At 48.8% G+C, this 114,014-nt stretch carries 119 protein-coding genes and 3 riboswitches (1 of these 122 only partly in view); of the genes, 38 read left to right on the forward strand and 81 right to left on the reverse strand.

Annotated elements, in window-relative coordinates; genetic code table 11:
• The 3 genes from Q7C19_RS10425 to Q7C19_RS10435 all read right to left on the reverse strand — a co-directional run.
• Positions 1-736: the start of a hypothetical protein gene (locus Q7C19_RS10425; RefSeq protein ID WP_375092098.1), read on the reverse strand. The gene continues 2,564 nt to the left of window position 1, outside the view; only the first 736 of its 3,300 coding nucleotides appear in the window; the start codon lies at positions 734-736; its stop codon lies beyond the left edge, outside the window.
• Positions 737-1,233: 497 nt separating this feature from the next.
• Positions 1,234-1,644, reverse strand: a complete 411-nt coding sequence (locus tag Q7C19_RS10430) for a hypothetical protein (RefSeq protein WP_056064263.1) — start codon at positions 1,642-1,644, stop codon at positions 1,234-1,236.
• A gap of 63 nt (positions 1,645-1,707) precedes the next feature.
• Complete coding sequence (locus Q7C19_RS10435) at positions 1,708-2,949, reverse strand: UDP-glucose dehydrogenase family protein (RefSeq protein WP_375092099.1); 1,242 nt, start codon at positions 2,947-2,949, stop codon at positions 1,708-1,710.
• Positions 2,950-3,060: 111 nt separating this feature from the next.
• Between Q7C19_RS10435 and Q7C19_RS10440 the strand changes: the two genes are divergently transcribed.
• The gene (locus Q7C19_RS10440) at positions 3,061-3,312 is read left to right on the forward strand and encodes a hypothetical protein (protein ID WP_231496907.1); all 252 of its coding nucleotides are present in this window, start codon (positions 3,061-3,063) and stop codon (positions 3,310-3,312) included.
• Between the two features lie 68 nt (positions 3,313-3,380).
• Here Q7C19_RS10440 and Q7C19_RS10445 read toward each other — a convergent pair whose 3' ends face one another.
• From Q7C19_RS10445 to Q7C19_RS10470, 6 genes are all read right to left on the reverse strand, one after another.
• Positions 3,381-3,806 carry a helix-turn-helix domain-containing protein gene (locus Q7C19_RS10445; protein WP_035410570.1) on the reverse strand — a complete coding sequence of 142 codons (426 nt, stop codon included), beginning with the start codon at positions 3,804-3,806 and terminating at the stop codon, positions 3,381-3,383.
• 116 nt (positions 3,807-3,922) lie between these two features.
• Positions 3,923-5,524 carry an SdrD B-like domain-containing protein gene (locus Q7C19_RS10450; RefSeq protein ID WP_375092100.1) on the reverse strand — a complete coding sequence of 534 codons (1,602 nt, stop codon included), beginning with the start codon at positions 5,522-5,524 and terminating at the stop codon, positions 3,923-3,925.
• Positions 5,525-5,659: 135 nt separating this feature from the next.
• Positions 5,660-5,974 (reverse strand): four-helix bundle copper-binding protein, encoded by a 315-nt coding sequence (locus Q7C19_RS10455; RefSeq protein WP_290775128.1) that lies wholly within the window; start codon positions 5,972-5,974, stop codon positions 5,660-5,662.
• A 96-nt stretch (positions 5,975-6,070) separates the two neighbouring features.
• The gene (locus Q7C19_RS10460; protein ID WP_035410579.1) at positions 6,071-6,493 is read right to left on the reverse strand and encodes a hypothetical protein; all 423 of its coding nucleotides are present in this window, start codon (positions 6,491-6,493) and stop codon (positions 6,071-6,073) included.
• 7 nt (positions 6,494-6,500) lie between these two features.
• Positions 6,501-6,923: a 3-hydroxyacyl-ACP dehydratase FabZ gene (gene fabZ / locus Q7C19_RS10465; RefSeq protein WP_029342716.1), complete on the reverse strand. Its 423-nt coding sequence runs from the start codon at positions 6,921-6,923 to the stop codon at positions 6,501-6,503.
• A 28-nt stretch (positions 6,924-6,951) separates the two neighbouring features.
• Positions 6,952-7,245 carry a DNA-directed RNA polymerase subunit beta gene (locus Q7C19_RS10470; protein ID WP_056064243.1) on the reverse strand — a complete coding sequence of 98 codons (294 nt, stop codon included), beginning with the start codon at positions 7,243-7,245 and terminating at the stop codon, positions 6,952-6,954.
• A gap of 405 nt (positions 7,246-7,650) precedes the next feature.
• On the opposite strand from Q7C19_RS10470, the gene Q7C19_RS10475 reads away from it, so the two are divergent.
• Both Q7C19_RS10475 and Q7C19_RS10480 read left to right on the forward strand, forming a co-directional pair.
• Positions 7,651-9,021 (forward strand): copper amine oxidase, encoded by a 1,371-nt coding sequence (locus Q7C19_RS10475; RefSeq protein WP_290788647.1) that lies wholly within the window; start codon positions 7,651-7,653, stop codon positions 9,019-9,021.
• 92 nt (positions 9,022-9,113) lie between these two features.
• On the forward strand, positions 9,114-10,046 hold the full coding sequence (locus Q7C19_RS10480) for a class F sortase (protein ID WP_375092101.1): 933 nt from the start codon (positions 9,114-9,116) through the stop codon (positions 10,044-10,046).
• A 215-nt stretch (positions 10,047-10,261) separates the two neighbouring features.
• On the opposite strand, the gene Q7C19_RS10485 is transcribed toward Q7C19_RS10480, so the two are convergent.
• The gene (locus Q7C19_RS10485) at positions 10,262-10,585 is read right to left on the reverse strand and encodes a winged helix-turn-helix transcriptional regulator (RefSeq protein ID WP_035410591.1); all 324 of its coding nucleotides are present in this window, start codon (positions 10,583-10,585) and stop codon (positions 10,262-10,264) included.
• 66 nt (positions 10,586-10,651) lie between these two features.
• Positions 10,652-11,800 carry an AI-2E family transporter gene (locus Q7C19_RS10490; RefSeq protein WP_375092102.1) on the reverse strand — a complete coding sequence of 383 codons (1,149 nt, stop codon included), beginning with the start codon at positions 11,798-11,800 and terminating at the stop codon, positions 10,652-10,654.
• Positions 11,801-12,059: 259 nt separating this feature from the next.
• Between Q7C19_RS10490 and Q7C19_RS10495 the strand changes: the two genes are divergently transcribed.
• Entirely contained in the window at positions 12,060-14,600 is a 2,541-nt protein-coding gene (locus Q7C19_RS10495; RefSeq protein ID WP_375092103.1) for an ATP-binding protein, read from the forward strand.
• Positions 14,601-14,699: 99 nt separating this feature from the next.
• On the forward strand, positions 14,700-15,548 hold the full coding sequence (locus tag Q7C19_RS10500; RefSeq protein ID WP_375092104.1) for an NAD(P)-dependent oxidoreductase: 849 nt from the start codon (positions 14,700-14,702) through the stop codon (positions 15,546-15,548).
• Between the two features lie 50 nt (positions 15,549-15,598).
• Here Q7C19_RS10500 and Q7C19_RS10505 read toward each other — a convergent pair whose 3' ends face one another.
• The 3 genes from Q7C19_RS10505 to Q7C19_RS10515 form a co-directional block, all read right to left on the reverse strand.
• A complete protein-coding gene (locus Q7C19_RS10505) occupies positions 15,599-16,381 on the reverse strand; it encodes a flagellar hook-basal body protein (RefSeq protein WP_035410604.1) in 783 nt (260 codons plus the stop codon).
• A 12-nt stretch (positions 16,382-16,393) separates the two neighbouring features.
• The gene (locus Q7C19_RS10510) at positions 16,394-17,191 is read right to left on the reverse strand and encodes a flagellar hook-basal body protein (RefSeq protein ID WP_375092105.1); all 798 of its coding nucleotides are present in this window, start codon (positions 17,189-17,191) and stop codon (positions 16,394-16,396) included.
• Positions 17,192-17,461: 270 nt separating this feature from the next.
• Positions 17,462-18,661 (reverse strand): multidrug efflux MFS transporter, encoded by a 1,200-nt coding sequence (locus tag Q7C19_RS10515; protein ID WP_368914422.1) that lies wholly within the window; start codon positions 18,659-18,661, stop codon positions 17,462-17,464.
• 180 nt (positions 18,662-18,841) lie between these two features.
• On the opposite strand from Q7C19_RS10515, the gene Q7C19_RS10520 reads away from it, so the two are divergent.
• A complete protein-coding gene (locus Q7C19_RS10520; RefSeq protein ID WP_375092106.1) occupies positions 18,842-19,711 on the forward strand; it encodes a hypothetical protein in 870 nt (289 codons plus the stop codon).
• 474 nt (positions 19,712-20,185) lie between these two features.
• Here the strand turns inward: Q7C19_RS10520 and mreB are convergent, their stop codons facing one another.
• The 27 genes from mreB to prfA all read right to left on the reverse strand — a co-directional run bounded on the left by mreB (position 20,186) and on the right by prfA (position 44,146).
• Positions 20,186-21,166: a rod shape-determining protein MreB gene (gene mreB, locus Q7C19_RS10525; protein WP_035410615.1), complete on the reverse strand. Its 981-nt coding sequence runs from the start codon at positions 21,164-21,166 to the stop codon at positions 20,186-20,188.
• Positions 21,167-21,382: 216 nt separating this feature from the next.
• Entirely contained in the window at positions 21,383-22,687 is a 1,305-nt protein-coding gene (murA, locus tag Q7C19_RS10530) for a UDP-N-acetylglucosamine 1-carboxyvinyltransferase (protein WP_290752951.1), read from the reverse strand.
• A gap of 251 nt (positions 22,688-22,938) precedes the next feature.
• A complete protein-coding gene (locus tag Q7C19_RS10535) occupies positions 22,939-23,157 on the reverse strand; it encodes a DUF1146 domain-containing protein (RefSeq protein WP_231925663.1) in 219 nt (72 codons plus the stop codon).
• A gap of 332 nt (positions 23,158-23,489) precedes the next feature.
• On the reverse strand, positions 23,490-23,903 hold the full coding sequence (locus tag Q7C19_RS10540; protein ID WP_023469493.1) for a F0F1 ATP synthase subunit epsilon: 414 nt from the start codon (positions 23,901-23,903) through the stop codon (positions 23,490-23,492).
• Between the two features lie 26 nt (positions 23,904-23,929).
• Positions 23,930-25,348, reverse strand: a complete 1,419-nt coding sequence (gene atpD, locus Q7C19_RS10545; protein WP_023469494.1) for a F0F1 ATP synthase subunit beta — start codon at positions 25,346-25,348, stop codon at positions 23,930-23,932.
• A 36-nt stretch (positions 25,349-25,384) separates the two neighbouring features.
• Positions 25,385-26,236, reverse strand: a complete 852-nt coding sequence (atpG, locus tag Q7C19_RS10550) for an ATP synthase F1 subunit gamma (RefSeq protein WP_035410620.1) — start codon at positions 26,234-26,236, stop codon at positions 25,385-25,387.
• 42 nt (positions 26,237-26,278) lie between these two features.
• Positions 26,279-27,787, reverse strand: coding sequence for a F0F1 ATP synthase subunit alpha (atpA, locus tag Q7C19_RS10555; protein WP_023469496.1), 1,509 nt, complete (start codon positions 27,785-27,787; stop codon positions 26,279-26,281).
• A gap of 19 nt (positions 27,788-27,806) precedes the next feature.
• Positions 27,807-28,340 carry a F0F1 ATP synthase subunit delta gene (locus Q7C19_RS10560; protein WP_023469497.1) on the reverse strand — a complete coding sequence of 178 codons (534 nt, stop codon included), beginning with the start codon at positions 28,338-28,340 and terminating at the stop codon, positions 27,807-27,809.
• On the reverse strand, positions 28,340-28,873 hold the full coding sequence (gene atpF / locus Q7C19_RS10565; RefSeq protein WP_290772862.1) for a F0F1 ATP synthase subunit B: 534 nt from the start codon (positions 28,871-28,873) through the stop codon (positions 28,340-28,342). The genes Q7C19_RS10560 and atpF overlap by 1 nt, the downstream gene beginning before the upstream one ends.
• A gap of 127 nt (positions 28,874-29,000) precedes the next feature.
• Positions 29,001-29,213: a F0F1 ATP synthase subunit C gene (gene atpE, locus Q7C19_RS10570; protein ID WP_023469499.1), complete on the reverse strand. Its 213-nt coding sequence runs from the start codon at positions 29,211-29,213 to the stop codon at positions 29,001-29,003.
• 75 nt (positions 29,214-29,288) lie between these two features.
• Positions 29,289-30,032: a F0F1 ATP synthase subunit A gene (gene atpB, locus Q7C19_RS10575; RefSeq protein WP_056064212.1), complete on the reverse strand. Its 744-nt coding sequence runs from the start codon at positions 30,030-30,032 to the stop codon at positions 29,289-29,291.
• Positions 30,033-30,040: 8 nt separating this feature from the next.
• Positions 30,041-30,427: an ATP synthase subunit I gene (locus Q7C19_RS10580; RefSeq protein ID WP_035410631.1), complete on the reverse strand. Its 387-nt coding sequence runs from the start codon at positions 30,425-30,427 to the stop codon at positions 30,041-30,043.
• Entirely contained in the window at positions 30,424-30,642 is a 219-nt protein-coding gene (locus tag Q7C19_RS10585; RefSeq protein WP_023469502.1) for an AtpZ/AtpI family protein, read from the reverse strand. Before Q7C19_RS10585 ends, Q7C19_RS10580 begins: the two co-directional genes overlap by 4 nt.
• 773 nt (positions 30,643-31,415) lie before the next feature.
• Positions 31,416-32,549, reverse strand: a complete 1,134-nt coding sequence (gene wecB, locus Q7C19_RS10590; RefSeq protein ID WP_375092107.1) for a non-hydrolyzing UDP-N-acetylglucosamine 2-epimerase — start codon at positions 32,547-32,549, stop codon at positions 31,416-31,418.
• A gap of 125 nt (positions 32,550-32,674) precedes the next feature.
• A complete protein-coding gene (gene upp / locus Q7C19_RS10595) occupies positions 32,675-33,304 on the reverse strand; it encodes a uracil phosphoribosyltransferase (RefSeq protein ID WP_023469504.1) in 630 nt (209 codons plus the stop codon).
• Between the two features lie 72 nt (positions 33,305-33,376).
• Positions 33,377-34,333, reverse strand: a complete 957-nt coding sequence (locus Q7C19_RS10600; RefSeq protein WP_375092108.1) for a hypothetical protein — start codon at positions 34,331-34,333, stop codon at positions 33,377-33,379.
• Between the two features lie 155 nt (positions 34,334-34,488).
• A complete protein-coding gene (locus Q7C19_RS10605) occupies positions 34,489-35,157 on the reverse strand; it encodes an ABC transporter ATP-binding protein (protein WP_035410636.1) in 669 nt (222 codons plus the stop codon).
• The gene (locus tag Q7C19_RS10610) at positions 35,154-36,182 is read right to left on the reverse strand and encodes an ABC transporter permease (RefSeq protein ID WP_375092109.1); all 1,029 of its coding nucleotides are present in this window, start codon (positions 36,180-36,182) and stop codon (positions 35,154-35,156) included. The genes Q7C19_RS10605 and Q7C19_RS10610 overlap by 4 nt, the downstream gene beginning before the upstream one ends.
• 75 nt (positions 36,183-36,257) lie before the next feature.
• Entirely contained in the window at positions 36,258-37,613 is a 1,356-nt protein-coding gene (locus tag Q7C19_RS10615) for a HAMP domain-containing sensor histidine kinase (protein WP_375092110.1), read from the reverse strand.
• The gene (locus Q7C19_RS10620; protein WP_290752984.1) at positions 37,610-38,278 is read right to left on the reverse strand and encodes a response regulator transcription factor; all 669 of its coding nucleotides are present in this window, start codon (positions 38,276-38,278) and stop codon (positions 37,610-37,612) included. The genes Q7C19_RS10615 and Q7C19_RS10620 overlap by 4 nt, the downstream gene beginning before the upstream one ends.
• Before the next feature lie 77 nt (positions 38,279-38,355).
• Positions 38,356-39,615: a serine hydroxymethyltransferase gene (gene glyA, locus Q7C19_RS10625; RefSeq protein WP_035410645.1), complete on the reverse strand. Its 1,260-nt coding sequence runs from the start codon at positions 39,613-39,615 to the stop codon at positions 38,356-38,358.
• A gap of 111 nt (positions 39,616-39,726) precedes the next feature.
• On the reverse strand, positions 39,727-40,266 hold the full coding sequence (locus Q7C19_RS10630; protein ID WP_035410650.1) for a TIGR01440 family protein: 540 nt from the start codon (positions 40,264-40,266) through the stop codon (positions 39,727-39,729).
• Positions 40,266-40,706, reverse strand: a complete 441-nt coding sequence (gene rpiB, locus Q7C19_RS10635) for a ribose 5-phosphate isomerase B (protein ID WP_035410653.1) — start codon at positions 40,704-40,706, stop codon at positions 40,266-40,268. Before rpiB ends, Q7C19_RS10630 begins: the two co-directional genes overlap by 1 nt.
• 5 nt (positions 40,707-40,711) lie before the next feature.
• Positions 40,712-41,227, reverse strand: coding sequence for a low molecular weight protein arginine phosphatase (locus Q7C19_RS10640; protein ID WP_035410655.1), 516 nt, complete (start codon positions 41,225-41,227; stop codon positions 40,712-40,714).
• 17 nt (positions 41,228-41,244) lie between these two features.
• Entirely contained in the window at positions 41,245-42,243 is a 999-nt protein-coding gene (locus Q7C19_RS10645; protein ID WP_035410658.1) for an L-threonylcarbamoyladenylate synthase, read from the reverse strand.
• Positions 42,240-43,088, reverse strand: coding sequence for a peptide chain release factor N(5)-glutamine methyltransferase (prmC, locus tag Q7C19_RS10650; RefSeq protein ID WP_290752997.1), 849 nt, complete (start codon positions 43,086-43,088; stop codon positions 42,240-42,242). Before prmC ends, Q7C19_RS10645 begins: the two co-directional genes overlap by 4 nt.
• Positions 43,088-44,146, reverse strand: coding sequence for a peptide chain release factor 1 (gene prfA, locus Q7C19_RS10655; protein ID WP_056064179.1), 1,059 nt, complete (start codon positions 44,144-44,146; stop codon positions 43,088-43,090). Before prfA ends, prmC begins: the two co-directional genes overlap by 1 nt.
• A 156-nt stretch (positions 44,147-44,302) precedes the next feature.
• On the opposite strand from prfA, the gene Q7C19_RS10660 reads away from it, so the two are divergent.
• The 8 genes from Q7C19_RS10660 (at position 44,303) to treC (ending at position 52,808) form a co-directional block, all read left to right on the forward strand.
• Complete coding sequence (locus Q7C19_RS10660; RefSeq protein ID WP_035410669.1) at positions 44,303-44,671, forward strand: GntR family transcriptional regulator; 369 nt, start codon at positions 44,303-44,305, stop codon at positions 44,669-44,671.
• Complete coding sequence (locus Q7C19_RS10665; protein WP_375092111.1) at positions 44,665-45,531, forward strand: ATP-binding cassette domain-containing protein; 867 nt, start codon at positions 44,665-44,667, stop codon at positions 45,529-45,531. The genes Q7C19_RS10660 and Q7C19_RS10665 overlap by 7 nt, the downstream gene beginning before the upstream one ends.
• On the forward strand, positions 45,524-46,501 hold the full coding sequence (locus tag Q7C19_RS10670) for a hypothetical protein (RefSeq protein WP_375092112.1): 978 nt from the start codon (positions 45,524-45,526) through the stop codon (positions 46,499-46,501). The genes Q7C19_RS10665 and Q7C19_RS10670 overlap by 8 nt, the downstream gene beginning before the upstream one ends.
• Positions 46,502-46,670: 169 nt before the next feature.
• Positions 46,671-48,029: an alkaline phosphatase gene (locus Q7C19_RS10675; RefSeq protein ID WP_375092113.1), complete on the forward strand. Its 1,359-nt coding sequence runs from the start codon at positions 46,671-46,673 to the stop codon at positions 48,027-48,029.
• Between the two features lie 11 nt (positions 48,030-48,040).
• Positions 48,041-48,688, forward strand: coding sequence for a DUF4352 domain-containing protein (locus tag Q7C19_RS10680; RefSeq protein ID WP_290753006.1), 648 nt, complete (start codon positions 48,041-48,043; stop codon positions 48,686-48,688).
• Positions 48,689-48,816: 128 nt separating this feature from the next.
• Positions 48,817-49,524 (forward strand): trehalose operon repressor, encoded by a 708-nt coding sequence (treR, locus tag Q7C19_RS10685; protein WP_290753009.1) that lies wholly within the window; start codon positions 48,817-48,819, stop codon positions 49,522-49,524.
• Positions 49,525-49,706: 182 nt separating this feature from the next.
• The gene (treP, locus tag Q7C19_RS10690; protein WP_375092114.1) at positions 49,707-51,146 is read left to right on the forward strand and encodes a PTS system trehalose-specific EIIBC component; all 1,440 of its coding nucleotides are present in this window, start codon (positions 49,707-49,709) and stop codon (positions 51,144-51,146) included.
• A 21-nt stretch (positions 51,147-51,167) separates the two neighbouring features.
• Positions 51,168-52,808, forward strand: a complete 1,641-nt coding sequence (gene treC / locus Q7C19_RS10695; protein WP_375092115.1) for an alpha,alpha-phosphotrehalase — start codon at positions 51,168-51,170, stop codon at positions 52,806-52,808.
• 237 nt (positions 52,809-53,045) lie between these two features.
• Here the strand turns inward: treC and Q7C19_RS10700 are convergent, their stop codons facing one another.
• The 10 genes from Q7C19_RS10700 to Q7C19_RS10745 form a co-directional block, all read right to left on the reverse strand.
• Positions 53,046-54,404, reverse strand: coding sequence for an alanine/glycine:cation symporter family protein (locus Q7C19_RS10700; RefSeq protein WP_056064159.1), 1,359 nt, complete (start codon positions 54,402-54,404; stop codon positions 53,046-53,048).
• 608 nt (positions 54,405-55,012) lie between these two features.
• Complete coding sequence (locus Q7C19_RS10705; protein ID WP_035410693.1) at positions 55,013-55,834, reverse strand: DUF6612 family protein; 822 nt, start codon at positions 55,832-55,834, stop codon at positions 55,013-55,015.
• Positions 55,835-56,048: 214 nt separating this feature from the next.
• Positions 56,049-56,507: a 6,7-dimethyl-8-ribityllumazine synthase gene (ribH, locus tag Q7C19_RS10710; RefSeq protein ID WP_035395821.1), complete on the reverse strand. Its 459-nt coding sequence runs from the start codon at positions 56,505-56,507 to the stop codon at positions 56,049-56,051.
• A complete protein-coding gene (gene ribA, locus Q7C19_RS10715) occupies positions 56,504-57,694 on the reverse strand; it encodes a GTP cyclohydrolase II (RefSeq protein WP_290753019.1) in 1,191 nt (396 codons plus the stop codon). Before ribA ends, ribH begins: the two co-directional genes overlap by 4 nt.
• A complete protein-coding gene (gene ribE / locus Q7C19_RS10720) occupies positions 57,694-58,320 on the reverse strand; it encodes a riboflavin synthase (protein WP_375092116.1) in 627 nt (208 codons plus the stop codon). The genes ribA and ribE overlap by 1 nt, the downstream gene beginning before the upstream one ends.
• The gene (gene ribD, locus Q7C19_RS10725; protein WP_035410701.1) at positions 58,305-59,345 is read right to left on the reverse strand and encodes a bifunctional diaminohydroxyphosphoribosylaminopyrimidine deaminase/5-amino-6-(5-phosphoribosylamino)uracil reductase RibD; all 1,041 of its coding nucleotides are present in this window, start codon (positions 59,343-59,345) and stop codon (positions 58,305-58,307) included. The genes ribE and ribD overlap by 16 nt, the downstream gene beginning before the upstream one ends.
• A 158-nt stretch (positions 59,346-59,503) precedes the next feature.
• A riboswitch (FMN riboswitch) is annotated at positions 59,504-59,648 on the reverse strand.
• 183 nt (positions 59,649-59,831) lie between these two features.
• On the reverse strand, positions 59,832-61,037 hold the full coding sequence (locus Q7C19_RS10730; protein WP_375092117.1) for a M20 family metallopeptidase: 1,206 nt from the start codon (positions 61,035-61,037) through the stop codon (positions 59,832-59,834).
• A 22-nt stretch (positions 61,038-61,059) separates the two neighbouring features.
• Positions 61,060-61,878 (reverse strand): MetQ/NlpA family ABC transporter substrate-binding protein, encoded by an 819-nt coding sequence (locus Q7C19_RS10735; protein ID WP_035410708.1) that lies wholly within the window; start codon positions 61,876-61,878, stop codon positions 61,060-61,062.
• Positions 61,879-61,897: 19 nt separating this feature from the next.
• Entirely contained in the window at positions 61,898-62,548 is a 651-nt protein-coding gene (locus Q7C19_RS10740) for a methionine ABC transporter permease (protein WP_023469541.1), read from the reverse strand.
• Complete coding sequence (locus tag Q7C19_RS10745; RefSeq protein ID WP_035410710.1) at positions 62,538-63,566, reverse strand: methionine ABC transporter ATP-binding protein; 1,029 nt, start codon at positions 63,564-63,566, stop codon at positions 62,538-62,540. The genes Q7C19_RS10740 and Q7C19_RS10745 overlap by 11 nt, the downstream gene beginning before the upstream one ends.
• A gap of 86 nt (positions 63,567-63,652) precedes the next feature.
• A riboswitch (SAM riboswitch) is annotated at positions 63,653-63,756 on the reverse strand.
• 249 nt (positions 63,757-64,005) lie between these two features.
• Positions 64,006-64,107, forward strand: a riboswitch (SAM riboswitch).
• Positions 64,108-64,174: 67 nt separating this feature from the next.
• Here Q7C19_RS10745 and Q7C19_RS10750 point away from each other — a divergent pair.
• Positions 64,175-64,933: an alpha/beta hydrolase gene (locus tag Q7C19_RS10750; RefSeq protein ID WP_290772810.1), complete on the forward strand. Its 759-nt coding sequence runs from the start codon at positions 64,175-64,177 to the stop codon at positions 64,931-64,933.
• An 83-nt stretch (positions 64,934-65,016) separates the two neighbouring features.
• Here the strand turns inward: Q7C19_RS10750 and Q7C19_RS10755 are convergent, their stop codons facing one another.
• Positions 65,017-65,631 (reverse strand): thymidine kinase, encoded by a 615-nt coding sequence (locus Q7C19_RS10755; protein ID WP_035410895.1) that lies wholly within the window; start codon positions 65,629-65,631, stop codon positions 65,017-65,019.
• Positions 65,632-65,814: 183 nt separating this feature from the next.
• On the opposite strand from Q7C19_RS10755, the gene Q7C19_RS10760 reads away from it, so the two are divergent.
• Positions 65,815-66,465, forward strand: a complete 651-nt coding sequence (locus tag Q7C19_RS10760) for a DedA family protein (RefSeq protein WP_052019115.1) — start codon at positions 65,815-65,817, stop codon at positions 66,463-66,465.
• Positions 66,466-66,500: 35 nt separating this feature from the next.
• Here the strand turns inward: Q7C19_RS10760 and Q7C19_RS10765 are convergent, their stop codons facing one another.
• Positions 66,501-66,746 carry a type B 50S ribosomal protein L31 gene (locus Q7C19_RS10765; RefSeq protein WP_023469546.1) on the reverse strand — a complete coding sequence of 82 codons (246 nt, stop codon included), beginning with the start codon at positions 66,744-66,746 and terminating at the stop codon, positions 66,501-66,503.
• Positions 66,747-66,837: 91 nt separating this feature from the next.
• Positions 66,838-68,211 carry a transcription termination factor Rho gene (rho, locus tag Q7C19_RS10770; protein WP_056064138.1) on the reverse strand — a complete coding sequence of 458 codons (1,374 nt, stop codon included), beginning with the start codon at positions 68,209-68,211 and terminating at the stop codon, positions 66,838-66,840.
• Between the two features lie 355 nt (positions 68,212-68,566).
• Between rho and Q7C19_RS10775 the strand changes: the two genes are divergently transcribed.
• Positions 68,567-69,244: a C40 family peptidase gene (locus tag Q7C19_RS10775; RefSeq protein ID WP_035410719.1), complete on the forward strand. Its 678-nt coding sequence runs from the start codon at positions 68,567-68,569 to the stop codon at positions 69,242-69,244.
• Positions 69,245-69,643: 399 nt separating this feature from the next.
• On the opposite strand, the gene glpX is transcribed toward Q7C19_RS10775, so the two are convergent.
• The 5 genes from glpX to Q7C19_RS10800 all read right to left on the reverse strand — a co-directional run bounded on the left by glpX (position 69,644) and on the right by Q7C19_RS10800 (position 74,081).
• On the reverse strand, positions 69,644-70,609 hold the full coding sequence (gene glpX / locus Q7C19_RS10780) for a class II fructose-bisphosphatase (protein WP_035410722.1): 966 nt from the start codon (positions 70,607-70,609) through the stop codon (positions 69,644-69,646).
• Between the two features lie 32 nt (positions 70,610-70,641).
• Positions 70,642-71,889: a UDP-N-acetylglucosamine 1-carboxyvinyltransferase gene (murA, locus tag Q7C19_RS10785; RefSeq protein ID WP_375092118.1), complete on the reverse strand. Its 1,248-nt coding sequence runs from the start codon at positions 71,887-71,889 to the stop codon at positions 70,642-70,644.
• A 28-nt stretch (positions 71,890-71,917) separates the two neighbouring features.
• Complete coding sequence (gene fsa / locus Q7C19_RS10790; protein WP_023469552.1) at positions 71,918-72,565, reverse strand: fructose-6-phosphate aldolase; 648 nt, start codon at positions 72,563-72,565, stop codon at positions 71,918-71,920.
• Between the two features lie 154 nt (positions 72,566-72,719).
• Positions 72,720-73,574: a class II fructose-1,6-bisphosphate aldolase gene (fba, locus tag Q7C19_RS10795; protein ID WP_035410728.1), complete on the reverse strand. Its 855-nt coding sequence runs from the start codon at positions 73,572-73,574 to the stop codon at positions 72,720-72,722.
• 132 nt (positions 73,575-73,706) lie between these two features.
• The gene (locus Q7C19_RS10800; RefSeq protein ID WP_029342784.1) at positions 73,707-74,081 is read right to left on the reverse strand and encodes a response regulator; all 375 of its coding nucleotides are present in this window, start codon (positions 74,079-74,081) and stop codon (positions 73,707-73,709) included.
• A 94-nt stretch (positions 74,082-74,175) separates the two neighbouring features.
• Between Q7C19_RS10800 and Q7C19_RS10805 the strand changes: the two genes are divergently transcribed.
• Complete coding sequence (locus Q7C19_RS10805; RefSeq protein WP_035395788.1) at positions 74,176-74,685, forward strand: DUF2529 family protein; 510 nt, start codon at positions 74,176-74,178, stop codon at positions 74,683-74,685.
• 103 nt (positions 74,686-74,788) lie between these two features.
• Here the strand turns inward: Q7C19_RS10805 and Q7C19_RS10810 are convergent, their stop codons facing one another.
• Positions 74,789-76,384 carry a CTP synthase gene (locus Q7C19_RS10810; RefSeq protein ID WP_047394418.1) on the reverse strand — a complete coding sequence of 532 codons (1,596 nt, stop codon included), beginning with the start codon at positions 76,382-76,384 and terminating at the stop codon, positions 74,789-74,791.
• A 267-nt stretch (positions 76,385-76,651) separates the two neighbouring features.
• Positions 76,652-77,176: a DNA-directed RNA polymerase subunit delta gene (gene rpoE, locus Q7C19_RS10815; protein ID WP_035410737.1), complete on the reverse strand. Its 525-nt coding sequence runs from the start codon at positions 77,174-77,176 to the stop codon at positions 76,652-76,654.
• A 170-nt stretch (positions 77,177-77,346) separates the two neighbouring features.
• On the opposite strand from rpoE, the gene Q7C19_RS10820 reads away from it, so the two are divergent.
• From Q7C19_RS10820 to Q7C19_RS10835, 4 genes are all read left to right on the forward strand, one after another.
• Positions 77,347-77,790, forward strand: coding sequence for a GNAT family N-acetyltransferase (locus tag Q7C19_RS10820; protein ID WP_056064132.1), 444 nt, complete (start codon positions 77,347-77,349; stop codon positions 77,788-77,790).
• 45 nt (positions 77,791-77,835) lie between these two features.
• Complete coding sequence (locus Q7C19_RS10825; protein WP_035410742.1) at positions 77,836-78,153, forward strand: ArsR/SmtB family transcription factor; 318 nt, start codon at positions 77,836-77,838, stop codon at positions 78,151-78,153.
• A 65-nt stretch (positions 78,154-78,218) separates the two neighbouring features.
• Positions 78,219-78,647: a DMT family transporter gene (locus Q7C19_RS10830; RefSeq protein WP_035410744.1), complete on the forward strand. Its 429-nt coding sequence runs from the start codon at positions 78,219-78,221 to the stop codon at positions 78,645-78,647.
• A 12-nt stretch (positions 78,648-78,659) separates the two neighbouring features.
• The gene (locus Q7C19_RS10835) at positions 78,660-79,139 is read left to right on the forward strand and encodes a DMT family transporter (protein ID WP_035395771.1); all 480 of its coding nucleotides are present in this window, start codon (positions 78,660-78,662) and stop codon (positions 79,137-79,139) included.
• 387 nt (positions 79,140-79,526) lie between these two features.
• On the opposite strand, the gene Q7C19_RS10840 is transcribed toward Q7C19_RS10835, so the two are convergent.
• The 3 genes from Q7C19_RS10840 to Q7C19_RS10850 are packed head-to-tail and all read right to left on the reverse strand — an operon-like array spanning position 79,527 to position 81,786.
• Positions 79,527-79,997, reverse strand: coding sequence for a heme-degrading domain-containing protein (locus tag Q7C19_RS10840; protein ID WP_035410746.1), 471 nt, complete (start codon positions 79,995-79,997; stop codon positions 79,527-79,529).
• Positions 79,985-81,034 (reverse strand): Gfo/Idh/MocA family oxidoreductase, encoded by a 1,050-nt coding sequence (locus tag Q7C19_RS10845; protein WP_375092119.1) that lies wholly within the window; start codon positions 81,032-81,034, stop codon positions 79,985-79,987. The genes Q7C19_RS10840 and Q7C19_RS10845 overlap by 13 nt, the downstream gene beginning before the upstream one ends.
• Positions 81,031-81,786 (reverse strand): DeoR/GlpR family DNA-binding transcription regulator, encoded by a 756-nt coding sequence (locus Q7C19_RS10850; protein ID WP_056064125.1) that lies wholly within the window; start codon positions 81,784-81,786, stop codon positions 81,031-81,033. Before Q7C19_RS10850 ends, Q7C19_RS10845 begins: the two co-directional genes overlap by 4 nt.
• Positions 81,787-81,913: 127 nt before the next feature.
• Between Q7C19_RS10850 and Q7C19_RS10855 the strand changes: the two genes are divergently transcribed.
• The 3 genes from Q7C19_RS10855 to Q7C19_RS10865 all read left to right on the forward strand — a co-directional run bounded on the left by Q7C19_RS10855 (position 81,914) and on the right by Q7C19_RS10865 (position 84,121).
• On the forward strand, positions 81,914-82,747 hold the full coding sequence (locus Q7C19_RS10855) for an SDR family oxidoreductase (RefSeq protein ID WP_375092120.1): 834 nt from the start codon (positions 81,914-81,916) through the stop codon (positions 82,745-82,747).
• Between the two features lie 380 nt (positions 82,748-83,127).
• The gene (locus Q7C19_RS10860; RefSeq protein WP_035410757.1) at positions 83,128-83,457 is read left to right on the forward strand and encodes a potassium channel family protein; all 330 of its coding nucleotides are present in this window, start codon (positions 83,128-83,130) and stop codon (positions 83,455-83,457) included.
• A gap of 13 nt (positions 83,458-83,470) precedes the next feature.
• Positions 83,471-84,121 (forward strand): hypothetical protein, encoded by a 651-nt coding sequence (locus Q7C19_RS10865; RefSeq protein WP_375092121.1) that lies wholly within the window; start codon positions 83,471-83,473, stop codon positions 84,119-84,121.
• 56 nt (positions 84,122-84,177) lie between these two features.
• Here Q7C19_RS10865 and mgtE read toward each other — a convergent pair whose 3' ends face one another.
• Complete coding sequence (gene mgtE / locus Q7C19_RS10870; RefSeq protein ID WP_035410763.1) at positions 84,178-85,530, reverse strand: magnesium transporter; 1,353 nt, start codon at positions 85,528-85,530, stop codon at positions 84,178-84,180.
• 231 nt (positions 85,531-85,761) lie between these two features.
• On the opposite strand from mgtE, the gene Q7C19_RS10875 reads away from it, so the two are divergent.
• From Q7C19_RS10875 to Q7C19_RS10890, 4 genes are all read left to right on the forward strand, one after another.
• Positions 85,762-86,499, forward strand: a complete 738-nt coding sequence (locus Q7C19_RS10875) for a metal ABC transporter ATP-binding protein (protein ID WP_290753078.1) — start codon at positions 85,762-85,764, stop codon at positions 86,497-86,499.
• Entirely contained in the window at positions 86,496-87,341 is an 846-nt protein-coding gene (locus Q7C19_RS10880; RefSeq protein ID WP_375092122.1) for a metal ABC transporter permease, read from the forward strand. Before Q7C19_RS10875 ends, Q7C19_RS10880 begins: the two co-directional genes overlap by 4 nt.
• Complete coding sequence (locus Q7C19_RS10885; RefSeq protein ID WP_375092123.1) at positions 87,338-88,255, forward strand: metal ABC transporter substrate-binding protein; 918 nt, start codon at positions 87,338-87,340, stop codon at positions 88,253-88,255. The genes Q7C19_RS10880 and Q7C19_RS10885 overlap by 4 nt, the downstream gene beginning before the upstream one ends.
• Positions 88,256-88,331: 76 nt before the next feature.
• Positions 88,332-88,844 carry a PCYCGC motif-containing (lipo)protein gene (locus tag Q7C19_RS10890; RefSeq protein ID WP_035410775.1) on the forward strand — a complete coding sequence of 171 codons (513 nt, stop codon included), beginning with the start codon at positions 88,332-88,334 and terminating at the stop codon, positions 88,842-88,844.
• Between the two features lie 69 nt (positions 88,845-88,913).
• On the opposite strand, the gene Q7C19_RS10895 is transcribed toward Q7C19_RS10890, so the two are convergent.
• Positions 88,914-89,339 (reverse strand): hypothetical protein, encoded by a 426-nt coding sequence (locus Q7C19_RS10895; protein ID WP_035410778.1) that lies wholly within the window; start codon positions 89,337-89,339, stop codon positions 88,914-88,916.
• Positions 89,340-89,528: 189 nt separating this feature from the next.
• On the opposite strand from Q7C19_RS10895, the gene Q7C19_RS10900 reads away from it, so the two are divergent.
• Both Q7C19_RS10900 and Q7C19_RS10905 read left to right on the forward strand, forming a co-directional pair.
• A complete protein-coding gene (locus Q7C19_RS10900) occupies positions 89,529-90,542 on the forward strand; it encodes a zinc-binding alcohol dehydrogenase family protein (RefSeq protein ID WP_375092155.1) in 1,014 nt (337 codons plus the stop codon).
• Between the two features lie 214 nt (positions 90,543-90,756).
• Positions 90,757-93,189, forward strand: coding sequence for a HAMP domain-containing sensor histidine kinase (locus Q7C19_RS10905; protein WP_375092124.1), 2,433 nt, complete (start codon positions 90,757-90,759; stop codon positions 93,187-93,189).
• A 61-nt stretch (positions 93,190-93,250) separates the two neighbouring features.
• Here the strand turns inward: Q7C19_RS10905 and wrbA are convergent, their stop codons facing one another.
• Complete coding sequence (gene wrbA, locus Q7C19_RS10910; protein WP_035410786.1) at positions 93,251-93,853, reverse strand: NAD(P)H:quinone oxidoreductase; 603 nt, start codon at positions 93,851-93,853, stop codon at positions 93,251-93,253.
• Between the two features lie 298 nt (positions 93,854-94,151).
• On the opposite strand from wrbA, the gene Q7C19_RS10915 reads away from it, so the two are divergent.
• Positions 94,152-95,942: an LTA synthase family protein gene (locus Q7C19_RS10915; protein WP_375092125.1), complete on the forward strand. Its 1,791-nt coding sequence runs from the start codon at positions 94,152-94,154 to the stop codon at positions 95,940-95,942.
• Positions 95,943-96,049: 107 nt separating this feature from the next.
• On the opposite strand, the gene Q7C19_RS10920 is transcribed toward Q7C19_RS10915, so the two are convergent.
• From Q7C19_RS10920 to groES, 5 genes are all read right to left on the reverse strand, one after another.
• Positions 96,050-96,526, reverse strand: coding sequence for a HEAT repeat domain-containing protein (locus Q7C19_RS10920; RefSeq protein WP_375092126.1), 477 nt, complete (start codon positions 96,524-96,526; stop codon positions 96,050-96,052).
• A gap of 39 nt (positions 96,527-96,565) precedes the next feature.
• A complete protein-coding gene (locus tag Q7C19_RS10925) occupies positions 96,566-96,844 on the reverse strand; it encodes a hypothetical protein (protein WP_375092127.1) in 279 nt (92 codons plus the stop codon).
• Positions 96,845-97,024: 180 nt separating this feature from the next.
• The gene (locus Q7C19_RS10930) at positions 97,025-97,645 is read right to left on the reverse strand and encodes a LysE/ArgO family amino acid transporter (RefSeq protein WP_375092128.1); all 621 of its coding nucleotides are present in this window, start codon (positions 97,643-97,645) and stop codon (positions 97,025-97,027) included.
• A gap of 224 nt (positions 97,646-97,869) precedes the next feature.
• Positions 97,870-99,510, reverse strand: a complete 1,641-nt coding sequence (groL, locus tag Q7C19_RS10935; RefSeq protein WP_029342811.1) for a chaperonin GroEL — start codon at positions 99,508-99,510, stop codon at positions 97,870-97,872.
• 33 nt (positions 99,511-99,543) lie between these two features.
• Positions 99,544-99,828, reverse strand: coding sequence for a co-chaperone GroES (gene groES, locus Q7C19_RS10940; RefSeq protein ID WP_023469587.1), 285 nt, complete (start codon positions 99,826-99,828; stop codon positions 99,544-99,546).
• A gap of 219 nt (positions 99,829-100,047) precedes the next feature.
• Between groES and Q7C19_RS10945 the strand changes: the two genes are divergently transcribed.
• Both Q7C19_RS10945 and Q7C19_RS10950 read left to right on the forward strand, forming a co-directional pair.
• Positions 100,048-100,740, forward strand: coding sequence for a CPBP family intramembrane glutamic endopeptidase (locus Q7C19_RS10945; protein WP_375092129.1), 693 nt, complete (start codon positions 100,048-100,050; stop codon positions 100,738-100,740).
• Between the two features lie 21 nt (positions 100,741-100,761).
• On the forward strand, positions 100,762-100,995 hold the full coding sequence (locus Q7C19_RS10950) for a DUF4305 domain-containing protein (protein ID WP_214852032.1): 234 nt from the start codon (positions 100,762-100,764) through the stop codon (positions 100,993-100,995).
• Between the two features lie 41 nt (positions 100,996-101,036).
• Here Q7C19_RS10950 and Q7C19_RS10955 read toward each other — a convergent pair whose 3' ends face one another.
• The 4 genes from Q7C19_RS10955 to Q7C19_RS10970 form a co-directional block, all read right to left on the reverse strand.
• Positions 101,037-101,333, reverse strand: coding sequence for a DUF2089 family protein (locus tag Q7C19_RS10955; RefSeq protein ID WP_214852030.1), 297 nt, complete (start codon positions 101,331-101,333; stop codon positions 101,037-101,039).
• Between the two features lie 20 nt (positions 101,334-101,353).
• Positions 101,354-101,641, reverse strand: a complete 288-nt coding sequence (locus Q7C19_RS10960; protein WP_375092130.1) for a hypothetical protein — start codon at positions 101,639-101,641, stop codon at positions 101,354-101,356.
• A gap of 181 nt (positions 101,642-101,822) precedes the next feature.
• The gene (locus Q7C19_RS10965) at positions 101,823-103,118 is read right to left on the reverse strand and encodes a cation:dicarboxylate symporter family transporter (RefSeq protein ID WP_035410792.1); all 1,296 of its coding nucleotides are present in this window, start codon (positions 103,116-103,118) and stop codon (positions 101,823-101,825) included.
• Between the two features lie 179 nt (positions 103,119-103,297).
• Positions 103,298-104,356 carry an NAD(P)/FAD-dependent oxidoreductase gene (locus Q7C19_RS10970; protein ID WP_056064111.1) on the reverse strand — a complete coding sequence of 353 codons (1,059 nt, stop codon included), beginning with the start codon at positions 104,354-104,356 and terminating at the stop codon, positions 103,298-103,300.
• A gap of 185 nt (positions 104,357-104,541) precedes the next feature.
• Here Q7C19_RS10970 and Q7C19_RS10975 point away from each other — a divergent pair, with 185 nt between their 5' ends.
• From Q7C19_RS10975 to Q7C19_RS10990, 4 genes are all read left to right on the forward strand, one after another.
• Positions 104,542-105,333 (forward strand): ABC transporter ATP-binding protein, encoded by a 792-nt coding sequence (locus tag Q7C19_RS10975; protein ID WP_214852023.1) that lies wholly within the window; start codon positions 104,542-104,544, stop codon positions 105,331-105,333.
• Between the two features lie 3 nt (positions 105,334-105,336).
• Positions 105,337-106,248: an iron-hydroxamate ABC transporter substrate-binding protein gene (locus Q7C19_RS10980; protein WP_035410799.1), complete on the forward strand. Its 912-nt coding sequence runs from the start codon at positions 105,337-105,339 to the stop codon at positions 106,246-106,248.
• A gap of 78 nt (positions 106,249-106,326) precedes the next feature.
• The gene (locus Q7C19_RS10985; protein ID WP_035410802.1) at positions 106,327-107,328 is read left to right on the forward strand and encodes a FecCD family ABC transporter permease; all 1,002 of its coding nucleotides are present in this window, start codon (positions 106,327-106,329) and stop codon (positions 107,326-107,328) included.
• Entirely contained in the window at positions 107,328-108,332 is a 1,005-nt protein-coding gene (locus tag Q7C19_RS10990) for a FecCD family ABC transporter permease (RefSeq protein ID WP_290788792.1), read from the forward strand. The genes Q7C19_RS10985 and Q7C19_RS10990 overlap by 1 nt, the downstream gene beginning before the upstream one ends.
• Positions 108,333-108,385: 53 nt before the next feature.
• Here Q7C19_RS10990 and Q7C19_RS10995 read toward each other — a convergent pair whose 3' ends face one another.
• The 5 genes from Q7C19_RS10995 to Q7C19_RS11015 form a co-directional block, all read right to left on the reverse strand.
• Complete coding sequence (locus Q7C19_RS10995; protein ID WP_290753117.1) at positions 108,386-108,853, reverse strand: hypothetical protein; 468 nt, start codon at positions 108,851-108,853, stop codon at positions 108,386-108,388.
• A complete protein-coding gene (locus Q7C19_RS11000) occupies positions 108,820-109,329 on the reverse strand; it encodes a hypothetical protein (protein WP_290753120.1) in 510 nt (169 codons plus the stop codon). Before Q7C19_RS11000 ends, Q7C19_RS10995 begins: the two co-directional genes overlap by 34 nt.
• Positions 109,330-109,342: 13 nt before the next feature.
• On the reverse strand, positions 109,343-109,795 hold the full coding sequence (locus tag Q7C19_RS11005; RefSeq protein ID WP_290788765.1) for a hypothetical protein: 453 nt from the start codon (positions 109,793-109,795) through the stop codon (positions 109,343-109,345).
• 120 nt (positions 109,796-109,915) lie between these two features.
• On the reverse strand, positions 109,916-110,074 hold the full coding sequence (locus Q7C19_RS11010; RefSeq protein WP_034801002.1) for a hypothetical protein: 159 nt from the start codon (positions 110,072-110,074) through the stop codon (positions 109,916-109,918).
• 127 nt (positions 110,075-110,201) lie between these two features.
• Positions 110,202-113,948 (reverse strand): S8 family serine peptidase, encoded by a 3,747-nt coding sequence (locus Q7C19_RS11015; protein ID WP_375092131.1) that lies wholly within the window; start codon positions 113,946-113,948, stop codon positions 110,202-110,204.
• Positions 113,949-114,014: the final 66 nt, after the last annotated feature.

Here is a 114,014-nt window from a genome sequence, read left to right on the forward strand (position 1 = left end):
AGAGCGTTCCTTTCGCTACGATTGGTGTAGCTGACATGTTTTTGCCTGGGTAGATCAAGAGTTCTGCCTTCGCGCCCACTGCTGGGTACATGACGTCTGCTTTGACTGAAAGCTTCTGATCATCAACGCTTCCCATGACGTTCGAGATGTTTGCTGCCTTAACTTCGTAGTTGATGTAACCTGTTACGACAGAGTTAGCACCTTTGTACGTGTAAGCTAATTTATATTTGCCTGCTTTTGAAGTCGATGGAGTTTTGAGGTTGAACTTGCTAATTGGGCGCTTGACGATGATACCTGATTTGTATTGAACGTTGATTGTGCTTGGCAATTGAACTTTTCCGCCAACAGCAACCGGTTCGAGGACTGGTTCGATGATATCTACGACATAGTTTTGAAGCTCGACTTTAAGAACTGCTTTCTTCGTCGTACCGGCTACCTTACCGTAGAGAACTTGGTATTTGTTGATGTATTTCTTTTCGAATTTGACAGAACCGCTCCACTTGACTGAGCGCATCTCATACTTGCCGTTTGAAAGTTTGACTTTGACTTTCGTCGGAAGCGTCAATTTCTTGACTGCGTATTTCGAACCACCTGCATGTTTCATCAAGATTGGAGAGATGTATTTAACCGAGACCTTCGATGCTGCATCAGCAGCAACCGGAGCTACGACAGACGCCGTGACTGCAAGCGCAGCTGCAGCAGCGTACAATTTGTTCGTTTTCTTCGAATAACCCATGTTTACTATTCCTCCTCTTTTCTAACAAATCAAAAGCGAAAATCCCAATTTTAAATCTACAATATAAGTAAAATATAGAAATATTTTACTTTAGAGCAGTCAAAAAATTCTTTAGTCGTCTTAGGAGGAGTACGTTCTGTTTCACGTGCGATCATTCGTCTATCATCAAGACGATCTATCCGTGATTCATATGTATCCGATTGGGATGAACTAAAGATACTGCCAAAACCGCTTCAAAAAGCTATTTTTATTGTAGATTCGTGCACACCACCGTTTCGTTTTTGAGAATCGGTAAGAATGCTACACGTCAAATATACAAAACTAGAAAAGACGCCACAATAGATTTTTTGTAAAAAATAGGGGAATAGTAGTAAGATAAAATATATTTATACGGGCTGTGCATGGAAATTAATTTTTGGATTTACCCCTTTAAAGAAAACGCTTACATTATATTAAATTTCTGTTTTGTTTTCGTTTTACTAAAATAAAGTTTGGTTTCATGAAATGAAATGATCCGCTTTTTCGATCGCTCGAAGAAATGATTCACGATGTAGCCGATGCACATCATCGGCCCACATCTCGATTTTTGATCCACGTCGTTTGAGTTCAATCGGTAATCCACGACCAATCCAATCAAGTTGACGTTGCAAGACATGACGCTTTCGTCCGTCCTGTCGCTCTGCTTCCGTAAACTGGCGCAAGTACTGGAGGACATAACCGAACCCAAACTCAATCGGAATCCGCAGCTCCGCTCCCTTATCTCGTATCCGGATGATGCCCGCCCCGTAATGAATTGCCCGGAACAACTCCTCATTGATACGCTGATACCAGGTACCTTGCGTCAGACAGTGCGGCTCTAGCGCTCCTTTTTTACCACTCGGTAAGACTGCGAAATAATCAATGACCATTCGTCTGCTCCTTTTCATCAAAAAAATAGGTGAGTCCGCGTGGGTCTCACCTATCATGACAGGTCAAATGGTACGATTGTTCGAAAATGATTTAGAAGGGCGTCCAATACTTTCGTATTGAACACCACCCGGATGATCCATAAACGACCAACAGTTACGTCCATCGACGACACGTGGCTGACGCATCTGACGAATGAACTGCTCTGGTGTGATAAGACGGAGTTCTTCCCACTCCGTCATGATGACGGCAACATCTGCGTCCTGTAACGCCTCTTCGACCGTTTGCTTTTGGTCGAGTAGCGTCCGTGCAACAGGGTCATATCCGGTTACGATGACACCGAATTGCTCAAGACGTGTCGCTAGTCGTAATGCCGGCGCATCACGTAAGTCATCCGTTCCTGGTTTAAAGGCGAGACCGAGTAGCGCCACGCGCAATCCTGTCCGCGGTTGGATTTTTTGTAACACATAGTCCAGTTGTGCTTCATTTGTCTTATCAGCTGCTTCGATGACGTGAAGTTGCTGATCATGCTGACGAGCGAGCGTCGTAAGTGCTGCGATGTCTTTCGGGAAACAAGATCCGCCATATCCAGCTCCAGCCCGTAAGAACGAGGAGCCAATCCGTGGATCAAGACCGATGCCTTTTGCGACATCAGAGACATCAGCACCAACTGCATCTGCTAGTCGCGCGATTTCATTGATAAAACTGATTTTCACTGCTAAAAAACTATTCGCTGCATACTTCGTCAACTCTGCCGTCGTCGGATCGACTGCGACAAGAGGAGCGGTCGTCGCAAATAGTGTCGCAAGTTCGTTTGATAAGTCTTCATCATTCGTTCCAATGACGACACGGTGAGGCTTTCGCATATCAGCGAGTGCTGTGCCCTCCCGTAAAAATTCAGGCACCATTGCAAAGCGTAACGTCGGATACTGCATCGCTAGTTGCATCGTCGTACCAGGTGGCACTGTCGATTTAATGACGACAGCCGCACTTGGTGCGATTCGTTCAATATGGGCGACGACGGCTTCTACCGCTGATAAGTCGCAACTGCCGTCCGCTTTCTCTGGTGTTCCGACAGCGACAAGGTATGTCTTTGCGACTGGATATTCCGTCGTGAACGTCATTCGATGTTGATTCGCGATTAACGCTTCTTCGATTCCCTCTTCCTTAATCGGTGGGATTCCTCGTGTCAGTTGGGCCATCCGATCAGCGTTCAAGTCGACACATGTCACGTTATGTCCATTTTCAGCCAGTCCGATGGCGGTCACAAGACCGACATATCCTGTTCCAATCACTGTCAGTTGCATTCCATCACGTCCTTCGATAGTTTCTCTGTCTCCACTATACGGGAGAGGAGAAGATTTGTGCATCGAAAAAGCTTTCCGAATACGCTATACTGGATTACGGGAATGGGAGGAATGCTCGTGGCTATCATTATCTTTTGCCTCGTCTGTCTCATTGCGTATCGGATCCGCAAGCTTCCCGAAGCACTACGGACGATTTTACTCATCCTCGGTTTACTCAGTGGATGGTTCGCGCTCTTTGAGATGATCGGCTTCATCGAAGCCAATCCGTATCTGGCTGCAATCCCGATTGGACTGGGACTTGCTTACTGGTACTGGCAACGAAAAAAGAAACAAACAAACGACAAAACCCCTTCCGCCTCGTGAAGTGGGTTTTTCTTGTAGCGAAACGAAAAAAGCGATGTCTCCTATATCGGGAACATCGCTTTTTGTCTTTACGATTGAACTTTCCGTTCAACCGCCGCAATTTTTTCTTCAATCTCTAGTAACTTCAGTTCATGCTCGAGTTCAAGACGACGTTTTTTCCGTTTCAGGCGATCGAGTTCTTCTGCGAGTGACTCTGTCGACGCTTCCGGTTTCGGGGGTGCCTGTTCCATCGATTGACGGAGTGGATCGAACAGGTTCGATTTTGCGAACTGCGCTGCTTCCGGTCCGAACATGTCTTGGATGAGCGGGAGAATCTTATTCATCGCTGTACCTGGAATTTGCGACTTCTGATCAACGAGACGTTTCAGTGCCAACTCATCGACAAGGTACCCTTTTCCGTCCTGTTCAGCATGTAATTCACCTGTCCGGATCCAGCGACGGACCGTTTCTTCTGAGACGCGTAACAATTCACTAATCTGTTTTGTCGTTAACATCGTCATCCCTCTTTCCTTTTAGTAATACCTTTACTATACACACATGTGTGCGTGTGTGTCAAAGAATACACACATCAAAAAAGAGACCTCCTTGTAGAAGGTCCCCCTGTAAATGATTAAGCTCCACGACGAACGAGTAACCAAAGACCTACGACAGCAAGACCTGCTCCTGTTGCTGCGTATGGGAATGGCTTATCTTCGCCAGCTTGTGGTAATGTCTCCGTTGCTGTTGTCGTCGACTGTTTTGTCGCAGCATCGACTGCTTTGACCGGCGTTTTTGTTGACGTTGGTGTTGTTGTTGGTTTTGGCGTTGGCTTCGCGACCGGTTCTACTTTCGCAATTTCTGCGAGCAAGATCGTACCGAGGCTACCTTCTTCGATCGTCACACCCGCTTCCGGTGATTTCCGCTCAAAGTACTTCAACAACTCATCAACCATTTCTTGTTCTTCTGGCGTCAAGGCTTCTTCATCGTTCGCCATCAATTTCATCGCTTTTGCTTGCTGAGCGAATGACTCATAATCTTCATACATTTCTTCATCCATATCCATCATTAAGTCATCCATGTCAAGGTGGTGCATCGCTTTGACCGTGTAGCCTTCTGCGACTTCCGTCTTGACTGTGTATGTACCTGGATCGAGCTGGATCATCATTAGATCATCTTTCGAAATCTTCTCTTGATAGACGTCTTTTCCTGTGATTGCATCCGTCACCGTATATGTCGCAGGAACTGTTCCTTCGTCATAATCTGGCTTTTGGTTGCCGTTCGCATCAAAGAAGTTGACGACAGCTAACCAATGCTCGAACATACCGTCAAGCTCTTCGTCGCCGTAGAGACCAGCGTCAATCACTTCCGTTTGTCCTGCGACGAGACGGACTTTTTTCGTTCCCATGTCTTCGTCGACATCGGAATCGATCGTCCGGTCGTCACCGACGTTTTGCTCGGAATAGAAGTAGTAACCCATATCATATCCGTCGACTTCCACTTCATACGTTCCTGGCTTCAAATTCTTGAAGCTGTATGTGCCGTTCTTCGTGTAGGCTTCATCGATGACATCTTCGTTCCGATTCATCAAAGAGACGAGGATATCATCGAGACGTGTTTCCTTCTCTTGACGGATCCCGTCCTCGTTCTCATCGAACCAGATCGTTCCTTCGATCGTTGCCGTCGTCGGTGTTTCGACTGGTGTCGGTGTCGCGTCATCACCTGTCTCTGGTTTTTCGGTCGTTGGTTCTTCCGATGTCGGCTCTTCCTTGACCGGGTCTTCTTTCACAGGCTCTTCCGGTGTTGGTTCTTCCTTGACGGGTTCGTCTGTCGCTGGATCTTCTGTGACTGGCTCATCCGTCTTTGGTGTCTCTGTCGTCGGTTCGTCTGTCGTCGGTTCGTCTGTCGTCGGCTCATCTGGTGTAACGACTTTACCGAATTGGACGAGAACCGTCCGCTGGCCATCTGCTGAGACGACCTTGACGACAGGTGCCGTCTCTGCCGTGAACGTCACGACCGGTGTCTCTTCGATGTTGACGTCTTTTCCTGTTACGCCGTCTTCAAAGACAAGTGCCGTCTCAGACGTGATATCGACGATGCCTGTGCCTTCAAACGTCAACGTATACGGACCTGTGCCCGTTCCTGTGACGTCCCACTCGACTGTTTCCGCATAGACCGGTAACTTCAGACCAAATGCAACAACGAGTGCCATCAAAAGTAAGCTAAGTTTTTTCATAAGTGTATGTATACTCCTATCGTGATTTAATATTACCTCCCTAAATAGTAAACAAATCCGCCAAAAATAACCAGAAGAATTCTTGAATTCCTGCTATTTTTTTATAATAAAAAAACCTCGTCCAAGGACAAGGTATTAGATAAGCTGGCGACACGCTTCTGCACATTCCGTACATGCTTGCGCACAAGCTTGGCAGTGGTCATGATCGTGTTTGCTACATTCAGTCGCACATGCTTCACAGATTTCTTGGCATGCCTTTGCAAGGACCGCGACATTTGCGCTGTTTCGAGCGATCGCTTGCAGCAATAAGCTACAGATATCGGCACAATCGCGGTCGAGTCGAATACAATCTGACATATGTCCGACATGTTCCTCGTTCAGGCAAGCATCAAAACAATGATTACAGGCGAGAATACAATCCGTCAGTCGTTGCTGTACTGCGTGATCCATATTGATTCCTCCTTTGTATAGGTTTTGATTACCCTGATGACTTAAAACAAAACAAAAATAAGACAGCATTTGGAGCAAAACGCTCACCCTGCTGTCTTATTTAACGATCTCAAGCGGAATCTCGATCCCACGCCCTGCTCCTGCATCAATGATGAGGACCGGAAGACGCTGGTCATCGAAGACTTCTTTTTCAATCGTCGTATCGGACGTATAGGTCCGGATTTCCCCCATCTTCTTTGCTTGGAAGGAGACGAACGGAAACGGAATCGATTGATTGGCGACATCGAGGCGGATATCGACCTGTTGGTCATCGAGCCGAATGTCATTTGCTGTCCGGATGACGAGACGCATCCGGTCATTTTCCGTCAGCGTGACCTGTGCGGAAATGTTCTCGGTCTGCCCCGCGCGCTTAACGGGATCTACGATGACCGTCGGGGAAGCGGTCTTCGCTTGTTCCGCGCGCTGACAACCCGGAATGACAAGTAAGGAAATCGCAAGAGGGATCAGCCAGCGTTTCATGTTGGCTTCACTTCATAGCAAACGTCAGTTCAGCGACACAGGCGACTTCCCCATCGACTGTGGCTGTGGCACGACCTTTACCGATTGGTCCACGGACCTTCGTCAATTCGACTTCGAGGCGGAGCTGATCCCCGGGAACGACTTGACGTTTGAAGCGACATCCTTCAATTCCTGCGAAGAAGGCAAGCTTCCCTTGGTTTTCTTCCATCTTCAGCACAGCGAAGGCACCGACTTGTGCGAGTGCTTCGACGATCAAGACGCCAGGCATGACATTGTATTCTGGGAAATGGCCATTGAAGAATTCTTCGTTCGCCGTCACGTTCTTGATTCCAACGGCACGTTTTCCCTCTTCGACTTCTAAAATGCGGTCAACGAGTAAAAACGGATACCGGTGCGGAATGACTTCCTTGATTTGTTCGATTGTATACATATTCGACAGCTCCCATCACTGATTAAAATTAAGATTTCATCCAAAAATCGGTGATGCGGGTCCATGTGTCGAGCTTTAACACATCCATTGCCTCGCCACCACCAAACGTCGCATAACCCACCATTGCGCCGACGATCAGTGCTACGACGATGAGAACGAGAACGATCAGTACGCGTACGATGATCGGGACTCGGCGTGTCGAGTACGCACGAAGACGTCGCTCTGATTTGTGCTCCGGATTGCCGGTTTCCTGGTTCGAAGGCTGTTGCTTCTTCAGGCGTTCACGCGTTGGCTGATCCGTGCCTGTTTGGTTTTGTACCATCTTGATCACCTTTCATTGATTCAGTCTGAGAACAGTATAGCATATTAGTACCTGGTATTAAATAGTTCCAAATTCGCTACAAAACGTGTTCCGCAATTAGTGTAACACGACCAGACAGGCAATTTCTCTAAAAAATTTTAGTTTGTGTATATAAGGAAGCAGAAAAACAGTTTCCCACGATCTGCGGGTTTTTACGATTTTTTTAAATCCAAAATGAACTGCTCGGCGTAAGCTTTCCAGAACGACGCAGCAACGGTACACCAGATGGCATGAAACATCACTTCAACAGTCTTTTGAAAAAAATAAAACTTCATGCAATCCAAATCGACCAGTGATGCGTAAGCTATTCAGAACAGGCAAGAAACACCTACCAAATAAACCAAAAAATGAGAGGAATGATTTCAGATGAAACACACGAAAAAATTCGCAGCATCAGCAATGGCAGCAGCACTCGTACTACCAGGAACGGCAGCATTCGCTTCCGGTGGCGGAGAAGACATGAAACAAGATGCACCGAAAAACGTCACGGTCAAAACGAAAGCCGCTGACCTTCGTGCCACACTCGATCAATTACTCTCTGAGCACTTCGTTCTTGCCGTCATGGACATGAAGAAACAATATGACGGTTCAAAAGACGCACAGTACTACGAAGCAGCACTCAAACAAAACGCACTCGACATGACACCAGCAATCGCTTCTGTCTACGGTGACGAAGGCGCGAAACAATTCGAGAAGATCTTCGTTGCTCACAACAAATATACGACTGACCTCGTAAAAGCCGTAAAAGCGGACGACCAAGACGGTATCAACGCTTCGAAGAAAGAAACAGAAGAGTTCGTACAAGATCTCTCAAGCTTCCTCGATACAGCAACGGAAGGTAAACTCCCGAAAGCAGCAGCTGAAGAAGTTCTCCGTGCTCACGAAGCAGACGTCTACAAAACGTTCCAACAATACGCAGCGGGTGACTACGAAGGATCGTACAACACGTTCCGCGAAGGATACAGCCGTATGTATGACATCTCAAAAGCACTCTCTGTTGCGATCACAACACAGATGCCTGAGAAATTCGACAACACGAAAGCTGACTCAAAAGCAGCAGATCTTCGTTCAACACTCAACAGCCTCGCCGCTGAACACGTTGCTCTTGCAAACCTCAGCATGACAGCTGGCGTTGACCAAGCGAAAGATTACGATGCGGCAAACTGGGCTGAAGATATGCACACAGCTGACTTCAAAGCAGCCATCAAATCGATCTACGGTCAAGCCGGTGCCGATCAATTCGAACAAGTTTGGACGAAAAATCACATCGAAGCCCAAGCGAACCTTGTCACAGCAGCCGTCAACGACGACAAGAAATTGATGGGTGACGCGCAAGATATGCTCAAAATGTTCTCGAACGACTTCGGTGCATTCCTTGGTGCGGCTACAGAAGAAAACCTTCCAACAAAAGCAGCACAAGAAGCCGTATCCGGTCACGAGACGTACGTCCAAGATACATTCATGCAGTATGTGGAAGGCGACTACAAAGGTTCTGTCGACACATTCCGTGAGTCTTACGCTTACATGTACGGCGTAGGAGCTAACCTCGGTGATGCCATCGTCAAACAATCACCAGAGAAGTTCATGGATGGTACTCCAGGATCAATGCCGAACACAGGTAACGGTGGTATGAGCGATAGCAACAACACAGCTGCAACAACTGGTGCGATCGCAGTATTCGGTCTTGCACTTGGAGCAGTTGGTCTTGTCCTCGCACGTAAACGTCAAAACGCCTAAGAAATTGGGGATACTCAATAACAGGATAGCGATCCGCTATCCTGTTTTTTACATAGAGGGAACCCCTTCTCTCGGAAAGGAGCTACGCGCACATGAAACGTTGGTTATTACCGGCGAGCATTCTTTTGATGGTCGCATCGGTCGGAACATTGCTGTTCCTCTTGTTCGGTCAATCAAAGCCGGACACATCGAACATCACGCAAGGTGATCCTAAAACAGAATCCGCGGCCTCTTCCGAGACGAAGGAAGATCCGCTCAAGCCGTCAGAAATCTTTAAGAAGGAGTTCAAAGATCTCTCGACCACAGAGGTCGAGCTCCCAAAACAACTCTTCATACCGAAACACGACATCAAGACGAAGGTCGAACAAGTCGGACTCGATCAAGACGGCGCCATGGCAACACCTAAAAATGAACAACAAGCCGGCTGGTATAAGTTCGGTCCCCGTCCAGGTGATGTCGGGAACGCCGTCATTGACGGGCATACCGATACGAAGACCGGTCCAGCTATCTTCTATAAACTGCATGAACTAAAAAAGGGCGATCCGGTCGAAGTGACGGACGCTTCCGGGCGTAAGCTCGTCTTTCGTGTCAAAGAGCTCATCCAGTACGATCACTTAAAAGCACCACTGAAGAAAATCTTTGGTCCAGCTGATACGCGGAATTTGAACTTAATCACGTGTATCGGAACATACGATGAGAATCAAGGAACGTATGATAACCGCCTCGTCGTTTTCACGGAATTAGACGAAAAGGCATCAGATCCCGTCAAGACACCACCAAAACCAGCGACGAACATCCGTGTCAGTGGTGGATTCATCAACTGGTATGCCTCAACAGATGAGGATGTCGTCAAATACAACATCTATCAAGAGAAGGACGGAAAACGCAAAAAACTCGGTACAACGGAATCAATCGAGCGTAAAGCATTCCCGCTCCCTAAAGATGCAACAGGTCGTTTCATCGTCACAGCCGTCAGTAAAGCCGGAATCGAATCAGAGGACGCGTTCAGCGCCGTCCAAAAATGATAGTAGAGCAGGAACCAACGGATGATTTGGTTCCTGCTCTACTTTTATCTACTACTCTTCAAGTTCGTTCGCTCGTTCAGAAGCATTGAAGAAGACATGCATCGCCTTGTTTTGACCCGGTTCTTTCCTGCGCATGCCATTTTTTTAGGAGGATTGCTTCAAAAAACGCAAAAAAGACCTCTGAGCAGCTGCTCGGAGGTCTAGAATCCTGCTGTTTAATATCGGATGTGCTGTTTACTCCACCGGATCGATTCCGTGAATTGTCGAACGAGGTCTTCTGCAGGTGCCGTCAAATAATAGGCCAGTCCATGCACTTTCTCAGACATCTGCTGGATGACGAGTCCGTCTTCAATCAGCTCCTGCAGTTGCTCGAGGATCTGCCCGTGCGACTGATCAATCCGTTGCTCGAGTTCCCCGATCGTCAATGCGCCATCACGCAAGAGATAAATGATGCTCGACTTCAAACTGTTCTCGAAGTTGTGTTGAAATTTTTGCAACGCCAGTAGATCGGCTTGTTCTTCGGTATGACGTGAATCCATCTGATTCTTGCCCCCTTCTCTTAGCTACCTCTTCAGTATGACGCACTTTTACATGAATTTCAAAACTCAATCGCGCTCCGTGATGATCGTATCGAACGTCTTTTCTTCCTCCGTAATGACCATCTTCTTCTGCGATCGGAGGTGATAGAGACGACGGATGTTTAGAATGACGACCTTCATGACAGCGTAGAACGGTACACCGAGCAAGACTCCGAAGAAACCGGCGATGTTCCCCGCGACAAGCAAGACGATGATGATTGTCAACGGGTGGACATCGAGTGTCTTCCCTTGTACAAGTGGTGACATGATGTGCGAATCGATCTGTTGCGCGACCGTCATGACGATGATTGCATAAATCGCAAGGATCGGATCCTGGATGAACCCAACGATCAATGCCGGAATGACACCGAGAACCGGACCGAGAAACGGAATGATATTCGTCAGTGTCGCAAATAAGGCGAGTAACAACGCATAATCGATTCCGATGATGAGATATCCGATATAGGCGATGATCCCGACACCAATACTGACGATGACTTGCCCGCGGATGTAGCTCATGATCGTCACGTGGACGTCCCCGAGGATTTTTTGCGTTTCCTTATGATACTCATACGGCATCAGCTTAACGAGATTGCCTTTAAGCTTATCACCGTCAAGCAGCATATAGATCAACATGATTGGAATGATGATGATCGTCACGACCGCTGTCGTCAGGACACTGACGAACCCACCGACACCCGTACCGATGTTCTTCAGGAACGTCGATGCGTATTCCGAGATGTTCCCTGAGAACTTATTGAACAAGTTATCTGGTCCTGATAGGAAGCGTGAAAAGGCTGCACTGTTTTCGAGTTGATCCCGGACGTCAATCAATTGGCGCTGGAACTGTGTCGCGAGCGTCGGTATCGAATTGACGAACTGCGTGACCTGCTCCGACAACATCGGACCAAAGATGAAGCCGAGTGTCGTTAAAATACCGATTAAACCGACGAGCACGATTAAGACAGCAGGTCGCCGCTTCATCTTTTTCTCGAGCAACTCGACGATTGGCAACAGGACATAGTAGAGAATCCCAGCGATTGCAAGGGGTGGTACGACCATTTGAAGCAGAATTGCGATCGGTCGGAACAGGAACGTAACATGATCGCCAATCCAGACGATGATGAGCAATGTCATGACCCACCATGCGAATCGATACCATTTATTTTCAAACATTTTTTGCATCTGACCACTTCCCTACTTAAAATGATGAAGTTCAATATCTTCTATGGTTTTTCCTTAAAACATTGCTTCTTAATCCTTATTCTTAAAAAATGTATCATTTAATATCAATTAACAAATATATGATATATTTGTTTTAGTGGTTTTTGCAGATTCAAATTTGCCGAGACCTTTAAAACTACGTAAGATGAATATATTCGGCATTTAAGCAATCTTTTTCATACATGTAAAACAGAATACGGAGGATACCCCAGTGAAATGGATTAATCGTACCATCGGTCGTCAATTGATGTTCGCCTTCTATATGGTGTTCGTCGCTCTTAGCATCACGTCTGCGATCGTCTATTTCTATACGGAACAGAAGATCGATCAAGCCAATGCAACATTTGATGATTTACGTGAACGGCGGACGAATGCGAATGCACTCGCTAACGAATGGACCGTCGCGCAAAGTAACGTCAAATCTTACTTATTGACTGGTTCACAGGAAACACTTGATCAGGTGAAGACGAATCAGCAGGAAATCAATCGTCTGACGACGTGGTTCGAAAAGTATGCAATTTATGAGCAAGGGAAAGAATATGCGACAGCGACTCGTCGCATTTATGACGATTATTTCGGCACATCTCTTCCACTTCTCAACGAATACGTCGAAGGAAAAAAGGACGGGAAGATCAATGAAGACTTTGTGACTCCTGACACGCTCGCTGCTCTTTCCAACGGGAAAGACTTGTTCACCAAAAATGGGACGTTACGTGGATCGGTCAGCTTATCAGAAGCAGACGTCGACATGACACGGATTGATACGTTGCTTTCAGATTATCTGACGTTGATCGAAAAGAAGGAAGTGGACGCGAAAAACGATCTTTTAAGTGAGATGCGTGTCGCGCAGTTCATCTGGCTGTCGAATCTCGTCGTCTTGATTCTCGTCCTCTTATCTCTCGTTCGCCCATTCATCAGCCGCGTCACGAAACAGGTCAATACGCTATCCCACGACAGTGCTCTACTTGCATCAGGGGAAGACATCCAAGCAATTCCGTTACCGAAACGTAAGGACGAATTGCATACGCTAACGGCATCGTTCAATCAGATGGCGGCTTCGATCGCGGACAATAAAGTCCATATGCTCGCGAAGAACGAAGAACTCCAAGCGCAACAGGAAGAACTCGTCGCGCAGCAAGAAGAATTGCAAGCGCAACAGGAAGAACTCGAGGAAGCACTTGATATCACGCTTCGGAGTGAACAACATCTCAAGTATCGTAACGAACTGACTGAGACGCTTGCTTCTCGTGAGACGTTGACGGCTTATCCGGAAATCATCGAGAAACTCGTCTCGATCACGCATTCTGAAATCGGTGCCCTCTTGTTCCTCGATCAACAGGAAGTCCGCTCGACGATCGATTACGGGATGACAGAAGAGATGGTCGGTCGTCTCGTCTCTGATGATCAGTCACTCCTGCACCGGGCACGTCTTCTGAAGCGTCCTGTGCACTCATCGAAACAGGTAGCGCACGAAAGCCCGCTTCCGTACCCGTACTATATGTATGAAGTCGCGGTTCCGGTCCTTGATCCGTCAAAAGAGCATATGATCGCCTGCATCTATCTCGTTCGTTATCGTGATGCCTTCACGACGGAGCAGATGAGCGACATCTTGTCGTTCTCGCATCAATTGTCGCTCTCCCTCCTACGGATGGGGATCTATGAGGAAATGATCCGCGAGAAGAACAAGACGACGCAACTGTTGAACTCGATTCGGGAAGCTGTCGTCTACATCGAACATGAGACGGATGAGTTGCTCGTCAACGAACCCCTCATGACGTTGTTTCCGGAAGTCCCGACAACGTTCGAAGACGAAGAACGCTCTGCCTTCGAACAAGCGATGCAGGCACTCGCTGACATCATTGACGAACCGGCAGCGTTCGAACGTTACATTGAACAGATCGTCGAACTCGATTTACCGAAAGACAGCTTGATCGTCTCGATCCGCAAGCATAGTACTTACATCCAGATCTACGCTGAGAAAATCGAGGTCGATGGCCTGTGGGTCGGTACGATGCTCGTTCTCCGCGACGTGACGAAAGAAACGGAAGCCGAGCGGATGAAGGAAGAGTTCGTCTCGACCGTCTCGCATGAGTTACGGACACCGCTCTCTTCGATCTATGGCTTCACGGAGCTGATGCTCAACAAACGGTTCGAGGAGGAACGGCAACGGAAGTACCTCCAAACGATCCACTCCGAGACCGGTCGCCTGACGACACTCGTCAACGACTTCCTCGACGTCCAGCGCATGGAGTCGAGTGAACACCGGTATGAGATGACGACGTTTGATGTCATCGAACTTGCTCAGGACTTGATCGAGTTCTATGATGTCTCGCATGAGACGCATACGATTGATTTTGAGGCCCGTGGACCGATCATGATTGACGGGGATGCGGAAAAGATGAAACAGTTGCTGAACAACCTGCTCAGCAACGCTGTCAAGTACTCGCCGAGCGGTGGTACAGTCTTGATACGGATTACAAATGAACTTGGTTTCGCTCAAATCCGTATCCAAGATGAAGGCATCGGGATTCCGCAAGATGCCCTTCCAAAATTGTTCGATAAGTTCTATCGTGTCGATAACTCCGAGACACGCAAAATTGGCGGAACCGGTCTTGGTCTGTCGATCTGTAAGGAGATCGTCAAGCACCACAACGGAACGATTGATGTCGAATCTGTCGTTGGTGTCGGATCGACCTTTACGATTCGTTTCCCGATCGCCGTCATCTCGACCATCCTCACGTATGAAGATTAATCACGCGACCGTTCACATCATGTGGACGGTCTTTTTTTCGTTAGATTTGGCGAAGCGCGGGGTATAGTCAAAAGCGCATCATGATAAGGAGGAATCGACATGCAACTCGGATGGATTGGCTTAGGACATATGGGTGTACCGATGGCAAAACGTTTAATTGATGGCGGTCATGATTTGCTCGTCTATAATCGGACGTATGAAAAGACTGCTCCGTTGACAGAATTAGGAGCAACAGCTGTCAAAGAAATACAGGACGTGGTACGTCAGAGCGACATTCTCTTCGTCATGTTAGCGGACGGACCTGCCGTCGCGTCCGTTCTCGAAAGTATCCAAGAGAACCTTACAGGTAAGACAATCGTTAACTTAAGTACAATCTCCCCAGAAGAAACGAAGGAGATGGTTCGTCTCGTCGAAAAGAATGACGGCACGTATCTGGAATCGCCTGTCTCGGGCTCCGTTCCGGTCGCAGAAAACGGTCAGCTCGTCCTGCTTGCCGGTGGTGACGCGAACGTCGTCGCGACTTGTCAGCCGTATCTTGACCTACTTGGTAAGGAAACGATTCATTTTGGACCACATGGCTCAGGCAGTGCGGCGAAACTCGCCATCAATTTATTGCTCGCTGTCGTCGGTCAAGGGGTCGCGGAGACATTACTGCTCGGAGAAGGTGCCGGGCTCGAAAAAGAGAAGCTGATCCAGATGATCAGTGCTTCCGGGATGAACACTCCCCTCTTCAGCGGTAAACGTGACATGTACCGGAAGAACGACTTCCCGTCTGCTTTCCCGCTCCGACTGATGGCAAAGGATCTTGGACTGATTACGGCAGAAGCGAGACGCCAACAGCTTGAGCTACCCCTTGCGCAAGCAACGGACGCTAGCTACACTGATGCGAAACCCACTTACGGCGACGCGGACATGGCTGCGATCTATCTTGCGTTACAGGAAAAATAATGAAAAGGGTGATACCTCTCTTGTGAGAAGCATCACCCTTTTGTGATGTTTTATTTCAGTGACGTGACGATCCCCATCATCTGATCACTCGTCATCAACGCTTTCGAGTTAAACTGATACGCCCGCTGGAGTTGCGTCAAGTTCGTCATCTCAAGCGCCATATCGACGTTCGATGTCTCAAGCCGACCGACCGTCAACGGATTCCCTGTCGCATTCTGGTATTGTCCAGTTGCTGTGAACAAGCCACCCCCGACTTCCGTCAGCTCTCCGTAGTTCGGGATGTCCGCGACACCCACTCGAGCGAGGACACGACGATCCCCGTTTAAGATGCCGGTGATGTTGCCGTCCTTGTTCAGTTCAATCTCGGTCGCGTTCGCCGGTAAGACGATTGGATCATTCGCCTGGTTGATGACGGAGCGCCCGGCATCGTCCGTCAACAGAACTTGTCCGTTCGCTTGCGGCGACAACTGGAAGTTTCCGTCCCGCGTAAACTTCGTCACGCCATCCGTATCGATGACACCGAAGAAATGGTGCGGGTTTCCAAGTGCCGCATCGAGTTTTCGATCCGTCGTCCGGAATGTTCCGACGCCAAAACGTGTCGCTTCGTTCGCGACATAACCACCAACGCCGAGTCGAAGACCCTCTGGCGTCGTCAAGGGACCTGGTGTGAAGCCTGTCGCTTGGTTATTGATGTTACGGACGAGCAGTTCATTGAACTGAGCATCCCGCCGTTTATAGCCGTTCGTATCCACATTGGCAAGGTTTTGCCCGGTCGTATCAAGCTGTTTTTGCAGTTGTCCCATCGTACTTGCGGATGTATAGATTGATTGCATCATATCCTCCTATTAGCGAACGCGTCCGATTTCGGAAACAGCTTTTTCTGCTGTCCGGTCGTACGCTTGAATGACTTTTTGATTGGCTTCGAACTGACGTAGACCAGCATTCATCTCCGCCATCGTCTGTTCGATCTCGACATTTCCGAGTTCGAGTACACCTTGATCGACTCGAACGTTTCCGGCATTCAATGGATTGGTTGACCGGAATAGACCATTTCCTGTCCGTTCGAGCGTCTCCGGTTGATCCGTTACGACGAGACCAAGGTTTCCGATCGCTTGACCATTTCCATCCGTGACGGCTCCGTCCGCGTCGACTTTGAAGTCCTCATTGACGACGTCGAGTGGTTGCCCGTTCGTATCAAGAACGAGATCATTTTCTGTCGTCCGGAGTAACCCGTCTTGTCCGACGGCAAACTGTCCGTTCGTCGTATAAAGCGTCTCTTCCTCTTCTGTCAACGGATCCCGGTGACGAATCGTGAAGAGCGGTGCTCCTTCAAGTGAACTGATTTGTAGATCGGTCGCATTGCCTGTCTCCGTGATCGAACCTTGCGTGAAGTTCGGGGTCGCTGCCTGCATGAAGACACCGGTCGCGAGTTTCCCGACCGTCGCGACTCCTCGCACACCCGTCCGTTCATTGTTTGCTGTCTGCTGGATCAGCATCTCTGGAAACGTCCGGAGTGACGCTTGATCAGCGCGGAAGCCCGGCGTCCGCGCATTCGCCAAGTTGTTACTGAGCATTTCCTGTTGACGTTGTAATGCCTGCATCGCATTCGACGCCGTGTACATTCCTCGTAGCATGCGTTCCATCTCCTCATTGACTTCATGTTCAATTCTTTCCTTTCAGTATATCGGTCGACCGAAGAGGAATTATGAGCTTTTTTGAACAAAACGGTAATATCCAGCAGAGATGCATCGAAAGACCTACCTCAATTACATAATTCGCTTTTCCATAGTTTACATATTGAAAATTTACAAATTTTGTTATACTTTAGATAATAATTTAAAGATACTTAAGGTCAATCCTATGAAAAAAAGCTTCCGTTCCCTAAACACAGTCTAGGAAATGGAAGCTTCTCATTAGTTATTCGGATTTTTCTTTAAAACAGCCGTTTGTGTTCGCTCTAGCACCGCATTCGTGATGACGATCAAGCCAGTAAAGAGGAACAGCGCTTCAAAACCAAAGTGACCGGCAATCTGTCCACCTGCGAGTGGTCCGAGGAAGTTCCCCATGAACTGCGCAGACTGGTTATACCCAAAGATCCGTCCCGATGCATTCGCTGGCGTATTCTTCCGTAACAAGGTTTGGACAGATGGCAGCAGTGCTGCTGTCGCAAAACCGATCCCCATCCGTAAGACGATCAATTGACTTGTATCCGTGACGAATGCTTGCGGAATCAAGAAAGCTGCAAAGACGAGTAACGCAAAGAATAAGACACGCTCAGCGCCAATCTTATCGGATAGACGACCGAGTCGTTGCGCCGCAATCAAGGCTGCAATCCCAGGTGCTGACGCGACAATACCGGATAGTAACGCAAGACGTTCTGTACCGGGACTGAGTTCCCGAACATACAGCGACAGAATCGGACTAATCGATTGTGCCGCGAACTGAATCAGGAACGTCGTCAAGAAAAGGCTTAAAATGAGTTCCGGATGGCGAAGTGACTGGATGATTTCTTTCGCAGACGCCATCTTTTTGACTTCCAGTGGGACGAATTCTTCTTTGACGAAGAAGTAGGTCACGAGGAAGGTAATGAAGAGCGGAACGCTCGTAAAGAGAAAAACGGGTCGAAGCCCAACAACGTCGGCGAGGAATCCTCCAATGAGAGGTCCTAGCAATCCACCGGCAATCCCACCAGTCGACAGGGTGCCGAGCGCCCAGCCACTTTTCTCTTTTGGGGTTTGGGAAGCAACCATTGTAATCCCGGCTGAGATGAATCCGGATACGGCTCCCATGACAAGACGTAGGAATACGAGTTGATACACGTCTTGAACGAAACTGATTAAGAACATGACGATCGACATACCAAGACTTGCTCGGAGTAGCATGAGCTTACGCCCTTTTCGATCGGCAAGACGTCCCCAAATGGGTGAGACGATCGCAGCGACGAGGAAGGTTGCACCAAAGGCGATACCAGACCAGGTCGTAATATCTTGTCGGCTGTCGACACCGAGTTCTTCAATGAATAAAGGCAAAAACGGTAAAACGAGACTGAGGGCGGCAGCGGTCAAAAAACTACCGAACCAGACGACTACTAAATTTCTTTTCCACAATGGCATTGTGGCATCACTTCCTTTTATTTGACAACTCGTTTCAATACAACAACTTTTAATATACACTTCACATTGTGAAATGTCTAGGATTTGAACTGTCAAAGTGTAGAACAGGACCTTTGATGCATATAAGTGAATGCGCAACGACCGATAGTAAGGTAATCCACACGAAGGAGTGAAATTGAAATGAAACGCTTTTTGATTGGCGTAGTCTGCCTGTCGTTGCTTCAATTCGGACTACCGCTCAAGAGTTCAGCTGCCGTTTCCGTCACTCGTCACACGGTCATCTGGTCCATCCCAGAAGCCAACTCCATTTCAACGAAGATCAATCAGCTGGCAAACAGACAGATGAAACGTGTCTATCTGCATGTCGCTGTCGAGGGTGACCGTACTCTCTACCGAACATTCGTTGAAAAAGCGCATGCTGTCGGAATCGAAGTCTACTTTCTGTTCGGACAGCCGCGCTGGATCACAAACGAAGGAACGACAGCTCGACCGAACGTCGAGGATCCGTTAGCCTGGATCTCGACCTATCAGCAGGAGACGATCAGTCATCCGGACGGCATCAGTGTCGATCTCGAACCGTACGCCTTACCGGAATGGGAGACGGACCAGCCAGGAGTCATCGCCTCCTACGAACGCATCTTACTCGCCTTCCGCGAAAAAGCATCCGCTGAAGGATTACCGCTGCAACTGTTCCTCCCGTTCTGGTTCCATACCGTACAGGATGCAGGTGGGCGTTCCATCAGCGAATGGGCGATGGATCTCGCTGACGAAGTCACATTGATGAGTTACCGGACCGTTTACGGTGGCGGCAACGGACTTGGCGCCATCACGATGACGGATGCATTGTATGCGGCGAGTAACGGATATCGTTTATCGTATGCTATCGAATTCACGGAGCTTCCGGAAACACCAGACATTACGTTCTACGGCAAAACACGGACGCAGCTAAATCAGCTCGTCAATCAGACGATGGCAAGTTCGTTGCCACCAAGTGCCATTGTCTATCATGATTTTGAAGCCTACCAGGCTTTCATGCGTAGTACGCAATAAGTCATCTTTATGCCCCTTTTCTTTTCATCCGCTTTCCTCAGGCGAGACACAAGCCAGTCTTCACTGTTCGTATAACAGTGAACCTGGGTCTTGTTTGTCTCTGACAGCGCAAAAATTTGCGCTTTTTCCTGTAGGAGTCGGATGAAGCACAAGGAGGCACATAATCATTTAGTACCATGACATTATGGACTAAGCATTATGTTTAAAACAAGGGGAGTCCAGTTTCCGATACGTACTTCGGAAACCGGACTCCCTATTGGTTTGATTCATATCGAACGAACTTGTCCATTCTCGACTCCTGCAGGAAAAGAAAGTACAAGCAGCACTTTCGTCAGGGATAGGTAAGACCCGACAACTCGCATGAAATGCGCGCTGTCGCGGCTTACCTCCCGCCTGTGGAAAGCGAGAAGGACAAGACGGTCGTTATAGGAATGAATTTTTACGAAAAATCATATCCTTTACGCTGACACGCTCTTACTTCCCAAGATTGTCGAGCATGATCCCTGTACCGCGTGCGACACATAACATCGGATCTTCTGCAATCAGAACCGGTAGGCCGAGTTCTTTTGCAAGTAACTGGTCGATTCCGTCAAGAAGTGCGCCCCCACCCGTCAGGATGATGCCACGGTCGATGATGTCCGCTGCAAGCTCTGGTGGTGTCTTCTCGAGCACACGCTTCGTTGCTTCGACGATCTCCATTGCTGCTTCTGCAAGTGCCTCATGCATCTCTTCTGATGTCACCGTGATGTTGTGCGGTAAGCCCGTCACGAGATTGCGTCCACGAATATCCATCTGTTCCCGACGTCCGTCTTCTGAGACCGTCGCGACCGTCGTCTTGACGGCTTGCGCTGTCCGTTCCCCGATGATCAACTTATGCGTATCCTTGATCGAGCGGATGATGTCGTGATCAAACCGGTCACCTGCGACTTTGATCGTTTCACCACAAACGATATCACCCATTGAAAGTACGGCAACATCCGTCGTTCCGCCACCGATATCAATGACCATGTGCCCTGCTGGCATCCAAATGTCCATACCGGCACCGACTGCTGCGACCTTCGGCTCGACTTCGAGGAAGACCGTCTTCGCGCCTGATTTTTCACCAGCTTGGCGAATCGCTTTTGCTTCGACTGTTGTGATGCTTGCTGGTGTACAAATCAACATGCGGACTCCACCGAACATCTTACGGACCTCAATCTTATCGATGAAATGGCGTAGCATCGCTTCTGTCATTTCGAAATCAGCAATGACGCCGTCTTGAAGCGGTCGAATGGCCACAATGTTTCCCGGTGTCCGGCCCACCATCAAGTGTGCTTCTGTCCCTACCGCATGAATCTTGCCTGTCGCCTTATCGATCGCGACGACCGATGGCTCATCGAGGACAATGCCTCTACCTTTTACATGAATGACGACATTCGCCGTCCCTAAGTCGATTCCGATATCTCTTGAAAACATCTCGTGTGCTCTCCTTTACCCACTGGCTATTCTTCCAAAATATAGAACGTCGTTTGGACGTCTAACCCATTTATGTATACATACCTTTCAATTCTAGCATATGCCCCATCGTGAAACGACTTTCTTTTTCGGCTTTTCTGATTTCATTGTCATCTTTTTAAAAAGACGACAAAAAGAGCATCCTCCGAAAACGAGAGAATGCTCTTGAATGAGTGCTTAAAGTTTTGTTGCAGCTGTTTCTTCAACGACTGCCGCTTCTTCTGTCACACGTTCTACGTCTGCACCAAGTGCTTGTAACTTCAAGTGGAAGTCGACGTATCCACGGTCGATGTGGTGAAGTGCGCCAACGCGCGTTTCGCCTTCAGCGATCAATCCTGCTGTGACGAGTGCCGCACCTGAGCGAAGGTCTGTTGAAAGCACTTCTGCACCTTGTAATTGAACGCCACCATTGATGATCGATGAACGACCTTCGATTTTAATGTCAGCGTTCATGCGACGGAATTCTTCGACGTGCATGAAGCGGTTCTCGAAAACAGTTTCCGTGATGACCGATGTGCCACCTGCTTTGAGAACAAGCGCCATCATTTGTGCTTGAACGTCTGTCGGGAAACCTGGGTGTGGCATCGTCTTGACGTCGACTGCTTCGAGTTTCGCTGGACCGACGACACGGAGACCTTCTTCTGTATCCGTGATCTTAACGCCCATCTCTTCCATCTTCGAGATGAGTGGACGAAGGTGTTCGCGCTCAGCACCGATGACTTCGACGTCACCTTCCGTGATTGCTGCTGCGATCATGAACGTACCTGCTTCAATCCGGTCCGGAATGACGTAGTGTGTCGCACCGTGTAACTTCTCGACGCCTTCGATGCGGATCGTTTCTGTACCTGCACCGCGGACTTTTGCGCCCATTGCGTTCAAGAAGTTCGCAAGATCAACGATTTCTGGTTCTTTTGCGACGTTCTCAATAACTGTCGTTCCTTCTGCGAGTGTCGCAGCCATCATGATGTTTTCTGTCGCACCGACTGATGGGAAGTCGAGGTAGATTTTCGCACCTTTGAGACGACCGTCAACATGTGCCTCAACGAATCCATTTCCGATGATCGTCTTCGCACCCATCGCTTCGAAACCTTTTAAGTGAAGATCGATTGGACGTGAACCAATCGCACAGCCACCTGGCATCGCAACACGTGCGCGACCGAGACGTGCAAGTAATGGACCCATGACGAGGATCGAAGCCCGCATCTTACGGACGTATTCGAGCGGCGCTTCATCTTTAAGATTCGGTTCGGCATTGACCGTCACCGTGTTTGCTTCAGCGTCGAACTCGACTTCCGCATTCAAGTTGCGTAAGACGTTATTGATTGTATAGACGTCTGCTAGACGTGGTACGTTTTGAAGAACCGATTGGCCCTCTGATGCAAGCAATGTCGCGACGAGTGTTTTTAAGACCGCGTTCTTTGCACCTTCTACTTTGACTGTTCCAGCTAATTTACGTCCGCCACGGACAACGATTTTTTCCATTCTCCCTACTCCTCTGCTTCGTTTCTGTTCTAGTATGTTCAATTCGTGATTGGTGAGGATCATAGTTGGAATTCAACGAATGTTAGAAAAGAAACTTCCCTATAGTTGATCTCTTACTCCAAAGCCAATACGACGTTTCGATTGTAATGTTAGATGATTGCTAAATGACTGTGTTCCTTCATTGAAAGAGCAGTGTCCTGTTCCATGTTAAAACAAATTACCATTTCAGGGTTTACAATGCAGTTACAAGTTCACCCAATTAAAAACTGAAGACGCTGTGCAAAACCGGCATAATCCAATAAAAAGCGAGCGACGATCGATCCAAGTGCAATGGCTAGAATCGTTCGCAAGGCTACCGCATGCGGTCCTTTAGGATGTTGCAGGATTTTCTCCCATTTGACTGGTAATAAGGACCACCAAGCGAGTAGAATCGCTACGATGTAGACCAGCATACTAACTAACGCACTCACACCAATAGATGTCACTTTCGTTGCACCTCTTCTTCATAGTTTCTCCAACTTTACTATGATTTCATAAAATGAATGATTGCGCAAACAAAAAAGAACACGCTGAATTAATTTTAGCGTATAAAATATATTTATTGAAGATAAATTTAGTCTTCCAAAGAAAAAATGTTGAAGAAATTGTGAAGACGAGGCATATAATGTACTTTTACATTTTTACGGCGTTTTAAACCTGTATCGTTCTCCCTCTTGCGAAAACGTTTGTCTTTAGAAAAATCATTGACGTATCGTACAAAAAAAGACCCGATTCCGCAAAGGAATTCGGGTCTTTGGTCGAATCAATCGCGACCGTAGTCTTTCAAGCTGAGACGGTTAACTGCTCGTTTCAGTGAAAGTTCAGCACGCTTGAATTCGAGTTCTGATAATTTCGTGTCCTGGAGACGACGTTCTGCACGAACCTTCGCAGCTGCAGCACGGTCATAGTCGACCTTGTCTGCTTGCTCCGCAGTTTCCGCAAGAACCGTTACAGTATCCTGGCGCACTTCCATAAAGCCACCGCTGATAGCGATCAACGTGCGTCCGCCATCTTCGTGGCGCAACTTCAAGATGCTGATATCGAGTGGTGTCACGAGTGGGACGTGGTGCGGGAGAACCCCGATCTCACCAGAAATCGTCTTCGCAACGACCATACGGATATCGCCATCATACACTTCGCCATCCGGGGTGACGATATTGACATGAAGTGTGTTCATCTCAAGTCCCCCTTATGCTTTGTCACTTAGACAAGCGCCTTCGCTTTTTCAATCGCATCTTCGATCGGACCGACGAGACGGAATGCTTCTTCCGTTAGATCATCGTGTTTACCTTCGAGGATTTCTTTGAAGCCGCGGATCGTGTCCTTAACTGGGACGTACGATCCTTTTTGTCCTGTGAACTGCTCAGCTACGTGGAAGTTCTGCGACAAGAAGAACTGGATACGACGCGCACGGTGTACAGTCAATTTGTCGTCTTCTGACAACTCGTCCATACCGAGGATCGCGATGATATCTTGAAGTTCTTTATAACGCTGAAGTGTTTCCTGAACTTGGCGTGCAACACCGTAGTGCTCTTCGCCGACGATTTCCGGTGAAAGGGCGCGTGATGTCGATGCAAGTGGATCCACGGCAGGATAGATCCCCATCTCAGAGAGACGGCGCTCAAGGTTCGTCGTTGCATCTAAGTGAGCAAACGTCGTTGCAGGAGCCGGGTCAGTATAGTCATCGGCTGGTACATAAACCGCTTGGATCGATGTAACCGAACCTTTGTTTGTTGATGTGATTCGCTCTTGGAGCATACCCATCTCTGTTGCGAGTGTCGGCTGGTAACCAACGGCAGATGGCATACGACCGAGAAGGGCCGATACCTCAGAACCCGCTTGTGTGTAACGGAAGATGTTATCAACGAAGAGAAGAACGTCTTGTCCTTGCTCATCACGGAAGTATTCTGCCATCGTCAAACCAGTCAAGGCAACACGGAGACGTGCACCCGGTGGTTCGTTCATCTGACCGAAGACCATCGCTGTTTGTTTGATAACGCCTGAATCCGTCATCTCGTGGAACAAGTCATTTCCTTCACGCGTCCGCTCACCAACACCTGCGAATACCGAGATACCGCTGTGCTCTTGCGCGATGTTGTTGATCAATTCCTGGATGAGGACGGTCTTACCTACACCGGCACCACCGAAGAGACCGATCTTACCACCCTTGATGTAAGGAGCGAGCAAGTCGACGACTTTGATTCCAGTCTCGAGGATTTCAACTTTCGTTGAAAGGTTATCGAAAGTCGGTGCTTTTTTGTGGATTGGAAGACGTTCCACGTCAGCAGCGATTTCTTTTTCATCAATTGGGTTACCGAGTACGTTGAAGACGCGACCAAGTGTCGCTTCTCCGACGGGTACCGAGATTGGAGCATTCGTATCGAGTACTTCCATTCCACGGCGTACTCCATCCGTAGAGTCCATCGCAATGGTACGGACGACGTCGTCACCAAGGTGCAGGGCGACCTCAAGCGTCAAGTCGATAGCCACTTCTTCTACAGTTTGCGGCGTATATTGAATACGAAGCGCGTTGTAGATGTTCGGTAAGTGTCCTTCGAACTTAACGTCGATGACAGGTCCCATGACCGCGACGACGCGGCCTTTTAAACCGAGTTCGTTCATCGTGTTTCCTCCTACCTATCGTTACGCCAGTCGGGATTACTGCTGCGCAGCAGCCCCACTGACGATCTCTGTGATTTCTTGCGTGATCGCAGCTTGTCGAGCTCGGTTGTAGACGAGAGTCAATCGACCGATCAAGTCATCTGCGTTATCTGTCGCACTTTGCATTGCTGTCATACGTGACGCATGTTCTGCTACTTTCGCGTCAAGAAGCGCACCGAAGATCAAGCTCTCCGCATAACGCGGGAGGAGTTCCGCAAGGATTTGTTCCTCGCTTGGCTCGTACTCATAAGTCGTCGAAGATGAAGCTTCGATTTCTCCGAGTGGGAGAAGAGTTTCGACTTTCACTTCCTGGCTGATGACAGATAAGAAGTGGTTATAGCACAGCTTGAGCTCGTCGATTTCGCCGACCGTGAACGCACTCACTGTGCGCTTCACGATTTCAGCGACGTCGACATACGAAGGAGAATCGTTCAAGCCTGTGATCGCATCCGTGACCGTGATTCCGCGTGAACGGAAGAACTGGACACCGACTTTACCGACCACGAAGAGAACGTAACTGTCCGTAGTATGCTTTTCTTTGATTTCCCGGTAGACTTCACGCAGCACGTTGGCGTTATATGCACCAGCTAAGCCGCGATCCGATGTGATGACGATATATCCTGTCTTTTTGACGGGACGTTTCTCGAGCATCGGATGGCTCGCACCTGTCGTGCCATTCGCAATGGTTCCGAGTACCTCTTGCATTTTCAGCATGTAAGGTTGGAACTTCGCGCTATGTGCTTGAGCGCGGTTCAGTTTCGACGCCGAAACCATGTTCATCGCTTTCGTGATCTGTTTCGTACTTTTCGTCGAGTTGATCCGCGTTTGTATCTCGCGCAACGATGCCATTTCGATTCACCACCTTGTTAGTATCAAGAGCGTTCCGCCGGATTAAACCGTCGCTTGGAACGTTTTCTTAAATTCTGAGATTGCTGCTACGATCTCTTCGTCTGCTGGAAGGTTACCTGTCTTACGGATCTCATCGCAAAGTTGTTTGCGGTTTTGATCGAGCCAGAGGTTGAGTTCCTTTTCAAAACGACGAATATCCGTTACAGCAACATCATCAAGGTGACCACGAGTCAAGGCATAGATGATGATGACTTGCTTATCGACAGTAAGGGGTTGGTTCAAGTCTTGTTTCAAGACTTCAACTGTCCGCTCACCACGGTTAAGCTTCGACTGAGTCGCTTTATCAAGGTCAGATCCGAACTGAGCGAATGCTTCAAGCTCACGGTAAGATGCGAGGTCAAGACGGAGCGTACCCGCTACCTTCTTCATCGCTTTTACTTGAGCTGAACCACCTACACGCGATACCGAGAGACCCGGGTTGATCGCGGGACGGACACCTGAGAAGAAGAGATCCGATTGAAGGAAGATTTGACCATCCGTGATCGAAATAACGTTCGTCGGGATATAAGCTGAGATATCCGACGCTTGTGTTTCGATGAACGGAAGGGCAGTCAAGCTACCTGCGCCAAGCTCGTCGTTCAACTTCGCCGCACGCTCAAGAAGGCGTGAGTGGAGGTAGAAGACATCCCCTGGGTAAGCTTCGCGGCCTGGTGGGCGTTTCAAGAGAAGCGAAAGCTCACGGTAAGCAGCTGCTTGTTTTGAAAGATCATCATAGATGACAAGAACGTGTTTGCCTTGGTCCATGAAGTGTTCACCCATCGCGACACCTGCGAATGGTGCGAGATAAAGAAGTGGAGCTGGCTGTGAAGCCGCTGCCGAAACGACGATCGTGTAATCGAGGGCACCGTTTTTACGGAGCGTTTCGACGACGCCACGGACTGTTGATTCTTTTTGTCCGATTGCGACGTAGATACAGATCATGTTTTCTTCTTTTTGGTTGATGATCGTATCGATTGCGATCGACGTCTTACCCGTCTGACGGTCACCGATGATCAACTCACGCTGTCCACGACCGATTGGAACGAGGGCATCGATTGCCTTGATTCCTGTCTGAAGTGGTTCGTGTACCGATTTACGCGCCATGACGCCAGACGCCTTACGCTCGATCGGGTTGTAGTGTTCTGTTTCGATTGGACCAAGACCATCGATTGGCATACCGAGTGGGTTGACGACACGTCCGAGGAGTGCGTCTCCAGTTGGTACTTCCATGATGCGGCCCGTACGGCGAACAGAGTCGCCTTCTTTGATTTCAAGGTAGTCACCGAGGATGATGATACCGACGTTGCCTTCTTCTAAGTTTTGCGCCAAGCCCATTGTGCCGTTAGCGAATTCTACGAGCTCTCCCGACATGACGTTGTCGAGTCCGTGTGCACGAGCGATACCATCACCGATTTGGATGACCGTACCTGTCTCGTTCACTTCCATCGTAGAACCGTACTGCGCGATACGCGCTTTAAGCAGGGCGCTGATTTCTTCAGCTCTAATGCTCATGCGTTTCACCCCTATTTTCTTACGCTTTTAACAGCTCACGCTCAAGGCGCGTTAGTTTAGTTTCGATCGTACCGTCATATGTCGTGTAACCGATTTGAACGCGAAGTCCTCCGATGACACTCGTGTCGACGACGTTCTCGACTTCAAGCGTTTTACCTGATTTTTGGCCAAACGTCTCTTTCACTTTCGTGAGTTCCTCGTCTGACAATTTGTATGCACTCGTGACGATTGCCGTCGCGACATTGCGGTGTTCATTCAACAATGCAATGAAGTGTTCCGGTAACGTGACGATTTCTGCCGCCCGGTCGTTTTCGACCATGACGAGCAACGTGTTCAAGACGATCGAGTTGAAGCCAGTGAAGCTTGTTTGAAGAACTTGCTTGAGCTCTTCAGCAGAAATCGATGGGTTATCTAAAACCGAAGCGAGCTCTGGTGTTGCGTGGAGCACTTCGCCGAGCGTCCGCACATCAGCTTCTGCTTGCTCGAGCACATGGTGCTCAAGCGCAAGATCGAAGAGCGCTTTTGCGTAGCGTCCCGCTACGTGATCACGCATTAGTTCGTGCCCTTAGTATCAGCAAGGAATTGATCGACGAGTGCCTTTTGAGCGGCTTCGTCCGTCGCAAGCTGTGTTTTCATGACGTGGCGTGCTGCAGCGATTGCTTGAAGAGCGACATCGTTCTTCAAAGCAGCTTGTGCTTCAGCGCGTTCACGTTCGATCGCACGGCGAGCTTCTTCCTTACTCATTTCGGATTCAAGACGTGCCTGCTCCATCGCACGTGCTTGCTCTGCTTCTGCCTGACGGCGTGATGCTTCTAAAAGGTCGCGTGCTTCTGTACGCGCTTTGTTTAATTCTTCGCGTTGTTGTTCTACGTAGACTTCAGCGTCTTTACGGCTCTTTTCAGCCGAGTTGATCTCGCTAGCCACATGCTCTTCCCGCGCTTTCATCATGTTGACGAGCGGGCCCCATGCGAATTTCTTCAAGAGGATGAGGAGCAAGAGGAAAACGACGATCGTGACGATCATGTTGGCGATAAGAGGTTGATTTGATTCCGCTACTCCTTCAGCCGCAAGATACGTTAGATTCATTCGATTACACTCCCCTCGTGGTTGGTTCAACTTCAATATCTACATAAGGGAGCCTAAGCTCCCGTGACGGTTCACTCAAACGTTGAACGAATAGCGCCCTATGTAGTCCGTTCTCGTTAATCGTGGATTAAGAGTTGAGAAGAAGGAAACCGACCGCTACACCGATGATTGGAAGTGCCTCAACAAGACCGATACCGATGAACATTGTTTGACGAAGTTCGTTTTTGAGTTCTGGCTGACGTGCTTGACCTAATACTGTACCGTTTACGATAAGACCGTTACCGATACCTGCGCCGAGTGCGCCGAGTCCGATGATGATCGCTGTTGCAATAAGATTCATGATAAATTGCCTCCCTAGAGTATGTTCATTGATTTGTCGTGCTGTTATCGGAAAAGCGGATGCTTTACCTTCGAATTAATGGTCGTGCGCTGCCTTATGTCCGATGTAAACCATCGTCAGGATAAGGAAGATGTACGCTTGGATACCACCGATGAAGAGTGAGAATCCTTGCCAGATCAACATCGGGATACCCGAGATGATCGCGCCGATTGGTCCGAGGAATTGGAAATCGTTCGTACCAGAGACGATACCGATCGAAAGAATGATTCCGATCATGATCTCACCAGCGAAGATGTTTCCGTAAAGACGAAGACCGAGCGTCAACGTGTTTGCAAACTCCTCGATGATGGTAATGATAAACATCGGCGTCATGAATGTTTTCGCATAAGCACCGAAGCCTCGCATCTTCACACCGTAGTAATGGCTCATGACCACTACCATAGATGAAAGTGCCAGTGTCACGTAAGGATCTGCAGTTGGTGAGTTGAACCAAATGTAGTGTCCCGTCACGACGTTGAATGGAAGACCCATGAGGTTGGACACAAGGATGAACAGGAATAATGTCATTCCGAACGTAAGGAAGCGACCCCCTGTTTTCCAGTCCATCGTGCTGCTGATGATACCGCGAACGAATTCGAGGAACATCTCCATCACGTTTTGAGCACCGGTTGGCTTCATCACAAGACGTCGCGTACCGGCCACGGCAATCAAGAAGACGAGAGCAGCAGCAATCAATACTGTGATCAAGTTCGTCCAGCTACCGTACAGAACGAAGTCACCCCAGAGTGGGATTTCGTAAAGTGGCATTTCGTGGTTCATTTGACTATTCACCTCTTTTCCCGCTTGAGTTCGTGAGTCAAGAACTCACAAAATTGTATGACGTGGCCGGCGAGAAGGCCTATTACCACCGCAGTTAATGACAATTCAGTTTGATATTTCAAACCGATCATCACACAAAGTACCGCGACCGCCATGCGTGAAACGGTCCCACGAGACATCGGCTTACGCCCCGTCTCGATTACACGATACATCCGATCGACGCTGAGTCGTTGAAGCGTCAAGATCAGAAAGCTGCCAGTTCCACCAAGCGCCAGTCCATAAATGACCGATTCACTCGGGCGTCCGATGAGCAGCAGGACAGCCAGGATCCCGTAAAAGAGTCCAAACCATCGTAAGTACGCACGATACAACGCATCTTGAAGGATGATGTTCATGTCTTCTCCCCTAACAAGTGCCTGATCATGGCGATCATGCAAAGAATGCCGATGAAAATCCCGATGAACACGGCGAACGTCGCACCCATTTTTTCCCACCATTGTTGTTGTTCCCCATAGTTCCCAACCAAAAAGCCAATGACGATCGGTGCAGCCAGTGCCGTCGAAATTTGCGAGGCCATGACCATACTCTTCGCGAGCCCACTTTGGCGCACTAGAGACGACCCCCTTTTTTCCCAATTGTGAGTTCTTTTTCTTTCCCACAATTTGCGGATTTTCATACTAGTCAAGAATACAATGAAGCAGCTTTCATAGTCAAATGAATTCACAATAAAAACAGAGCCGAAAAACCTATACATATCAACGATTGATAAGGTTTTCACAGATGTCTTACATGCAAGTCATTTCACGAAGATGTGAAGAAAATATGTAGTGCTATCAACGGTTAAAGAGATTGTTCATATGGTGAACAAAACCGTTGAACAGTAACGTTATATCGTGCCCGTTAAACCGAAACAAGACCTCTAAAATTGATTTGTGTCGATTTTGTGAAAAAACATTTTTCGTTCACAATTGAAAACGCTTCCTAATCAGGACATAAAAACAGATCTGACATCTGTTTGTAACAATACATTTCAGCGATTTCCATTTTTTTAATCGTGCGCTACGTCACAGCTTGAATCGTCATCGCTTCCCTTCCAGTTTCAAGGTCATCTGGTTTTACATTTTCTAAACAAATGGGCTGATTTTAGTGGAAATGGTAAGATTTAAAGATATTATCCTCCTAAATCAACTATTGCGATTACACGAAATTCAAGACATAACAAAGAATCGCTCACATCACGCGACTCCTACAGGAAAAAGCACGAGTTTTCGTGCTGTCAGAGACAAGTGAGATCCGACTCCTCGTCTAAAGACGAAGGAGGCGCGGCTCACGTCTCGCCTGAGGAAAGCAAGTGAATGCAAGCGATTCGAGGATGATTGTTTTTTATTGCGTGAGTAACGGTGCCGGTGCTTCTCCTTGACCGAAGTGATGCAGAATCGCTTGGACGATGCGTTCGGACGCGTGACCGTCTCCATACGGGTTTGAAGCATGCGCCATCTCCTGATAAAGTGTTTTGTTCGTCAAGAGTTCTGTTGCCATCTGATAGATCGTCTCTTCTTCCGTTCCGGCAAGCTTCAACGTTCCGGCAGTAATCCCTTCCGGACGTTCCGTCGTATCGCGTAAGACAAGAACAGGAACACCGAGTGATGGTGCTTCTTCTTGTACGCCACCCGAGTCAGTTAAGATCAAATGGGCACGGCTCGCGAAGTTATGGAAATCGAAGACGTCGAGTGGAGCAATCAACGAAATCCGATCATGCCCTTCAAAAACCGTCTTCGCTGCTTCTTGAACGACTGGATTGAGGTGGACCGGATAGACGACGTGCGTCTCCGGGAACGCATCGACGAGGCGACGAATCGCCCGGAACATTTGGTGCATCTTCTCGCCTTGGTTCTCACGGCGGTGCGCTGTCATCAAGATCAACTTCCGGTCCCCGACCGTCTCAAGCATCGGATGGACGTAATCCGATTGGACGGTCGTTTGCAGGGCATCGATTGCCGTGTTTCCTGTGATGTAGACACCGGCGTGACGATTTTCGGATGCGAGATTCGCTGCCGCCTGCGCAGTCGGAGCGAAATGTAAGTCCGCGAGCGTCGACGTCAACTGACGATTGACCTCTTCCGGGAACGGGGAGTACTTATTATAGGTCCGCAGTCCCGCCTCGACGTGACCGACCGCGATCTGATTGTAATAGGCAGCCAGGCTTCCGACGAACGTCGTCGTCGTGTCCCCATGGACGAGGACGAGATCCGGTTTGATGTCCTTCATGATGGCATCAAGTCCTTCAAGACCACGCGTCGTAATGTCGACGAGTGTTTGACGTTGCTTCATGATATTCAAATCATGATCCGGTTCGATCTCGAACAGTTCGAGTACTTGATCGAGCATCTCGCGGTGTTGGGCAGTGATCGTAACATGAACATCAAAAGCAGGGTGTTGCTTCAGGGCGTTGACGAGCGGTGCCATCTTGATGGCTTCCGGTCGCGTCCCGAAAATCGGCATGACTGTAATCGGCATGGTGACTTCCTCCTTTTTTCCTTTTTTCATTAAAGCATATTTCAGCAATCTTGCGCAGTTTACGAAATAGCAACGAAAAGACCGCAGATCATCGTCTGCGGTCTTTTCGTATATCTTGCTGTTTTTTACTTCGTTCCGAAGAGACGGTCTCCTGCATCACCGAGTCCAGGGACGATGTATCCGTGGTCGTTCAACTTCTCGTCGAGTGCCGCGAGATAGATGTCGACGTCTGGGTGTTCTTCTTGAACGCGTTTAACGCCTTCAGGTGCTGCACAGAGACATGCGAGCTTGATGCTCTTCGCCCCTTGTTTCTTTAAGGAGGAGATGGCGTCTGCCGCCGAACCACCTGTCGCAAGCATCGGGTCAACGACGACGAAATCACGTTCTGCGACGTCTGTTGGGAGCTTGAGGTAGTATTCCGTTGGCTCGAGTGTCTCCGGATCACGGTACAAACCGATGTGACCGACTTTGACGTTCGGCATCATGCGGAGCATGCCGTCGACCATACCGAGACCGGCGCGGAGAATCGGGACGATCCCGAGTTTCTTGCCTTCGATCATCTTCTGCGTCGTCTTCGTGACCGGTGTCTCGATCGCGACATCTGTGAGTGGAAGGTCACGTGTGATTTCATATGCCATCAATGAAGCCACCTCGTCGACAAGTTCCCGGAATTGTTTCGTTCCTGTTTCGACTTTACGCATGATCGTCATCTTGTGCTGAATCAATGGGTGATCAAATACATGTACTTTACTCATTGTTTGCATCTCCTCTCCATTCTCTTTTCGCATTGTACTCTATAAGCGTACTGCTTGGGAACTGTTTTTTCGTCAGTTCCCGAGCGTACTCTTACCCGATAGAATCGCTTTTGCCGCATAAGACCATTCATTTTCCGGTTGTTTCGCGAGTTCTTGTAAGGTCGCTCGATAGTCGCCTTTTTTATATTTTTGTTCATAAACGGCTTGCATCCAGAGGACATCACTTATGTAACCGGACTTCGGAAAATCTTCCCGATAGGCGATGTAATCCGCTTGTGTCGTGTTCTTCAACTTTCCGGCCGCAATCAACTTATAAAAGCGGGCCATGCCTGCCGTCTCTTTGTTCGTCAAGACGGATCCGGTCAAGGCACTGTCTGCTCGCTTGTAGTTTTTCGCCTGAACGGCAGCGACCCCTTGCTCGAGCGCTTCTTTCGCAGACACTTTCGGCTTCTGCGTTTCCGTTTTTGTTTCCTTCTTCTCTGGCTTGATCGCTTTCGCTCTCTCTTGCTCCCTTGCCAACTGTTCGTTTTTTTCTTTTAACTGTTCGACTTCTGTTTGCAGCGCTGCGAGTTGTTGCTCGACCTCTGTCTGTTTCGTCACGACCGGTGTTGCCGGTTCATCGTCCAACTGTGTCCAGATCAGACCGAGACAAACGACAGCTACAGCTCCACCGAGCCACCACGGATTTAGTTTTCCGAGTCGCTTCCAGTTTTTCAGCTGTGGATGATTCTGAACGGTCATAGGAAACGATGCTAGCCGTTTCTGAACAAGACGTTTCCCGCCTGCTTTTCCTGCGATCGCTAGACGGTAACGATAAACCTCTGCCGGCATCGGTAACGTCTTCCACTGTTCAAAACGAGCATCCGCTTGTTCATAAAATCCGGCCTGTTGCATGATGACGATTGCTTTGAAATCTTCGAGCATCCGTTGATATTCCCGGCGCTCGTGGCTTTTATGTGTAAACCATTCCGTTAGTCGCTCAGTCTGAATGGCTTGTAATTCGCTTTGAATCAAGGTTGTTAAATTCACATTTATTTCCACCCTTATCTTTTTTTACTACGGTTAAGTATATCAAAGATAACGCTTCAGCAAATGGTCCGTTTCCCCTATCTTCTTGATGAATCAGCAAAAAACCCTTTTGTTTTCACATGCACTGAGGCACGAAAACAAAAGGGGGAACTCGTTTAACTATGAGAATAGGACCGGGATGCTGTCGCTTCCGTAATCCGTCCGTCTTCAATTCGCCAAATCCGGTCACAGACATCTAGCATCCGTTCGTCATGGGTGATGACGATGACGGTCTTGTTCGCATCATGCGCTTGCTGTTGCAATAACTCCATCACCCGGCGTCCATTTGGGTAATCGAGACTCGCCGTCGGTTCATCCGCGAGTACAAGTCGTGGGTCATTGACGAAAGCCCGGGCAATTGCGACACGTTGACGTTCCCCACCCGATAAGGCGTGCGGCAAATGGTCTTTCCGGTGCTCGAGTCCGAACACAGCGAGTGCCGCCGTCGCGTCAACCGATCGACCGGCTTCCTTCGCGACTAGCTCCAGTTGCTCACCTGCCGTCAAAAACGGCACGAGATGCGATTCTTGAAAGATGAATCCGACTTCTTCGAGACGTAAGCGACGGCGTTCTTCGTCTACTGCTTCACTAACACACGTATGATCAAAGTAGACGGCACCATTCGTTGGTGTCTGTAACAATCCAAGCAACTGGAGCAGTGTACTTTTCCCACTACCGCTCGGTCCGACGAGAGCAATCAACTCACCCGCTTCTGCTTGTAAGTTAATGTCATGTAGCACCGTCATCTCACCATAACTTTGCTCAATCTGTTCTAATCGAATCATCCGTTCATTCCTCCCATCGCATCTGCCGCCTCGAGTTTCTTGACCATCCGTAACGGAACGAGCGCACCGAGGATCGCCGTTACGAGTAGAATACCGCCGTACATCAGACTCGTCGACCATTCAAATCGGAAGGGAAGATCCGGCGGCAGGAAACGACTCGTCAGATAGGTGATGGCGACGCTGACACCAAAGGCAAGACTCGTCAGTATGACGACTTGAACGAGCAGACTCGCACCCATCGTTCGTGTCCGGATACCGATGGCCTTTAAGACACCAAGCTGTTTCATCTTCTGCATCGTCAAAATATAGAAGAAGGCTGTCAGAATCAATGCTCCGATGACGACGAGCGCGACCCGCATCATCTGAAAGGAGTTTTGTTCTGCCGCATAACCCGGAACGTTCTCGACAACCGTTTGTTTCGAAAAGAGCGCTTGATCCGTTTGCAACGACTGACCGATGTACGCCGATACGTATGACGTGCCCATTTTCGATTGCCAGGCTTGCCACGATTCATCCGTCATCCAGAGAACGGGTGCATGACTATAGCGACCGTCCGTCACTGTACCGGCAATCTGGAACGTCTCCTTCGTTCGAAAATCCGTGATCGTATCGCCGACGCGCGTTCCGCGTTGCTCCGCATACGCAGCATCAACAAGTACCTCCCCTTTTTGCAACGATTGCAGCTGTTTGGGACCATATTTCGTAGTCTGTGGTAACGCAAAGACCGTTACGTCGTCCTTCGTTTTATTCTTCTTCTCAAGCACCATGTTCTGGACACCGAGTGCTTCCGCGTCCTTTGGAGTCTCATCCGCCTGTAAGAATGAACGGGTCAGCTGCCCTTCTGCATCTTTACTTATCGCAAACTGTTCGACCGGCAGATTACGGACGGCTGCCCCATTGTCATAAGCTAGTCCATCTGCAAGACCGGTGATCATCAAGATTAATAAGACGATCAACATCGTCACAATCGTCATCCAACTGAATCGCCCTTTCATCCGGACGAGTTCTTTCCATCCTAGTTTCATTATGTGATCCCTCCTGTATGTTCGCTACAGGATTGATGATACAGCCGCAATATGAACGGAACATGAACGCAGGTGTCACGCGCGTAAAAAAGTTAACATTACGGTTAGACCCGATGAAGCGGACGACAAGCTCGCATCCCCACCGAGTTGACGCATCGTCTCTTTGACAATCGCTAGACCAAGACCCGTCCCGCGCGTCGTCCGGGATGCATCGCCTTGATAAAAGCGTTCAAAGGCATGTTTCATCTGTTCATCAGTCATGCCTGGTCCTTCATCCTTGATTCGGATGATGATCTGATCCGCTTGTTCCTCTGCTTGAATCTGGATCGTCGCTCCGTCTTTTGAGACCGAGACAGCGTTTCGGATGACATTTTGGAAGACATGTTCCAACGCACTGACATCCGCTTGTATTTGTATCACCGTCGGAACATCGAGTGCGACAGCGATTCCTTGCTCATCCAGCTGGAAGGCAAGTGTCGTGAGTGTCGCCTCAAGATTCGTCCGCAGATTAAGTGCTTGTCGTTTGAAGCGTCGTCCTTCATCGAGCTTCGCTAAGATCAACAGTTGACGCGTCAGCTCCGACATTCGCTCCGCCTCTTGACGGATGACCGTCCGTTTCCTGACGTCTTCTCCCGTCACATCGAGTTGTCCCGCGTAACCAGCAATCGTCGTCAGCGGCGACTGGAATTCATGCGAGACGTTCGCAACGAATCGGCGCCGTTCCGTATCAGACGCTTCGACTGCCGTTGCCATTTCGTCAAACCGCCGGGACAGCTCACCAATTTCATCGCGTGCCTTCGTTCCGACGCGGATTCCGTAGTCACCGTCTGCCATCTGTTCCGTCGCTTTTGTCAGGCGCTGGATCGGACGAACGAGATAGCGGATTGAAAAGACAAGCAAAAGGAAACTGATCACGACAAGCAGTCCAAGGAACAGACCGACGAACAGATGCAACTCACGGATCTGACGACTCAAGTCCGGTCGGACGAAGATCGCGTCCGTGCCTTGCGCCGTCTTGACCGACGTGCCGTACGTATTGATGACTTCATTATCAAACAGACCAAGCAAGAAGAGATGGAACGGATATTCACGCATTCCGTAATACGGTTGACCACTCTTCACTTGCTCGACGACCCGATTCGAGAGCGCTTCATCACGAAACGGGTTTCCGTAACGCTCGATTGCGTCGTCCGTGCGCACATAAAGTTGAAAGCCGGTCGCTTGTAACATCCGGTAAAACGACTCCGTCTTGCCGTCCCCGTGCGTTTCATAATAATCGATCGCCGTCTCGACCGCTTCCTCGACTTTTTGGCTGTAGCTGTCCTGCCAAAAGGAATAATAGGCAATATTACTAATCAGAAGCGCCAGTAGTGCCGACACGAGTAAGACAACGCAGACGAGTCCGACGATTTTCGTATAGAGGGATCTCATGCGTCGACCTCCAACCGGTATCCGAGTCCGCGGACCGTCTCAATCTTCACCTGATTCGTTTCCTTTAAGCGTCCACGGAGGCGTTTAATGTGAACATCAATCGTCCGGTCATCCCCCATGAAATCGAGTCCCCAGACGTGTTCGATCAATTCCTCGCGGCTGAAGACCCGTCCCGGGAAACTCGCCAACTGATGCAACAATTCAAATTCACGTCGCGGGAGTGTCCACTCGGTCGACTGAATCGTCACGAGCTGACTACGTTTATCGATCGTGACATCTCCAAGATGCAAAACAGGTTGCGCCGCTTTTTGATAGCGCCGAGCCACAGCGTGGAGGCGAAATACTAATTCTTCCGGATCAAACGGTTTTGTGATGTAATCATCGGCACCTGCTGCGAAACCGTCCCGTTTATCTGTCAGCTCCCCGAGTGCCGTCAGCATCAAGATCGGGATGTCCCCGTGTTGCCGTAATCGCTCGCATAAGACGAGACCGGTCTGTCCGGGGAGCAGGACATCAAGTACGGCTGCTTCGAACGTCACCTTCTCGATCCAAGCGAGCGCTTCGTTTCCGTCTGCTGTCGCTCGGATGGAATGCCCGTCGGCTTGTAACGTCGACACGACAAGGGCTTGGATATGAGGATCATCTTCTGCGACTAGAATATACATCGTACTCCTCCTTTTTTAGACAAACAAAAAAATCCCCTTCCCCCTTCTCAAAATGAAAAGGATGAAGGGGATGACGATCATCCGCGCTCTGGGTAGAGTGGGAAACGACCTGTCAAAGCAACGACACGCTCACGTGCTTGTGCGAGAACGTCTGCTTCTTCTGGGTGGTTCAACACGAGTTCGATCAACTCTGCGATTTCTTTCATCTCAGCTTCCTTGAATCCGCGAGATGTCATCGCTGCCGTTCCGATCCGGATACCGCTCGTGACGAACGGGCTCGCTGGGTCGAACGGAATCGTGTTCTTGTTGACCGTAATGCCAGCTTCGTCAAGCGCATGCTCGGCGAGTTTACCTGTGATACCGAGTGGTTGTAAGTCAACGAGGAGCAAGTGATTGTCTGTTCCGCCTGAAACGATCCGGAGTCCACGATTCGTCAATTCCTCACCGAGGACTTTGGCGTTCGTGACGACTTGACCGATGTAGTCCTTGAACTCTGGTGCAAGGGCTTCACCAAATGCAACAGCTTTCGCGGCGATGACATGCATGAGTGGACCACCTTGGATCCCTGGGAAGATTGCTTTATCAATCGCTTTCGCATGCTCTTCTTTACAGAGAATCATCCCACCACGTGGACCACGCAACGTCTTATGCGTCGTCGTCGTGACGAAGTGTGCATGCTCGACTGGGTTCGGATGTTGACCTGCTGCGACGAGTCCAGCGATGTGTGCCATGTCGACCATCAAGTAAGCACCGACGCTGTCTGCGATTTCACGGAACCGCTTGAAGTCGATGACGCGCGGATACGCCGATGCGCCCGCTACGATTAATTTTGGTTTGTGCTCTTCTGCTAATTTCGCGACGACGTCGTAATCAATCATCTCTGTCTCTTGATCGACACCGTATTCCACGAAGTTGTACTGGACACCGGAGAAATTGACGGGACTACCGTGCGTCAGATGGCCACCGTGCGATAGGTTCATCCCGAGGACCGTATCGCCCTGTTCGAGAATCGTGAAGTAGACCGCCATGTTCGCTTGTGCACCGGAGTGCGGCTGCACGTTCGCGTGCTCTGCCCCGAAGATTTCCTTCGCGCGGTCGCGTGCGAGATTCTCAGCGAGATCGACATACTCACAGCCACCATAATAACGACGACCCGGGTAACCTTCTGCGTACTTGTTCGTTAAGACGCTGCCTTGTGCTTCCATGACAGCTTGCGAGACGAAGTTCTCGGATGCGATCAATTCGATGTTATCCCGTTGACGACCTAGTTCCTGGCGCATTGCCGAAAAGAGTGCCTCATCTTGTTGTTTCAGATACGTAAGCGGTGTTTGTTCCATCTGAATTCCCCCATTTCATTTCGATAAACCTATCTTAACACGAATGTTTCCTTCCCGGCATCCCCCAAAACAACATCAAAAAAGCAAGGGGTGCGCAACCCCTTGCATGAATTATTCGTATTTAGCACGTGCCCCACCGATTAATTTTGGTCGTGTCACGGCTGCCGTCACGTGTGCCTCACCGATTTCCTTATGCGGCAAGCGCACGGGAATCGCAACAGCTTTCAAGTGCATCCCGATGAATGTATCACCGATATCGATTCCGGCATCAGCCTGAATCGCTTCGACGACGACAGGTGCCGAGAAGCGCTGGTACGCAGCACTCGCCATCGATCCACCCGCTTCTGGAACGGGAACGACCGTCACCGGATCAAGCCCGAGACGTTCGGCCGTTTGCCGCTCAAGTGTCAGCGCTCGGTTGATATGCTCACAGCCTTGGAAGGCGAGATCGACTTGATGCGATCGGCGAAAGGCATCGAAGACATCGAACAAGGCGTCCGCCACTTCTGGTGAACCTGCCTTGCCGATTTGTTTGCCAATCACTTCACTCGTCGAACAGCCGATCACGAGCAATTTTCCTTTTAAGGAAAATCGTTCATCCAGAGCATTCAGTGTTTCTTCTAAATCGTGCTGGATGCGTGTCACGTCCATTACTTCACCTCATAATCCGAGATTTTGCAAACGCGGTTCTCATGACGTCCACCTTCGAATTCCGTCTCAAGCCAAAGCTGTGCGATCTCACGAGCTAGTCCTGGACCGATAACGCGTTCGCCCATCGTCAAGATGTTCGAGTTGTTGTGCTGCCGCGTCGCTTTCGCGCTGAACGTATCATGGACGAGCGCTGCTCGGATGCCCTTGACCTTGTTCGCTGCGATACCGATCCCAATGCCTGTTCCACAAATCAAGATGCCACGGTCAAACTCTCCGTTCGCGACTGCCTCCGCGACTGGAATCGCGACATCCGGATAATCGATCGAGTCGGACGAATGCGTACCGAAGTCCGTATAGTCGATGCCGAGCTCTTGTAGGAGATCGTTGATTTCTGCCTTTAACTTAAAACCGCCATGATCCGCGCCGATTGCTACTTTCATCTTTACTATTCCCCCGTTTGTTTAGGTTGTTTTTTCGGAAGCTTCCGTGTGTCCGGAGTTTTTCTTCCGTTTCCGTTCTGCGTTAATTTTAACACAAGACGATTGACGAGGGGTTCGAGTTCATTACGTACTTGGCGATAGACGTTCATCGATCCGCCGTACGGATCGTTGATATCCCGTTCAAGCCCAGTCACATATTCGTACAAGGTGAACGTCCGTTCCTTCAGTTCCGGATAGCGTTCACCGACTTCCTGCTTGTGCTGACGCGTCATCGTCAAGATGATGTCAGACCAGCGTCCGAGTACATCATCAAAGACTTGCGTATAGTGCTCGAGTTCGATGCCGCGTTCGCGTAACACTTGTAGTGCGTTCTCGGACGCATCGAATCCTTGCATCGAACGTAGTCCTGCTGAACGGACATCGAATTCCTGATCAGCGACTTTCGAGCGTAGTAACGCCATCGCCATCGGGCTACGGCATGTATTTCCTGTACAGATGAATAAAACGCGACGTGTGCTCATCTCCGTATCCTCCTTCTTCAAGGGCGAATGACCCGACCACCTGCTGCTTTATGGAGGCGGTTGCGGACCGCAAGCCCCACCCCTTCTTCTGATAGGTCTCGTACAAAAATCTGATCCACCGTCGTCTGATCAAATCGCCGTAAACAATCGTAAAGACGTTGTGCCGCCGTCTCCATCGAATTACCAAGGGAGCAGCGAACATCTGCGTCGACATCCTCTCCATCGAACAGGAGAACGCCCGTCTTGTGTCCGGTTTGTCGTGCATCATCGATGAGTTGCTGTAAGAATGAAAGATCCCCTTCGACGACGGACAGTGTCGCTTCCGGCGCATAATGGGTATATTTCATCCCGGGTGCCTTCGGTGTAACATCTTTCATCGATAAAGCAGGATCGAGTGTGACAGGACCGATGATTGCCTCGACTTGTTCGCGTGTCACGCCACCCGGTCGTAAAATCGCCGGTGGCGTCATCGTACAATCGATGACAGTCGATTCGACCCCGATGCCCGTCTCCCCTCCATCGACGATCGCAGCGATGCGTCCCGAGAGGTCATGTGCGACATGCGCAGATGACGTCGGTGAAGGTTTTCCAGAACGGTTGGCACTCGGTGCTGCGAGACCCAGCCCTGTCGCTTCAATCAATTGAAGCGCGAGCGGATGATCTGGCATCCGTAATCCGATCGTATCTAGTCCTGCTGTGACGAGTGTGGATGCGGTGCCGTTCGATTCGAGGATGATCGTTAAGGCTCCTGGCCAAAACGCCTCCATCAAACGTGTTGCAACATCGGGAATGTGCGTGACGAACTGATGTGCCTGTTCTACGGATGCGACATGGACAATCAGCGGATTGTCGGAAGGTCGACCCTTCGCGGCGAAGATTCGCCGAACAGCCGCTTCGTTCGTTGCGTCCCCTGCGAGACCATAGACGGTCTCGGTCGGCATCGCCACGACCTCTCCTTCCTGCAATAACCGAACTGCTTCATCCATTGTCTGTAAATCAATCATTTCCGTCTTCACGCTGTACAATCCTTTCGTTCCGCATACACGATACGGTCTTTACCGTTTATATCTTTTAAAATACCCGTTTCCGCACTTGGATAACGTTCTTTTAACATCATTTGCACTTCTGGTCCTTGATTGTGTCCAATTTCAAACGCAATCAGTCGGAAATCGTCGCGTAGAACCCGTCCGCTCTCCTCGACGAGACGTCGGTAAAAGACGAGACCGTCTTTTCCACCAAACAGAGCGAGATGCGGTTCATGGTCGAATACGACCTCACTGAGCAATTCTTCTTCCTCAATATAAGGAGGGTTCGAGACGAGCACCCGCACGGAATCGTCCGCAAGTGGTGCCAGTAGATCCCCTTCGAGAAACGTCACGTCCCCACCAAGCGTCGCTTGATTCTGCTTCGCGACCGCAATCGCGGCTGGTGAAATATCGACGGTCGTGACCGGTTGCTCGAGTTCGAGCGCGAGTGTGATTCCGATCGCCCCACTACCAGTTCCGATGTCGACGATCTGTCCCGCGGTAAACGACTCACGTTTGAGGCGCTCCGTCACGAAGACGATCAACTCTTCCGTTTCTGGTCGCGGAATCAAGACATCTGGTGTGACGCTGAAGTTCCGTCCATAAAACGGCTGATAGCCGATTAAATGTTGCACGGGCACACCGTGAACATGGGCGAGCAAGTATTCACTGAATCGTAAATCCTGCTCCGGCGTCAATTCATCTGACAGACGGACGAGGAGTCCCGTCCGGTCGACTTCTAAGACGTGCATGAGTAACCATTCGGCACTCGAACCCTCGCGTCCTGCTTGTTCCATCATCGTTTTTGCTTCATTTAGACGTTTTGCGATCCGCATCAGTTTGCCGCCTCCGATGCCCGTGCTTGATACTCCATGACGAGCGTATCGATGACCTCATCCATCTCTCCTTGGAGGATCCGGTCGAGCTTCTGGATCGTCAAACCGATTCGGTGGTCCGTCACTCGGTTTTGTGCGAAATTATACGTCCGGATCCGTTCTGAACGGTCACCTGTACCGACAGCCGACTTCCGTTTTTCATCATACTCCGCCTGCTGCTCGCGTTGAATCTTATCGTAGACACGTGCGCGCAAGACCTTCATCGCTTTTTCCTTGTTCTTGATCTGCGACTTCTCGTCCTGACAACTGGCGACGATTCCCGTCGGCACGTGTGTGACACGGACAGCGGATTGCGTCGTATTAACTGACTGCCCGCCCGGTCCACTCGATGTGAACGTATCGACCCGGACATCCTTATCGTGGATCTCGACTTCAACGTCTTCTGCTTCCGGTAACACGGCGACCGTTGCGGTCGATGTATGGATCCGTCCGCCGGATTCTGTGGACGGAACACGTTGGACACGATGTGCTCCGTTCTCGTATTTTAACTTCGAGTAGGCACCCGTTCCTTTGACGATGAAGATAATTTCCTTATAACCGCCAAGCTCCGTATAGCTCGCGTCGATGATTTCGATCTTCCAGTTCTGTTTCTCAGCAAACTTCGAGTACATCTTAAAGAGATCACCAGCAAATAAGGCTGCCTCGTCTCCTCCCGCTGCGCCGCGGATTTCGACGATGACGTTCTTGTCGTCATTCGGGTCCTTCGGTAGCAGTAAGGCTTTCAGTTTCGCTTCGAGCTCTTTGATCTCCGGCTCAAGCATCGCGACTTCTTCCTTCGCAAGGTCGCGCATCTCCGGATCCGTCAACATCTGGCGTGCCTCTTGATAGGCTTCCATCTTCTCGCGGTAGACGCGATAGGTCTCGACGGTCGGTGCAAGTTGCGATTGCTCTTTTGAGACCTCGCGCAATTGATTCGTATCATTAATGATGGCTGGATCAGCCAACATATCATTCAGTTTTTCATAACGGTCCTCTAAGGCACTCAATCGATCCAACATCTCGGGTCATCCTTCCTGCGATTCTTCTGACGTCAGTATAGCAAATATTGCGATCGATGGCGTCATCGTCTTCTTGAAAAGAGGCATTGACAGACAGGTTTTGAATTCCTATAATTGGTGTATTAATTGAACTAGTACACTTAAGGAGGTGAAGAAATGTTCACCGTCGATCCAAAAAGTCCATTACCGATCTATGAACAACTGGTCGCTCAAATCATCCGCTCGATTGCCCGTGGTCTACTCCGCTCTGGCGAACAGATGCCATCCGTCCGTGAACTTGCTGGTACACTCCTTGTCAATCCGAACACTGTCTCCCGCGCCTATCAGGAACTCGAGAGCCGCAACTTCATCGTCACGATGCGCGGCAAAGGCTCCTTCATCTCAGATATTCCACTTCATGAAGTCAAGAAAGCCGCCATTCAAGATCCACTCATTCGTCTTTGTTCCGTCGCCGACGAACTCTCCATTTCAAACGAAGAACTCTATCAACTCATCTTACACATTAGGGAGGATTCCTCATGTTGACCGTTTCTCATCTAACGAAACAAATTGACCGTACCATGATTTATGAAAATGCATCCTTTACTCTACCAGCAGGAACGATTACTGCGTTGATCGGTCGCAATGGTGCCGGAAAAACGACATTACTGAAAACACTCGTCGGTGCTCTTGAGCCAACGCGCGGAAAAGTTGAATGGAACGGTGAGTCGATTCATCACGTCCCGAAGACACGCGAGCACCTTTTCCTCGTTCCGGATTCTGTTTCCGTCTATCGCCAGATGACGCTCGGCGAACTGATCAACTTCTATCATGTCTTTTATCCGAACTTCGAAAAGACGTACATCGAAAACTACTGTCGCTCGTCGAATCTCGATCGCGGACGCCGCGTCACTTCTTTATCGAAAGGACAAGCTCAGTTGTTCCTTCTCCAACTCGCGTTCGCGACGAACGCTCCGGTCCTCTTACTGGATGAACCAACAGACGGACTCGATCGAATCAACAAACGTGATTATCTGAAACAGCTCGTATCATTGCTTGCGGAACGCCAGACAGCGGTCCTGATCGCTTCGCATCAACTTGAAGAACTTGATTCACTCGCTGACCGTGTCATGACGATCGAAAAGCATCTCGTCCGTGAACCAAAGGCACTCGATGATGCCAAAGCTAGCATGCAGAAATGGCAAGTCGTCTATGAGGACGTTCCGGAATTGTCACACGCTGATCTTCACGTCTTATCCCAAACAGGTCGGGTCGTGACATTGCTCGTCTTATCCGATGCAGGCGCGCAGTATCTTGAAACGACGAACCCCTTGTTAAAAGATGCTTTGCCAGTGCAGATGGAAGATTACTTCTTAGGGACATTTGGAGGGAAACGACATGGTTAAGCAATTGATCCGTTATCATATCAAACAAGGCATCTGGCCGCTCGCTTGTTTCATTCTGCTTGCGATCTTCAGCTATGGGTTCGGCAGTTATACCGTCATCAATGAGTTCGAGAAATACGAGGCGTCTCAGCAACCTGCTCTACTCAACACCGTACTCGTCAGTCCCTTTTTCGCCGGATTCGCAGCGATTCTCATTGCTGTCTTCGCGATCCTGATGCTCGGTTCCGAGCGCGGGAGTGGTCGCAGCCTGATTTTGCACGCGTTACCGTTTCCGAAGGTCTGGTTGTTCTGGATCAAATGGGCGATTGGCGTCGTAACACTGATCTTGTTTCCGATCATCGGCTTCTTCGTCAGCTGGTTGTTGCTGCAAGCGTTCGGCGGTATCAATCCGTTTGATTACGTCACGTGGTCGTCACTCTTCCAAGATTTTGGTCTTTTCCTTCTATTTGATGTGACGATTTTGACGATTTTCTTATTCGCCGGAACAATCGCTGGTGATATCATCGGACAACTGTTGCTCGGCACGTTCTTCTTGTTCTTGAACTACTTCACGTATTTCAGCATCTACGCCGTCGCCCTGCTCGGTTTCGGTGTGACCTACGAGGAGTTAGACAAGCCAACAAGTTTCCTGATGACGATCACGACACCCTTCGCACTCTTTTTCGAAAGTAATGTCGATCTGAATCTAACATATCCCGTCTTGTTCTGTTTAGCTTTGACGATTGCCTTACTCTTCTTTGGTAGCCGCCTATATATCCGCGGAGCGAACGAACGACTCGGTCGGTTCACCATTTTCCCAAAACTACATCCAGCACTGATCATCACGTTCTCGATCTACACGACGATCCTGCTCGCAGGAATCATTGGTCTGATTTCGTCCGAGAACCAGTTCCTGTACTGGCTCGCGATCGTCATTCTCGCATGGCCGACGTTCAGTTCCTACCGTCGGATGATCGGGTGGAGTCGCTAATCTATACACAAGTAGCCCTTCTGAGATGATTTTTCAGAAGGGCTATTCGTTTGTCATCGTTTCTTCACAAACCTTTACAGACGGTCCATATGGATTTCATATTTTCTGCGTAAGGTTGTGTTTGTAGGTCGTAGCACCATAACCCATTACCTTTCGAGGAGGAATCCCTATGAAACTAAAACGTCTGATCCCGATTTTTGCCTTATCGACTCTTTCCCTGAGTACGATGATTTCGATGCCGGAAGCCGAAGCGAAAGCCAAACATACTCACTCACCCGAAATCCGGAACGTCATCTTCCTGATTGGTGACGGCATGGGTCTCTCATACACGTCTGCACACCGTTACTTAAAGAACGATCCTTCGACGACGACGGCTGAAAAAACAGCCTTTGATCCCTATCTCGTCGGTCAACAGATGACGTATCCGGAAGATGCGAAGGAGAATATCACCGATTCCGCCTCTGCCGCGACAGCGATGTCCTCTGGTGTGAAAACGTACAATGCAGCGATTGCGGTCGATAATGATAAATCGGAAGTCAAGACCGTCCTAGAGGCAGCCAAAGAACGTGGCAAGTCAACGGGACTCGTCGCGACATCGGAAATCACGCATGCAACACCTGCCTCATTCGGTGCGCATGACGAAAGTCGTAAAAACATGAATGCGATTGCAGATGACTATTTCAAAGAACGTGTGAACGGCAAACATAAGATTGATGTTATGCTCGGGGGTGGGAAATCGAACTTCGTCCGTCCAGACGTCGATTTGACGAAAGCGTTCAAGAAAGATGGCTATAGCTATGTCACTGACCTCAATCAGCTGCAAGCGGATAAAAATAAACAAGTGCTCGGATTGTTCGCAGACGGTGGATTACCTAAACGAATCGATCGCGAAAACTCAGTCCCATCACTTGCTCAAATGACGAACGCCGCAATCAAGCGACTTGATTCGAATAAAAAAGGATTCTTCCTGATGGTCGAAGGCAGTCAAATTGACTGGGCAGGACACGACAATGATATCGTCGGTGCGATGAGTGAGATGGAAGATTTCGAACGTGCTTTTAAAGCCGCGATCGCTTTCGCGAAGAAAGATAAGCATACACTCGTCGTCGCAACAGCCGACCACTCGACTGGCGGTTACTCGATTGGTGCAGATGGCATTTACAACTGGTTCGCTGAGCCAATCAAAGCATCGAAGAAGACACCTGACTTCATGGCGCAGCAAATCGTCGAAGGCGCGGACGTACGGAAAACGTTAATGAAGTACATCGACCAAGACAAACTCGCCTTGACGGATCAAGAAATCGACAGCGTCTCTCGCGCTGCTGAATCGAAAACATTACTCGACATCGATAATGCCATCGAAGAGATCTTCAACGAACGCTCGCATACGGGCTGGACGACAGGTGGTCATACGGGTGAAGACGTACCCGTCTATGCGTTCGGTCCTGCGAAAGACCGATTCGCTGGTCAAGTCGATAACACGGATCACGCCAAAATCATCTTCGATCTGTTGAAGGCGAAGAAATAAGGAGACGTCTCATGAAACAGATCCTTGCTACTTTGATGCTTGGGACAGTGCTCGCTGGTTGTAGCACTTCCGCATCACAAGACACACCGAAAGAACCATCGTCTGCGAAACAAGAGCAGCCGGTACTGCTTGAAAAAACAAGCGCCTATGTCCCGAACCCACAACTTCCAGATGATCGTCAGCTGACGAAAATCGATCAAACCGTGACGGACGACAAAGGCGACCTGACGTTAAAACAGTTCAAACCAGTGAATGAAACGCGGAAGATTGGTCCAATCAAGATGACGATCGAAGAAATCAAAGTCTTTCACGCCCGTCCAAGCTACGGCATGATCGATTTCTTCCATGGTTATACGCACGATGAGTCCTTTGATCTGATTAAGATACGTGTCATGATCACAAACACGAGTGACGCACCCGTCACCTTTAATCCCGTTGCTCATTTCAAACTGGATGACGAAGCGGAAAAGACACTTGAAGACGATGTCTATCTCGAATCCCTGGCAAAGACATATGCTCCGTCTGAAACTCATAGTGGTAACTTTGGATTCATCTTGGAACGCCCGGTCACATCAATCGAACTCTTGACGAGTGACGTACTCGATGAAAAACAAGCGGTCCTCCAAAAGGGTACGACGTATTCGACATCCCTTCGTTAACTACCCTTCACACTTTTGCGCTCCATCTGTTTTCCGGTTGTACCCGGACCATAGGTGGAGCTATTTTGATGCCTGTATTCGTTCCATGCTACACTAAAAGTACTATTTGAGTGCAAAGGACGGATTGTATGCCGAAATACTTAACCATTTATCATCAACTCGCACAACGGATTCAAGAAGGAACGCTTCCAGCTGACATGAAATTACCTTCTGAGACAGAATTGATGCATGAATTCGAGGCGAGTCGTGGAACGGTCCGAAAAGCGATCGATGCGCTGCAAGAGAAAGGCTTCGTCCGCAAACACCAAGGAAAGGGTGTCTTCGTTCTATCACAAGAAGCGATCGAGTTTCAGTTCAACGGAATCGTCAGCTTTTCGGAGGCGCATCGCCGGATGGGTCGACATGCTGTCGAGACGGATGTGCTATCGTGCGAAGTGCTCTCCGCCTCTCCTGAGCTCGCTTCGTTATTGCATGTGGCACAAGGAACAGACGTAACCCGTATTGAGCGGATTCGTCAGATTGATGGCGAACGCGTCATCCGTGACATTAATCATTTCGTGACCGCACTTGTGCCCGGCCTAACCGCTGACATTGCTAAAGGGTCCATCTATCATTACATTGAAGAGACACTCGGCCGGCAGATCAGCTATGCGAAACGAAAGATTGAAGCGCGCCCTGCGACACGGGAAGACCAAGAACGACTTGATCTTCACGACATGACACACGTCATCGTCGTCACGAACGATACGTACTTCTATGAAGGCCAACATTTCGAGCGAACGGAATCACGTCACCGCCTCGATAAATTTCAATTCACCGATATCGCACGGCGTTGAATAGATGGTGATCCATGAGGGAATCCGTACATGACGGGTTCTCTCTTTTTTTAACATCTTAACTTATCTATATAAGTTCTTGACCAACTTATATAGATAAGTTAAGATAAGTGTGCGCAGATAAGAAAACGTTTTCATTTCAAAAGTGGTCGAGTACGTCACTTCCAAAAAGGAGCATCGAGATGAAACCAAACTATCGTCAGATTGCAGAGCAAATCATTGAGAAAATCGGAGGCAAGGAGAACGTCGAGCAGGCAGCTCACTGTGTCACCCGTCTTCGCTTAACGCTTAAAAATCAAGAGCTTGTCGACCAAGAAGCCTTACTTGAAGTTCCGCTCGTCAAAGGCGCGTTCTTGAACGCAGGCGTCTATCAAATCGTCATTGGTGCCGGTGATGTCGACCGGGTCTATGCTGAATTCATTCAACTGACTGGTTTGCAGGCGACAACGATTGCAGATGTTAAATCGTCAGGAGCGGCGAAAATGAACCCGTTCCAAAAGTTGATCAAAGTCTTTTCCGACGTCTTCATGCCCATCATCCCGGCGATCATCGTCGCTGGTCTCTTAATGGGGATCAATAACCTGTTCGGTATCGAATTCAGCGGCAAGACGATGATTGATCGTTATCCGAATCTACAAGGATTATGGGACCTGATCAATATGATGGCAAATACCGCTTTCGTCTTTCTCCCGGCACTCGTCGGCTGGTCGGCAACGAAACGCTTCGGTGGAAGTGAGATCCTCGGAATCGTCATGGGTCTGATGCTTGTTCATCCCGATCTCTTAAACGCTTGGAATTACGGACAGAGCGCTTTAAAAGGTGAAATTCCGACGTTCAACATCCTCGGTCTGTTTGAAATCGAAAAAGTCGGCTATCAAGGACAAATTCTCCCGGTGCTCGCAGCCGCTTATGTCCTTAGCACGATTGAACGCTGGCTCAAAAAACGCGTACCGAACGCCATCCAATTACTCGTCGTACCGATTACGACGATCACATTAACGGGCTTCCTTGCCCTTGCCGTCATCGGACCGGTCACACGTCAAGTCGGTGACTGGATCACGATTGGTGTCGTCAATACGTTCGAAGCTGTTCCGTTACTCGGTGCCTTATTATTCGGTGCACTCTACGCACCGCTCGTCATCACCGGCATGCATCACATGTTCATCGCCGTCGACTTACAGTTGATCGGACAAAATGGAACGACGTTTATCTGGCCGATGATCGCGATCTCGAACATCGCCCAAGGTTCAGCAACGCTTGCGATGCTCTTCCTCGCGAAAAACGTCAACGATAAGAACATGGCGTCGACGTCGGCACTATCCGCTTACTTTGGGATCACGGAACCAGCGATGTTCGGGGTTAATCTTCGATTCAAATATCCGTTTTATGCGGCACTCGTCGGATCAGCAATCGCGTCTGCCTTCATCGCAGTCAGCGGTGTCCTTGCTCCTGCAATCGGTGTCGGTGGCTTACCTGCTTTCATCTCGATCGTACCCGGGTCGATTCTATCGTTCATTGTCGGCATGGTAATCGCAATTATCGTTCCTATTGCCTGTACGTTCCTGTTCCACTATGTCTCAACGAAACGCGCAAAAAAAGCCGCACTGAACAAAGCGGCGTAATTTCAGAAAGGTGTGTATCTGATGATCACGACAACCGATTGGCGCAAATCCGCCGTTTATCAAATCTATCCGAAGAGTTTTTATAGTCCGGAGGGCAAAGCGACCGGTACGTTGCGTGGGGTCACGGCCAAACTCGATTATTTGGCGGATCTTGGTGTCGATTACCTGTGGTTGACGCCGGTCTATGCCTCACCGCAAAACGATAATGGATATGATGTCAGTGACTATTACGCGATCGATCCCTCGTATGGAACGATGGATGATTTCGAGACGTTACTCGCAGAAACAAAACGACGTGGTCTGTCGGTCATGATGGATATCGTCGTCAATCACTGCTCGACGTCACACGCTTGGTTCGAAGAAGGACGTCATCCGGACAGTCCCTATCATGACTACTTCATTTGGCGCGAGACACCGAACGACTGGGTATCGAAGTTCGGCGGTCCTGCTTGGTCATTCGATGAGGTAGCTGGTAAGTATTACTTGCACCTGTTCGACAAGACGCAAGCGGACCTGAACTGGGAAAATCCCCGACTCCGGGAAGACGTTTACGCGATGATGCGCTTTTGGCGCGATAAAGGGGTCAGCGGCTTCCGACTCGACGTCATTAACTTGATCTCGAAGACGCCAGGGCTTCCCAATGATCCCGAGGGAGACGGACGTGCGTATTATACGGACGGACCAAACATTCATGACTACTTGCAAGAGATGAACGCAGCCGTTTTTGCCGGACACGATCTCTTGACGGTCGGTGAGATGTCGTCGACGTCGCTTGAACATTGTCTTCAATATTCTTCGCTCGAAAATCAAGAACTGAAGATGACGTTCAACTTCCATCACTTGAAGGTCGATTATCCGAACGGTGAGAAATGGACGGCTGCACCGTTTGACTTCAAGCAGTTGAAACAAATTTTCTCCGACTGGCAAACTGGCATGAACGGACAAGCATGGAACGCGATTTTTTGGTGTAACCATGACCAACCCCGCGTCGTCAGCCGGTTTGGTGACGACGTCGCGTATCGTGTCGAGAGTGCAAAGATGCTCGCGACGACGCTTCATGGCTTGCAAGGTACACCGTATATTTACCAAGGAGAAGAGATCGGAATGCCGAATCCGGACTTCACGAATCTGTCCGACTACCGTGATGTCGAGACATTGAATGCCTATCAAGAAGCACGGACCAACGGTGTATCGGAAGAAGCAATTCTCGCTGCGATCCGTCAAAAATCGCGCGATAACGCGCGGACACCGATGCCTTGGTCGGACGCCGTCAACGGTGGCTTTAGTACAAGTGAACCATGGATTCCGGTCTCGCCGACGTATGATCAGATCAATGTCGAGGCTGCTGTCGCAGACCCTGATTCGGTCTATCATCATTACAAACGGTTGATTCAACTCCGCAAACAGTATGACGTGCTCACGGACGGTTCATACCGGCTGTTGACACCGGACGATCCATCACTCTGGGCGTACGAACGCGCAACGAGTGAAGAAGAATTACTCGTCGTCTCGAATTTCTACGGAACGGACACGACGTTTACGTTACCTCATGACGGATCGGATTATACGGTGTTGCTTCATAATTATCAGCAGATGCAAACAGAGGGGTACACTTTAACGTTACGACCTTATGAATCACTGATGCTTTATCGTAAAAAGTGATTGAATGAGACGGAGCACATGCAAAAAAGAGAAGGTTGGTTTCCAAGGGATACCCTAGAAACCAATCTTCTCTTTTGTTGAATAGATATAGAATGTGAATGCCTATTCCTCGACTCCTACAGGAAAAGAAAGCATGGTACATGCTTTTGTCAGGGAAAGCGAGGATGGCAGAGTCATTCGTTTTCAAAAATGATTTTTAAGCACTAGTTCCTTCCGAGTCTTTCATTTTCGCATGTTCTACGAAACTTTCCGATTCGCTTCTTCTCGTCTCAACTGTTCGCGGAACAGTCGTGTCTCAGCAATGACGACACCGGACAATCCAATCAAACCGATTAAGTTCGGAATCGCCATCAATCCATTGAAGACATCGGAAATCGCCCAGACCATGTTCAAGTTCGTCGTCATCGCACCCGCTCCGGCGACTAAGACGAACAGGATACGGTATGGGAGGATCGATTTTTGACCGAATAGATAATAGATTGATTTTTCGCCATAATACGACCAGCCAAGAACAGTCGAATAAGCAAACATGACGAGTCCAATCGTGACGATGTATTTTCCGGCAGGACCGAGGAAGACCTCGAAGCTTGCTGTCGTCAATTCAACGCCTTGTAACTTCGTATCAAGTTGTCCTCCCATGACGAGCGTCAAACCTGTGATCGAACAGACGACCAATGTATCTAAAAACACCTGCGTCATCGAAACGAGCGCTTGACGTCCTGGGAAGTCCGTTTTCGCTGCAGCGGCTGCAATCGGTGCTGAACCAAGACCCGCTTCATTTGAGAAGACACCACGCGCGACACCATAACGAATCGCCGCCCCGATCGCGCCACCCGTAATTGCTTCGCTTGAGAACGTGCTGCTGAAGATCGTCGAAATCGCACCTGGAATCAAGTCATAGTTCATGACGAGAATCAGTAATCCACTTCCAACATAGAAGAAAATCATAAACGGAACAAACAAACTGACAACTTTTCCGATTGATTTGACCCCACCAAGAATGACGACGCCTGTCAGTACCATCAATACGATCCCCGTCACGTAAAGTGGCACATCGAACGTTGATTTCATCGCGAGGGCGACCGAATTCGTCTGGACCCCGTTCCCGATCCCGAACGCAGCGATTGAAGCGAATGCGGCAAACAAGACACCCAGCCATTTCTGCTTCAGCCCACGCTCGAGATAATACATTGGCCCCCCTGCCATCTGTCCATTTTCATCAACGACACGGTATTTGACGGCAAGGATTGCTTCCGCATACTTCGTCGCCATCCCGAATAGACCGGACAACCACATCCAAACGATCGCACCCGGTCCGCCGAGGACGACGGCGGTTGCGACACCAACGATATTCCCCGTACCGACAGTCGCAGCCAGTGCTGTCATCAATGCTTGAAAGTGACTGATGTCGCCTTCCGACTTATCGTCCTGATGCTTCGAAAACGCAAGCTTCAGCGCATACGGTAGTTTGGTAATTTGAATGAATCCTAAGCGAATCGTCAAGTAAATCCCCGTACCGACCAACAGAATAAGTAACGGTGGTCCCCAAACAAGATTGGACACTGTACTGATCCAGTCACTAAATGAATTTCCCATTCGTGTTACCTCCCTTTATGAAATATGTAGTTCTTTACCATTTTTTCAGAATTTACTGATAATTGTCAAACTATTTTTTTATGAAACTATTTTGATACTTCTTCATTTCAATAATATGCAAATAGTTGTGATTCATACTTCACCGTCTCGGAACAACTGACGAAATCGTGAAATTTAATAATCAATAGGCTAAGAATAACGGAGCAACGATCACGGATACCGTTAACACAGCACACATCCTCCTGTTCACTACGATCGTTGTCATTGGAGTGTTCAGTGTAATCTTTATTATCTTGATTTTATAATCGATCTTCGGTCCTCTTCGCCAACTGCAGGCAAAACCTACGAACTTGCCACTCAAGACGATCGAACATTTGAATGCCGCGTCCGGTGGGGTGCTATCCTTCATCGATACGAAAGTCGTCAATGACAATGATTTATTCGAAGCTATCTCGATTCAATACTAGGATGACGCTCAAGCATTCCGCGATATGCACGAACAGATTTCCGTCAGTCAAAAACAGACGGAAGCACTAAAAGAAGTTCTTCGTCAGTTCCAAGTCTCAAAAAAGTCCCCTATCTTCATGGAAGAGAGGGGACTTCGATGTTTATTGTGCTGCACCTGTGAGCGGTTGTGCATCTTTTGCTTCCGCAGGTAATTTGATTTCGCTGATCTCATTGAATTTTGAGAACGTCGACTCGTTCTTCATATTGAACTCGGTATCTTTTTCAATCGCAAACACCATGTCCATATCGAGTGATTTCGGATAGAATGTTTTCGCATCATACGTCATCGTGTAATTCATTTTCTTGTAATCGATGCTGTCCATCGCATCTTTCATCTGTGCCATCTGTCCTGTCTGCTCGAGCGAATCCTTCATGAATGCTTTGAGGTCGTCCCCTTTTAGTTTGACGTCGATTTGATAAACGTCACCCTCTTTTTTGGCGGTCCAGTTGTCTTTGTACTTTTTCAGTAGCTTGAGATTTTGATCCGTCGATGCCGATGACTCCATCGCCTCAACCATATCACCTAGCTCCGAGACATCTTGAACGAGCCATTGTCCGTTTTGCGATAGATACATCTTATCGTCGACGATATAGCTCTCGATTGACATGTCCTTACCGTCCTGTGGATTTTTCATCGTCATCGTCTGATGCATCGTAAGCGGCTTCTGGATGATATCGGCTGATACCTTCTGATCTACTGCCATCTCACCTGCTTTTGAATTGACTGTCCCCTCCATGTGGAACGATTTAATATCTTTTTGAGCGGCTGTCGCTTTATTCAGTAATTCCGTATTCGAGAGTTCCCCCGACTTCGTCGAACCAGACCCACTGCCACTACCCGAATCTGTCTGCCCATCTTGACATCCAGCTAGTCCAATCGATGCTGCGACGATCCCAGCTGCTACCCACCTTGTTTTCTTCATATTCATTTCCTCCTTTATACGCGTTACCCTGATTTACGAAAAACATTGGAAAATGTTTCAAAGTTTCTTTATTACCTCATTACCGTTCTTCTTCAAAACAAATCCTCATATTTCAAATCTACTATTCTTTTTTTGAAATTTGATTTATCACCTGCAAAATGTCCACAAAAAAAAATAGGATGACGGAAACTTCCGTCACCCTATCCTTATTTCGTTAGATCGTGCGTAAAAGATTCGCCATCTCAATCGCGGAAACGGCAGCTTCGTAGCCTTTATTTCCAGCTTTCGTACCGGCACGTTCGACCGCTTGCTCGATCGAATCCGTCGTCAGGACACCGAAGATGATGGGTACGCCTGTATCACGCGACGCACTCGCGACACCTTTCGCGACTTCGTTACAGACATAGTCATAGTGTGATGTTGCTCCGCGGATGACGGCACCCAGTGTGATGACCGCATCATACTTACCGCTTTTCGCTAACTTTTCCGCAACGAGTGGAATTTCAAATGCTCCAGGAACCCATGCTGTATCCACAGCATCCGCCGCAACACCGTGACGACGGAACGCATCGTTCGCTCCTCCGACGAGTTTTGATGTGATCAATTCATTAAAACGTGCTGCGACGATTGCGACGCGTAGTCCTTCTCCCGTTAAGAAACCTTCATAAATCATGATGTGTGTCCTCCTTGGATATCGAGCCAGTGCCCGAGTTTCGTTTGTTTTGTTTTCAGATAACGCTGATTTTCCGGTTCAACGGGTACTTGATGGGGAACACGTTCGATGACTTCAATCCCCTCTTGCTCGAGCACCCGTTGTTTGTCTGGATTGTTCGTCATCAAGCGAATCTTCGTCACGCCAAGATCACGCAACATGTTGGCCGCGACCGTATAATCACGCATGTCTGTCGGATAACCGAGTGCATGGTTCGCTTCAACTGTATCGAGTCCTTGTTCCTGCAACTCGTACGCTTTCAACTTCGCCATCAGACCGATGCCGCGTCCTTCCTGACGTAGATACAAGACGGCTCCACCTTCTCGTTCGATTCGCTCAAGTGCCGCATCGAGTTGTGGACCACAATCGCAACGTTTCGAACCGAAGACATCCCCTGTCAGACATTCCGAGTGCAGACGGACGAGCATCCCATCGTGCGCTTCACCGGATAAGACGGCGACATGTTCTTTCTTATCTTGCGTCGTATAGCCGACCATCCGGAAAGCTCCGAATGTCGTCGGAAGCAACACTTCCGCTTCCCGCGTCAATGGACGCTCGAGATACGCGACGAGTGCCTCGATCGTGATCAGTTTTAAGTCGTGTTCTTCCTTATAGAGAAGCAAATCATCCACCCGTGCCATCGTGCCATCTTCCTTGATGATTTCACAAATGACGGCAATCTCATCGCTACCGGCAAGACGGGCAAGGTCAACACCTGCTTCCGTATGTCCGCGTCGTTCCCGAACACCGCCCTCTTTTGCGATCAACGGGAAGATGTGACCCGGTCGTTTGAAACGTTCCGGTCCATCCGTCAGCATCCGCTGGATCGTCAGCGAACGCTCTTCGGCACTGATGCCGGTCTTCGCTTCTTCATGATCAATGCTGAGCGTGAATGCCGTACCGTGCGGGTCCGTATTATTGTCCGTCATCGGCGAGAGATGTAATCGCTCTGCCACATATGGACTAACCGGAACACAGACGAGTCCTTTTCCATACGTAATCATGAAGTTGATGTTTTCTGGTGTCGCGTGTTCTGCGAGCATGACGAGATCGCCCTCATTCTCACGATCCTCGTCATCACAGACGATGATCGGTCGTCCGTTCTTCAAATCTTCTATCGCGTCTTCAATCAAGTCGAATCCGTTCATTACATGTCGCCTCCTAAGAATGCTGTCCAGTCCGTCTGTTTCTCATGTTGCGTGAAATGATAGAGATGTTTCGCCATCATGTCACACTCGATATTGACGACTGCGCCGCTTGCCAATCGATCAAACGTCGTCACTTGACGGGAATGCGGAATCAATGAAATCGAGATCGTTTCCGAGGTGACGCGTTGCAAGGTCAGGCTCGTGCCGTTGATCGCGATTGATCCTTTTGGAATGCAATACTTTTGCCACGATCCGACATCAAACGTATACACCATCGCTTCTCCGTCCGGTCGCCGACTGATTAGTCGTGCCGTCCCGTCGATGTGCCCACTGACGAAATGTCCACCGAACCGACCGTCTGCCGGCATCGCCCGTTCGAGTTGCAACGGGTTTCCGACCCGGTACGTGCCGAGTGCTGTCGAACGAATCGTGTCATGGACAGCATCCGCCGTAAAACCGGTTGGGCTCATTGACGTGACCGTCAAACAAATCCCGTCGACGGCGATGCTGTCACCAATCTTCGTTCCTTCGAGCACCCGGTGCGCTTCAATTTCAAGTGCTAATCCATTCGGTCGCGGAATCTTCCGTTTTAAGGTCCCGACTTCCTCAATCAATCCGGTGAACATATCGTCTCCTCCTTTCGGATGTACGTCAGATGGAGATCCGGTCCGACCGTTTCAATCTGATCGATTTGAAAACGTTCTTCGATATCATGTCGTCCGTTCCAGGCAGTCCCTTCAAAAATCGACGGGGCTTGGTAGACTTCAATCTGGTCGACGAGATCTGCTTCAAAGAATGTGGCTTGAATCGTCGGTCCACCTTCAATCAAAACGCTGCGGATGTCTTGTTCGTATAAGCGTTTAAGAATCGCTTCCGGCGTCTCATATTCACCGACGAGCACCGTCACTTGATCATGACTTATCCGAGGAACACTCGTCAGCCAGTACGTTGGATTTTTTCCATCGCAAAAGACTTGCGCGGTCTCTGGCACCCGACCACGGCGATCGACGATTACTCGAATCGGCTCGATGCCTGACACTGCGCGTAAAGTCAGTGCTGGATCATCGACGAGCACCGTTTCACTTCCGACGAGGATCGCATCATGGCGACCACGCAGGGCGCGACCATTCGCGCGTGCTTCTTCTGACGTGATCCAGCGCTGTTCCCCCGTTGCCGCGATCCCGTTCATCGTCTGAGCGATTTTGACGGTCACGGTCGGACGTTTCCGTTCGATCGTTTTCCAAAATGTCTCGTAGAGGACTTCCGCTTCATGCCGTAACAAGCCGACTTCGACTTCGATTCCCGCGTCTTGAAGCCGTTTGATCCCTGAACCAGCGACAATCGCATGTTTGTCTTCCGTTGCGACGAAAACCCGTTTGATCCCGGCTTGTAGAATCGCTTCCGTACATGGTGGTGTCTTACCATGATGGTTGCATGGCTCAAGCGTCACGTAGAGATCAGCACCACGGGCGGCCTCTCCTGCCATTCGCAAGGCTTCGACTTCCGCGTGCGGACCACCGGCAAACCGGTGCGCACCAAAACCGATGATGCGTCCTTGTTTGACGATGACACAGCCGACACTTGGATTCGGACTTGTTTGTCCGTTTAACATATGTGCTAATTGCATGGCATAACTCATCATCTGTGACATCGCGTTCGCTCCTTTCAAATAAAAAAGACGCCCCTTGAAAAAGGGGCGTCTGTATAGAAGGGTTCACGAAATACACGGTTCGCCTTCTGCTTTTTCGCATGCAGAAAGAGACCATCTCCTGAAAACATTTTTTCAGAAAACAGCTTGAATCGCGTCGTTTCGTTCTTCTCCCATCCGGACTTTACCGTCGGCCCTGGAATCTCACCAAGTCAGCCATGATGCGTACATCACGGGTCGCGGGCTCGTCGATCGATCGATCGCATCACCGCCGGTTGGGATTTTCACCCTACCCCGAAGAACTGGATTATTGAGTTATACAACTTTAGCCTAGCATATCTTTTTCAAGAAAACAAAGCGCAAATGTTTCGGTATTGGCTCTTTTATGATTTCGCTCCACTTCTGTTACCCCTCCCCAATTCGTGATCTACTGGATACTAAAAATGACTGGAGCACCTGATATCAGTGCGTCCAGTCATTGTGTTCCGGTTACAAATACCCGTTCTTCCGATCGTGGAATTCTTGGGCAATCGCTCCGCGTGTCCGTTCATCAGCGAGGACGCGAAGTGCTGTCCGTGCGAGGATTTTAGCGCCTGCGATCAACGCTTCATCCCCTGCTTCCGAACGGGCGGCTTCTTTGAATGCTTCTGTATGGGCGACGAGATCGTCCGGACCAATCTTGATATACGGATGGATTGTCGGGATGACTTGACTGATGTTACCCGCGTCCGTCGATCCAAGACCCGGTCGTTCGTCGAGGTGCACGATTTGCCCAAGCGCCTCTGCTTCTTCTTGGAAGAGACGATCAAACGTCCGGTTGAAGACGAGATTGTCGACTTCATTTTGGAAAGCGATGACGTCAAGCGTCGCCCCGGTCGCAAGTGCCGCACCTTGCGCGACCGCTTTGACTTTCTCCGTGACGGCATTCAGCCGTTCCCGTGTCGTCGCCCGAATGAAGAAACGTGCTTTTGCGTATTCCGGAATGATGTTCGGCGCATCGCCACCATGCGTGATGATTCCGTGGATCCGGACATCATCCGGTAACTGCTGACGTAAGGCGTTGATCCCATTGAAGAGCTGAATGATAGCGTCGAGAGCGTTGATGCCTTCTTCCGGTGTCGCCGCTGCGTGCGCGGGACGACCCGTAAAGGCAAAATCGAGCGGATCGACCGCAAGCGAGGACCCCGTGATCCGCGTTTGTCCGGACGGGTGGACCATCAAGGCCGCATCGATTCCTTCAAGCAACTGGTGTTTGACGAAACTGCCTTTCGCACTTCCGTTCGGCCCACCTTCTTCGGCTGGCGTTCCAAGCACGACGACACTCCCACCGACTTCATCAAGCACTTTGCTGACCGCGATCGCCGCTGCGACACTCGTCGTTCCGATGATATTATGACCGCATGCGTGTCCGATGCCCGGCAACGCATCGTACTCAGCGAGAAAGGCAATTGTCGCGCCAGGTCGGTCGCTTGACTTCTTCGCGAAGAATGCGGTCTCGTGCCCTGCGACGCCGAGTTCTACTGTAAAGCCTTCTGCCGTCAAACGCTCTGCATGTAGTCGCGAAGCAAAGAATTCCTCGTTACCGATTTCCGGCGTCGCATGAATCCGGTGGCTCGTCTCAAGATACGATTCCCGTTTTTGTTCGATGTCCTGTTCAATCGTCTCTACCCATGTCGTGCGTACTGGTGTCGTCATGCTATCCACTCTCCTTTAGAATTTATTCGCCGATGTCGCTTAGTGGAACGAACGTCGGGATCGAGCTACCTTTATATTCTTTTTTGATGAAAGCCGCGACATCTTTTTGTTGGTAAAGCGACGCGATCTTTTTTAGTTCTTTTTTGTTCTTGTCTTCCGTCCGTGTCGCGATGATGTTGATGTATGGTTTTGCTGTCTCGTTCTCATGGACGATCGAGTCCTTGATCGGATTTAGTCCTGCGTCAACAGCAATACCGTTATTGATGATCGATGCAGCGACGTCCGGTAAGACGCGTGGCGTTTGTCCAGCGACGATCGGAACGATTTTCAGTTTCTTCGGATTTTCAACGATCTTATCGACCGATCCATTGCCGTCGAAGTCGTCCGGTAATTTGATCAAACCTGCTTCTTGTAGTAACAAGAAGGCACGTCCCATGTTCGTCGCTTCGTTCGGAACAGCGATTTTGCCACCGACTGGAATATCTTTGACGTCCTTATATTTATCTGAGTAAATGCCCATCGGTGCAATGACGGTCGTCGCAATCGGCGACAGCTTCAACTTATGTTCCTTCTTGAAGGCGTTGAAGTAGGAAATCGTCTGGAAGGCATTGGCGTCGATCTCACCCTCAGCCAGTGCCATGTTCGGCTGGACATAATCGGAGAACTTGACGAGTTCGATTTTGATGCCCTCCTTTTCCGCTTTTTTCGCGACGTAATCCCACACTTGAGTGTCTGAACCACTGACCCCGAGCTTGATCGTCTTTTCTTCTTCTCCTGATGCTGAGCACCCGGCAAATAAAATCGTCGTTAATGTTGCTCCAATCGCTACTGCTTTTTTCATGGCTGAATCGCTCCCTTGATTAATGTCTTCTGATTTTTCGTGCGACGATGTTGCCTGTCGTCTGTAAGCCTTGGACTAAGATAACGAGAATCCCGACCGTGATGATCATGACTTTCGTGTCGAACCGTTGATAACCGTACGTAATTGCTAAGTCACCCAGTCCGCCACCACCGATGGCGCCTGCCATCGCCGACGCCCCGATCAAGCCGACTGTTGCAATCGTTAAATTAAGGATTAGTGAACCGAGTGCTTCCGGCAGAAGGAAGCGGAAAATCGTTTGAAACGGTGTCGCGCCCATCGCTTCTGCTGCCTCAAGGACGCCTTTGTCGACTTCAAGTAAGGAACTCTCGATCAGCCGTGCCATATACGGGGCGGCGTAAAAGACGAGTGGAACGATGGCGGCTTCGGTTCCGATCGACGTCTGGACGATCAACCGTGTCAACGGGATGATCGCAACAAGTAAGATGATGAACGGAATTGAACGGAAGATATTGACGATACTGTTGAAGAATGTGAACAGCGGGACGTTTTCGAGCAATGCCCCTTTCCGGGTGACGACGAGCAGGATGCCGAGTGGTAAACCGATCAGAGTCGAAAATAATAACGACACTGACACCATCGTCATCGTCTGCAAAAATGCTGTCCAGATATCACTGTAGTTAACTAGCATCAGCAAGCACCTCCTCGACGGTCACCTGTGCCTGATCGATGTACTGTAAGGCCCGTTTTACTTCGATTGTTTCACCGATCAGTTCAACAAGTAATGTACCGAACGGTGTTTCCTGTAACTCCGTGATGCTACCGTGCAGGATGTTGACATCGACGTCGAAGCGTTTTGCGACTTGCGACAAGAGTGGTTGCCCGGTGTGATGTCCGAGAAAATGAATCTTATAGATCGGATGCGCATTCCGTGACTCGATCAACTGACGAATTGATGCCGGAATTTCATCATGCATGACGGAGCGGACGAAGTTTTTCGCTGTCTCGGTCTGCGGATTCGAAAAGACATCAAAGACTGTTCCTGACTCGATCAGCTTCCCGGCTTCGATGACGGCGACCCGGTCACAAATCTCCCGGATGACGCCCATCTCATGGGTGATCAAGAGAATGGTGATCCCGTATTCCGCATTGATGCGTTTTAATAACTGGAGAATATGATGTGTCGTCTGAGGATCGAGTGCTGACGTCGCTTCGTCACATAAGAGCACGGATGGTTGCGTCGCTAGTGCCCGGGCGATGCCGACACGTTGCTTTTGTCCGCCGGATAATTGATCCGGGTAATGATCCGCCTTGTCCGCAAGATCGACGAATTCGAGTAATTCCGTCACCCGGCGACGAATCTCGTCTTTCTTGACACCTGCGAGAACGAGTGGTTTCGCAACGTTCGTAAAGACCGTGTTTGCATTCAATAGATTGAAGTGTTGAAAGATCATCCCGATCCGCTGTTTCGCTTGGCGTAATTTTTTTGGTGATAGTTGTGTTAAATCTTCCCCGTCGACCGTCACTGTTCCTGACGTCGGTCGTTCTAACAGGTTGACGCAGCGGAGCAATGAACTTTTCCCGGCACCGCTAAAGCCGATGACACCGAAGATTTCGCCTTTCTCGATCGTCAGGTCGACACCGTCGAGTGCTGCGATCGTCTGATCCTTCGTGACGTACGTTTTTTTGACTTGATGAAATGCAATCATTCCGTTTTCCCCCTTCATTCAACAAAAAAGGTCCCTTCTTGAGAAACAAGAAGAGACCTGGATCCGCACAGTGGCAGAATCCACTCCACTCATCTCTCAGACATCTGTCTGATGGAATTGGCACAGTGCTCATAATGAGTCTGTTGCCGAGGTTTCGTAGGGCCAGTCCCTCCACCTCTCTGGATAAGTATTGCGGTATGAAATTCGTATGTGTGTTGTTGCGTTGTTGCTTATGTCGTAAAACTAATTTTTACATTACGGGTCGAACCTTTAAAAGTCAACCAACTTTGCAAAAATAATCCATTTGGCGCATATCGATTGAGTCATAAGTTATGAGTTAGCTGAAAGAACAAATCACGATTCGTCCAGAACGATTTGACAAGGCATTTTCGGTCGTGCTACCATCGTTTCAATGATTAATCCGACAATTCCAATATGATATTTATCAAGAGTGAACGAGAGACCTGGCTCTATGACTTCACGGCAACCTGCAATCTGTAAGGTGCTCCGACCAGCAAAGCGCGGCTTTGGATGATACGGTGAAAAACTCGTGGGCGTCCAAGCAGTGACGTTGACGAGTTTTTTTCACGAATGGAGGAAAAATAGTAATGATGAACTATCCTGTATTGACTGGTGCTGAAGCATTTTATCTTCAAGGTGGACCGATCGGCATTTTAATCTGTCATGGTTTTAATGCGACCCCGCAAAGTGTTCGGGACGTCGGTGAGGCATTTGCTGCTAAAGGATTCACTGTCTATGCTCCACGTTTGCGTGGTCACGGGACGAACGTCCGTGAGTTCGAACAATCGACTGCTCGATGTTGGAAGCAGAGCCTGCAAGACGGCTATGCACGTTTACAAGAAACATGCGATCAAGTCTTCGTCATCGGTCAATCGATGGGCGCGACGCTCGCACTATCGCTCGCCGCTGACGGGATTCCATTTTCAGGCATCATTACGATCAATGCCGCTCTCTCCGTTCCGTCTTATGAAGCATTGTCGTTTGAAGATGGTCCACAGTACTTACCAGAAGGGGCACCGGATATCAAACGGTCTGCTTTCGAAATCATCTATGACCTCGTTCCGAGTCGTTGTGCATTCGAACTCGTCCGCTTGATGGATGAGACGAAAGGACGCCTTGGATCGATCCTTCTACCGACATTGATTCTTTACTCGGCAACCGATCACGTCGTTCCGCCGTCGAGCTCGGATTACCTGCATCAGCATATCGGGACGAATGATAAACGAATCTACTGTCTCCTCAACTCGTACCACGTCGCGACCCTCGATCATGATCAGGATTTGATCGTGCGTGAGACGATTCGTTTCATCGAACGCTCGAGCCGTGTCTCACAGGAAACGGGATAATAAAAAAAACAGCTATTCGTCTTCACTTAGAAGCGAACAGCTGTTACATCAAAGGACGACCATCATCGGTTCGTCTTTTTTGTTTATCCTTTTTGGTGCTGCATCGTTTGGAGCGGCTTCGGCTTTCCTGGCACTTCATGGCAGTGGCGGCACCGTGGCTCATACGATTCTGAAGCGCCGACTAAAATGATCGGATCATCATAGTTCGCTGGTTTTCCATCAATCAAACGTTGTGTCCGGGAAGCCGGATCGCCACATGAGAGACAGATCGCCTGAAGTTTCGTCACAAATTCTGCGCGCGCCAGTAATTCCGGCATCTTGCCAAATGGCTCTGCCCGGAAATCCTGATCGAGTCCTGCACAAATGACGCGTTTTCCGTCTTGCGCAAGTGCTTCGATGACTTGAACGATCTCATCATCAAAGAATTGAACTTCATCAATTCCGACAATTTGTGTTTCTTCCGCTACTGCTGCATAGAGATCACGACTCGTCGCCATTGGAATCGCCACGACGGAATTTCCGATGTGAGAGACGACATGCTCTTCATGGTACCGGTCATCGATTGCCGGCTTGAATACTTGAACGGGCAGTTTGCCGTACTGTGCCCGTCTGACACGACGAATCAACTCTTCCGATTTCCCGGAAAACATACTGCCACAAATTACTTCGATCCAGCCGTACTGATTTATTACATGCATCATCGTCCGACACCGTCCTCTAAAAATAGTCACTTTAACGAGTATAGCTCGAAACGGTATTGAGAAAAAGGGTTGACTTCCGGAAATCAAAATTCATTTTTTCTTTACCTAGAATTTTTGTCCTTTCATTCCAACCTTCATCCATTTCCTGTACACTAAAGAAGAAGATTCTCGCGAAAGAAGGTGTCCCCGATTCATCATCTCTTACATGACATTCTGCACCAATATGGCGCCCTTGGTCTTTCCGTCCTTCTCGCAGGTGGTATCGTGGGATTGCCGGTTCCTGATGAGACCTTGCTCGTCCTGTCCGGTTTTTGGATGCATCAAGGCAATCTACCGCTGTTCGGTACGATTCTTGCCGCTTACGCTGGCAGTTGCATCGGAATGACGATTAGCTACGTGCTGGGCTTAAAACTCGGCATGCCCCTGTTGCATCGCGTCGGACCAAAGATGCGCATCTCAGAAAAACACATTCTCTCCGCTGAAGCCGGATTTCGTCGTTACGGCAAATCGGTCTTGATCATCGGTTACTACATACCTGGTCTTCGCCAACTCTCTGCCTTTTTTGCAGGTGTTTCAAAAATGCCGTTTCGCATTTTTGCGAGTTACGCGTATACAGGTGCTTTGATTTGGGTCAGTGTGTTCTTGGGCGCCGGCTACTTTGTTGGTCGTCATATCTCGTTCCATAAAGTCGTCGACTACATCTTGGCACATCCAGATGCTATGCCGTACTTGATCGGGATCGTCGGCGGGATTGCTTTCTCGTTCGTCTTAAAGACGTACCTTACGTACCGTTCGCAATTCAGCCTATACAAAAACAGCCTGCTTCCGTAATGGAGGCAGGCTGTTTTTTAAGAACCGGCAAGTAATTACTTGCGGCCGTATTTTTTGTTGAAGCGATCGACACGACCATCTGCCGCGTTGAACTTTTGACGACCTGTGTAGAATGGGTGCGAGTCTGAAGACACATCCACACGGATGAGTGGGTACTCGTTACCATCTTCCCAAGTGATCGTTTCGTTCGAAGAACGAGTAGAACCGCTTAAGAATTTGTACTCAGTCGTTGAATCCATAAATACTACTTTGTTGTAGTTAGGGTGAATTCCTTGTTTCATGGTTGATTTCTCTCCTTCCGCCCTGGTCCATTTGCTGAGCCAGAGTAAGTTACCTTCCTATACTAAACGATTTTTTTACGCGTCGCAATAGTTATTTTTCCGTCGTTGCTTCCTTCTTGACGGTACGCGGTTTAGCAGGTGCACGTCGGACCGTCTTCTTCTTTTCTTTCTCAAGTTCAGCAAAAAATTCTTCATTATTTTTCGTGTCGCGAATCTTACGCAGGAACGTATCGACGAACTCGTTCGACTCGTTCATCGTCCGACGAATCGTCCAGAGCGCATCGAGTTGCTCTTTCGGAAGCAAGAGTTCTTCCTTCCGCGTACCTGATTTGCGAATGTCGATTGCCGGGAAGATTCGGCGTTCCGACAGCTTACGATCGAGATGTAGCTCCATGTTTCCTGTTCCTTTGAATTCCTCATAGATGACGTCATCCATGCGGGATCCCGTCTCGACGAGTGCCGTCGCAAGAATTGTCAAACTGCCACCATGTTCGATGTTTCGCGCCGCACCAAAGAACCGTTTTGGTTTGTGGAACGCTGCTGGGTCAATCCCCCCTGAAAGCGTCCGTCCGCTTTGCGGCACTGTTAAGTTATACGCACGAGTCAAACGCGTGATCGAATCCATCAAGATGACGACATCTTTTTTATGTTCGACAAGTCGCATCGCCCGTTCAAGGACAAGTTCAGAAATCCGCACATGGTTGTCCGGTGTTTCGTCGAACGTTGAACTGACGACGTCTGCTCCCGGAACTGAACGCTCGATGTCAGTTACCTCCTCTGGTCGCTCATCGATCAATAGAATGATCAGCTCGACATCCGGATGATTCTCTTGAATCGAGTTCGCGATTTCTTTGAGGAGTGACGTCTTCCCTGCTTTTGGTGGTGCGACGATCAAACCGCGTTGTCCAAACCCAACTGGTGCAATCATATCCATGACACGAACCGATAAATGACGCGGCTCTGTCTCAAGACGCATTAAACGATCCGGATAGATCGGTGTCAGCGCCGGGAAGAACAAACGGTTACGCGCTGTATCCGGTGCTTCGCCGTTGACGGCTTCCACACTAAGTAACCCTTGGAAACGTTCGTTTTCCTTCGGTGGGCGTACTTTACCTGTGACGACATCACCATTACGTAGATTGAAGCGTCGGATTTGAGAAGCGGCGATATAGATATCTTCAGAGGATTGGGAATAATTGATAGGGCGAAGGAAGCCGAAGCCACCATCGTTTTGCATTTGTGGATTACCAGGGATGACTTCAAGTACCCCTTCGAGGAAATAAAGACCTGTTGATTCCGCCTGTGCTTTTAGAATCTTGAACATCAACTCACGCTTACGGGCTTCCCGATATTGCGGGACATTCTTCGTCTTTGCGATTTCATATAATTCTTTTAATGTCAGCTGGCTCAATTGAGCCAAAGTATAGGAACGTTCAGGTTTATCTTTTTTATCAGTTGTTGGCATGTTTTTCACCTATTCTTTATAAATTCAACTGCATTCAGCATACTTCCATACATACATCAGGAGGTATGTAATTTCTTTCGTGAACTAAAGGTATCATATTTTTTTAAATTCGTCGTCAACAATCCTTTGCGTTTCTTACTTTGTAATATTCAAGGATATTATTTCAGTTATGTTACAAAAGCATCTATTTTGTCTTCTAACTGAAAAAACGTTTTTAAGGGCGCGCATGCTAAGATATTCCTGCAGACAAAATTCTTACACAGTTGTAAGGTTCACTGCTTAATCACACACTTAATGATTTCATCATATAACTTACGGACGCAACACACTACATTAAAACGGAGGAATTCTTAACATGAAACGTTTTCTAGCATCGATCGCGACAGCAGCCTTAGTGGTTTCAGGTTTTACATCAGTGGGTACAGGTAAAGTTGAAGCAGCAACAGTCACGAAAGTCAAGATCACGGACAACGGTCTTCGTGTTCGGACAGCTCCTTCTACGAAAGCAAGCATCGTCGGGAAAGTCAACGCTGGTCAAGTCTTTACATACAAAGGCAAATCAGGCAGCTGGACAAAAATCTCATACGGCGGTAAAACACGTTATGTCTTCTCACAATACACAAAGACATACAAATCATCTTCAAGCGCTAAAAAATCAACAAGCACATCTTCTAAACGGACGAAAATCCTGAACGAAGCAGCAAAACATAAAGGTACACCATACGTATGGGGCGGAACAACGACTCGTGGATTCGACTGCTCTGGTTTCACAAGCTACGTTTACAAGAAAGCGGCTGGTAAAACATTGCCACGTACGTCTTCTTCACAATATTCTTCTTCTAAGAAAGTCAGTGTTTCAAGCGTACAACCAGGAGATCTTGTCTTCTTCTCACACGGTAGCGGCATTCAACACGTCGGGATCGCAACAAGTAAGTCAAGCATGGTTAACTCAGAAACAGGTGGCGTTAAATACTCAAGCTTCAAATCAGGGTACTGGGGTTCACGCCTTGTCGGCGCAGGATCTTACCTTTAATTCATCATCTCAAAGCGGTTGAGCATTGGCTCGATCGCTTTTTTTCATCTCATTCAATTCATAAGAAGGAAATAGGATGCATGTCTTCATCACAGGTGCTTCAAGAGGTCTTGGTCGTGAATTCGCTTATCTGCACGATCAGGAGATCACATCCTGCTCGTCAAACGTGAGACAATGCTCTTCAAAACGAAATTTCATGTCGAGCGATTTGGAGGCACTGCAATCTTCCCATACGATTTAACGAAGCGGAAAACGTTAGCACATTTCCTTTTCCTCTAGGAATTGAGGATGAACGTCTTGATTCCTAGAAACATAGCAAAAAGAGTTGGTGTTTCGGAAATTATCCGAAACACCAACTCTTTTTTATCAATCAAGTTCTCACGTATGAGTCCGTCTCTTTTACTTAATGACAAGCTTCGGTTTTTTCTTAAACGAGTGAATGCCTTCAACGAAACGAACCGTTCCGGATTTCGCACGCATGACGACAGAGTGTGTCTGACCGCCTTGTGCCGTGAACTGGACACCTTTCATCAACTCACTGTCCGTGACCCCTGTCGCAGCAAAGATACAGTCGTCTCCTGCGACGAGATCGTCCATCATGAGAATCTTCGATGGATCTTCGATACCCATCTTCTTACAACGTTCGATCTCGGCATCGTCTGCTGGTAATAAGCGCCCTTGGAGCTCTCCACCGAGACACTTCAAGGCAACGGCAGCAAGAACGCCTTCCGGTGCGCCACCTGAACCGAGCAAGATATCAATCCCTGTATGCGGGAACGCCGTGTTGATCGCACCAGCAACGTCACCGTCACCAATCAAGCGAATCCGTGCCCCTGTTGCCCGAATCCGTTGAATGATTTCTTCATGACGTTCGCGATCAAGGATCGAGACGACGACGTCTTCGATTTCCTTGTTCTTCGCCTTTGCGACGGCTGCGATGTTTTCTTCAATCGTCGCATCCAGACTGATGTGTCCTGCTGCTTCTGGACCAACTGCAATCTTATCCATGTACATGTCCGGTGCATGGAGTAAATCTCCCGCATCCGCAACAGCGAGGACAGCAAGCGCGCCCCATGTTCCTTTTGCGACGATATTCGTTCCTTCGAGCGGATCGACAGCGACGTCAAGTCGTGGTCCATACCCATTTCCTAGCTTTTCTCCAATGTAAAGCATCGGTGCTTCATCCATCTCGCCTTCCCCGATGACGACGGTTCCTTTCATCGGAATCGTATCGAAGACATCACGCATCGCGCTTGTTGCCGCATCATCCGCTTCATTCTTCAATCCTTTTCCCATCCAGCGTGCAGAGGCAAGTGCTGCCGCCTCCGTGACGCGTACAAGTTCCATTGATAGACTTCTCTCCATGTGTATGTCCCCTCTCCCTTGTTACAAATCGGTCAAATCGTTTCACGCCATACGAGGGCGCCTAGTTCCTTCAACTTCTGATCAAATCGTTCGTAACTCTGGTCAAGCACTTCTGCGTGGTGCAATGTCGTCTCCCCTGAAGCGAGAAGTCCCGCCAAGACAAGTGCTGCGCCACCGCGTGGATCTGGTGCCTCGATTTCCGTACCGAGTAAGGATTCGCCACCACGAATGATGATCGAAGCGTCTTCATGCGTGATTCGGGCGTTTAAGCGCCGCAACTCCTGTACATGTCGGAAACGTTGCGGGTACAACTTATCGACAACGATACTCGCTCCTTTCGCTTGCAACAACGCTGCCGAGATGACAGGTTGTAGATCGCTTGGGAATCCACCGTAGTGGAAGACACGAATATCGACCGGCTTCGCCTCATGAAATGTCGCCGTGACGGAATCATCTGTCACTTCGATCAACGCACCATACCGCTCGAGTTTTTGGATAACGCTCTCGAGATGGAGCGGAATGACGTTATCGACGGTGACGCGCCCAAGTGCCGCGCCCATCGTCAAAAACGTTCCTGCTTCCATCCGGTCTGGAATCAAGGTATGCCGGCAACCACTCAGGCGTGAGACACCTTTGATTCGAATCTCATCCGTTCCTGCCCCTTTGACATTTGCTCCCATGTTCGTCAGCATCGTACTGACGTCAATGACTTCTGGATCATAGGCAGCGTTTTCGATGACAGTCGTTCCTTCAGCGAAGACAGCGACGAGTAAAGCACTGATCGTCGCTCCGAATGACGGAAGATCGAGATAGATTCGGTTTCCGACGAGACAGTCGACGCGCATGTAATGGACGCCCTGCTCGTTACGTACGGAAACACCGAGACGCTCCAGTGCTTTGATGTGTAAATCAATCGGTCGTGGTCCGATGGCATAACCCCCAGGCAGACCGACGACTCCTTGTTTGAATCTGGCCGCCAGAACGCTCATAAGGTAGATCGATCCGCGTAACTTGCGCGTCTCCGCACCAGTTAACGGCATCGATTCAACCCGACTTGGATCAATCGTCACCATATCGCCTTGACGTGTCACGACCGTGCCGAGCGTCTCTAAAATCTCGATCATTGTCGCGACGTCGCCAATTTCCGGCACGCCTTCTAGAACGACCGTCTGATCCGTCAGTAGAGCTGCAGCAAGACACGGAATGGCGCTTTGCTTCGAACCACTGATTGATACGGTTCCTTCTAGGCGTTGTTGCCCTACGATATGCAAAATGTCCACGTTCCATCAACCTTTCTCTTCGCTACGATTATTGCTGCGTTTTTTCCCAGTCCGCGAGGAACTTTTCAATTCCTTGCGTCGTGAGTGGGTGGTGTGTGAGTGACTCGATGACCGAGAATGGAATCGTCGCGATGTCTGCGCCCGCAAGAGCAGCGTTCGTCACGTGAACCGGGTTCCGGACCGATGCCGCAATGATTTGTGTCGGAATATCATGTACGACGAAAATTTGAGCAATCGTCTCGACGAGCCCCATTCCATCTTGACCGATGTCATCTAGACGACCGAGGAATGGTGATACGTATGTCGCACCAGCACGGGCTGCGAGTAATGCTTGGTTCGGATTGAAGATCAATGTGACGTTCGTCGTGATCTTCTCTTTTGAAAGTGCTGCGACCGCTTCGAGTCCGGCCGGAGTCATTGGAACCTTAACCGTAATGTTCGGTGCGATCTGGGCAAGTTCCTTCCCTTCGCGAATCATTCCTTCTGCATCAAGCGCGATGACTTCAGCGCTGACAGAGACATCTCCGACGATTTCACAGATTTCACGAAGTCTTGTATGGAAATCGACGCCCTCCTTAGCGACGAGCGATGGATTCGTCGTGACACCATCTAAAATCCCCATTTTATGCGCTTTCTTGATGTCCTCTACGTTTGCTGTGTCAATGAAAAATCTCATCTTTCTCGTTCCCCTTTCATCCCTTGAAATCGCTTACGACTCTATTATAGGTTTTTTTCACGAGAAGTCCTACTGTTTTCCATCGAATACACGTTCATATGATATGAAAAAAGCACGGTAGACCGAAGTCTACCGCACTTTAAAGAGGAGTCGATTAAGCTTTGTTGCTTGAACCGAACTCACGCATCTTACCGATGACAGTTTGTTTGATTGCTTCACGACCTGGTGCGATGAATACGCGTGGGTCATATGCTTCTGGTTTCTCAGCCAACACTTCACGAACGACTTTCGCGAATGAGATTTGGTTCTCTGTGTTAACGTTGATTTTTGAAGTTCCGAGTGAGATCGCTTTTTCGATATCGTGTGTCGGAATTCCAGTTCCACCGTGAAGAACGAGTGGGAGGTTTGTAGCGTCACGGATTTCTTCCATCTCTTTGAATCCGAGGTTTGGTTCACCTTTGTATGGTCCGTGAACAGAACCGAGTGCAGGAGCAAGCGTGTCGATTCCAGTTTCTTTAACGATGCGTACACACTCGTCAAGTTTCGCGTACATGACATCACCGATGACGTCGTCTTCTTGTCCACCAACTGTACCAACTTCCGCTTCAACTGAAACGCCTTTAGCGTGAGCGTATTCAACGACTGCTTTAGTTGTTTCGATGTTTGTGTCGATCGGGCTGTGCGAATCATCGATCATGACAGATGTAAATCCAGCGTCGATCGCTTCTTTACATTTTTCAACGCTCGAACCGTGGTCGAGGTGGATTGCGACTGGAACTGTTACTTTCATGTCGTGTACGAGACCTTCAACCATTTTCACGACAGTGTAGAATCCGCCCATGTGGCGTGCTGCACCTTCAGATACTCCAAGGATAACTGGTGACTGCTCTTCTTGAGCCGCACCGAGAATCGCTTGTGTCCACTCGAGGTTGTTGATGTTGAATTGACCTACTGCATACTTACCTTCGAGAGCTTTGTTTAACATGTCTGTCATAGATACTAATGGCATAATGACATCCTCCTCTGTTTTGATCGCTGCTTACACGAACTCGTGCAATTTCAGACTGATTATAACATACTGATTCATCGGAACGTACAGCATTTCGCTTGGTTTTTTGGTTTGTGACGGCGACGTGAAAGATTAACCGCTTACATCGTGAGAAATTTGCACAGTCACTTCTTTTTTTAATTCGAAGATGTCAAATGGCTTCCCGAAGAAGGCGACGACCCCTAATCGTTTCGCTTCTTCCATCGCTTCTTTTTCACCGAGTGCCGTCATTAAAATCGTCCGGACACGTCGTCCGATCCGGTCCTGATGACGTAAAACCTCGATCCCGGTCCGCCCCGGCATGTTGACATCCATCAACAGCAAATCATATGCCGCTTCTTGTAAATAGACGATCGCTTCCTCTCCATCGACGGCGACGTCCGTTTCATACCCTTCTGCCCGGAACAATTGTGCAAGTAAGTTCCGGATTCCCGGCTCATCCTCGACGATCAACAATCTGCCTTTCATCTCTGCCACTCCCCCTCTAGTTATTTCCATTCTACACTAAAGCAAAACTTGCTTTATACTGTCCTTGAGAGAAACACAGAAAGGATGAAGAAAAATGATGAAAATCTTAGCTACACAATTCAACGGAAAATTGCAAACGCTCGCAAAACAGGAAGACGAACTATTCGATGTCGTCCGTCTGCTCGCACAGGCGCTCGTCGGAGAAGGCACGGTCTACGTCGACGCTTACGGTGAATGTGAAGGACTGTATCCAATGCTCTCAGAGGGTCCGGATCAGATGAAACGGGTTACGAAAATCAAGGATCGAAAGACACTGCACGCCGTCGATCGCGTCTTAATCTTCACGCCAGATACGGAACGCTCCGACCTTCTCGCTTCTCTTGCCCGCTATGACGCATGGCATACGCCTTATGCGATCGTCACACTCAGTGACGTGACAGAAACGCTCGAGCGTTCGATTGCACCGCTCGCATTGAAGTTTAATAAAGGATTGCTTCCGGCAGAGGACGGTTCACGTCACGGACTGCCAAGTCTTGCCCTTTGCGCCTTCCTCTTGACACATATCTTGACGCAACTACAAGAGATGACGGAAGAGTGGGATTAACACTTTTCTTCTATAATATGTAGTTCTGAATATAACCAATCAAAAAAAGACGCGGTAACCTTCAAGATGCTGAAGGTTACCGCGTCTTTGATTATCTTTCTTTTCATTCACCCAGTGAAGCTTGGATGAAGTCATGGAAGAGTGCTTGTGGACGTTCTGGACGCGAAATCAATTCTGGGTGGAACTGACACGCGACGAACCATTTGTGTTCTGGAATCTCGATGATCTCAACGAGACGACCGTCTGGGCTCGTACCTGAGAAGACCATGCCGTTCGCTTCGAACTGTTCACGGAATTCGTTACCGAACTCATAACGGTGACGGTGACGTTCGTAGACGAGCTCGCTTGAATACGCGGCACGTGCTTTCGTTCCATCTTCGAGTTTACATGGGTAAAGTCCGAGACGGAGTGTACCACCGAGATCCTCGATGTCTTTTTGTTCTGGCAACAAGTCAATGATTGGGTATGGTGTCGCTGGGTCGATTTCCGCTGAGTGTGCGCCTTCAAGATTGAGGACGTTACGTGCGAATTCAACTGTCGCGAGTTGCATACCGAGACAGATACCGAAGAACGGTACGTTGTTTTCACGTGCAAAACGTGTCGCTTCGATTTTCCCTTCGATTCCGCGTTCTCCAAATCCACCAGGAACGAGGATTCCGTCTGCTGAACCGAGCAATTCGTTGACGTTTTCGCGCGTCACGTCTTCTGCGTTGATCCAGTCGATTTCGATATCACTGTTGAAGGCGAATCCAGCGTGTTTCAGTGCTTCTGCAACTGAGATGTACGCATCACGCAATTCGACGTATTTCCCGACGAGTGCGATCTTCGTCGTCTTCTCGAGGTGCGTCACTGTGTGGACGAGTTGTTTCCAAGCCGTCATGTCAGCAACTGGTGTGTCGAACTTGAAGTAGTCACAGACGAGTTGGTCCATGCCTTGACGTTGCAAGTTGAGCGGTACTTCGTAGAGCGTCGATGCATCTTGTGCTTCGATGACTGCTTCCGGACGTGTGTCACAGAAGAGAGCGATTTTATCTTTCATCTCTTGTGGGACTGGGTGCTCTGCACGTAAGACGATGATGTCTGGCTGGATACCATAGCTACGGAGTTCTTTGACACTGTGTTGTGTCGGTTTCGTCTTGAGCTCACCTGCTGCTGCAAGATACGGAACAAGCGTACAGTGGACGTACATGACGTTTTCTTTTCCGATATCGTTTTTCACTTGGCGAATGGCTTCGATGAACGGAAGCGACTCAATATCCCCTACTGTTCCACCAATCTCCGTGATGACGACGTCTGCGCCCGTTTCTTTTCCAGCACGGAAGACACGGTCTTTGATTTCGTTCGTGATGTGCGGAATGACTTGAACTGTTCCACCGTTGTAGTCTCCACGGCGTTCCTTCTTGAGGATCGTCGAGTAAATACGACCAGACGTGACGTTCGCGTTCTGGCTCAAGTTGATGTCGATGAAGCGCTCGTAGTGACCAAGGTCAAGGTCCGTCTCTGCGCCATCATCTGTGACGAAAACTTCCCCGTGTTGGTACGGGCTCATTGTACCCGGGTCGATGTTGATGTACGGGTCAAATTTTTGGATCGTGACGTTAAGGCCACGGTTTTTCAAGAGACGAGCGAGCGATGCAGCGGTGATCCCTTTACCGAGTGACGATACGACGCCACCTGTTACGAAAATATACTTTGTCATGTTAAATATTGCTCCCTTCTCTAATTCACATCTCAACAAAACAGAGGTGGTAAAAACAAAAAAGCAAAAGTGCCCCCATAATAGGAGACACTTTTGCTGAAATAAGCACGTTGCTTAAAGAAGCCCATGACTAACTTACGTCATTCGGAAAACTTCGTCAAGCCTAATTTTTCAGAGAAAAATTTTCGCGCTCGTTCGTCAGCCGTCAACGAAAAAACTGCCATTTCTATAGGGAAATAGCAGCTGTACAGTTGTAGTTGATCGTGCTTAGACTTCCTCTTCTTCTTCGAAGTCTTCTAAGTCTTCTTCGTCGAGATCGTCATCGAGATCATCGATGGCTGCGACTTTTTTGAACGTATCCTCGTCTTCGCTGTCGTCAGCTGAATCATAGTCCGCTGTCTTCGCGAATGTATCGAGATCGTCTTCGATCGTCTCGAACTCATCTTCTTCTGCATCATAGTTGAACTCTTCTTCAAACTCATCAAGTTCTCCACGTTGACGCGCTTCGATGACGAGATCCTCATCCGACTTATCAAACGGATACCAAGCGCGGAGTGACCAACGGTTCGCTCCGACGTTAACGAAGTTTCCGTCGATGTTCATGTCTGTATAGAGTTGAGCAAGTTTCTCGAACTTGTCTTCTTCATCTGTAAACGTATGGTACTTTTCGATTTCTGACGTGATGTCATCGAACGTGATTGGCTGTTCGCCAGCTTCTTGCAACATTTCGTTGACGAATTCGATCAGCGAAAGATCAGTAATCTCTTCTTTACTTAAACGGCTGAGGCTCATTGTGACGGCCACTTCCTTTCATTTGCGTTCAATCCATTACTTCTCATTATACGCAAAACAGCTTTTAAAAATCCAGTCTCTATTTAAAAAAAGCTCGAATTGATTCTCGATTCGTGTTTTTCCCGCTCCCGAAAAAGGAATATCCAAGAGAGAAGAAGGAGGAATGACAGATGGAGATGACAATCGAACGGGTCAACGATTTTGATGCCTTCAACTGGTTACCAATCTTATCAAAGAGTACACAGGAAGGCTATCCCTTCATCGAACGGATGCTACGCGAACGGCGAAATGAAACGTTCCAAGAGGATGGTGAGGCATTGTTCGTCGCTTTATCTCTTTCCGGACACGTCATCGCGTGCGGGGGGTATATGAAACAAACCGGCACGAACGACGTCGGTCGGATTCGTCATGTCTATGTCTTACCAGAAATACGACACCACGGTGTTGGTACGCAACTACTTGAGAAAATCATCCCGGAAGCACTTTTGACGTACTCCGAGCTCTGGCTCTATACGGACGATGCCAGTACCTTTTATGAACGATTCGGTTTTGAGCCGTATACAGCAACTAAAGTGACACATCGCCTTCTCAAGCATGCATTCGTTCAACCATAAGTGTCTTGAATTGACATATCGAGAATCATCGATTAGTTTAAGCGTATGACAAATCAAGTGGATCTATTCAAGGCATTATCGAACGAGGTACGTCTTGATATCTTACGCTGGCTCAAGGATCCCGAGACTCATTTCAATAAGCCGACGGCCCATCTCGCGACGAATTTGTCGGACAAGGGAGGCATTTGCGTCGGAGATATCCAAGAGAAGGCGAACTTATCTCAATCGACCGTCTCCCAATATCTTACGATGTTGCAAAAAGTCGGATTGCTCGAATCCGAACGTCACGGCAAATGGACGTATTACCGGCGAAATGAAGAAAAAATCCAGGAGCTTGCAGCGTACCTCAAAGGAGAACTTTGATCCGTTCTCCTCGCCTTACATATCGACATTTCTCGATATTTAGATTCGTGAAAGGATGAATTCTGTTGAAAATCGTGTATTACGCACTCGCGTTACTTGCGGGTATCGCTTTAAGTGTCGAAGGAGCAATCTATGGTGAGCTCGGGAACTTCGTTGGAAAACTCGAAAGTAGCTTTTATAATTTCTTCGCCGGTACGATCATCATCGGATTGATCGTCCTCTTCTTCGGAAGGGGTTCACTCGGCTATACATTCCGCGCACCGAAATGGACCTTGCTCGGTGGTCTACTCGGTAGCATCTACTTGACGATCCTGATCATCAGCATCCCGCTCGTCGGTGTCGGTCTCGCCATGATCAGTGTCATTCTCGGTCAAATGGTCGCTAGTATGGTCATCGAACATAACGGTTGGCTTGGTAGTCCGAAACGTCCCATCAATCGCGACAAGCTAATGGCTTCTGCTCTGATGCTCGTCGCCCTATTTCTTATCTTTTAAGGAGGTTCGCTCGTGAATATTCTATTACTCGGTTTTACATTACTCGGTGGCGTCATGCTGAGCGCACAGTCGTCTATCAATGGTGCCTTCAGTCAAAAGGCAGGGGCTCTCGAAAGTACGTTTCTGACCTTCTTCACGGGGATGCTGATTCTCGCTTTAGCCATCCTCTTCTTCGGACAAGGAAACGTCCTACTCTTGCTCGAAGCACCTCGTTGGCAACTAAGTGCTGTCCTGTTCGGCGTCAGTTATCTATTCCTGACGATTCTTGCCGTTCCGCAGATTGGTGTCACGGCAGCTAGTATCGCGACCGTCATCGGTCAACTCGCAGCAGGTATGGTCATTGACCACATCGGTGCGTTCGGTGGCGTCGTCGTTCCGCTCGACGGAAAACGTCTGCTTGGTCTGCTTGCGATGCTTGCTGCGCTTTACTTCGTCTATCGCGGGAACACACGCAAAGACGTGTCCGCTTCATCTGATTCGATGGCATCGTGACCGAAGTTTCAGCGTTGATTCCCGTGCAAGACTCCGCTTTCCTCGGGCGGAAGGCGAGCCGCCTCGCCGCTTATGCGTCTGCGGGGTCTCACCTATTCCGCTGTCCCGTAGGAGTCTTCGTCTTGCACGTCCATCAACAGAGATCCATCAATCCTCATATACGAAAAGTCCGAACGAGTTCTTTCTCACCCGTTCGGACTTTTTTGGTTCCATTATTTTGTTCTGTGTCCTCACTTCTCCACACGACTTCGACAGGAAAAAGCACAATTTATCGTGCTGTCAGAGACGAACAAGACCAGAGTCGGCTGTCTGTGGCAGCCGAGACCAGTTTGTGTCTCGCCCAAGGAAAGCGAATGGAACATCGCGAGGACATCGAATGAATCTATATCACTGTTCCAGCTGTTGTCTCTTCAGTAAGCGCAACGCTTCCGTCGCAAGACGATGGTCTGCTTCCTGCGATAGACCGGAAACGGTGATCGTACCAACGACACCGACTCCTTCGATCCGGATCGGGAACGACCCACCGGCATCGACATAATCGGCTGGAGAAACAGCATACATCGTATGATACGAGCGATGTTTGCTCTCATTATACCGACGCATGTACAGCGAGCTATAGCCATGTCGCAAGACGACGTTCGATTTCCGGCGGATCCACTCTTCTTGATCCGGTGCCGTACCATCGAGCGCCGCGTAATATAAACGCTGCCCATTCCGTTTGATTTCAACGGCAATCGACAAGTTTTTCTTCATCGCCCGTCCGATCAACTCATGTCCCATCCCGATCGCTTCCGTATTCGTCAGTGACGTCAGGACGAGTTCTTCCTCTTCCGCAAGCAGCACTTTCAATTCTTCCATGCATCCCATTCCTTTCGTAAGAGGCGTCGTCCTTCATCACTGCTGATGCGCACTGCTTCAATCAAGCGCATTGTTTTTTCAGCGTCGCGTAAATCGACAGGTACCCGTCCACCGCGAAGTCCTTCCGCCAACTGTTCGTAAAACGTCGCATAACTGCCTGGAAGTGTCGCGAGGCGCTCAACTGGCTGATCGGCGATCTGGAGATAGCCATAGGAGTCCACTTCATCTTCGCCGAGCTGTCCATCGACAGCATGACCTTTCGCAAGCCGTCCTTCTTGTGGATCCATTCCGTATTTGATGTAACTGCCGCGTGTCGCATGGAACTCAAAACGCGGTGTCGGTCCTTGGATGAAGGATGCCGAGCGAAGAATGACACGCCGCGTACCGTAATGTAGCGTGACATGGAAACCGTCATCGACAACAGCACCGTCACGTTGCAGGTAAACATCGCCCGTCAGAGCATCCGGTTCTCCAAACAAGGCAAGTGCTTGATCGAGTAAGTGTGAGCCGAGATCAAACAGGATGCCGGCACCATCACCCGCTTGTTCCCGCCAGCGCTCCCGAACAACCGGGCGATAGCGATCAAAGCGTGACTCAATGACTTGCCAGTCCCCAATTTCGTTCATCTCCATCAATTGTTCAAGTGTCAGGAAGTCCCCGTCAAAGCGACGGTTTTGATAGACGGCGATTTGAACCCCGTATTGTTTTGCTAACGTTTGCAGCGCCAGTGCTTCTTCGATCGTCACGACGGCCGGCTTTTCGAGTAAGACGTGCTTTTTTGCTTCGATCGCTTGTTTTGCCATTTCGAAATGCAGTGCCGTTGGTGTCGTGATGACGACAAGTTCCGTATTCTCATCTTGCAAAGCTTCAGCGAGTGTCGCGACGACTGTCGCCTCACTGAAATGTTGTGCCACCTGCTCCGGTCGACTCGAGACGACTTGCGTCACTTCAAATGCCGGTAATGCCTGTAAGAACGGAACGTGAAACGTCACCGCTGAAAAACCAAATCCGACGAGCGTCGTTTGAATCGAGTTCATGTTGTTTCCTCCTCTGTCACGTCGAGATCGACATGATAATGATCTAGTCGTTCTTGCCACGTTGCGTCTGGTACTTGATCGGTGACGAGCATATCGATTTGTCCCCAATCACAGACCTTATGCAAAAAGCGTTTATTGAATTTCGTATGATCCGCGAGGACGATGACACGGGTCGCACTTCGAATCATCGCTTTCTTTACGACCGCTTCTTCGAGTTGTTCCGCAAAAAGTCCTTCTTCCGTCAACCCACATGCTCCAAGAAAAACACAATCGACTTGATAATTCAGGATGTCGTCTGCCGTCTTGATCCCACTCAAGCTTCGCGCATGCCGGTCGAAACGCCCTCCCGTGACGTACAGCTCAATATCCATGCGAGCTCCGACATAGTCTGCAATGTCAAGGGAGTTCGTGATGACGTGTAGTGGATAAGGCGGAAGTGCCCGTGCCATCTCAGATACCGTCGTTGCAGCGTCGAGCAATAAGCGATCATTCGCTTGGACGTGACGCGCCGCGCGCTGTCCGATCCGCCGTTTTTCCGGTTTCTCTGTCCGCTGTTCATATGCAAGCGTCCCACCAGCACGGACTAATCCATTCTTAACACGAATGATCTCCCCTTCTTGTTCGAGGACGATGACGTCACGACGTGCGGTATCTCGTGAAATCTGATACTCCTGCATCAGTTGATCCAGCGAAATTTCAGGACTCGTCTTGATCCATTCCCGCATCTGTTGCAGCCGTTCGATTTGCCCCATCGATTCCTACCTCCTTTTTTCTTTATATTAAGTTTTTTCATTACTATATGCAATTTTATTGCAAATAATTCGACGATAATTCGGGTAAATAATAGAAGACAACTACTTTCAGAACGGAGGAATTGATATGCAAACGATATTGATCACGGGTGCTTCTTCCGGTATCGGTCTGGCGACGGCGCAGCGGTTTGCGGAAACCGGCTGGTCTGTCTACGCTGGTGTTCGGAGTCCGGGTGAGATGACTGTGTCGTTACCGACGCTCACCTTCTTGTCGCTCGATGTCACAGATGAAACAAGCGTGAAGGCAGCCATCCGGCAAATCGAACAAGAGGTCGATCACCTGGACGTTGTATTCTGCAACGCCGGTCATGGTTTACTGCGCGCACTCGGTCAAGCGACAAGTTATGAAATCAAGCAACTCTTCGAAACGAATGTCTTCGGTGTCATCCGAACGATTGAAGCCTGCCTCCCCTTACTCAAACAAGCACCGGAAGGTAGTCACTTACTCGCGACTTCAAGCGTCAGTGGTCTCGTCGGTCAACCGATGAATGAACTGTATTGTGCCAGTAAGTTTGCGATCGAAGGACTGTTCGAAAGTCTTGCGACCTACTATAAACCGTACTTCAACATCGACGTCACCCTGATTGAACCAGCCGCCGTCGAGACGAACTTTACCGCAAATGTTCTCGATCAACTCGAACGGACGGGTGGCTTACACGAAGACGACTTCAAACCGATCATCACGGCTTATTTGCAGACGTACCGAACGCGGCATGCCGACCGCCAATCGGCAGAAGCTCTGGCTGAGGTGATCTTCGAGGTCGTCCACCGTGACGAACGTCCGTTACGAATCCGGACGACGGAAGCCGATGAACATTTCGTCGCCCATAAGACGCATCATGATCCGTCAGGACTCGAAGGTGTCGCTAAAATACGACGGCTGACATTGAATCTCGATTGATTCCCCTTTTTTAAAATTTCAATCCGCCTAAGCAATCTGCGCCCACTATACTGAGACTATCTATCTAAAAATCATCTCGAAGAGCGGACGCATGCCATCCTTGTTTCTTTTTACGATCGTCTATCTGATTCCGACCTTCATCATGTTCTATATGTCGATTGATATATTTTTACGCACTCCATCACATCCGCAACACTAACTGCTCAGCTTATTCACGTTCGCTTACTTATGGGATGTTCTTCCTCCATTCAAGAAAAATGCCTCTTCGCTTGAACTTACAGGTTGATCAGGTGATAGATGGTGTCAAACATGCCGGAAAGAATGATTATCTTATTCATGATACGATGGACTCGACGCACCGATCTTAAAGGAGAGATTCGATGATATCTGTACTGACGATTTTTTCACGCCTATTCAAGGGATTGCGCCGCGCCTTTCACTTGTCTTACTTCCGCGGACTACTGATTCTTTGTTTGTTGACACTCGTCTCTGGGACGATCTTCTACAGTACGGAAGAAAACCTTTCGGTCATCGATGCGCTTTACTTTTGCATCACGACACTGAGTACGGTCGGGCATCCGACATTCATCCCGACGACGACGCTCGGTAAGGTCTTCACGATGGCGTATATCACGATCGGCTGCGGGTTGTTCTTGACGTTAATTGCTACCTTGTCATACGTTTTGATTAAACAACCGGAAGAGGATTAAGGGGGGATCAAGCATGCGTCAATCTGCCATCCAAAACAATTTCGATTGGTGTCGCCTTGTTTGTGAACAAGTCGGATGCCAGGTGACAGAAACCGAATCGACCTGGCTCGCTAAAGGAAGCGTTCCAAGTTATTATCCGGAACTGATGGTTCGCCTTCCTCATCAGCGAATTAATGCAACCGACGTGTACAGCATCAAGGACTGTACGGCGAGCTATGATTTCTCAAGCGCTGGTCTCAGTCACCTGTTCACAGCGGAATGGATGACCCGTCCCGCCATACTCGATCGTCGCGCTCTTCCCGTCAATTGGTCTGTCGTCACGGATGCCACGCAGTTTACTCGCTTCCAAGCAATCCAAGCGACACCGGAGTTACCGGAATCGTTATGGCAACATCCGGACGTCCGCTTTTTCTATTGCGAAGCACAACAGGCAAGTTGCATCGCCTACTCGAACCAAACGACGACCGGATTGATGTACGTTAGTTCCGACTATCTTGATGAACGCTTATGGGATGATATCGCACGCTTGTGCTCCGCACACTTCCCCGGTCAACCGCTCGTCGGATACGAATACGGTGATCACCTGATCACGGCGCTCGAAGCAGGCTTTGACGACGTCGGTCCACTGGCGGTCTGGATTCGCACGACGCATGAGAATGCATGAAAAAAACCGAACCAATTCCCTTTCTCTTGAAGAGAAGGCGAATCGGTTCGGTTTTTTTACATCAAGCGACTGATGAACGCGGTCGCGATCCCGAAGTAGACGAGGAGCGACAAGATATCGTTTAACGTCGTGATCAGCGGTCCGGACGCAATCGCCGGGTCGATCTTTAAGCGATGTAAGATGAGCGGAATGATCGTTCCAGCCAGTGTTCCAAAAATCAGCGTGATGACGAGTGAGCTGCCGACGACAAGACCTAAGACGGCACTTCCTTGCCAGACGTACGCAATGATAGCAATCAAGACGCCACAAATGACACCAATGATCAAACCAACCCAAAGTTCTCGTAGGATTAATCGCGTCGCGACCCGCTTATCGACTTCACGCGTGATCAATCCACGGACGACGACCGCGAGCGATTGGGTACCGGTATTTCCGGTCATCCCAGCAATCATTGGCATGAAAAAGGCGAGCGCGACAACTTTTGAAAGCGTCTCTTCGAACTGACTGATGATCGATCCGGAGACGAGCCCGATGAACAGTAACAAGACGAGCCATGGCAAGCGCCGGGTTGCAGCAATCCACGGCTTCGTCTCGAAATCAATTGATTTACCGGATGCTGAGAGTTTCTCGATGTCTTCATTCGCTTCTTCCCGTAAGACATCGAGTGCATCATCGACCGTGATCAATCCGACGAGAACATCGCCTTCGACGACCGGTAGCGAAACGAGATCGTAGCGTTCGAACAATTGCGCGACCTCTTCCTGATCGGTCTCTGCTGCGACCCGAATCACCTTCGTCTCCATGACATCGCTGATTCGTTCCGTATTTTCAGCTAAGATGACGTCCCGGTATGAGATGACACCGACGAGTTCACTGAGTTGATTGACGACGTACACGTAATTGATCGTCTCCGAGTATTCGATGTAGTCACGCATCTTCTCGACCGTCTCACCGACCGTGAAATCCTCTCCCACCCAGATGAACCGGTTCGTCATCAAACGCCCTGCCGTCTCCGGTGGATACGTCAAGAGATTGCGGACGATCAGTGCCTCGTCTGTCCGCATGCTACCAAGCAAACGGTCAGTTTCTTCTGGTCCCAGTTCCTCCAGTAAATCCGCGACATCATCGTTTTCCATTAAATCGAGGACATGCCCGGCGCGCTCGACGTCTAAACGACGCAAGACGGCAAGACGTTGCTCTCCTTCGAGCTCCTCAAGCACATCTGCCAATCGTTCGTGATCGAGATAATCGAGGAGTCGTGCTTGATCGTCTTCTCCTAATTCTTCATACACTTGCGCGATGTCATACGGATAGACTTCTTCGATGACTTGCTGTGCTTGCTCTCGCTTTTCCTTCGCAAGCGCATCGAGCAATAGCCACTTCCATTGTTGTTCTGCTGTCTGACGCAATCTCCTCACCCCCATACGATTCTGCCTTTTCATCTTAGCACGAGTTGATTCGCGATCGATATCGAAAAACAGTTGACAACTGTTTCTCACGGCTTTAAAGTTTGCCTTAAGGAAACATTATTAGTAGACCGAATATTTCTCTAGTAATGAATCATCAAAAATTTTTAATCTACTTTTTGCCCTAAGGAAACTTTCCTTCTCTATACCATAAAACCAAAGGAGTGAGCATTCATGTACGCCCTTGATGTTAACCGTCTCACGGTCTCCTATTTTGATACCCATGCACTCGCCGATGTATCCGTCCGTCTTCCGGTCGCTTCGCTGATTGGTATCATCGGACCGAATGGTGCCGGTAAATCCACTTTCTTAAAAGCCATCCTCGGTCTGATCCCGGCTCGGATCGAGCAGTTACGCGTACTCGATCAACCACTCGAAGCTGTCCGGTCACGTGTCGCATACGTCCCGCAACGAAGTGCAATTGATTGGGACTTCCCGGTTCGTGTGCAGGATGTCGTGTTGATGGGCTGTTATCCGAAGCTCGGCTTATTCAAACGACCATCGAAAGCACAAAAAGCGTTCGCCATGGAATGTCTCGAACGCGTCGGTATGTCCGATCATGCCGAACGGCAAATCGGTGAACTGTCAGGCGGACAACAACAACGGGTCTTTCTGGCGCGTGCCCTTGCCCAAGAAGCAGAACTACTGTTGCTGGACGAACCGTTCGTCGGTATCGATGTCGCCAGTGAGCAGATGATCATCGAACTCTTACGGACACTCCGAGCCGAAGGGCGGACGATTGTCGTCGTCCACCATGATCTGCATAAAGCAGAGGACTACTTCGACACGTTGATGCTGTTGAACAAACGACTAATCGCTGTCGGTCCTCCGTCTGATATCTTGACGCCGGAGTGGCTCGAACCAGCGTATGGCTTACCGCTATTCGAACGACGTAAGGAGGGACAAGGATGACGTTCATCGAGGCATTATTTCAGTATGAGTTCTTACAAAAAGCGATGATCACCGCCGTCATGGTCGGCATCATCTGCGGCGTGATCGGCTGTTTCATCATCTTACGCGGGATGTCGTTAATGGGTGATGCGATCTCGCACGCCGTTTTACCTGGTGTCGCGATTTCTTATCTACTCGGGATCAACTTCTTGATCGGTGCCATCGTCACAGGTCTCGTGACGGCACTTGGAATCGGCTTCGTCAGCCAAAACAGTCGCATCAAGAACGACACAGCGATCGGCATCCTCTTCACGTCCGCCTTCGCCCTCGGGATCATCTTGATTTCGTTCTTGCGCAGCAGTAGCGATCTCTATCACATTTTGTTCGGCAACGTCCTCGCGGTCCGTCCGAGCGATATGTGGATGACCGTCATCATCGGATTGATCGTCCTCGGGGGAATCTTCTTGTTCTACAAAGAGTTGCTGATCAGTTCCTTTGACCCGACAATGGCGCAAGCCTATGGACTATCGACACGCTGGATTCACTATGGATTGATGACATTGCTGACACTCGTCACCGTCGCTTCCCTTCAGACGGTCGGCATCATCCTCGTCGTTGCGATGCTGATCACACCAGCTGCGACAGCGTATTTACTGACGAACCGTCTCTCGCGGATGCTGTTCCTAGCAGCAGGCTTCGGTACGCTGTCCGCCATCGTCGGACTGTATTTCAGCTTCACCTACAATTTATCCTCTGGTGCATCGATCGTCCTCGTCGCGACGACGCTGTTCGCACTCGTCTTCATCTTTTCACCACGTCACGGTCTGATGCGTCACCGGAAACGAAAGGAGTCTAATGTATGAAAGTAAAACTTTTTCTGTTCGTCCTCCTCAGCACGGTCTTGCTTGCTGCTTGTTCGACACCAGCAGAAGATAACGGAAAGCTAAAGGTCGTTGCGACGTATTCGATTCTCGCTGATCTCGCCCGCGAAGTTGGTCGTGAACACGTTGATGTTCACAGCATGGTTAAGATTGGGGCAAATCCGCATGAGTATGATCCACTTCCGGCAGACGTACAAGCGATGGCGGATGCGGATGTCGTTTTCTATAACGGTCTGAATCTTGAAGCCGGCGGTGCTTGGTTCGACAAACTTCGGGCAACGACTGGCAAAGACGCGTCTGACGCGCCAGTCTATCGTTTAAGTCAAGGCGTCGAACCAAAGTACCTGACGACGAAAGGCAAGGAATCAGAAACCGATCCGCACGCGTGGCTCGATGTGAGTAACGGCATTCAATACGTCGAAAACGTCAAGCAGGCATTGATCAAGGAAGATCCGAAGCACAAAGCGGACTACGAGAAAAATGCCGAGGCTTACATCAAACAACTGCAGACGCTTGATCAGGAAGCGAAAAAGCAGTTTGCCGACATTCCGAAAGCAGAACGTCACCTCGTCACGAGTGAAGGTGCCTTCAAATACTTCGGAACTGCCTATGACGTCAAAGCGGATTATATTTGGGAGATCAACTCGGATAATCAAGGAACGCCGGCACAAGTCCGCCGGATCGTCGATACGATCAAGGAGCAAGACATCCCTGTCCTATTCGTCGAAACAAGCGTCGACCGGCGGAGTATGGAGACTGTCTCTCGTGAGACCGGCGTTCCGATCGCTGGTACACTTTTCACCGACTCGCTCGGGGCACCGGGTAAAGACGGCGACACGTACTACAGTATGATGCAAGCGAACATCAAGACGATCACACAAGCACTCACGAAATAAGCGTCAATAAATCGTCATGCTTTCATCGTTTTACTTTCCTTATAATGAAGGTAAGACAATGAAAGAGAGGCCGACTATGCAAAGACGACTGTATCGTTTTGGACTTCCACTTAGTCTCAGCCTGTTGCTCGCTGCATGCGGGACGGCTGAACAGACGGATACTCCAAAAACAGAACACACGAATCACGAAGATCACGCTGACCATGCCAGTCACGGTGCCGATGATCAACTCGAGAAGACCGCGGGACCGGACACGTTACCTGCTTTTCTCGATGAGCAGGATCAATCGATTCAAACAATCTATCGCTCCGTCGCTAAACATTCCGATTTATTGAAGAAAATGCCATGTTATTGCGGTTGTGGTGAATCTGCGGGTCATACGAGCAACTATGACTGCTTCATCGAAGAACAGAACGCTACGTCAACGACCTGGACGACGCACGGCATTACGTGTGGTACGTGTCTCGATATCGCGGCACAGTCGATCGTCGCTTATCAAAAAGGTAGCTCCGTCAAGGAAATTCGGACTGCAATCGATCAAACTTATGCGAAGACCGGTGTCACACCGACGCCAACGCCAGCACTTTAATAAACAGTCCGCCCTCCTTGCGATGAACGTAAGGAAAGGCGGACTGTTTTTTTATCTCGTGGAGCGTTCTTAACTTCTAGCTCGCAAGACGAGCGGTCGACCCGACAACAGCTCATCCAGTTGATAGTACGTATGTGCCCGAATCGGTCGATCCGTTCGTGGTAAGTGACGAAGTTCATATGCTACTTCGAGTAAGTAAAATTTGTATTCCTCCCCTTCATCAAAACCAAAGCTTGCGCGACGTTCTTCGATATACGCAAGGACACGCTCCTGTTGCGAGAACGAGAGCCGCTGGACTTGTGGGGCGAGTGCCTCGTGCGGAGAGAGCACGATTTCCCGCTCCGTGCGATACAGTCGATGCATGACGCCACCACTTTGACGTAAGGCAATCAAACGCGCGGGTCGATACGGACGGGGATGCGGATGAGCATGGACGAGGTAACGTTCAATCGTGACTTGAGTCGTTCCTGCCGGTAGAGAGATGACGTCATACATACAAAATCGCTCCTTCTCGAAAATGGATAGCTACTCTCATATGCTACCATATCTATCCAGCATTCTTCCGTTGATGACAGAAGGGGAATCCGTTTTCAAAGTTTCTCAACTGGTTTTAAGACCGAGCGGGCGTGGAACAGATGGAGAGAAACGATTCCTATCTGGAAAGGATGATTGTTGATGTCGAATATATCCGCTGTCGGTTTCCACCGACACTTACCTTTAACGGAACAAGATAGTCTGATTGATCTGGAACTACCACGACCAGAAGCAACAGGACACGATCTCTTAGTTGAGATCAAAGCTGTCTCCGTCAACCCGGTCGATACGAAAGTCCGTGCCCACGGGAAAGACGAAGACGCCCCGAAGGTCATCGGTTATGATGCAGCGGGAGTCGTCGTTGAAGTCGGCGATGATGCCTCCCTCTTCCAAGTCGGTGATGAAGTGTATTACGCTGGTGCAATTCAGCGCCCTGGATCAAACAGCGACTTCCAACTCGTCGATGAACGAATTGTCGCTAAAAAACCGGAACGGTTGACGTTCAGTGAAGCGGCTGCTCTCCCGTTGACGACGCTGACAGCCTATGAAGCATTGACCGATCGTCTCGGATTGACGTTTGATGCTAAGTCGAATCTTAAGAAGACAATCCTCATCATCGGAGCCGCTGGCGGTGTCGGTTCGATTGCGACACAACTTGCGAATCACGCTGGATTGACGGTCATCGGTACCGCGTCACGCGACGAGACGATTGATTGGGCGAAGGAACACGGTGCGCATCATACGATCAATCACCACGACGCATTCCGTCCTCAGCTCGAAGCCCTCGGTTACAAATACGTCGACTATATCTTCTGTCTCAATGCGACGGACCAACATTTCGAGACGATGGTCGATGTGATCGCACCGCAAGGAAAAATCTGTAGTATCGTCGAGACGGATCAAAAACTCGATTTGAGTGCGCTCCAACAAAAGAGTGCGACGTTCGTCTGGGAATTCATGTTCACCCGTCCACTGTTTATGACAGATGATATGATTCGTCAGCATGAGATTCTAACGCAAGTCGCAGCTTGGATTGAAGAGCATACGCTCGAGACGACGGTGACACAGACATTGATCGGCATGAACGCCGACAATCTAAAAGAAGCACACCGTCTCGTCGAAAGTGGAAAAACGATTGGAAAGATTGTCGTTGAACATCATTAATAGGTATCGAAGCAGGATGAGACTAGGCTCTCGTCCTGCTTTTTTGTCGTTCTTTATTTTCTTGTGAACGTGAATCTCTTATTTTGAAGATATTTTATACATTATGACTATATTTATCCGTCTAAAAAATGTACGATTACGGTAACAAATATTCCAATGTAATACATCTAATCGACCCTCGACTCACATATACAAAGGAGCATCCATAATCCATATGCGAAAATGGTTCAATCAAAAGATCAGTCGACAGATCATGTCGTCATTTTATCTCATTCTTATCACCTTATCCGTCTCCTCCTTGGCTGCTTATTTTTATACGAACCACCAAGTCATGGATGCCAAACAACAGCTCGATGCGATCAGCATGCGCGAAGATCGCGCAACAAAACTATGGGACGATTGGCAGTCCCTTCAGTACGAGGTGCGCGGTTACATCGTCTTCGGAGATGACGCCGTGCTTGACGTGATTGATGAAAAAAAGACGTCACTCGAACAACAGACGGCTTGGTTTGAAAAGAATCGCTTATATAAAGCGGATCAAATCTATGCGTCTGATATCCGGTCGCTCTATAATTCTTATACAAATTTCGTCATGCCCAGCTTGATTAAATACGTCCAAGCAAAGCAATCGGGCACGATTGACGAGCGTTTCCTGCAGATGCCGAGTCTAAAAGCGATGATGCCACAAGTACCTCGGGACCCGAATCGGAAGTTCAAGATGAATGCCTCGAACAGTGAAACGATGCGTAAAAGTGTCAACACGATGGAGAGTACGTTCACGAACTACCGGAGTAGTCTCCGCGCGAAAGAACTCGGTGCAAAAGAACAGCTTGTCACGCAGACGAAGTACGCTGAGTGGATTTGGCTCGTCAACCTGATCGTGTTGTTCCTCGTCATCTTGCTGATCGTCCGCCCGTTCATCGAACGGACGACGCGACAAATCCACCTTCTCAGCAAGGAGAGCAAGCTCCTTGCAAGTGGTGAGCATACGTTACCGTTGATTCCGCTGAACCGTGCTGACGAAATCGGAGAACTGAGTAAATCGTTCCATCAGATGGCGACAGCCTTGATTGAAAACAAACACCAATTGATGTCGACGAACGTTAATCTCGAAGATGCGTTGAAACTGACGCAACGGAACGAGTCCCATTTACGGCTACGTAATCAATTGACGGAGACACTTGCGTCGCGTGATAGCATCAGTGCCTATCCTGCCGTCATTCAAAAGATGGTTGAAATCACGAATGCGACGCAAGGTGCCTTGATTTTCAAAGATGGTACGAAAGTGATCGATATCGTCTTTTATCCGCAGACACCGCTCACAGTCGAAGATTGGATGCCAACGATTGAGCCGTTATTACGTGAGTCGCGACAAGACAAACGACCGCATACGCAGTTCGAAGATGAAGTCGCGCGCGCTGTCACACCGGTTCTTGATCCGAGTCAAAATGAGATCATCGCCTATATCTTCTTGTCCCGTAATCAGGATCGGTTTGATCGTTACGAGCAGGAAGAACTCGCTGCCTTCGCGCGTCAGCTAGCGTTGTCACTCCTACGGATGCGGACGTTCGACGAGATTGAACGCGAACGGGAAAAAACAGCGCGACTGTTGAACTCGATCCGTGAATCGATCGTCTATATCGAACCAGAAGGTGACATCCAGTTGATCAACCGACCATTGCTCGATCTGTTTGACCATCCGGTTGATGACAGTCTCGATGAGAATGGGCTGATGAACATCACTCCGTCTGTCGTTCAACTCAAGCATCGCGTCGACCAACTACCGGAATTCGAACGTTACTTGAAAAAGACGTTCGTGAAACGAGAAATCGGTGAAGGAACCACCTTCTCGATCGATCAAGAGCGACGCTTCATCAAGACGTACTCCGAGAGCATTCATTATGGTGGACAGTTCCGCGGGATTCTACTCGTCTTACGTGACGTGACGAATGAAGTCGAGATTGACCGGATCAAAAACGAACTCGTCTCGACGATCTCACACGAACTACGGACACCACTCTCGTCGATCTATGGCTTTACTGAGCTGATGATTCAGCGTGACCTACCACCGAAACGACAGAAGAAGTATCTCGAAGCGGTCCATTCGGAAACAGAACGTCTCTCGCTGTTGATCAATGACTTCCTCGACTTGCAACGGATGGAAGCAAACCGTCAGGAATATGAGATGGCACCGTTCGATATCGTCGCGATGATTCGGGATTTGAAACAGTTGCATAGTCTGTCGTCTTCTTCCCACGCGATTGAAATATTCCGAAACGTCGAACCATTGATCGTCGAAGGGGATGCGAAGAAGATTCGCCAATTATTCAGTAACCTGATCAACAATGCGATTAAATACTCACCAGCTGGTGGAACGATCGATATTCAACTGACGCGACACGCGTCACGTGTCACGGTCGCGATTCAAGATGAGGGTATCGGGATCCCAGCTTCTGCGATGAGTAACCTGTTCCAAAAATTCTATCGTGTTGACAATTCGGACACCCGTCAAATCGGCGGTACTGGTCTTGGGCTCTCGATCTGTCGCGAAATTGCGCGTGGACATGATGGAGAAATCCATGTCGAGTCGATCGAAGGACAAGGCTCGACGTTCACAGTCGAACTTCCGTTAACACAAAACACATGATGCATACGAAAAAGCGCCAGAATGCGAATCAGCATTCCGGCGCTTTTTGAATTAGGTAATGTTATGAGTTAAGACGGCTTGCCACTTCAACCGTCCGTTTCGCTTGATGGCGCACGGCTGGTTCGACTGATTCAACCATGTTACCGTCTTGGTCGACAGTGACCGATGTACCATATGGATTTCCGCCCGCTGCGAACAAGACAGGATCCGAATAACCTGGTGCCGCAACGATTGCACCCCAGTGGAACATCGTCGTATAAACTGCGAGAACAGTCGCTTCCTGACCGCCATGCGGATTCTGTGCCGACGACATCGCACTGACGACTTTATTGACGAGTTTGCCTTGTGCCCACAGTCCGCCTGTCGTGTCGAGGAACTGTTGGAATTGTCCTGGGACATGACCGTAACGTGTCGGGACGCTAAAGATAATCGCATCTGCCCAGTCGAGTAGATCCGGTGTCGCTTCTTCGATATCACGTGTGGCTTCCGCATGCTTTTGCCACAATGGGTTCGAAGCGATCGCTTCTGCTGGGGCTGTCTCCTTGATTTTCGCAAGACGGACTTCCGCCCCTGCTGCTTCTCCCGCTTCTTTTGCCCATGAGGCAAGTTGATGGTTCGTTCCGGTTGCGCTGTAATAGATGACCGCTAGTTTCACGTTTGACATGACTTCGCTCCTTTTTTAAAAGACAGTGACGGACGATGGACGTACACGCTTTCTATTCCCGCTTTCCGCGCAAATTAACGTCAATTGTTTGAATTCAAGAGGAAATTCAAACCAATTCCTCGATTAATTCATGAAACGAGCGAACATGACTTCCTGTCTTGGTAATAGTTCTATTTTTGCCTGATTCAGAAACAATCGCCATTTCACCTTCAGATTGTATACTTCCCACATCTATGCGTTCCTCGATTTGCCGTTTAGGGTAAAGACCGATTGACGACACACGTAAGGAGTACTGACCATGGCGATTCGCTACACCCTTTATCTGTTACTTGGCATGCTGAAGTTCATGCTATTTAGTTATTTTACAAAAACCGACCTTTCGCTTCATTTAACACTGATGAATCTTGCTGGCATGCTGATCCTATCGAGCTGGACGTTACTGATTCCGTGGAATAAACGCCGCTGGGTCTGGCTCGGTCTACTGCTGGCGCACAGTTTTCTGCTGGCTTCCGACATGTGGTACTACCGTTACTTCGAGGACTTCCTCTCCGTCTCGCTCCTCTCACAGATGACGCAGATGAGTGACGTCAGTAGCGGCTTCACTGCCTTGATCGTACCGCAAGACTTCCTCTTGTTCGCTGATAGTTTGATTTTCATGGTACTGCTCTTTGTCTTCCGCAAACGACCGGAAGTAACGACAGCGCAAACACGACGCCGGACAGCTGGACTCCTTGCAGTCAGTGGCATTATTTTGTCTGCCTCGCTGCTGACATACCGGACGCTAACGGAAGATCGTCAACCGACGGCAACAATCTCCGATATGCGTGACTACTACCTGTTCGGCTTTTGGGGTTATCACGGGTGGGACGCTTTCAAAGGCGTGACCGGGCGACCGAGCGACGGATTGACGGCTCAGGAGCAACAGCGCATCAACCAAAAGGAGCAGACGAATCCGACCGGTGCGAAAAAGACACCGAACATCATTTTGGTGCAACTCGAGTCGTTCCAGGCTTCTGTCATCGACCAGACCATTAATGGCGAAGAAGTAACGCCGAACCTGAATCAGTTGAAGAAGGAATCGCTCTACTTCTCGTCGTTTTACCACCAGACACATGAAGGACGAACTTCGGACGCTGAGTTCATCACGAACACATCGCTTTACCCGTTGAAATCAGGTTCCGTTTATACGCAATATCCGACGAATGAATTTGAGCCGCTACCTACGTTACTTGAGAAGAACGGATACGATACGGCAGCAATGCACGCTTACGAAAAAGGTTTCTGGAATCGTGACGATGTTTACAAGAACATCGGTTTTAAGCACTTCTTCAGCCAAAATGATTATTCAAAAGAAAAAAAGATCGGCATGGCGCTGAACGATCAGCAGTTCTTCCTCGAATCGATTAATCACATGGAGACGCTGCAAGAACCGTTCTTCTCGTTTTTAGTCGCGTTGACGAGTCATACACCGTATGAAATCGACAAGGAAGATCAGACGCTTGATCTGTCCGGATATGAGGATCCAATGTTGAAACGGTATTACCAGACCGTCCATTACGTCGACACCGGTGTCGGAAAGATGATTGATGAGTTGAAACAACGGGATCTTTGGGATCAGTCGCTCGTCATCTTTTATGGCGATCACGATAGTGGACTCGTCAATGAAGGCAGTGAGATGCGCAAAAAGGCGGATGTATCGTCTCCCGTTGCTGCCTTCGAACTCGAGCGCCGCATCCCGCTCTTCATCAAAAAACCCGACCAGCAAACCGGTCGGGTCATGAGAGAGAATGGCGGACAGATTGATATCGCACCAACGATCATTGATTTGTTGAATCTCAAAACATCCTATATGATGGGGCAATCCCTCATCGACGACAAACCGAATCTGACGGGCTTCCGTGATGGTTCGTTCCGCTACAAGGACTATTACTATGAAGCGGATTTGACGAAAGCATCAGGCGAAGGCACTTGTTATGATGTATCGACTGAGAAAAAGGTCGAGCTGAAGTTCTGTCGAAATCAAGTGAAGGATGTGAGTAAGCAGTTAAAGCTGTCGGATAAGATTATTGAGGAGAATGAACTGGAGTAATTAAAGAGCATCTAATTTTCTTAAAATAAACAAGCCTGACCTTCTTCACGTCTAGTGAGAAGTCAGGCTTGTTTATTGATCGTTATCTCCACCTACCCTCGAGCCCATCAGTAGAAAGTAAAATGGTCTTCGATCCATTGCCATTCTTCGTCAAACAAGACTTCTCTTTTTGTTTGAATGATCCAATGAAATAATTTAGGAATCGCCTGATGAGAATGCTGGTATCGATGTAAAAATCGAAGAGCGATTAGGACTTCATCTGTTTGTATTTGTCGCGTTCGCTTCAATAATATTTGTACACGTTTGATCACCGGTTCAATCGCTACTTCATCACCATGTCGCTCGATTGCGACTAACGCATACTCTCTCACATTGCTAGATCGATCTTTTAGTCCATGCAAAAATATTGAAAGATCTAATCCATTTCCAAGTTCACTCAGTGCAGCTAAAGCCGAATGCCTAACGTCTCCTCGCGAATGGTCCAACAAAGGAATCAAATAAGAAATTGCTCGCTCTGTTCCAATCGTGGCTAAAACAAAATTAGCACTCATGATATCAAAAGAGTTATTTGATGTCGTAATCAAACGAATTAATGCATCCTCTGCTATCTCATCTCGACAGACTCACAATGCTTGAATCGCAGCCTCTCGAACAGACGACCGAGAATCGTCTATGTATTTTACAATTCGTTCTGTATTATGAATGCATCGTTGTTTTGCTATTTCTTCTAAGATACTTTCGAGAAGACTCGGCTTTGTTTCTTGCTCCAGTTTCTCAAGCAATAACATCCCTGCACGAACATCTCCCGAATTCTCACCAATCGTTCCAATCATAAAATAAAGATGTTGTTTTTGTTCTGCTTGTTTCACTTTGTCGAGTAACGTGTTCAATCTCGGAAGCATATTCGCGTCCCTAAAATGACGAACTTTTTCATAAGCGGTGTCTGATGGTGAGCCTTCGTTCGTATAGCACTTCGATTCTTCCTGATAGAAGTACTTTTCCTCAGACATCTGCTCAACTAAATATAAAATCTCATCGTCCTTCATATTTTGCAGTTGCTCCTTAGTCCTTTAAAGATCTTTTTAACTTTTTTCTAAAGCAAACTGAATCAATTGATACGATAGCCAGAACATTAAGCATCCTATTCCAAAATCTAATACTTTCCACGCTTTTGGTTGTTTAAATACAGGAATGAGCCATCTCGATCCATACCCTAAGCCAAAAAACCAGATAAACGAGGCAACTAAGGCTCCAATTAAGAAATTGACTTTTTGATCAAATGTCAAAGTCCCAGCTATACCACCGATGACAACGACCGTATCTAGGTATACATGTGGATTTAAAAGTGTAATTGCTAATGTAACTAAAATTGTTTTATGAATGGGAATGATTTTAACATCGGTTGAAATATCGATTGCACTTGACGATGAAAACGCACTTCGAAAAGATTTGAATCCGTATAATAGCAGAAATAGTCCTCCGACAATCGCAAGACCAACATTCGCAAACGTATTGTTTTTAATAACAGTACCGACCCCTAATACGCCCGTGCACATCAGTAACACATCACATAAGAAACACACCAAGGCTACCCAGAAAATATTATTTTTTAATAAGCCTTGTTTTAAAACGAATGCATTTTGTGCTCCAATAGCGATAATGAGTGTCCCGGACGTTATTATACCTTTTAAAATTTCATTCATTTGATGACACCTATCTCTCTTTTGATCTATGAACGTAAGGCGACGATTAAATGTTAAATCTCCCCTCAATCACTTCTAGTTAATTCTATATATGTATATCGCTTAAACATTAAGTATAATATTACAAATAAAAGAATAATTATTCAACTCATTCTGAAAGTATGAAGTATAAAAAAAGTACCAAACCCTATTTACTAGGATTCGGTACTTAGAGATGAAATGCCTTACATCATTCCGCCCATTCCACCCATGCCGCCCATATCAGGCATTGCAGGAGCAGATCCAGCTGGTTCTGGTTTATCGGCGATGACAGCTTCCGTCGTCAAGAACATCGCTGAAACGGATGCCGCGTTTTGAAGTGCTGAACGCGTTACTTTTGCTGGGTCGACGATTCCTGTCTCGATCATGTCGACATATTCGTCCGTTGCCGCATTATAGCCCATTCCTGGTGCTTCATGCTTGAGACGCTCGACGATGACTGAGCCTTCTTGACCTGCGTTTTCCGCAATTTGACGAAGTGGTGCTTCAAGTGCACGAAGAACGATGTTGACACCTGTTGCTTCGTCGCCTGTTGAGACCGACAGAATCGATTCGACAGCTTTCGTGACGTGAATGAGAGCTGTTCCCCCACCTGCTACGATGCCTTCTTCGACTGCTGCGCGTGTCGCGTTGAGTGCATCTTCGATCCGGAGCTTACGTTCTTTGAGCTCAGTCTCGGTTGCTGCTCCGACTTTGACGACCGCTACGCCACCTGCGAGTTTCGCAAGACGCTCTTGTAATTTCTCGCGATCGAAGTCGCTTGTCGTCTCTTCGATTTGCGCACGGATCGTACCGACGCGTGCTTCGATCGAATCTCCGTGTCCATGTCCTTCGACGATCGTCGTGTTGTCTTTTGAGACGACGACCTTCGACGCACGACCGAGTTGCGTGATTTGTGTTTCTTTCAGATCAAGACCGAGGTCTTCTGTAATCAACTCTGCGCCTGTGACGATCGAGATGTCCTCAAGCATCGCTTTCCGGCGATCACCAAAGCCTGGTGCTTTGACTGCTACCGCGTTGAACGTACCACGGAGTTTATTGACGACGAGTGTCGCAAGTGCTTCGCCTTCGACGTCTTCCGCGATGATGAGGAGTGGTTTGTTTTGTTGAACGACTTGCTCGAGGACTGGAAGAATCTCTTGGATGTTCGAGATTTTTTTGTCCGTGACAAGGATGTACGGGTTCTCAAGGACCGCTTCCATCTTGTCTGAATCCGTGATCATGTATGGTGACGCGTAACCACGGTCGAACTGCATTCCTTCAACGACGTCGAGTTCTGTCGTGAAGCCACGTGATTCTTCGATCGTGATGACACCATCTTGACCGACACGTTCCATTGCTTCTGCGATCAATTGACCAACTTCTTCGTCCGCTGCTGAGATCGCTGCGACTTGGGCGATCGCTTCTTTACCTTCAATTGGTTTTGCAATCGTGTGCAACTCTTCGACAGCACGACGGACTGCTTTTTCGATTCCTTTACGGATGACCATCGGGTTTGCACCCGCTGTGACGTTTTTGAGACCTTCCCGAATCATCGCTTGTGCGAGGACTGTCGCTGTTGTCGTACCATCCCCTGCGATTTCATTCGTTTTCGAGGCAACTTCTGCGACGAGTTTTGCACCCATGTTCTCGAAGTGATCTTCGAGTTCGATTTCTTTCGCGATCGTCACGCCATCATTCGTGATGAGTGGTGAACCGAACTTTCGCTCGAGGACGACGTTGCGTCCTTTTGGTCCGATCGTGACTTTGACTGCATCCGCTAATGCGTCGACCCCGCGGAGCATTGCCCGACGTGCTTCTTCACTGAATAAAATCTCTTTTGCCATGACTGAAATCCCCCTTATAGATGATTGACTGAATTACTCGGCTACTGCCAAAATATCGCTTTCGCGTAAAATTAAGTATTCATTGCCGTCGACTTTGACTTCCGAACCGGCATATTGTGCATAGATGACGTGATCTCCGACACTCACTTCAAGTGGTACACGTACGCCTTGCTCTGTCACACGGCCAGTACCGACAGCGACGACTTTACCCTCTTGTGGTTTTTCTTTCGCTGACCCAGGAAGAACGATTCCTCCGAGTGTTGTTTCTTCTTTTTTAACGACTTCGATCACGATGCGATCACCAAGTGGTTTTAACATGCGAAACATCCTCCTTGAAAATGATTGTTTTTAGCACTCACTTTCGTTGAGTGCTAACATATTTTTATCTTATACGCTTTCTCTCCTGAATTCAAGCCTGAACCTTTATCCGTTTTCCCGAAATCGACACCTTTGAATCATCGTCAATCGTGCGCCAAGACCGTTTGTTTGTTACAATCGGGACAGTACCTTCATTACAAAGGAGTTGTGTCCTGTACGATGAAAAATCCAATCAGTCTGCCTTTTCTGATGGCGGAGAAGTGGCAAAAGCGTCACGTCATCCCGATCATCATCTATCTGATCGTCCAATTGATTCCGGGTTCGTTCCAGTATTTCCTTCCGAAGAACGTCATTGCTGACGTCGCCGGTTGGTGGCTCGCGATCGGCTTCACGGTCGCCGTCATCGTCTCCTACTACTGTCTGCGTCCTGATTGGCAGAAATGGAAGGCAGAAGGACGTCAAACCGATCCGATGGATACACTAAAATGGATCGGGATCGGGATTGCGCTTTTGTATGCACTCTTGATCAGCGTCAATTTGATCGATGCCTGGATGGCAGGCGGGATCGAAAATGTCGCGAAATCGCAAAATACGGATCAAATCATTCAAGCGATTCAAGTCATCCCGCTCCTGCAAGTCATGGTCGTCTTGCTTGGACCGATCATGGAAGAGTTCTTGTTCCGGCACATCATGTTCGGAAATCTCTCATCGAAGCTCGGTTTCTTCTTTAGCTTCATCCTGACGGGTGGCTTATTTGCCCTGATCCACCAAGACAACAAATTTTTAATCTATGTCGCGATGAGTTTCGTCTTCTCACTCGTCTTCGTCAAGACGCGCCGGATCCTTGCTCCGATCGCCATTCATGTCTTTAACAACGGAATCGTCGTACTCGCCATCTACGCGATGTCTTAATTTACGAAAGGTCGTGTTTTCATGCGTCAAAGCTCGAACTTCATGGCATTGTTCTATGCCATCTTTGGTGTTCTTTTCATGTTTCTTGCCTACAACAACTCAGTCGAGGCAGGAACGGTCTTCAACTTCTGGACGATCCTCCTGACCTTGTTCGCCGCAATCGACTTCTATCGTCTTTACTTGATCTTCCGCTTCCGCTCAGCAGCAAAGAAGATGATCAAGAAGGAACAGGATAAAAAGAACGATAAACAATAAAAAAACGAGATTTCCGTCAGGCGGGAATCTCGTTTTTTGGCTTATTCTTTCGCTTGACCCTTGCGGTAAGAATCGATGATCGTTTTCGCCACATCAAGACTCAACCGTTCATCTAAGACCAAGTTCTTGATCATATTGATGAATTCGACATCTTCCTGTTGCACCGAATCAATCCGCTCAATCAACTGGTTCAACTTCGCCCGGACAGTCGGATAGGATACTTGATAGGCAGCTGCCATATCCTTCAACGAACCGGAGCTCAAGACGAACTTCCGGATGAACTCGAGATGCTCCTGTTCGAGTGCCAGTACCCAAGCGGGCACGTCTTGTCGTTCCATCGTATTCCCTCACTTTTCTCTTACAAATCTTGAATCTCCATCCGCTCTTTTTCACGCTGCAATTGCTTACGGCGCGAGTCGACACCCATCTCAGCCATTGAGATCATCATAGACAATCCAACACATGTACCGATTCGGATCAATGACTCACGATCCGACGTGTGTGGTCCTGTTCCGAAATACCAGTAAATTCCGAGACCAATAATGATCGCTGGAATGATGAAACTAAAGACTCTTCTGCGCCGCGCTAAGTAAAATTGTACGATACAGACTGTGACAATACCAATGACGATTCCTAACGTTTCCATCCTATCGCCTCTCCCCTGTGATTATATAAATAATATTAACTATAAAATAAATAATATTCAATATAATTTTAACTATAATCAAAAATAAGAGGTTTTCTTTAAAAACAATCGACTTTAATCTATTTTCAGAGACAAAAAAAGAAAGGACTGACGATTCAGTCCTTCCCCATACTTACGACAATCACGCACTGCGGATGTCGTCTTTCTTATTTTCTGTCGACATGAACGTATCGAGTTGGTCTTCATCAAGAACACCTTCCCACTTCGCGATGACGAGTGAAGCGAGCGTGTTTCCTGTAACGTTGACGACGGAACGCATCATATCCATGATTCGGTCAATCCCCGCGATGAAGGCAAGTCCTTCTGCCGGGATACCGACCGTACCAAGTGTTGCGAGCAATACAACGAAGGAAACGCCTGGAACGGCAGCCATTCCTTTTGATGTCAGCATCAAGACGAAGACGAGTGTAATCTGTGTCCCGATCGAGAGGTCGATCCCGTACATCTGTGCGATGAACAAGGCAGCAAGTGCTTGATAGAGTGCTGATCCATCGAGGTTAAACGAATAACCCGTCGGTACGACGAAGCTGACGATTGATTTCGGCACGCCCATCTTCTCGAGTTTTTCCATGATCCGTGGAAGAACCGTTTCTGAAGAGGCTGTCGAATACGTCAAGAGCAATTCATCCTTGAAGACGCGGACGAAGTCTGAGACCCGAACACCAACCCACTTCATGATGCCGCCGAAGACGATGATCATGAAGAGAAGCGCTGTGACATACAATGTCGCGATGAGCTTGAATAACGAACCAAGCGAGTCAATCCCGAACGTCGAGACCGTCACACCAATCAAGGCGAAGACACCGATTGGTGCGAACTTCATGACGATGTTGACGAGATTGAACATTGCTGCTGCGACACCTTCGAAGAAACGAATGACCGGTTGACCCTTCTCTCCTGCAAAACCGACACCGAGTCCGAATAAGACTGAGAAGAAAATAATAGCGAGCATATCACCGCGAACCATCGCATCGAGAATGTTCGTCGGTACGATATTGACGATTTTTTCGACGAGTCCTTCGTCTTTTGTCGTCTCTTCCGTTGCGACATATGATGAGATATCCGTTTTATCCAATGTCGACATATTAATGCCAGCACCTGGTTCAATCAGATTGGCTGCAAATAGCCCCGTGAAGATGGCGATCATCGTCACGATCGTGAAGTAACCCAGTGTTTTGACGCCGAGACGTCCGAGACTCTTCGGACTACCGACCGATGAGACACCGAGGACGATCGTCGTAAAGACGATTGGGACGACGATCATTTTCATCATCCGGATAAAGATATCACCGATTGGCTTGAGCCACTCCGCGACATGGGGATTCCCATAAAATACACCACCGACTGTGATCCCGAGAATCAAGCCGATTAAAATCTGCCAGGCAAGGCCAATGGGCTTACGTTTCGTAGTTGTCATACGCTTCCTCCTTATACATCCGTCTTACTTGTATCCTACATGTAGTGGAACATAAATAGAATTTTGTCCTAAATACAGCACATTGTCAAATCCATCTGTTATAGTACAAAACCGAATTCTGTACGAAAAAACGTCCAAAATCCGCTTGTTTCCAAGCATTTTGGACGTTTTCATAATTTTTAAGATTGTTGATTAACGCGTTCCTCAATCAACGCACGATTGCGTTTTTTGAAGACCTCATTGTGTGACGACACCATCGCCACTTTTGGCGCTTCCGGCTCAATGAAGCGTTTCGCCCGGTTGACGGCGTTTGCCGCATCTTGGAATGCACCCGAGATCAAATGGACCTTCCCGTCGTGCGAAAGAATATCTCCTGCTGCATATAGTCCCGGTACACTCGATTCACTCGCGGCGTTCCCAGCGATGTAGAAGTCATCGACCCGTGCAATATCGAGGTCACACGCGTCAAGTAGCGCCGCATCTTGTTCATACCCATGATTAATGATGACTTCATCAATTGGAATCTCGACGACCTCATCTGTTTGACAGTCGATCAATTCAACCGACGCGATCCGTTGGTGATCGGGACTGGCGATTAATTTGTGAATCGTCGTATTGAGGAGGCAGACCGCCGAACTTTTGACAAGTTGATCAACTTGCGCCTCGTGCCCTGAAAAACAATCTCGCCGATACGTGACGTAGACCTTTTTCGCGACCGGTTCGAGTTCGTTTGCCCAATCGATCGCCGAGTTCCCACCACCTGAGACGATGACGGTCTTTCCTTTAAAGCGTTCAATCGATTTAACCGTATAGTTCAAGTTTGACACTTCGAAACGTTCCGCGCCTTCGACTTTTAATTTTTGTGGATTGAGGATGCCACCGCCGACCGCGACGATGACCGTCTTCGAATAATGAATCTGCCCCGATTCCGCTTCTAAGACGAAGTTACCGAAGACGTCTTTTGCGATCGAGATGATCTTTTCATTCAATTGAACAGTCGGTTGAAATGTCAGTCCTTGTTCGACGAGTTGAGCCATGAGTTTTTCACCAGTGATCGGCGGCTGTCCACCGACGTCCCAAATCATCTTTTCCGGATAGACGTGCAGTTTTCCTCCGAGTTCTGCTTGATACTCGATCAATTTCGTCTTCATACCTCGAAGACCACTATAGAACGTCGAATATAGCCCTGCTGGTCCTCCACCGATGATCGTTACGTCGAACAACTCCTGTTCCCTCATCTCACTCACTCCTCATCCTTGATTGTTATTGATTATCATTCTCACTCTCTCATGATAACGTGAACATCTCTTGAACACAAGAAAAAATGTTGACAGCGTTTTTATGAGACTGGTATGGTTAATGAGACGATAGTGATAATCATTATCATTGAAAAATGGAGAGAACAACGAAGGAGTCGTCGCGTATGGTACGTCTAGCAACAGAAGAAATCAATATCGGCTACGGTGATCGTCCCATCGTCAAAGACTTGTCCGTCCAAATTCCCGATCGTCAAATCACAACGATCATTGGCGCGAACGGATGCGGCAAATCAACTTTGCTGAAAGCGATGACACGGATCATTCCCCATCAATCGGGACGTGCGTTGCTCGATGGTCTTGATATCGCGAAGGAAAGCACGAAGCTGCTTGCTCGGAAGATGGCTATCCTGCCACAAACTCCGGAAAGTGCAAGCGGTCTAACGGTCGCAGAGCTCGTCTCATACGGTCGTTTTCCTTATCAAAAAGGATTCGGACGCTTGACGAAACACGATTATGAAATCATCGATTGGGCACTCGAAGCAACGGACACGATGGCGTTCAAACATCGTCCAGTCGATGCGCTGTCCGGTGGTCAACGTCAAAGGGTCTGGATTGCGATGGCACTCGCTCAAGAGACAGATATCATCTTTCTCGATGAACCGACGACTTATCTTGATCTCGCCCACCAACTCGAGGTGCTCGAACTGCTCGAATATCTTAACCGGACCGAAGGACGGACGATCGTCATGGTCCTGCATGACTTGAATCAAGCGGCACGCTTCGCCGACTATATTATCGCCATGAAAAACGGCGAAGTCGTCAAAGCCGGAACGTGTGAGGAAGTCATCGCAAAAGATGTCTTACAAGAAGTATTCCATATCGATGCTGAAATCGGACGCGATCCGCGGACGAACAAGCCGATGTGTATCACCTACAACTTAATCAAGGGAGATTAAATCATGAAGAAACTACTTGTACCGGTTCTACTCATTCTCACGCTCGTCATCGCAGCGTGTGGCAATACAGAGAAAAAAGACGACGCAGCATCTGGTTCGAAAAACGAAACGATCACATATAAATCAGAAAATGGAAACATTAAAGTTCCAGCTCATCCAAAACGAGTCGTGGTCCTCGCTGGTTTTGCCGGCAACGTCATGGCACTCGGCGTTCCTGTCGTTGGTGTTGATTCGTGGTCAAAAGCGAATCCGAAGTTCGATAAACTAAAAGATGTCACGGAAGTTTCGGAAGAGAACGTTGAAAAAATCATCGAACTCGATCCTGACTTGATCATCGGCTACTCGACAACGAAAAACCTCGACAAAATCAAAAAAATCGCTCCGACGGTCACGTACACATACGGAAAAGTCGACTACTTGACGCAACATATCGAAATCGGTAAATTGCTCAACAAAGAACAGGAAGCACGCGATTGGGTCAAAGACTTCAAAACACGTGCCGCTGCTGCCGGTAAAGACATCAAAGCAAAAATCGGTGAAGATGCTACTGTTTCTGTCATCGAAAGTTTCGATAAACAACTCTACGTCTTCGGCAACAACTGGGGTCGTGGAACAGAGATTCTCTATCAAGAAATGAAATTAAAAATGCCGGATAAAGTCACGAAGATGGCATTAAAAGATGGTTACTATGCGTTGTCACCAGAAGTCCTCCCTGAATATGCAGGCGACTACCTCGTCTTCAGCAAGAGCGCAGAAGCGGACAACTCATTCACGAAAACGGATACGTTTAAAAACATTCCAGCCGTCAAAAACGATCATGTCTTCGAAGTCGATTCGAAGGAGTTCTACTTCAATGATCCTCTCACACTCGAACGTCAACTCGAGTTCTTCAAGAAAAGTTTCCTTGGTGCATAATAAATAAGGGAGGGAACCTGCGGGATCCCTTCCTTTTTTTGCGGCTCACTCCCTGAATCAGAAATGGAGGCGACATTCATGTCAGCTGGTCGAATTCCGTTCGGCATAAAAATCACACTCGGTCTTGTCCTCTTTTTCGGGATGTTCTGGATCGCGATGACGTTCGGCGCTGCCGATACGACGATCCGCGAAGTCTGGAACGCCTTGACGTTCGGACCGTTGAATGAAAAAGCAAAAATTGTCCAGGAAATCCGCCTGCCACGGGAATTAGCAGCAATCCTCGTCGGAGCAGCACTCGGTGTATCGGGTGCCATCATGCAGGCGATGACACGCAATCCCCTCGCCGATCCTGGTCTGCTCGGTCTGACGGCGGGTGCGAACGCAGCACTTGCACTCGTCATCGTCCTGTTCCCGAAAATTGAGTACTTCGGTATCATGATTGCTTGTTTCTTCGGAGCAGCACTTGGGGCAGCACTTGTCTTTGGAATCGGTGCTTCGAAAAAAGGTGGTTTTTCGCCACTCCGGATCGTCCTTGCCGGTTCTGCAATCTCAGCCTTTCTGTATGCGATTGCGGAAGGCATCGGCATCTACTTCAAGATCGCTCAAGATGTCTCACAATGGACGTCCGGTGGACTCGTCGGGTCGACATGGGGACAACTGCAAGTCATCACTCCGGTCATCGCGATCGGGATTGTGATTGCCTTTATCTTCTCCCGACAATTGACGATTCTCAGTCTATCGGAAGAAGTCGCGCTCGGACTCGGGCAGAACATCCAGCGGATCAAAGCAGTACTTTATGTTGTCGTCATTCTGCTTGCAGGTGCTGCTGTTGCACTCGTCGGTAACATGGCGTTCATCGGGCTGATGATTCCACATATCGTCCGCGCGATCGTCGGGACGGACTATCGGTTCATCCTGCCAATGACCGCGATCTTTGGTGCGACGTTCATGTTACTTGCCGATACAATCGGTCGGACATTGTATGCTCCCTACGAGACTCCGGTCATCGCGATCGTCTCAATGCTCGGACTACCATTCTTCCTCTTGATCGTTCGGAAAGGAGGGCGTGCTTTCTCATGATGGAATCTCGTTTACGTCGTCGCCAGCAACTGACGTTTTGGACGTTACTGGCACTATTGATCGCAACACTCGTCGTCAGCATCGGTCTCGGACCTGCTTCCCTATCCTATGATCGTTTGTTGCCGACGTTACTTGGAAACGGCTCGTTCAAGGAGGAGTTCGTCCTCTATTCGCTCCGCTTACCACGACTGCTCATCACCGTCATGGCAGGAATGGCACTCGCTTTATCCGGTTCGATCCTCCAAGGGATCACGCGCAATGAACTCGCTGATCCTGGTATCATCGGCATCAATACCGGAGCTGGTGTCGCCGTCGCCTTGTTTTTCCTGTACTTCCCGGTCGATGTCGGATCATTCATTTATCTGTTACCGATCGCTGCCTTTCTCGGTGCACTCGTGACCGCGACGGCGATTTATCTATTCTCATACGACCGTGTGCAAGGACTGCAACCGATTCGCTTGATTTTGACTGGTGTTGGCTTCTCGATGGCGCTCTCCGGAATCATGGTCATTCTGATTTCGTCGACGCGTCGTGAAAAGGTCGACTTCATCGCTAAGTGGCTCGCTGGTAACATCTGGGGGACGGACTGGATCTTCGTCTACTCACTCTTACCGTGGTTACTCGTCTTGATTCCGCTGACGTTCTATAAGGCGAATAAACTCAATCTCCTTGCCTTGAATGAACCAGTCGCAATCGGTGTTGGCGTCGCGCTTGAAAAAGAACGGATCCAACTCTTGTTGACAGCCGTCGCACTTGCCGCTGCTGCCGTCTCCGTCACGGGTGGGATTTCCTTCATTGGTCTGATGGCGCCACATATCGCCCGCGCGCTCGTTGGACCACGGCATCAGTTCTTCTTGCCGATTGCCCTCTTGCTCGGCGGATGGTTGCTTGCGTTCGCTGATACGATCGGACGCAACATTGCGGGACCGGACGGGGTACCGGCTGGAATCGTTGTCGCCTTAATCGGAGCACCATACTTCATTTATCTACTGTTGAAGAAATAATCAAAAATCCGCATCAAACAGCGTCTTTCGCTGATTGATGCGGATTTTTTGCTTTACCGTTTCCACCACGCACGTTCGATTTCCCCCATCGAGACGTAGGCTGGATCGATTTGTTTGGCTAACCGATTCATTCGAGTGACACCAAGACTAAACCCACCAATCCAAAAAAGGAAGACGACGAATAAATAACCAGGAGCACTTGGAATCGACAGCATGACGACGGCGATCAGCCATGCAACGACATACCCGATGATTGTCAGACGAGCGACCTTTTGAACGGTTTGTTGATACATAGTTGGTGTTAAATATGACTTCATGAGCCGTAGACGGACAATTTCTCGAGAGACTGCTGTCGCGCAAAGACAAAAGAGCATGATCTGAAGAAAGACGGATGTAATTGTCGGCATAAACCAAGCAGGTACCGCAAAAATCAATCCAGGGACCAAAAAGAAATAGGCGACGGAACGCACAGGACGTACCAATAGGTTCAGACGTGCTTGTCGCTCGAATAGGTGTTCCATTGCGATGTTCCTTTCTGTCTGACGAAGCGGGCTACCTCAACGTCACTGATATAATCGGGATCGCGCGCTCCGTCACGTCGGATGATCCATTCGCTGATGAAATAAAGTGGTGTTAAAATCGCAAAAATTGCTAGAAGCATCTGCCAGAACGGTCTCTCGATCGTCTGGGTGATGACGACCGTCAAGACGGCGTACAGCAGGACGTGACTACCAATGCGGAGTAAAAATTGGCGACGGACCTGCGCTTTTGAGATGTAGCCGTCTAAAATTTTTCGTTTTTTTAGTTGGTAGCGAAAATCGGAGGCGAGAAAAACGGCTGGAATCGTCAAAATCAGCATCGGGAGATCCGTCCATTCAATTAAGATACCGACTGTTATGAATAGAAACATGTTCCAATACCAGCGTGTACCGAGCCATTCGACGTCCCGGTACGCGAGGGCAAGTTTTTGTAGGCGTTCTTCACGAGCCGTTTGCATAGTACCTTCTCCTTTAGCGAGCTTGATGAATTTCTTTTTCCGTCACATACGTTGGATCGATCTTTCGTGAGACGAACTCTAGCGTTTTTCGACAAATCCAGTAGAACGGGATGACGACGATGACGAGTCCGATCAAGAAGGACATGTGCGGGCGATCGGCTGCCCAGACAATCAAACCGGCAAGCGCTCCGTATTGTAAGATCCCGATCAAGACATGCACCTGATAGAGCCGTTTTGCTGATGCCTTTGATGTATATTCCGCGACAAGCGCGAACCGCTTGCGTTGTACGAGCATGTCATAGCCAAAATACAATAATGGGACGATCATCGCATAAACTGGCATCTCAAGTGTGTTACTGAGTGCTAAGAATGCCGCAAGCATGACCCACATGCCGGTCTTTGTCTTTTGGTGCATCTCTTCGTATAACGTCGCTAATGCTTCCGTTTGTGTATGTACGTGTTCCATGATCTCCCACCTCTCTATACTGTCATATACTTACATTTTACTGTATCGGTTTCACCTGTAGTGCGATTTTTCAAAAAAAAGATGTCTTGTCGCTTCGGACAAGACATCTTTCATTAGAGACTATGCACTGACCTGGATGATCAGATAGATGACACTATAAGCAACGATCGCGAGCGGTATCAACGCGACACCGATTAGCCAGCCATTTTTGTCACGGATACCGAGATATAAGACGAGACACCCCACGATGAAGGCGATTAATGTCGTAAACGGATTCATGGTCGTTCCCCCTCTAATTGTTTCTGCTCTTAAATTTCCCCCTCCACTCGTCTCATAAACCCTTCAAGGCGCTTCGACACACAACGAAAAGCCAGACGGATTTCCGCCTGGCTTATTCATTGTTAACTTATTTTTTCGTGATGACGACTGTTTTCGTAACGACGTGTCCACCCAGATCCTTCAGTTTCAAGTTGTACGTGTTTTTTCCTTTTTTGAGCGTCACTTTTTTCGTGATCGTCTTTTTGAAGGCTTTCATGACGTACGGTTCTTTGAACGTCCGGCGGTATTCCGCGCTACCATTGAAGTCGAAGCGTAATTCGCTGTAGTTATCGCGAAGTACGATCTTCATCTCAGCTGTTTTTGTTTTACTTGAGACGGTTTTTGGTGCTGTGACGCGAATCGTTGGTAATTCTGTGTCGATGATGACTTGACGGTCGAACGCCACACGATTCCCTTTTCCATCGTATGCTTCGACCTTGAATGACTTGACGCCATCCGTCGTGTACGTCACGTCATGGCTGAACGCATAGTTTTGTTGGGCAGCATCAAAACGTAGTTTAACGGCTTTGCCGTTGATCTTAAACGATTTGATACCTGACTCATCAGAGACATGACCCGCAATGTTGATGACTTTTGATGTTGCAAGACCAAGAGCGACCGGTGTATCGATTTGAACATTTGGTACGGCTTTATCAACGCCTGTCGTGTTGACGTCTTTTTTCACACTGTTTCCAGCATAGTCTTTGACGACGAAGGCAATCTTCGCGCGCTCCGGCAGATCCGTCAACGTGTACGCTTTTTCTGTTGCGGCAAGTGGTTGCTTTAAGACACTTTTGCCATTGACGAGGATATCGTATGACGCAACTCCTGTTCCTTGGTCGCCTGCTGTCCATGAAAGTGTTGATTTCGCAGCATCCCATTTCACAGTAGCTGCTGGCTTTTTCGTATCGACATAGACTGGGAAGAGATTCGTCTGCCATTTTGCGTTCGGATAATCGATCACCGATTTGACTTTGTAGTAGTAAAGACCATCTTTGACCGGTTTCCCGTTGATCGTTCCGTCCCAAGCAGCGCTTGTGACTGGTGTGTAGCCGTCCTCTGAACCGCTGTCGTAGTAGTTCTTGACGACGTCCGTTTGCATATCAAGCTTCTGAAGTGTTGTTTTATTCCGGTCAAGAATCGAATACTCGACTTTTTTCGCATTGCGAAGGAATGAGATGATCGGGAAAGCTTCATCTGCGCTACCGTCGTTGTTCGGTGAGAACGAGACTTTGTTCGCGACAACTTTTCCAGCGGCATTCGTACCAAGGAATTCGAAATCATCCTTCACTTCAGTCGCTAGACCTGTCAATCCGTAGAACGTGTTGTTTTTATCGTACAATGGTGCATCTAAAATCGGAGCTTGATCCCATTTTCCTTTGAATCCAACATAAGGAACTGTCAGTTCTGGATTTTTGCTCTTCGTATCGATCAGACGGACGAATCCTTCGACGAAGTAGCCGTTTTTAAAGACTTGTTCAAGCGGAAGCTCGTTCGCCCAGTCAGTTGTGTTCTTCAAATCGACGGACACGCTGACTTTCGTTGAGCTCTTCGGATTAATCGAGACTGAACTCGCTTTCTTCGAGCCGACTGCAAATGAGATCGGGTATGTGCCTGTGTTGGCATCTACCGTACCGATCGTTCCTTTTTTGAAGATTCCATTTGCTTCAAGGAAGTTCGATCCTTTTGCACCGAGATCTGATTGAACCGTTCCCGCTAGCTTATACGTCACTTTTTCATTGCTGTAGTTTTTTAAATCAAGCGTGAATGTGAACTTCTCGCCGACTTCCTTCAAGGATGCCTTGCCTTCACCTGACTTTGTCTCTGTGATGACGACTGGTGTCTTCATCGCAGCACGAAGATCCATCAGTCCAGCTCCCTCACGACGTGGGGAGTAGAAGTTGCCTGTTTTCAATTGTGCGTTGTATTTTCCTTGATCGAGTTGCGGACGCGATGTATTCATCAAGATGTTTTTGGCGAGTTTAACGCGTGTTGCACCAGTGACTTTGAAGTCCTTCGCAATCCGTTGCATGACGAGTGCTGTTCCACCAGCGACGTGTGGTGCTGCCATCGATGTACCGCTCATGACGCCATACTCGTTATCATTAAGCGTCGAATAGATTTTCCCACCTGGTGCCGTGATTTCCGGCTTGAAGTCAAGGCTTGGCGTGACACCCCATGACGTGAAGTCAGACATTTGTCCTGCGACCGGGTTATCGGTTGAGACCGCTTTTCCGTCAAATGTCACTGCGATTGCCTTGCCTTCTTTTGCTTTTGCTTCGAGATCATTCCCGTCCGCGATGCTAAGCGTCACGAGTGGAATCGTCGGATTGTTGAGCGCCATGCTGACGTAATCCCCATGATCGACTTTACCACGGACGATGACACCTGCTGCGCCTTGCTTCTCAGCTTCTGCTTGAATCATGCTGTAGTTAAAATCACCTGTCCGCACGACGAAGACGACTTTCCCTTTGACGTCTTTACCTTCATAGTTCGAAGCTTGACCGTCACCGACATACACGACATCCTTCTTCTCTTTATCGAAGACGGCAATCGGATTCGGCGAATCTTGTTTTTGGTATGCCAAATAACCGGCATCCTGACCGTCGATCGTCAGCGCCATGCCTTCAAGCGTCAATTTCGTATTTTCGAGTGACGCGACTTGGAGCGCCTGGCTCGTCAATCCTGGTGCACCAACGACACCGATATCCGGGTTTGCTGTATATGGATTACCCGCACCATGACCTGCAAACGCCGAGTTACCAGCAGAGATCGCACACAAGATACCGTTGTTCATCGCGTTGACGATCGCGCGTTGCTCCGGATCATCTGCGTTGACGAACGATGCCGTCGAACCCAGGCTCATGTTGATGACGTCCGCTCCAAGTGCGATGGCATCATCGATTGCTTTGATGTAGATATCACTAAATGTCGATGGCATCCCTGGATCGTTACCGAAGACCTTCATCGCAAGGAGCTGTGTTTCTGGAGCGACCCCTTTAATGCCGCCGTTCGCTTCATCCCCGTTTGCTCCGACCGTACCTGCGACGTGCATCCCGTGCATCGATGCCCCCGCACCTAAGTCACGGATTTCGCTGTCGTGATCGGCATAGTTATAGCCGTACGGTACTTTTTCCGTGAAGTACTTTCCTTTTAAGCCTTTTGTTTCTTTCGCACTCTCGACCTTCGAAGAGGTTAAATCCACCTTTGTCTCTGGACTCAAGACCATGTCCTTGTGCGATGGATCAATCCCCGTATCGATGACCGCGACGACGGTTCCTTCCCCTTTGAAGCCATAGTCCTGCCACGTTTCCTTCGCATTGACCATGTCCTTGCTGTACAGCATGTCTGGCTTGGCACCTTTATCGACGGTTGGGCGCGCATATTCGTGCGCGATATGTACACTTTTGACTCCTTCGAGTTGTTTGATATCTTCGATGTCACCGAACTTCACTTCACCACTGAATCCGTTGATGACGGTTGTGAAGCTTTCTTTATATGTAACAGGAATCGCTTTTTTAGCGATAGCTGACTTGACTGATTTTTGGACGCTGACGAGTCGATCCTTGATCGATTCCTTTTCGGCATTACTCAATGTGCTATACCGCTTGTTTTGAGATTGGGCGATTTGAATCGCCGGTTTTTGTTCCATCTCGATGACGACTCGGACTTTATCCGATTGTTTGTAGTTCTTTTCTTGCCCCGATTTCTTCAGTGAGAGCGCCTGCGGTTTTTGACCCGTCGCTTTGTCTTGCGAGGACAGTGCACCTTGCGCACTGACTAGATTGGAAGACGTCATTAAGACGGCTGCCATAAGTGCAATCTTCTTCTTCATGCGTTCGTTTCCCCTTTTCTGTAAAACCATAGTAGTAATACTAATAAAACAGTTTAAAGAAAATTC

The organism is Exiguobacterium sp. PHA03, from assembly GCF_041945985.1.
In the GTDB taxonomy this organism is placed as follows: Bacteria; Bacillota; Bacilli; order Exiguobacteriales; family Exiguobacteriaceae; genus Exiguobacterium_A.

Excerpts from the sequence above, each read along its gene's own strand:
- Q7C19_RS10430 (WP_056064263.1), bottom strand. The coding sequence starts at position 1,644 with ATGGTCATTGATTATTTCGCAGTCTTACCGAGTGGTAAAAAAGGAGCG.
- Q7C19_RS10435 (WP_375092099.1), bottom strand. The coding sequence starts at position 2,949 with ATGCAACTGACAGTGATTGGAACAGGATATGTCGGTCTTGTGACCGCC.
- Q7C19_RS10440 (WP_231496907.1), top strand. The coding sequence starts at position 3,061 with ATGCTCGTGGCTATCATTATCTTTTGCCTCGTCTGTCTCATTGCGTAT.
- Q7C19_RS10445 (WP_035410570.1), bottom strand. The coding sequence starts at position 3,806 with ATGTTAACGACAAAACAGATTAGTGAATTGTTACGCGTCTCAGAAGAA.
- Q7C19_RS10450 (WP_375092100.1), bottom strand. The coding sequence starts at position 5,524 with ATGAAAAAACTTAGCTTACTTTTGATGGCACTCGTTGTTGCATTTGGT.
- Q7C19_RS10455 (WP_290775128.1), bottom strand. The coding sequence starts at position 5,974 with ATGGATCACGCAGTACAGCAACGACTGACGGATTGTATTCTCGCCTGT.
- Q7C19_RS10460 (WP_035410579.1), bottom strand. The coding sequence starts at position 6,493 with ATGAAACGCTGGCTGATCCCTCTTGCGATTTCCTTACTTGTCATTCCG.
- fabZ (WP_029342716.1), bottom strand. The coding sequence starts at position 6,923 with ATGTATACAATCGAACAAATCAAGGAAGTCATTCCGCACCGGTATCCG.
- Q7C19_RS10470 (WP_056064243.1), bottom strand. The coding sequence starts at position 7,245 with ATGGTACAAAACCAAACAGGCACGGATCAGCCAACGCGTGAACGCCTG.
- Q7C19_RS10475 (WP_290788647.1), top strand. The coding sequence starts at position 7,651 with ATGAAACACACGAAAAAATTCGCAGCATCAGCAATGGCAGCAGCACTC.
- Q7C19_RS10480 (WP_375092101.1), top strand. The coding sequence starts at position 9,114 with ATGAAACGTTGGTTATTACCGGCGAGCATTCTTTTGATGGTCGCATCG.
- Q7C19_RS10485 (WP_035410591.1), bottom strand. The coding sequence starts at position 10,585 with ATGGATTCACGTCATACCGAAGAACAAGCCGATCTACTGGCGTTGCAA.
- Q7C19_RS10490 (WP_375092102.1), bottom strand. The coding sequence starts at position 11,800 with ATGTTTGAAAATAAATGGTATCGATTCGCATGGTGGGTCATGACATTG.
- Q7C19_RS10500 (WP_375092104.1), top strand. The coding sequence starts at position 14,700 with ATGCAACTCGGATGGATTGGCTTAGGACATATGGGTGTACCGATGGCA.
- Q7C19_RS10505 (WP_035410604.1), bottom strand. The coding sequence starts at position 16,381 with ATGCAATCAATCTATACATCCGCAAGTACGATGGGACAACTGCAAAAA.
- Q7C19_RS10510 (WP_375092105.1), bottom strand. The coding sequence starts at position 17,191 with ATGGAACGCATGCTACGAGGAATGTACACGGCGTCGAATGCGATGCAG.
- Q7C19_RS10515 (WP_368914422.1), bottom strand. The coding sequence starts at position 18,661 with ATGCCATTGTGGAAAAGAAATTTAGTAGTCGTCTGGTTCGGTAGTTTT.
- Q7C19_RS10520 (WP_375092106.1), top strand. The coding sequence starts at position 18,842 with ATGAAACGCTTTTTGATTGGCGTAGTCTGCCTGTCGTTGCTTCAATTC.
- mreB (WP_035410615.1), bottom strand. The coding sequence starts at position 21,166 with ATGTTTTCAAGAGATATCGGAATCGACTTAGGGACGGCGAATGTCGTC.
- murA (WP_290752951.1), bottom strand. The coding sequence starts at position 22,687 with ATGGAAAAAATCGTTGTCCGTGGCGGACGTAAATTAGCTGGAACAGTC.
- Q7C19_RS10540 (WP_023469493.1), bottom strand. The coding sequence starts at position 23,903 with ATGAACACACTTCATGTCAATATCGTCACCCCGGATGGCGAAGTGTAT.
- atpD (WP_023469494.1), bottom strand. The coding sequence starts at position 25,348 with ATGAACGAACTCGGTTTAAAAGGCCGCGTCGTCGCGGTCATGGGACCT.
- atpG (WP_035410620.1), bottom strand. The coding sequence starts at position 26,236 with ATGGCATCGTTGCGCGAGATACAAACGCGGATCAACTCGACGAAAAGT.
- atpA (WP_023469496.1), bottom strand. The coding sequence starts at position 27,787 with ATGAGCATTAGAGCTGAAGAAATCAGCGCCCTGCTTAAAGCGCGTATC.
- Q7C19_RS10560 (WP_023469497.1), bottom strand. The coding sequence starts at position 28,340 with ATGCGTGATCACGTAGCGGGACGCTACGCAAAAGCGCTCTTCGATCTT.
- atpF (WP_290772862.1), bottom strand. The coding sequence starts at position 28,873 with ATGAATCTAACGTATCTTGCGGCTGAAGGAGTAGCGGAATCAAATCAA.
- atpE (WP_023469499.1), bottom strand. The coding sequence starts at position 29,213 with ATGAATCTTATTGCAACAGCGATCATCATCGGACTCGGCGCACTCGGC.
- atpB (WP_056064212.1), bottom strand. The coding sequence starts at position 30,032 with ATGAACCACGAAATGCCACTTTACGAAATCCCACTCTGGGGTGACTTC.
- Q7C19_RS10580 (WP_035410631.1), bottom strand. The coding sequence starts at position 30,427 with ATGAACATCATCCTTCAAGATGCGTTGTATCGTGCGTACTTACGATGG.
- wecB (WP_375092107.1), bottom strand. The coding sequence starts at position 32,549 with ATGCCGATTACAGTCATGCCGATTTTCGGGACGCGACCGGAAGCCATC.
- upp (WP_023469504.1), bottom strand. The coding sequence starts at position 33,304 with ATGAGTAAAGTACATGTATTTGATCACCCATTGATTCAGCACAAGATG.
- Q7C19_RS10605 (WP_035410636.1), bottom strand. The coding sequence starts at position 35,157 with ATGATTCGATTAGAACAGATTGAGCAAAGTTATGGTGAGATGACGGTG.
- Q7C19_RS10610 (WP_375092109.1), bottom strand. The coding sequence starts at position 36,182 with ATGAAACTAGGATGGAAAGAACTCGTCCGGATGAAAGGGCGATTCAGT.
- Q7C19_RS10615 (WP_375092110.1), bottom strand. The coding sequence starts at position 37,613 with ATGAGATCCCTCTATACGAAAATCGTCGGACTCGTCTGCGTTGTCTTA.
- Q7C19_RS10620 (WP_290752984.1), bottom strand. The coding sequence starts at position 38,278 with ATGTATATTCTAGTCGCAGAAGATGATCCTCATATCCAAGCCCTTGTC.
- glyA (WP_035410645.1), bottom strand. The coding sequence starts at position 39,615 with ATGGAACAAACACCGCTTACGTATCTGAAACAACAAGATGAGGCACTC.
- Q7C19_RS10630 (WP_035410650.1), bottom strand. The coding sequence starts at position 40,266 with ATGGACGTGACACGCATCCAGCACGATTTAGAAGAAACACTGAATGCT.
- rpiB (WP_035410653.1), bottom strand. The coding sequence starts at position 40,706 with ATGAAAGTAGCAATCGGCGCGGATCATGGCGGTTTTAAGTTAAAGGCA.
- Q7C19_RS10640 (WP_035410655.1), bottom strand. The coding sequence starts at position 41,227 with ATGAGCACACGTCGCGTTTTATTCATCTGTACAGGAAATACATGCCGT.
- prmC (WP_290752997.1), bottom strand. The coding sequence starts at position 43,088 with ATGCGGATCGCAAAACGTCTAAATGAAGCAAAAACGATGATGGAACAA.
- prfA (WP_056064179.1), bottom strand. The coding sequence starts at position 44,146 with ATGTTGGATCGATTGAGTGCCTTAGAGGACCGTTATGAAAAACTGAAT.
- Q7C19_RS10660 (WP_035410669.1), top strand. The coding sequence starts at position 44,303 with ATGTTCACCGTCGATCCAAAAAGTCCATTACCGATCTATGAACAACTG.
- Q7C19_RS10665 (WP_375092111.1), top strand. The coding sequence starts at position 44,665 with ATGTTGACCGTTTCTCATCTAACGAAACAAATTGACCGTACCATGATT.
- Q7C19_RS10670 (WP_375092112.1), top strand. The coding sequence starts at position 45,524 with ATGGTTAAGCAATTGATCCGTTATCATATCAAACAAGGCATCTGGCCG.
- Q7C19_RS10675 (WP_375092113.1), top strand. The coding sequence starts at position 46,671 with ATGAAACTAAAACGTCTGATCCCGATTTTTGCCTTATCGACTCTTTCC.
- Q7C19_RS10680 (WP_290753006.1), top strand. The coding sequence starts at position 48,041 with ATGAAACAGATCCTTGCTACTTTGATGCTTGGGACAGTGCTCGCTGGT.
- treR (WP_290753009.1), top strand. The coding sequence starts at position 48,817 with ATGCCGAAATACTTAACCATTTATCATCAACTCGCACAACGGATTCAA.
- treP (WP_375092114.1), top strand. The coding sequence starts at position 49,707 with ATGAAACCAAACTATCGTCAGATTGCAGAGCAAATCATTGAGAAAATC.
- treC (WP_375092115.1), top strand. The coding sequence starts at position 51,168 with ATGATCACGACAACCGATTGGCGCAAATCCGCCGTTTATCAAATCTAT.
- Q7C19_RS10700 (WP_056064159.1), bottom strand. The coding sequence starts at position 54,404 with ATGGGAAATTCATTTAGTGACTGGATCAGTACAGTGTCCAATCTTGTT.
- Q7C19_RS10705 (WP_035410693.1), bottom strand. The coding sequence starts at position 55,834 with ATGAAGAAAACAAGGTGGGTAGCAGCTGGGATCGTCGCAGCATCGATT.
- ribH (WP_035395821.1), bottom strand. The coding sequence starts at position 56,507 with ATGATTTATGAAGGTTTCTTAACGGGAGAAGGACTACGCGTCGCAATC.
- ribA (WP_290753019.1), bottom strand. The coding sequence starts at position 57,694 with ATGAACGGATTCGACTTGATTGAAGACGCGATAGAAGATTTGAAGAAC.
- ribE (WP_375092116.1), bottom strand. The coding sequence starts at position 58,320 with ATGTTCACCGGATTGATTGAGGAAGTCGGGACCTTAAAACGGAAGATT.
- ribD (WP_035410701.1), bottom strand. The coding sequence starts at position 59,345 with ATGTCACAGATGATGAGTTATGCCATGCAATTAGCACATATGTTAAAC.
- Q7C19_RS10730 (WP_375092117.1), bottom strand. The coding sequence starts at position 61,037 with ATGACGACACCAGTACGCACGACATGGGTAGAGACGATTGAACAGGAC.
- Q7C19_RS10735 (WP_035410708.1), bottom strand. The coding sequence starts at position 61,878 with ATGAAAAAAGCAGTAGCGATTGGAGCAACATTAACGACGATTTTATTT.
- Q7C19_RS10740 (WP_023469541.1), bottom strand. The coding sequence starts at position 62,548 with ATGCTAGTTAACTACAGTGATATCTGGACAGCATTTTTGCAGACGATG.
- Q7C19_RS10745 (WP_035410710.1), bottom strand. The coding sequence starts at position 63,566 with ATGATTGCATTTCATCAAGTCAAAAAAACGTACGTCACGAAGGATCAG.
- Q7C19_RS10750 (WP_290772810.1), top strand. The coding sequence starts at position 64,175 with ATGATGAACTATCCTGTATTGACTGGTGCTGAAGCATTTTATCTTCAA.
- Q7C19_RS10755 (WP_035410895.1), bottom strand. The coding sequence starts at position 65,631 with ATGCATGTAATAAATCAGTACGGCTGGATCGAAGTAATTTGTGGCAGT.
- Q7C19_RS10765 (WP_023469546.1), bottom strand. The coding sequence starts at position 66,746 with ATGAAACAAGGAATTCACCCTAACTACAACAAAGTAGTATTTATGGAT.
- rho (WP_056064138.1), bottom strand. The coding sequence starts at position 68,211 with ATGCCAACAACTGATAAAAAAGATAAACCTGAACGTTCCTATACTTTG.
- Q7C19_RS10775 (WP_035410719.1), top strand. The coding sequence starts at position 68,567 with ATGAAACGTTTTCTAGCATCGATCGCGACAGCAGCCTTAGTGGTTTCA.
- glpX (WP_035410722.1), bottom strand. The coding sequence starts at position 70,609 with ATGGAGAGAAGTCTATCAATGGAACTTGTACGCGTCACGGAGGCGGCA.
- fsa (WP_023469552.1), bottom strand. The coding sequence starts at position 72,565 with ATGAGATTTTTCATTGACACAGCAAACGTAGAGGACATCAAGAAAGCG.
- fba (WP_035410728.1), bottom strand. The coding sequence starts at position 73,574 with ATGCCATTAGTATCTATGACAGACATGTTAAACAAAGCTCTCGAAGGT.
- Q7C19_RS10800 (WP_029342784.1), bottom strand. The coding sequence starts at position 74,081 with ATGAAAGGCAGATTGTTGATCGTCGAGGATGAGCCGGGAATCCGGAAC.
- Q7C19_RS10805 (WP_035395788.1), top strand. The coding sequence starts at position 74,176 with ATGATGAAAATCTTAGCTACACAATTCAACGGAAAATTGCAAACGCTC.
- Q7C19_RS10810 (WP_047394418.1), bottom strand. The coding sequence starts at position 76,384 with ATGACAAAGTATATTTTCGTAACAGGTGGCGTCGTATCGTCACTCGGT.
- rpoE (WP_035410737.1), bottom strand. The coding sequence starts at position 77,176 with ATGAGCCTCAGCCGTTTAAGTAAAGAAGAGATTACTGATCTTTCGCTG.
- Q7C19_RS10820 (WP_056064132.1), top strand. The coding sequence starts at position 77,347 with ATGGAGATGACAATCGAACGGGTCAACGATTTTGATGCCTTCAACTGG.
- Q7C19_RS10825 (WP_035410742.1), top strand. The coding sequence starts at position 77,836 with ATGACAAATCAAGTGGATCTATTCAAGGCATTATCGAACGAGGTACGT.
- Q7C19_RS10840 (WP_035410746.1), bottom strand. The coding sequence starts at position 79,997 with ATGGAAGAATTGAAAGTGCTGCTTGCGGAAGAGGAAGAACTCGTCCTG.
- Q7C19_RS10845 (WP_375092119.1), bottom strand. The coding sequence starts at position 81,034 with ATGAACTCGATTCAAACGACGCTCGTCGGATTTGGTTTTTCAGCGGTG.
- Q7C19_RS10850 (WP_056064125.1), bottom strand. The coding sequence starts at position 81,786 with ATGGGGCAAATCGAACGGCTGCAACAGATGCGGGAATGGATCAAGACG.
- Q7C19_RS10855 (WP_375092120.1), top strand. The coding sequence starts at position 81,914 with ATGCAAACGATATTGATCACGGGTGCTTCTTCCGGTATCGGTCTGGCG.
- Q7C19_RS10860 (WP_035410757.1), top strand. The coding sequence starts at position 83,128 with ATGATATCTGTACTGACGATTTTTTCACGCCTATTCAAGGGATTGCGC.
- Q7C19_RS10865 (WP_375092121.1), top strand. The coding sequence starts at position 83,471 with ATGCGTCAATCTGCCATCCAAAACAATTTCGATTGGTGTCGCCTTGTT.
- Q7C19_RS10875 (WP_290753078.1), top strand. The coding sequence starts at position 85,762 with ATGTACGCCCTTGATGTTAACCGTCTCACGGTCTCCTATTTTGATACC.
- Q7C19_RS10880 (WP_375092122.1), top strand. The coding sequence starts at position 86,496 with ATGACGTTCATCGAGGCATTATTTCAGTATGAGTTCTTACAAAAAGCG.
- Q7C19_RS10885 (WP_375092123.1), top strand. The coding sequence starts at position 87,338 with ATGAAAGTAAAACTTTTTCTGTTCGTCCTCCTCAGCACGGTCTTGCTT.
- Q7C19_RS10890 (WP_035410775.1), top strand. The coding sequence starts at position 88,332 with ATGCAAAGACGACTGTATCGTTTTGGACTTCCACTTAGTCTCAGCCTG.
- Q7C19_RS10895 (WP_035410778.1), bottom strand. The coding sequence starts at position 89,339 with ATGTATGACGTCATCTCTCTACCGGCAGGAACGACTCAAGTCACGATT.
- Q7C19_RS10905 (WP_375092124.1), top strand. The coding sequence starts at position 90,757 with ATGCGAAAATGGTTCAATCAAAAGATCAGTCGACAGATCATGTCGTCA.
- wrbA (WP_035410786.1), bottom strand. The coding sequence starts at position 93,853 with ATGTCAAACGTGAAACTAGCGGTCATCTATTACAGCGCAACCGGAACG.
- Q7C19_RS10915 (WP_375092125.1), top strand. The coding sequence starts at position 94,152 with ATGGCGATTCGCTACACCCTTTATCTGTTACTTGGCATGCTGAAGTTC.
- Q7C19_RS10925 (WP_375092127.1), bottom strand. The coding sequence starts at position 96,844 with ATGCTTCCGAGATTGAACACGTTACTCGACAAAGTGAAACAAGCAGAA.
- Q7C19_RS10930 (WP_375092128.1), bottom strand. The coding sequence starts at position 97,645 with ATGAATGAAATTTTAAAAGGTATAATAACGTCCGGGACACTCATTATC.
- groL (WP_029342811.1), bottom strand. The coding sequence starts at position 99,510 with ATGGCAAAAGAGATTTTATTCAGTGAAGAAGCACGTCGGGCAATGCTC.
- groES (WP_023469587.1), bottom strand. The coding sequence starts at position 99,828 with ATGTTAAAACCACTTGGTGATCGCATCGTGATCGAAGTCGTTAAAAAA.
- Q7C19_RS10945 (WP_375092129.1), top strand. The coding sequence starts at position 100,048 with ATGAAAAATCCAATCAGTCTGCCTTTTCTGATGGCGGAGAAGTGGCAA.
- Q7C19_RS10950 (WP_214852032.1), top strand. The coding sequence starts at position 100,762 with ATGCGTCAAAGCTCGAACTTCATGGCATTGTTCTATGCCATCTTTGGT.
- Q7C19_RS10955 (WP_214852030.1), bottom strand. The coding sequence starts at position 101,333 with ATGGAACGACAAGACGTGCCCGCTTGGGTACTGGCACTCGAACAGGAG.
- Q7C19_RS10960 (WP_375092130.1), bottom strand. The coding sequence starts at position 101,641 with ATGGAAACGTTAGGAATCGTCATTGGTATTGTCACAGTCTGTATCGTA.
- Q7C19_RS10965 (WP_035410792.1), bottom strand. The coding sequence starts at position 103,118 with ATGACAACTACGAAACGTAAGCCCATTGGCCTTGCCTGGCAGATTTTA.
- Q7C19_RS10970 (WP_056064111.1), bottom strand. The coding sequence starts at position 104,356 with ATGAGGGAACAGGAGTTGTTCGACGTAACGATCATCGGTGGAGGACCA.
- Q7C19_RS10975 (WP_214852023.1), top strand. The coding sequence starts at position 104,542 with ATGGTACGTCTAGCAACAGAAGAAATCAATATCGGCTACGGTGATCGT.
- Q7C19_RS10980 (WP_035410799.1), top strand. The coding sequence starts at position 105,337 with ATGAAGAAACTACTTGTACCGGTTCTACTCATTCTCACGCTCGTCATC.
- Q7C19_RS10985 (WP_035410802.1), top strand. The coding sequence starts at position 106,327 with ATGTCAGCTGGTCGAATTCCGTTCGGCATAAAAATCACACTCGGTCTT.
- Q7C19_RS10990 (WP_290788792.1), top strand. The coding sequence starts at position 107,328 with ATGGAATCTCGTTTACGTCGTCGCCAGCAACTGACGTTTTGGACGTTA.
- Q7C19_RS10995 (WP_290753117.1), bottom strand. The coding sequence starts at position 108,853 with ATGGAACACCTATTCGAGCGACAAGCACGTCTGAACCTATTGGTACGT.
- Q7C19_RS11000 (WP_290753120.1), bottom strand. The coding sequence starts at position 109,329 with ATGCAAACGGCTCGTGAAGAACGCCTACAAAAACTTGCCCTCGCGTAC.
- Q7C19_RS11005 (WP_290788765.1), bottom strand. The coding sequence starts at position 109,795 with ATGGAACACGTACATACACAAACGGAAGCATTAGCGACGTTATACGAA.
- Q7C19_RS11010 (WP_034801002.1), bottom strand. The coding sequence starts at position 110,074 with ATGAATCCGTTTACGACATTAATCGCCTTCATCGTGGGGTGTCTCGTC.
- Q7C19_RS11015 (WP_375092131.1), bottom strand. The coding sequence starts at position 113,948 with ATGAAGAAGAAGATTGCACTTATGGCAGCCGTCTTAATGACGTCTTCC.